Genomic DNA, 106,262 nt, shown 5'->3' with positions numbered 1-106,262 from the left:
TGATCATCTTCCCTCGACAAGAAGAATGATCAACCAAGGGCTGTCCCCATGATCAGTCGGGGTCACCGACCAACCCTCGCAGGTTAAAGATCAAGCTTGGCCTTGTCCATGAAGTCGCTCATCGGGTCCTCCTCGGGTCGGGATTCGATCTCTGCCTTCCCTGGGGCCCCGGGGACAAACGCGACCGGGCAGGCCCTCGCCGACCCGACGGGCCACCGTGGAGCGCCACAGAAGGCCGTTGAGCGGACAGGCCGGCGGGAACGCCACGGGACGGCGCTCGGCCGCCGACTCGCCCTCGCGGCGCCGGGCGCGGCATTCAGGTTGAAAGGGGGCACGGGTGTCGGGACGACGCTCGCCGGGTACCGACTCGCGGGAGATCGAGGAGGACCGACGTGGTCGCAGACGGTGCCGGGCGGACGCCCGAGGGGACGACGGACCGGGCCGCGGGGCCCCGACAGGCCTGGGCGGCGCTGCCCTGGCCGGTCCGCTCGGCCGTGGTGTGGAGCGCCTGCCTGGTGGTGGTCGTCGCCGGGCTGTACCTGCTGGGAAAGATCGCGGTGCTGCTCGCGCCGCTGGCCATCGCACTGGCGGCCACCGTCTTCCTCACCGCGCTGCTCGACCCGGTGCAGCTCACGCTGCGCCGCCTCCGGCTGCCCGCGTCGCTGGCCGCCCTGCTCACCGTGCTGCTGCTGCTCGGCGTGCTGTTCGGGGTCGGCGCGCTGGTGTGGAACCTGACCGCCAGCCAATTCAGCGAGCTGAGCCAGGAGCTGAGCCAGGGCCTGCAACGGAGCCGGGAGTTCGTGACCTCCACTCTGCCGGTCAGTGACCAGCAGCTCGACCGGCTGCTCGACCAGGCCCGGCAGGGCCTCGGGCAGGGCTCGGTCGACCCGGTTTCGGGGGCTCGGACGGCCGCCGAGGTGCTCGGCTCGGCGCTGCTCGCGCTCGTGCTGCTGTTCTTCCTGCTCAAGGACGGCCGGTCGATGTGGCACTGGGTGCTGGCCCGGATGACCGGCCCGAACCGGTCGGTGACCGCCGAGGCGGGCCGGGTGGGCTGGCGGACGCTGGGCGCGTACAGCCGGGGCACGATGATGATCGCCGCGATCGACGCGATCGGTATCGGCCTGGCCCTGGTGCTGCTCCGGGTGCCGCTGGCCTTTCCGCTGGCGCTGATCACGTTCTTCGGCGGCTTCATCCCGATCATCGGCGCCACCGTGGCCGGCGCGGTCGCGGTGCTCGTCGCGCTCGCGGCGAAGGGGCCGGTCACCGCGCTGCTGGCCCTGGCCGCCGTGATCGCCGTGCAGCAGATCGAGGGCAACCTGCTGGAGCCGCTCATCATGAAGCGCCAGGTGCGGCTGCACCCGGCGGTGATCCTGGTGGCGGTCACCGCCGGCACCCTGATCGCCGGCATCGCCGGCGCCTTCGTCTCGGTGCCGATCACCGCCGTCGTCTGGCGCGTCATCGACACCGTCCAGCAGCACCGCGAGCGCCCCACCCCGGACGCCAGGGCCACGCCCCCCGCCCCCGCCTGAGCCGGGCCTGCCACGCCGCCGGCCCCGCACGAGCGGGCCTGCCACGCCGCCGGCCACGCACGAGCAGGCCTGCCACGCCGCCGGCCCCCGCCTGAGCGGGGCCTGGCAGGAGGGCGGTGCCCGCCGGCCGGGCCGTCCACGGCCGGCGCCCGCATGAACCGGCCGTCCACCGGGCCGGTGCTCAGGCCGGGCGGGGCACGGCGAGGTGGGCGGTGAACCAGTCGGCGGCGCAGTGGGCGACCTGCTCCAGCTTGCCGGGCTCCTCGAAGAGGTGCGTGGCGCCGGGGATCACCGTCAGCTCGGCGCTCTCCGGCAGCGCCTCCTGCGCCTGCTCGTTGAGGGCGATCACCTGCTCGTCCAGGCCGCCCACCAGCAGCAGCGTGGGCGCGCGCACCTGCCCGAGGGCCGGGCCGGCCAGGTCGGGCCGGCCGCCCCGCGAGACGACCGCGCCGACGAGGTCCGGTCTGGCGGCCGCCGCCACCAGCGCGGCGGCCGCCCCGGTGCTGGCCCCGAAGAGGCCGATCGGCACCCGGCCGAAGGGCCGCTCCGCCGCCAGCCAGTCCACGACCGCCGCGAGCCGGCCGGCGAGCAGTGGGATGTCGAAGCGCAGCTCGGCGGTCCGGGCGTCCACCCGGTCCTCGGCCGGGGTCAGCAGGTCGACCTGCACGGTGCCGAAGGCGTCGCGGTTGAGCACGTGCGCCACAGCGGTGTTGCGCGGGCTGTGCCGGGAACTGCCGCTGCCGTGGGCGAAGAGCACCACGCCGGCCGGCTCGGCCGGGACCAGCAGGTCGGCCGGGAGTTCCGCGTCCCCCGCCGGGATCGTCACCTCGCTGCTGCGCACGTCCATCTCCGCCTCCGTCCCGTACGTCGTCGACCAGGACCGGTCGTCCGACTCACCGGACCACGGCCCCTCCTCCCCGGCGGCTCGCATACCCGCCCGCACGGCCGGCAAGCGGGCCGGCCGCCCCGGTGTTTGCCACCGGGGGCGTCGGGTAGGCGGCAGGTGACCGCAGACCGTACCGGCGCAGGACCGCGCCCCCGACGGATCGCGAGGATCGCCATGGCGCAGCAGCGAGAGTCCCGCCAGCAGACCGCCGACCGGGAACGGCGCGAACAGGACGCCGAACGCGGCCGGGACTGGGCGGACGACGCGGCCCAGGCACGCACGGCCGACGACCCGCGGGCGATGACGCCCCGCGACGCGGCCGGCCGCCCCTCACAGGGCAGGCCGATCTGACCGACGCCGCCGGCCCGCCGAGCGCGGGCCGGCGGCGGGTCACGGCTCGTTCTCGGGCAGGCGGAGCAGCGGGGCCCGGCCCGGCGCCTGCTCCGGAGCCGGTCCGGAGACCTCCAGCGGCGGGATCGGCACGGTGACGGGCTCGTCGCAGGTGACCCGGACCGTCTCGCCGTGGTGCCGCAGCTCCAGCAGGTCCTCCGGGTCACCGTGGCGCAACGCGTACGTGGTCTCGTGCGGCCGGACGTCCACCCGCAGCCGCATCCCGCGCCACTGGAGCGAGAACTCCAGCCGCCCGAGCCGGCTGGACAGGCGCGGCGCGAACGACAGCGTGCCGTCGTGGTCGCGGAGCCCGCCGAACCCGGCCACCAACGCGATCCACGCCCCCGCGAGCGACGCCATGTGCACGCCGTCGCGGGTGTTCTCGTTGAGGTCGTGCAGGTCCATCAGCGCGGCCTCGCGCAGGTAGAGGTGCGCCAGCTCCGGGTGGCCCACCTCGGCCGCCAGCACCGCCTGGGTGCACGCCGACAGCGACGAGTCCCGCACCGTCCGGCGCTCGTAGTAGAGGAAGTTGCGCAGTTTTTCCTCCGGGGTGAACGCGTCGCCCCGCCAGTGCATGGCGAGGACCAGGTCCGCCTGCTTGACCACCTGCTTGCGGTAGAGGTCGAAGTACGGGTAGTGCAGCAGCAGCGGGTACTTCTCCGGCGGCGTGTGCGCGAAGTCCCACTCCTGGAGCCGGGTGAAGCCCTCCACCTGCTCGTGGACGTCGACCTCCTCGTCGTACGGGATGTGCATGGAGGCCGCCGCGTCCCGCCAGGCGGCCGCCTCCTCGTCGGTCACACCGAGGTGGAACGCCTCGTCCCGGTAGCGCATCACCGCGTCGGCGGCGGTGATCAGGTTCCGCTGCGCCATCAGGTTGGTGTAGATGTTGTCGTTCTTCACCGCCGTGTACTCGTCGGGGCCGGTCACCCCGTCGATGTGGAACTGGCCGTGCCGGTCGTGGTGGCCCAGCGACCGCCACAGCCGGGCGGTCTCCACCAGCAGCTCCAGCCCGATCTCGCGCTCCAGCTCCGTGTCCTCGGTGACCTGCACGTAGCGCCGCAGCGCGTCGGCGACGTCGGCCGCGATGTGGAAGGCAGCGGTGCCCGCCGGCCAGTACGCCGACGACTCCGGTCCCTCGATGGTGCGCCAGGGGAACGCCGCGCCCTCCAGGTTGAGCATCCGGGCCCGCTCGTGCGCGGCGGCCAGCGTGCGGTGCCGCCAGTGCAGCGCGTCCCGCACGGCGGCCGGGTGGGTGTAGGTGAGCACCGGCAGGACGAACATCTCGGTGTCCCAGAACGCGTGCCCGTCGTACCCGGGGCCGGTCAGGCCCTTCGCGGCGATCGGCCGCTGCTCCGCCCGGGTGCCCGCCTGGAGGACGTGGAACAGGCCGAACCGGACGGCCTGCTGGACCTCCGGGTCGCCCTCCACCACCACGTCGGCGGCGTCCCAGAACTCGTCGAGGTATTCCCGCTGCTCCCGGTGGAGCCCGTCCCAGCCGTCCAGCCGCGCCCCGGCCAGGGCCGCGCCGACCTGGTCCCGCAGGGCCGGCAGCGAGCGGCGGCTCGACCAGCCGTAGGTGAGGTACTTGACCACCCGCAGCGTCTCGCCCGGCTTGAGCACGCACCCGATCGTGGTACGCACCCAGTCCTCGTACCCCTCGGACTCGATGGTCTTGCGCGCCGGGGCGTACACCTCGTGCTCCATCGCGGCGGCGACCCGCAGCCCGGAGAGCTTGGTCCGGTGGATCAGCAGCCCGCCGTCGTCGGTGGTGAGTTCCTCCTCGGCCTGCAACGGCGACTCCAGCACGGCCGCGACCCGGGGGTCCCGGCTCTGCGCGGGCAGCGTCTCGTTCGCGACGAGTTCCGACTGGATGATCAGCCGCAGCGGGCCGTCGACCGCCTCCACCTCGTAGTTGATCGCCGCGACGGAGCGCTGGGTGAAGGAGACCAGCCGGGTGCTGCGGACCTTGACCTCGCGGCCGGCCGGCGACCGCCAGTGCAACTCGCGGTGCAGGGTGCCGGCGCGCAGGTCGAGGATCCGCTCGTGGGAGAGGAGTTCGCCGTACCGGACGTCGAGCGGCTCGTCGTCGACCAGCAGCCGGATCAGCTTGCCGTTGGTGACGTTGACGATGGTCTGGCCGGATTCCGGGAACCCGAACCCGGCCTCCGCGTACGGCAGCGGGCGCAGCTCGTAGAAGGAGTTGAGGTACGTGCCGGGCAGGCCGTGCGGCTCGCCCTCGTCCAGGTTGCCGCGCAGCCCGACGTGCCCGTTGGAGAGCGCGAACACCGACTCGGACTGGGCCAGGACGTCCATGTCCAGCCGGATCTCCCGGATGTGCCACGGCTCGACGGGATAGGCCCGTTCCCTGATCACGCGGGCCGCCCGGTGTCGAGCAGGTCGGCGAGGTCGGTGACCACCACGTCGGCGCCGTGGGCACGCAGCTCGGCCGCCTGGCCGACCCGGTCGACCCCGACCACGTAGCCGAACCCGCCGGCCCGGCCGGCGGCCACCCCGGCCAGCGCGTCCTCGAAGACGGCGGCGTGGGCCGGGTCGACCCCGAGCAGCCCGGCCCCGGCCAGGAAGGTGTCGGGGTGCGGCTTGCCGCGCAGCCCCTCGGCGCGGGCGACCAGCCCGTCGACCCGCGCCTCCAGCAGCGGTTCCAGGCCGGCGGCGGCGACCACCTGCCGGCCGTTCGCGCTGGCCGTGACGACCGCGCGGCGCAGGCCGGCGGCGGCCGCGGCCTTCAGGTAGGCGACCGAGCCGGGATAGACGTCCACACCGCGGGTGCGCAGCCGCTCCAGCAGCAGCACGTTCTTCCGGTTGCCGACCCCGTTGACCGTGTCGGCGTCCGGGGGGTCGTCGGGCGCGCCCTCGGGCAGCACGATCCCCCGCGAGGCGAGGAAGGTGCGCACCCCGTCGGCGCGGGGCCGGCCGTCGACGTACCGGTTGTAGTCCGGCCCTGGGTCGAAGGGACGGAACGGCTCGCCGGTGGCGGCGGCACGCTGGCGCAGGAAGCCGTCGAACGTCTCGGTCCACGCGGCGTTGTGCACCCGGGCGGTCTGCGTCAGCACCCCGTCCAGATCGAAGAGACAGGCGGTCACGTGAGCAGGCAGGCCCAGCACGGTACGAATCTATCCAGACGTCCGCGCCGGCAAACCGGTTTCGGCCCGGTTGCCCGGGGACGGCTCAGTGCGGGCGCAGCGTCCAGACGACCGTCATCGCGCCGGTGGCCTTCCCCTCCTCGGTGGCGATCTCCACCTGCACCGGGAACTCCGGCCGCTGGCCGGCCTCCAGCTCGGCGACCACCTCGGCGGGGGGCCGACCGAGTCGCGCCGTCGCCAGCACCGGGCCCATGGCGAGCTTCCGGTACGCGATCTCGGCCCGCACCGCCAGCGGCGTGGCCCGGTCGAGCAGCTGCGCGAACGCGGCCAGCACGACCGCGCCGGAGGCGGTCTCGCCGAGGGTGAACATGGCCCCGGCGTGCGGCCCGCCGACGTGGTTGTGGGTGGCCGGCGAGTCGGGCAGGCGGACGACCGCCCGCACCCCGCCCTCCGCCTCGGGGGCCACCTCGACGAATTCGATGCCGAGCGTACGCGCGAACGGCACGGCCTCCAGCATGCCGGCCGCCACCTGGCGCGAGTCGATGGTCATGCCCCGACGCTACTAGCCGGTAACTTCGCCGGCAAGGGTCACCCGGTCAGCGCCAGCCGACGTCGATGCGGTCACCCCGCTCGTCGAAGAAGTGCAGCGCGTCCATGCGCACGGAGACGGCCAGGGGGTGACCGGCGGAGACCGCGGGGTATGGCGCGAGCCGGACCGCCAGCTCGGCCGGGCGGCGGTGGTGCCGGCCCGGGTCGTTCAGCACGCTGGTCCGGGCGCCGGGGGTCGGGGCGCGCTCGTCCTCCGCCGCGCGCCCGGTCAGCCGCTGCATCACCTGGCCGAAGCGGCGCAGACCGCGCTGGTCGACCGGGGCGTCGACGGGGGTGCCCATCTCGTCCACCACGATCGCGGTGGCCCCGATGTCGACGAACGCGAGCGACTCGTGACCGTGGTGCTCCAGGTAGCGGATCCGGCCGTGGAGCACGTCGCCCGGCGTGTCCGGGGCCACCGGGGTGAGCGCCTCCGCCCGCATCCCGACCACGATCCGCTCGCCGTGGTAGTGCGCGACCGCCCGGCTGCGGATGTCGTCCCAGGGCAGGTGCAGCGCCTGCTCGCCGAGGGTGAGGGTGACGTAGCGGTCCAGGTGGACGTAGACCGACGCCTCCAGCAGGTTCATCCGCGGGCTGCCGAGGAACGCGGCCACGTAGAGCGTGGCGGGGCGGCCGTAGACCTGGGTCGGCGTCCCCACGTCCTGGAGCACGCCCCTGCGCATGATGGCGACCCGGTCGGCCATGGTCAGCGCCTCGGCCTGGTCGTGGGTGACGTAGATGGTGGTGACGCCCAGCTCGCGGGTGAGCCCGGAGATCTCGGCGCGCAGCTCGGCCCGGAGCCCGCTGTCGAGGTTGGACAGCGGCTCGTCCATCAGGAACAGGCCGGGGCGGCGGACGATCGCCCGACCCATCGCGACCCGCTGGCGCTGCCCACCGGAGAGCTGGTTGGGCCTGCGGCCGAGCACGTCGCCGATGCCGAGCGCGCTGGCCACGTCGGTGACCCGCTCGCCGCACGGCTCCGGATCCATGCCGGCCAGCCGGAGCGGGAAGGCGATGTTGTCCCCGACCGTCATGTGTGGGTAGAGCGCGAAGTCCTGGAAGACCATGGCGATCTTCCGCTCCCGCGGCAGGAGGTCGTTGGCCAGCTCGCCGTCGAGCAGCACCGCGCCCGACGTCGGGTCCTCCAGCCCGGCGACCATCCGCAACACCGTGGACTTCCCGCAGCCCGACGGGCCGAGCAGCACCATGAACTCGCCGTCGTTGACGTCCAGGTTGACGCTGTCGACGGCGAGGGTGCCGTCCCTGAACACCTTCGTGACATCCTTGAGCGCGACGGTGGTCACCCGTCCCCTCCCCAGCTCGTCGACCGAACCCCGATTGACTGTGACGAGGATCATCCAATCCGGATATCGGGTAAACGTGCCATGTTCGACCCGTGACATTCCTGTTGCGCCCCACCGGGTGGGACGCGCCGGCGACCCCGGGGGCGCCGGCGATCGCGGTCAGCAGCAGCGGGGCTGCGGCTGCTCGCCGAGGAAGACCCGGCGGACCACCCGTTCGGCGGCGTGGCCGTCCTCGAGCGCGCAGAACCGGGCCCGGAACCGCTGCCGGACCCTCGTCGCCTCCGCCGAGTCGACCCCGCCGGCGCGGAACAGGTCGAGCAGGTCGGCGAAGCTGGTGGCCACCGCGCCGGGCGGCTCCGCGAGCAGGTCGAAGTAGACGCCGCGGGCCAGCCGGTACGCCTCCCAGTCCGGGGCGTAGACCACGATCGGCCGGTCCAGCACGGCGTAGTCGAACATCGCCGACGAGTAGTCCGTGACCAGCACGTCCGCCACGAGGTAGAGGTCCTCGACGCGCGGGTGGCCGCTGACATCGCGCACCCGGTCCCGGTCCACCGGGCGCCGGGCCGGCCGCTCCCGGTCGTGGAAGTAGTGGCTGCGCATCAGCAGCCGGCCGGCCGGGCCGAGCACGTCGAGCAGCCGCCCCGGGTCGAACGGCGGCCGGTAGCCGGGCAGGTGTTCCCGGTGCGTCGGGGCGTACAGGACGACCCGCTCGCCGAGGCCGAGGCCGAACTCCGCGCGCAGCCGGAGCACCTCCTCGGCGGTGGCGTTGACCAGCCGGTCGTTGCGCGGGTAGCCCACCTCCAGGGTGGTGTACGCCGCCGGATAGGCCCGCTCCCACATCTGGGTGGAGAAGCTGTTCGCGCTGATGCTGAAGTCCCACCGGTCCACCCGGCGCAGCAGCCCGGCGAAGTCCATCCCCACCGCGCCGATCGGGTACCGCTGCTGGTCGAGCCCCATCACCTTCACCGGCGTGCCGTGGTGGGTCTGCACGTGCACCGACCCGGGCCGCTTGCGGACGTAGTCCGGGAAGTTCACGTTGTTGACCAGCCAGCGCGCCCGCGCCAGCGCCCGGTAGTACGCGGGGGTGCCGGCCACCACGTACTCGACGCCCTCGGGCATGGTGTGCACCCGGTCCCGCCGAACGATCCACACCCCCCGGACCTGCGGCGCCAGCCGCCGCGCCGCCTCGTGGACCGCGGCCGGGTTGTCCGCGTAGCCGCGGTACCAGTAGGCCGCGTACACGGCCAGCGTCGGGTCGACGGGTCGGCGCAGCTCGGCCCGGTAGTACTCGCGCAGCAGCGTGTCCCGGGCCAGCCGGGCGGCCAGCCGGGCCCGGGGCGCGACCCGCCGCCTCGTCGTCCGGGCGGTACGCCGGGCGGTGTCCCGCGCCCGGTAGACGGTGCGCAGGGCGCTGAACGTGCGCCAGCGCCCGGCGGCCACCAGCCGGTGCTTGAGCCCCTCCGCGCCCCCCGGGGCCGGGTAGCCGCCGGGCGGCAGCCAGCGCGCGTAGTCGGCGGTGATCTGGGCGAAGAAGGCGGGCCGCAGCTCCGGCGCGATCCGCTGCCCGTTGCCGAGCACGGTCAGGTAGTGCCAGATCATCCGCTCGAAGACCGCCGGGCGCAGGTCGTCGACCGCCGGCCCCCAGGAGTCCATCAGCCGGAACACCCGGTGCCACTGGTGGAAGACCTCGAAGTGCCGGTCGCCCCGCGTCCTGGTGATCGCGCCGGACCGTCGCTGGCGGTAGTTGACGCAGACCCGGTCCAGCACGCCGATCCGCTCGGCGGCCATCAGCACCGGGTAGCTGAACGAGACGTCCTCGTACCAGCCGGGGGCGAAGCGCAGCCCCTCCTCGCGCAGGAACTGCCGGCGGACCAGCCGGTTCCAGGCGGTGTGCAGCACCCGCAGCGTCTCGGGCCGGTCCCGCAGCCGGAAGGTGCCCTCGCCGGGCGGCTCGGGGAACACCTCCGCCATGGCGCTGCGGGTCACGGCGTTGCTCCAGTGCGTCCGGACGTGGTCGACCAGGAGCACGTCGGGGCGGGTGGCGCGGAGGCGCTCGGCCACCTCCACCAGGCACTCCGGGGCGAGCCAGTCGTCGCCGTCGACGAACCAGACGTACTCGCCGACGGCCCGGTCCAGCCCGGCGTTGCGGGCCGGACCGAGCCCGACGTTCTTCGTCAGCCGGACGGCGTGCATCCGCCGGTCGCGGGCGGCGTACTCGGCGAGGATCTCGCCGCTGTCGTCCGGCGAGCAGTCGTCGACGCCGATCACCTCGATGTCGGCGACGGGCTGGTCGAGGATGGAGTCCAGGCACTCGCGCAGGTAGCCCTGCACCCGGAAGGCCGGCACGACGAAACTGATCAGTGTCATCCGGCCGGCCCCTCCGTCAGCCCGGCGAGCGGCCTCCCGCACCGGCCAGGCCCACCGACGCCCGCGCGGCGCGGGCGGGCAGGACGACCCAGGCGAGGACGACACTCCCCACGAAAACCACGAGAAGGTACGTACCGAGTGTAGCCATCCCGATACCCGCAATTCCGACGATCGCCGCCAGGGCCAGCAGCACGGACCGCCCCTCCCAGCCGAGCGTGAGACCGTGCAGCGGCGGCGCGGACTGCCGCTTCTCCAGCCGGGCGGTCAGGTCGTAGTGGTGCAGGGTCAGCACGAAGACGTAGCCGAAGACCAGCCACGGCGGCACGTCGCCGACCACCCCGACCGCGATGGCGAAGAGATACTCTCCCGCCCGCAGCGCGGCCGGCACCAGCCAGTCCAGCGGCCCGTTGTGCGCCGCGCCCGCCCCCAGGCCGCCGACCAGGAGCACCAGCAGCGCGACCGGCACCGCCCAGCCCAGGCCCGGCGCCTTGGTGCCGTCCCGGGTGAGCAGGGCCGCCACCAGCAGCGCCGCCGGCCCCAGCGCCGCGACGACCGCCAGCGTCAGCGGGCCCATCGGGCGGACCACCGGCAGCCGGCGGGCCAGCGGGCCGTCGTCGCGGTGCAGGGTGGCGTCGACCGTGTCCAGCACCGGCACCCACATCCAGCGCGCGCGCAGGGTGCGCAGCGCCCCGGTGTACGCGAACGCCAGCACCCCCCACGCCAGCACCGTGTACAGGCTGACGAGCGGGCCGAACAGCGCCACGGTCAGCGCGATCAGCGCCCACCGCTCCCCGATCGGGAAGACCACCGTCCGCTTGAGCCAGTACGACACCGACCCCGTGTCGGCCTGTACCCGGTTCGACGCGGCGTTCAGCTTGTCGCCGATCCCGCCGCCGGAGGTGCCGACGGCCTTCGGTCGGCGCGCCGCCTCGTCGTGCAGCACGCCGTACCACGTGTCCGTCATGTGCCGGACGGTCTGCAGCGTCATCGCGGCGATCGCCAGCGCCCAGCCGTACCGGAACCCGGCCTGGGTGGCCCCGTAGCCGAGGCCGGCGTAGACCACGTACTCCTTCGCGCGGTCGGCCATCGTGTCCAGCCAGCCGCCCCAGGCGCTGAAGTGGCGCGTGTAGCGGGCGAGCTGGCCGTCCACGCAGTCGAGCACGAAGCCGAGGTAGAGCAGCACCGCCCCGGCGACCAGCGCCGGCCGGCCGCCGACGCCGAACAGCACGGCGGCGGCCACCGCGAAGGCCACCGAGATCATCGTGACGGCCGTCGGGCCGAGCCCGAGCCGGGCGGACGCCTTCGTGACGTACGGGGACCAGGTGCTGACGAAGAAGGTGGTGAAGAAGTCGTCCCGCTCCTTCACCGACAGCCGCAGCTCCGCCCGGTCCTCGTCGACGGCGGCCACGGCCGCCTCCGCGGCGGCCAGCCCCGCCGGGTCGCTCACCCGGTGCGCGACGAGCAGGCGTACGCGGTGGGCGAAGGTCAGCGCGCCGAGCCCGGTGAGGCCGGCGAAGAGCCGGTCCACGGCGGGCCCGGCCGGCGGCGGCGCGGCGGCCGGCGGCGTGCCGGCGGGCAGCACCCCGGCGGCGGCCGCGCGCGCGGCGGCGGCGAGCGACGGCAGGTCGGCGACGCCGACCCGCAGCGCGCCGCCGAAGATCCCGGTGGCGTCGCCGTTCAGCGTCTCCGGCGGCCCGGCCTCGACGACCTGGCCGCGCTCCTCGCGCACGGCGGTGCGCCCGTCGCCGGGCGGGTCGGTGAGCACCAGCGCCACCGTCGGCCCGACCGGGCTGGTCGCCAGGTGCCGCAGGACGGCGGTGTGCGCGACCAGGTCGGCGCCGGTGACCAGCACCGGGCCGGTGGCCGCGTCCACGAGGGCGGCCAGCTCGTCCAGGTCGACGGCGCGGCGCACCTCGTCCGCCCCGGCGGCGCGGAGCTGGGCGGCGAGCCGGTCGGCGAGGGGTTCGCCCGCGCGGGTGGGGAGGCTCGCGGCCGGGGCGTCGGCGGCGAGCACGATCGCGAGGGTCACCGCGGGACCGCGGCGTGGTACGCGTCGAGCGCCTCGGCGATCGTGCCGTCGACGCTCAGCCGGCCCCCGTCGAGGTAGAGCCCCCGACGGCAGAACCGGGTCAGGTCCTTTTCGTTGTGTGACACCAGCACCAGAGTGCGCCCCTCCCCGAGCAGACGGTCGATCGTCGCATAACACTTCTTGCGGAACTCCGCGTCCCCGACGGCGGTCACCTCGTCCATGAGCAGGATCGGGTGCGGCAGGTGCGAGATGATCGCGAAGCCGAGCCGAACCTTCATACCGGACGAGTAGTGCCGCACCGAGGTGTCGATGGCCCGCTCCACCTGCTCGCCGGCGAACGAGACGATGTCGTCGAAGTGCCGCCGCAGGTAGCCCGACGACAGCCCGTGCAGGCCGCCGACCAGGTAGAGGTTCTCCCGCCCGGTCAGGTCGTTGGAGAAGCCGGCGGAGAGCTCCAGCAGCGGCGCCACGTCCCCGCGCACCCGGATCCGCCCCTCGTCGGGGATCAGCACCCCGGCGATCAGCCGCAGCAGCGTGCTCTTGCCGGTGCCGTTGCGGCCGATCACGCCGACGGTCTCGCCGGCCGCCACCGAGAACGACACGTCCCGCAGCGGCCAGAACTGGCCGGCGGAGGCGCCGCGCGTGCCCCGGTGGATGAACAGCTCCCGCAGCCGGAGCTGCCGCCGCCGGTTGCGGACGAACCGGATGCCGAGCCCCTCCGCCTCGATGATCGGGTCGGCCATCGTCACAGTTCCTTGAGCACGGCGGGTTCGAGCCGGCGGAACGACCACCAGCCGGCGGCCAGCACCAGCAGGCTGACGCCGACGGTGGTGGCGAGCAGCCGGGCGTCCGGGAACTCGTCCGGGTACCAGACCGCGTGGTGCAGCTGGAAGATGCCGACCAGCGGGTTCAGCTCGTATGCGAACTTCAGCCAGCCCGGCAGGTCGGCGCCCCGCACGAGGCTCAGCGGGTAGATGATCGGCGTCGCGTAGAAGAGCACCCGGATGACCAGCCGCATGAACCGCTCGACGTCGCGCATCAGCACGTTGACCGCCGAGAGCAGCAGCGCCAGCCCGACCAGCAGGACGGCCTGCACCGCCACCGCCAGCGGCAGCGCGAGCAGCGACCAGCCCAGGTCGATCCCGCCGGACGCGGCGTACCCGACGGCGACGGCGACCAGGATCGGCAGGCCGGCGGCGTACTCGGCGAAGCGGCCGGTGACCCGGCCGATCGGGAAGACCTGCCGGGGCACGTTCATCGTCGTGATCAGCCGGGACTGGCCGGTCAGCGCATTGGTCGCCTCGCTCAGCGCCGAGCTGGTCCACATCCAGGCGAAGATCCCGGTGATCAGGAACAGCGGGTACGAGTCGGCCGCGTCACCGAGGTGGCGGGTGGTGTCCCGGGAGTAGAGGACGCCGAAGACGAACCAGTAGATCGCCCCCATGCCGAGGGGCTCGATCAGCGACCAGAGGTAGCCGAGCACGGACTGCTGGTACTTCACCGCAAGGTCGCGCCGGACGAGGATGCGCAGGGAGTTGCGGTGCGACCACAACGCCGCGACGCCAGAGGTCACCGCCGCCTCCCGCCTCACCGGACGGACGACAGGTTAGCAGTCGGTGAACGAACGCCCCCTCAGCACTCGATCACGTTGACGGCCAGGCCGCCGCGCGCCGTCTCCTTGTACTTCACCTTCATGTCCGCGCCGGTCTCGCGCATGGTCTTGATGACCTTGTCGAGCGATACGTGGTGCACCCCGTCGCCGCGCAGCGCCAGCCGGGCGGCCGTGATCGCCTTGATGCTAGCCACCGCGTTCCGCTCGATGCAGGGGATCTGCACCAGGCCACCGACCGGGTCGCAGGTCAGCCCGAGGTTGTGCTCCATGCCGATCTCGGCGGCGTTCTCCACCTGCTCCGGGGTGCCGCCGAGCGCCTCGGCCAGCCCGGCGGCGGCCATCGAGCAGGCCGAGCCCACCTCGCCCTGGCAGCCCACCTCCGCGCCGGAGATCGACGCGTTCTCCTTGAACAGCACGCCGATCGCGCCCGCCGCCAGCAGGAACCGGACCACCCCCTCGTCGGAGGCGCCCGGCACGAACCGGGTGTAGTAGTGCAGCACCGCCGGGATGATCCCGGCCGCCCCGTTGGTCGGCGCGGTGACGACCCGGCCGCCGGCCGCGTTCTCCTCGTTGACGGCGAGGGCGAAGAGGGTCACCCAGTCCATCGCCCGCAGCGGGTCGGTGGGGTCGGACTCCGTCGCCAGGCTGCGACGCAGCTCGGCGGCGCGGCGGCGGACCTTCAGCCCACCGGGCAGCACCCCGTCCCGCGAGCAGCCCCGCTCGACGCACTCCCGCATCACCCGCCAGATCTCCAGCAGGCCGGTGCGCACCTCGCCCTCGCTGCGCCAGGACAGCTCGTTGGCGAGCATCACCTCGCTGATCGACAGCCCCGTCGACGCGGTCACGTCGAGCAGTTGCGCGCCGGTGAGGAACGGGTGCCGCACGCGCGTCGCGTCCGGCTTGATCCGGTCCGCCCCGGCCGCCGCCTCGTCGACCACGAACCCGCCGCCGACCGAGTAGTACGTCCGCACGCGCAGCTCCGCGCCCCGGTCGTCGTACGCGACGAAGGTCATCCCGTTCGGGTGGTACGGCAGCGACCGGCGCCGGTGCAGCACCAGGTCCCGGTCCGGGTCGAAGCCGATCTCGTGCGCGTCGAGCAGGCTCAGCCGGCGCTCCGCCCTGATCCGGCTGATCCGCGCGTCGACGGTGTCGGTGTCGACCGTCTCCGGCGCCTCGCCGGCCAGCCCGAGCAGCACCGCGCGGTCGCTGCCGTGGCCGTGGCCGGTGGCGCCGAGCGAGCCGAAGAGTTCCGCCTGCACCCGGACGGTGCCGGTCAGCAGCCCGTCGGCCTTCAGCCCGGCGACGAACGTGCGGGCGGCCCGCATCGGCCCCACAGTGTGCGAGCTGGACGGCCCGATGCCGACGCTGAAGAGGTCGAAAACGCTGATCATGCTGCACTTCCTCGCCGTCGTACCCCTCGCGGGGTCCGGCCCGGTCGTGGCCGGCCCGGACCCGGGCGGCCGTCGGCACCCGGAGGTGCGGGTGCCCGACGGGCGAGCCTACCCGCCCAGCTCACCGGCTGCCCGGCGCGTCGCCCCGATCGTCGGCATCCGAAAAGCCGGCGCCGCGCGGGGACTGCCCCGAGGCCCCGTGGGTCGTCGATCCGGACGGGTGCCCGTGGCACCCGTCCGCGCGGCGCGTCGGGCGGACGGCTCCCGGGTAACCACCTACGGGGACGCGGGCGGCCGATCCTCCCCAGGGCCGAGGGCGTGGTGGGCGCACGTTCCTACCGTTGAGGCAGACGCGGCGAACGCCGCAGAGTGGGAGTACGACGATGAGTCGCAAACTGGTCCGCCCCCGTCAGGGACGCATGATCGCCGGTGTCTGCGCCGGTCTGGCCCAACGTTTCGGCAGGTCGGCGGGGTTCGTCCGGCTGTTGTTCCTGCTGTCGCTGCTGCTGCCCGGCACCCAGGTGATCTTCTACCTGGTGCTCTGGATCCTGATGCCGAACGAGGACCGCCACGCCGCCACCCGCTACTGACTGCTCTTGACGGCCGGCTCCATCCGACTGATGGAACTCTGGCGGTCACCGACGGTCACGGGGCGGTGTAGGTGACCGTGACCTTCGCGTAGCCGAGGGAGCGGAGCAGGCCCTCCAGCATCTTGCGGGTGTTCTCCTCGGCCCGCTGGCTGAGGCCGCTGTCCCGGGCGGCGGTGGTGATCCGCTCCTCGGCGAGCTGGTAGACCTGCTGCTGGCGGTTGGGATCGCCGTCCACCAGCTCGCCGATCCGGTTGAGCAGCCCGCGCTCCTCGGCGAAGACGTAGCTCTTCTCCAGGTCGAGGTTGGTCTTGCCGAGCTGCGGCGCCGGCAGCCTGATCTCCACCGACTTGCCGTCGGCCGACTCGACCACCGCGCCCTCGGAGATCTTGGCGAAGTCCACATACGCCTCGACGCTGCCCGCCCCCACGAAGAGGGTGCGCTGGTTGAGCAGCCAGTCGGGCACGTTGCGCCGGTCGTTCTGGAGGTCCACGACCACCTGGAAGTTGCCCTCGGCGGCGACGTAGCGGCTGAGGTCCTGGATCGACTTGAGCAGCGGCGGCTGACTGCGGTCGGTCTGCTCCTTGGCGAACGGGTTGCGGAAGTCCGGCAGGATGCCCGTGGCCTGCACGCCGAGCAGCACCACCACCGCCAGGGCCGCCGCGCCGAGCACCCAGAGCAGGCCGCGGGCCGGCCCGCCGGCCGGCGTCGGCGCGCCCGGCGCGGGCTCGGGTGCGACGTCCGTCCGGGCCTTGAGCTCGTCGCCGGTCGGGTAGCCCGGGAACTCCCTGGTGGGCTCGTTGCTGTCACCGTCGCGGGCCATGGCCCTCACCGTCCTCGTCAGACACGTCGTCTGTCATGACGGTAAGGCCCCGGTACGACAGGCGCTCGCCGAGCGGCGCGACCGGGTGCCCGCGCCTCGCGGGAGCCGGCGTGGACACCGGTCGGGCGGGGCGGAAACCGTAGGTCAGGCGAAGGCCGACAGCCCGGTCAGCCGCTGCCCGATGACCAGTTGGTGGATCTCCGACGTGCCCTCGTAGGTGAGCACGCTCTCCAGGTTGTTGGCGTGCCGCATGACCGGGTACTCCCCCGAGACGCCGTTCGCGCCGAGGATGGTGCGGCACTGCCGGGCGATGGCCAGCGCCTCCCGGACGTTGTTGAGCTTGCCCACGCTCACCTGGTCGGGGCGCAGCCGCCCGGCGTCGGCGAGCCGACCCAGGTGCAGCGCCAGCAGCGCGCCCTTGTTCAGCTCGACGGCCATGTCGGCGAGCTTGGCCTGGGTGAGCTGGAAGCCGGCCAGCGGCCGACCGAACTGGGTGCGCGTGGTGGCGTACTCCAGGGCGGTCTCCAGGCAGTCGCGGGCCGCGCCGAGGGCGCCCCAGACGATGCCGTGCCGGGCCTCGGTCAGGCAGCTCAGCGGCGCCTTGAGCCCGACCGCCTCGGGCAGCCGGGCGTCCGCCGGGAGCCGCACGTCGTCGAGCACGACCTCCCCGGTGACGGAGGCGCGCAGCGACATCTTGTGCCGGATCTCCCGCGCCGTCACCCCGGGCGTGTCCATCGGTACGGCGAAGCCGCGCACGCCGTCGTCGGTGCGCGCCCAGATCACCGCGACGTCGGCGACCGGCGCGTTGGTGATCCACATCTTGGCGCCGGTCAGCACCCAGTCGTCGCCGTCGCGGCGGGCCCGGGTGGTCATCGACGCCGGGTCGGAGCCGTGGTCGGGCTCGGTCAGGCCGAAGCAGCCGATCGCCTCGCCGGTCGCCATCGACGGCAGCCAGCGCTGCTTCTGCTCCTCGCTGCCGTAGCGCCAGATGGCGTACATGGCCAGTGAGCCCTGCACCGAGACCAGGGAGCGGACGCCGGAGTCACCGGCCTCCAGCTCCAGGCAGGCCAGCCCGTACGCGACGGCCGACGCGCCGGCGCAGCCGTAGCCCGTCAGGTGCATGCCGAGCAGGCCGAGCTTGCCGAACTCGACGGCCAGCTCCCGGGCGGGCACCCGGCCCTCCTCGTACCAGCCGGCGACGTGCGGGCGGACCCGGTCGTCGACGAGCTGGCGCACGACGGCGCGGATCTGCCGCTCCTCCTCGGTGAGCGAGGAGTCCAGGTCGAGCAGGTCGGTACGGCTCATGGCAGCCACCTTAACGAAGCCTCAGGGGCCGGACGTCGGACGAGGCGCGGGCATCACGCGGCGCGGGCGACGCGAGCCCTCGTCACTCGATCGGCTCGGAGAGGACGAGCACCCGGGCGTGGATCTGGTTGCGCTGCTGGAGCGCCGCCCGCAGCGCGCGGTGCAGCCCGTCCTCCAGGTAGAGCCCGCCGTTCCACTGCACCACGTGCGGGAAGAGGTCGCCGTAGAAGGTCGAGTCCTCGGCGAGGAGCTTGTCCAGCGCCAGCTCGCGCTTGGTGGTGATCAATTGGTCCAGGCGCAGGGGCCGCGGCGGGATCTCCGCCCACTGCTTGAGCGTCAGGTTGTGCTCCGGGTAGGGACGCCCGTCCCGGACCGCTCTGAAGATCACGACGGCACGCTCCCCTCCCCCTAGGCCCGGCCGACCCACGACGCGGGGCCGGGTCGCGGCGTGGCACCGCGACCCGCGGTGCTGATGACCGTGCCAGCGTAGCGGGCTGCGGCACCTCGCGTTCTGCTCCCTGATGTCAGTTTCACTACCCACCGTCCGGTTCTCAACCGGGCGAAACGCCCGGAGCCGGTCAGCTCCACCGCCCGCGCCGGATCACCTCGTCCACCGGGCGCCGTCCCCGGCGCAGCGACGGTGACCGGTGGTCCGGCGCCCGATAACCCACGGTGACCGCCCCGATCGGCTCGTACTCGTCCGGCACGCCGAACGCCTCCCGGTAGGCGTCGAGGCGCTGCGGCGGGATGCCGAAGAAGCAGGCCCCCAGCCCCTCGTCCACGGCGGTCAGCAGCATCAGCAGGGCGGCGAAGCCGGTGTCGACGTACCAGTAGGGCACCGGCCAGCGCTCCGCCGAGCGGTCCGCCCAACCCTTGTCCGGCTCCGCGTACCGCTCCAGGTAGGCCGAGCGGTTCGCGTGCGGCACGACGATCAGCGGGGCTCGACGCATGCCGGCCAGCCAGCGCTCCCGGCCGCCCCCGTCGGGGGTGGCCGCCGCCCAGAACCGGTCCCGGTCCGCCGGCTCCTCCAGCACCAGGAACCCCCACCCCTGGGCGAAGCCGGCCGACGGCGCGTGGACCGCGTGGTCGAGCAGCCGCTCCACCACGTCGGGCGGCACAGGACGGTCCGGGTCGTAGTTGCGGACCATCCGGCGCCGCCGGACCACCTCGCTGAACTCCATGCGCTCCCCCGCTCAGACCCCGGGCCGTACGCCCCAGACACCCCGCCACGTCGCGCCCGACTTCAGGGTGATCACGTCCCGGCCGGAGCGGAACGCGTCCGGCGGGCAGGTCATCGGCTCCACCGCGACGGAACGGCGGCACCGCTGCCCGGGAAGCGCGTCGCCGGTGAACACCTGCCACCAGCCGAACTCCCGGTCCGCCCAGATCCGCACGCCCGCCGAGCCGTCCGGGGCGGACAGGGTGACCGCCGAGCCGCCGTCGTCGTCGCGGATCACGTCGCCGAAGGTGACGTCCAGCCGGGCGCGGCCGATCCGTCGGGGGCTGGTCCAGTCGTACTCGGTGCCGGCGACCTCGCTGGCACCGATCGGCAGCAGCCGGGAGTCCACCTGCAACCGCCTCCGGGCCGGCAGCCGCATCGACAGGTCGTCCACCGCCACCCCGGGCACGCGCAGGTACGGGTGCACGGCGAAGCCGAACGGCGCGGGCTCGGCACCGAGGTTGGTCGCCTCGTGCTCCGCGCGCAGCCCGTCCGGGCCGACGCTCCACCGGGTGCGCAGCCGCAGCGGCCACGGGTAGCCGGGCTGCGGCGGCAGGTCGTAGCCGACGGTCACCGCGTCGGGCGACCGGTCCAGCAGCCGCCACGGCACCCAACTGACCAGCCCGTGGATGGCCACACCCCGGTCCGGCTCGCTGAGCGTGAGCTGCAACAACCGGTCGCCGAAGGTGTAGCGGCCGTCGCGGATCCGGTTCGGCCACGGGGCCAGCACCTGCCCGGCGCAACCGGGGCACATCTCGTCGGCGTCGTACCCGTCGAGGTGGTCGACCCCGTCGTGCCGGTATGTCCGCACCCCGCCGCCCACCTCCACGATGACGGCCTCGTGGCCGGCGCCGGAAATGGCCCACTGTGCGCCCGAAGGCGACCGCTGGTCGGGGATGTCCATGCGGGCGACCCTAGCGGTACGCGCCGTGCGGTCGCTCGCCCCGACCCGGCCGGTCAGCCCCGTTCAGAGCCGGAGGCGGACGCCGCCCGGTAGCGCAGCAACGCCGGGAACGCCACCGCGAGCAGCACCGCCAGCGCCGCCGAGATCAGCCCGCCGCTGACCCAGGCGACCCCGCCGCCGAACCCGGCCGCGACCGCCCCGGCCCGCAGGTCACCCAGGCGCGGACCGCCCGCGATGACCACCGTGTTGACGCCCATGAGCCGGCCGCGCATCCGGTCCGGCGCGTAGACCAGCAGCATCGACTGCCGCAGGACCGCGCTGACCAGGTCGGCCGCCCCGGCCACCGCGAGCAGCAGCACCATCAGCCAGAGCTGGCCGGCGAGCCCGGCCACCGCCACGGCCAGGCCCCAGGCGACCACGGCCGCCACCAGCGCCAGGCCCTGCCGGCGCAGCCGGCCGATCCAGCCGGAGCTGAGCCCGCCGAGCATCGCGCCGAGCGCGATCGCGCTGTAGAGCCAGCCGACGGCCGCCCCGCCGCCGAACCGCTCCTCGGCGATCTCGGGAAAGAGCGCACGGGGCATGGCCAGCACCATCGCGATCAGGTCGATGGCGAAGGAGAGCAGCAGCACCGGCGTGGTGGACAGGTAGCGCAGCCCGTCGACGATGCTGGCCAGCCCGGCCCGCCGGGGAGCGTCGCCCCCGTCCGGGTCCGGCTCGGGCGGCATCGCCGGCAGCCGGAAGGTGGCCCAGACGGCGACGGTGAACAGCACGGCGTCGAGCGCGTACGCGATCGGCAGGCCGACCTCGGTGTCCCAGCGGGCGAAGATCAGGCCCGCGGCCAGCGGCCCGAAGACCGCCGCCGCGGTGTAGGTGGTGAAGTTCAGCGTGCTCGCCGCCGGCACCAGGTCCAGCGGCACCAGCCGGGGCAGGATCGCGTTGCGGGTGGGCGAGCTGATCGCGAAGGCGATCGACTGCACCGCCACCAGCACCAGCAGCAGCAGCGGGCTGCCGACCCCGAGCAGCGCCTGCGCCAGCAGGCCGAGCGTCGACGCCCACAACACCGCCGAGGTGGCCAGCAGCACCATGCGCCGGTCGCGCGCGTCGGCCACCGCGCCGCCCCAGAGCCCGAAGACCAGCAGCGGTACGAACGCCGCGATGCCGATCAGCCCGACCCAGAGCGAGTCCTCGGTCAGCGCGTACATCTCCACCGGCACGGCCACCGCGGTGAACTGCATGCCGAACATCGCGATGCCGTTGCCGAGCCACATCCGCCGGTACGCCGGCTCGGCCAGCGGGCGCAGGTCGATCGCGAACCGGCGCAGCCCGCGCGGCCGGGGTTCCTGGAGCTGGGTCACGGAGCCAGCCGCTCGACGGTCCACTCCCCGTCCCCGGCACGCCGGAACCGCAGCCGGTCGTGCAGCCGGCTGGCCCGGCCCTGCCAGAACTCCACGGAATCCGGCCGCACCCGCAGCCCGCCCCAGTGCGGCGGCGCCGGGATCGGCTCGACCTCGGCGAACCGCTCCGCCGCCGCCCGGTACGCCACGTCCAGCGCCGCCCGGTCGGGGACCACGCGGGACTGCGGGCTGGCCCAGGCGCCGAGCTGGGAGCCGCGCGGCCGGCTGGCGAAGTATTCCTCGGTCTCCGCCCGGTCGACCCGCTCCACCCGACCGGCGACCACCACCTGCCGCTGCATCGGGAACCACGGGAACACCAGACTCGCGTACGGGTTGGCGGCCGCCTCGGCGCCCTTGCGGGAGCCGTAGTTGGTGAAGAAGACGAAGCCCTCCGGGTCGTACCCCTTGAGCAGCACCGTCCGCGCGCTCGGCCGGCCGGCGGCGTCGGCGGTGCCGACCACCATCGCGTTCGGTTCGGGCAGCCCGGCGGCGACCGCGTCGGCGAACCAGCGGTCGAACTGGGTGTGCCAGTCGGCGGCCAGGTCCGCCTCGGAAAGGCCCAGGTCCGCGGCGTACTCGTTACGCATCGCGGACGGGGGCACTGTGTCGCCCGTCACTTTCTCTCCCTCCCCGTCGACCCGGCCCACGCCCTCCGAGCAGGCCAGCCCGCACCGCCCAGTGTCGCCGACGAGTCCGGGCCGCCCCGGGCGGGGGATGTCGCGTGCAGCACAGTCGCAGCGGGTCGCGGATCCGGTACCCAGCAGGCAAGATGTCACGAACACATCCCTGATGAGGGTCGCCTGGGGCGCTCGGCCGACTGGCCGGTGAGGGCTGGCCGGGCGCACCGAGCAGACCCAGGAGAGATGACATGGCCGATTTCAAACCCGGACTGGAGGGCGTCGTAGCCTTCGAGACCGAGATCGCCGAACCCGACCGCGAAGGCGGCGCGCTGCGCTATCGCGGGGTCGACATCGAGGATCTGATCGGCCAGGTCTCCTTCGGCAACGTGTGGGCGCTGCTGGTCGACGGGCGGTTCGGCCCGGGCCTGCCGCCGGCGGAGCCGTTCCCGGTGCCGGTGCACTCCGGCGACATCCGGGTGGACGTGCAGTCCGCGGTCGCGATGCTCGCGCCCTACTGGGGCCTCGACCAGCTCCTCGACATCTCCGACGAGCAGGCCCGCGAGGACCTCGCCCGGGTGTCGGTCACCGCACTGTCCTTCGTCGCCCAGTCCGCCCGCGGCCTCGGCCTGCCGGCGGTGCCGCAGAAGGAGATCGACAAGGCGTCCACCATCGTCGAGCGGTTCATGAAGCGCTGGCGCGGCGAGCCGGACCCGCGGCACGTCAAGGCCGTCGACGCCTACTTCATCTCGGCCGCCGAGCACGGCCTGAACGCCTCCACCTTCACCGCCCGGATCGTCGCCTCCACCGGCGCCGACGCCGCGGCCTGCATCTCCTCCGGCATCGGCGCCCTCTCCGGCCCGCTGCACGGCGGCGCCCCCTCCCGCGTGCTCAGCATGCTGGAGGCGGTCGAGCGCAGCGGCGACGCCGAGGGCTACGTGAAGGGCGTCCTCGACCGGGGCGAGCGGCTGATGGGCTTCGGCCACCGGGTCTACCGGGCCGAGGACCCGCGCGCCCGGGTGCTCCGCCGCACCGCCAAGGAACTGGGCGCGCCGCGCTTCGAGATCGCCGAGGCGCTGGAGAAGGCCGCGCTGGCCGAGCTGCAGGCCCGCCGCCCGGACCGGGTGCTCGCCACCAACGTCGAGTTCTGGTCGGCCGTGGTGCTCGACTTCGCCGAGGTGCCGGCGCACATGTTCACCTCGATGTTCACCTGCGCCCGGATGGGCGGCTGGAGCGCGCACATCCTGGAGCAGAAGAAGCTCCAGCGGCTGGTCCGCCCGTCGGCCCGCTACGTCGGCCCGGGCAGCCGCAAGCCCAGCGACGTCGAGGGCTGGGACGCCATCCCGCACGGCGTCTGAGATGTAAGGAAGGGCACCTTCTTATCGCCTCGTGCATAGGAAGGGGCCCTTCCTTGCACCTGGGCGGCGCGTGTTGTGGCGGATGACTCACGACCGGGTGTGGGACCAGCCGCCGAGCAGGCCGGCCCGGGTGGGAGGATGAAGGCCGGCAGAGTCGCCGGACCGGGCCCGGATCCCGGCCGCCCCGCGCGCCCGCGCGCGTCCGCCGTCGATCCGCGCCCGCCTGCAGACCGGGCCCGCCCTCGCCCATGCGGAAGGATCTCGACAACCGTGGCTGACGCACCGACCATCCGGATTCCCGACGACCTCAAGCCCGCCGACGGAAGGTTCGGCTGCGGGCCGTCCAAGGTCCGTCCGGCGGCGGTCTCCGCCCTCGCCGACGTGGCGACCAGCTACCTGGGCACCTCCCACCGGCAGAAGACCGTCCGGGACCAGGTCGCCCGGCTGCGCCGTGGCATCGCCGAGTTCTTCTCCCTGCCCGAGGGCTACGAGGTGGTGCTCGGCAACGGCGGCACCACCGCGTTCTGGGAGGTCGCGACGTTCGGCCTGGTCCGGGACCGGGCGCAGTTCGCCAGCTTCGGCGAGTTCGGCGCGAAGTTCGCCAAGTCCGTCAAGGACGCCCCCTTCCTCGGCGAGCCCACCATCCGCAAGTCGGAGGCCGGCACCGCCCCGAGCCTGGTGGCCGAGGCGGGGGTCGACGTCTACGCCACCCCGCACAACGAGACCTCGACCGGCGTCGCGGTGCCGATCAGCCGGGTGGCCGGCGCCGACCCGGGCGCGCTGCTGCTGGTCGACGCCACCTCCGGCGCCGGCGGGCTCGACGTCAACGTCGGCGAGACCGACGTCTACTACTTCGCCCCGCAGAAGTGCTTCGGCTCCGACGGGGGTCTCTGGCTGGCCCTGATGTCCCCGGCCGCCCTGGAGCGGGCCGGCGAGATCAAGGCGTCGGGCCGCTACGTCCCGGCCTTCCTCGACCTGGTCACCGCGATCGACAACTCGCGGCTGGAGCAGACCTACAACACCCCTGCCCTGGCCACCATCTTCCTGGCCGCCGAGCAGACCGACTGGATGAACGCGCAGGGCGGGCTGGCCTGGGCGGCCAAGCGCACGGCCGAGAGCGCCGCGATCGTCTACGGCTGGGCGGAGCGCTCCGACGTGGCGACGCCGTTCGTCGCCGACCCGGCGCTGCGGTCCAACGTGGTCGCCACCATCGACTTCGCCGACGGGGTCGACGCCACCGCGATCGCCAAGGCGCTGCGCGCCAACGGCATCGTGGACACCGAGCCCTACCGGAAGCTGGGCCGCAACCAGCTGCGGGTCGCGCTCTTCCCGGCCGTCGAGCCGGCCGACGTCGAGGCGCTGACCGCGTCCATCGACTACGTGGTCGAGCGGCTCTAGGTCGCCGTCACGTTCGGTGGCCGCCGGCCCGTACGGCGGCCACCGAACGTGATCATCGCCGCAGCTCAGTCACGACATGCGGGTGTCGCATCCCCCACCTCAGGGAAGATGCGCGTACGGTGGTGCGAGACGCCCGGGTGGCCGGCTCGTGGCGTGACGGCCAGCGAAGCGGGACGGAGGCAACGCTATGCGCCCAGTACGCTTCGTCGCCCTCTCCGAGGACGGCCAGGCCCTGGTGCTCGCCGACGAGGTCGGGCGCCTGCTCGCCCTGCCCATCGACGAGCGGATCGCCGGCGCGTTGCACGCCGAGCCCGGCGCCCCGCCGCTCGCCGTGGCCCCGGCGGCTTCCGCCGACCCGGTGCCCTCGCTCTCCCCACGGGACATCCAGGCGAAGATCCGCTCCGGCGAGTCCGCCGAGGACGTCGCCCGGATCGCCGGCGTGCCCGTCGACCGGGTGCTGCGCTACGCCGGCCCGGTGCTCCAGGAGCGGGCCATGCTCGCCCAGCACGCCCGGCGCACCCGGCTCAAGGGCGCGGAGAAGCCGACCCCGCTCGCCGAGGTCGTCAACGGCCGGCTGGCCCAGCACGGGATCGACACCGAGAAGATCTCCTGGGACGCGTGGCGCCGCGACGACGGCACCTGGCGGATCGTCGCGACCTGGCCGTCGGGCAAGGCGACCGCGCAGGCGGTCTGGGATCTCGACAAGACCCGGCAGGCGGTCACCCCGCACGACGACATGGCGCAATACCTGTGCGCCGAGCGGCCCACCCCGATCCTCGGGCAGGAGCCGGCGCCGGAGCGGGGCGGTCACGCGCTGCCCGGCCCGTCGCGGGGCGAGCCGAGCCGGGGCGGGCACGGCCTGCCGGCGCCGGCCGAGCACAGCCGGCCTGGCCGCGACCCGATCCGGGCCGGGCGGGACGCCCTGCTCGCCTCCCTCGACCGTCCGCTCGGCTCGACCTCGGGCCGCGGGCTCGACCCGCGCTCCCCGGCTGCCCTGGCGGGGCAGGATGCGCCCCGGCAGCGGCCGGTCGGCGGCGGCGCGGCGGCGCTGCTCGGCGGCGGGCAGGGTTCCGCGTTCGACGACGACTCGGACGCGCCCAAGGAGGTGCCGGCCGTGCCGTCCCTGGCGGTGCTCCGGCCCCGCCGCACGGGCGCGCCGGCGGCCTCGGCCGCCGAGTCTGCCGAGGCCGGGGGCAAGCCCCGCAAGCGCCTGCCGAGCTGGGACGACGTCCTCTTCGGCAGCGGGCCGGCGGCCCGCGAGTCCTCCTGACGCGTCGACTCCGGCGGCGAGCGTTCGCCGGAGTCGACGCGAGGCACTCGAAGTGCCGCCGTGGCAGGGTGGCCGTATGGAGTACACGAACCTGGGCCGCACCGGCCTGTCGGTCAGCCGTCTCTGCCTCGGCACCATGAACTTCGGGCCGCAGACGACCGAGCCGGACAGCTTCGCGATCATGGATCGGGCCCTCGATCAGGGCATCAACTTCTTCGACACCGCCAACGTCTACGGCTGGCAGACCGGCGAGGGGATCACCGAGCAGATCATCGGCCGCTGGTTCGCCCAGGGCGGCGGCCGGCGGGACAAGGTCGTCCTGGCCACCAAGGTCTACGGCAAGATGGGCGAGTGGCCCAACGAGCAGGGCCTGTCCGCCCGGCACATCATCCGGGCGTGCGAGGACTCGCTGCGCCGGTTGCAGACCGACACCATCGACCTCTACCAGATGCACCACGTCTCCCGGGCCACGCCGTGGGAGGAGATCTGGCAGGCCATGGAGACCCTGGTCGCCCAGGGCAAGGTGCTCTACGTCGGGTCGTCCAACTTCGCCGGCTGGCACATCTCGGTGGCGCAGGAGGCGGCGGCGAAGCGCCACTTCCTCGGCCTCGTCTCGGAGCAGTGCATCTACAACCTCCTCACCCGGCACGTCGAGCTGGAGGTGGTGCCCGCCGCGCAGCACCACGGGCTCGGCATCATCCCGTGGTCGCCGCTGCACGGCGGGCTGCTCGCCGGGGTGCTGCGGAAGATGGCCGAGGGCGGGGCCGCGCGCGGCGCCAGCGGCCGCTCCGCCGACGCGCTCGCCGAGCATCGGCCGACCATCGAGGCGTACGAGAAGCTCTGCGGCGAGCTGGGGCACGACCCGGCGGACGTGGCGCTCGGCTGGCTGCTGTCCCGGCCGGGGGTGACCGCCCCGATCATCGGGCCGCGCACCGCCGACCAGCTCGACCGCTCCCTGGGCGCCCTGTCCGTCAGCCTCGACGAGGACGCCTTCGCCCGGCTCGACCAGCTCTTCCCGCCCGTCGGCAACGGCGGCCCCGGCCCGGAGGCCTGGGCCTGGTAGCCACGCGCCACGGCGGAGCCGGCGGCAGGCGACCGCCGGCTTCACGGGTGGGCGCCGCCGGGGCCGGCGGCGCCCACCCGGGCTGACGCGGCCGGGCGGTCACCTGGGCACCGGCGGCCAATGGCTGGCGTGGTCGGGGTCAGACGGGGCAGGCCGGCCATCGGCTGGCGCGGCCGGGCGGTCAGACGAGCCACGCCGGCCATCGGCTGGCGCGGCCGGGCGGTCAGATGGGCCAGGCGGCCAAGCGGTCGTAGGTGGGGCGGGGGCCGGGGTGGCTGCGCATCAGCACCATCTCGGCGGCCGGCCACGCCGGGCCCTCGTAGCCGTCCAGGGTCGCCAGGTCCGCCGCCACGTCGACGTCGGGCACCCGGTCACCGGGTCGGGCGACCGTCAGGTGCGGGCGGAACGGCTTCTCGTCGTGTGGCAGGCGGGCGTGCCGCAGCCGGGAGCGGATCAGCCGGGCCAGTATCTGGAGCTGCTCCACCTCGCCCCGCAGGTCGACCCAGAGCACCGTGAACCGGCCCCGCCCGAAACGCCCGCCGCCGGCGATCCGGAGCCGGGGCGCGGCGGAACGGCCCTCCCGGGACCACTCGGCGGCCAGCCCCAGCGCGCTCGCCACGTCGACCAGCCGGTCCGCCTCGACGTCGCCGAGGAAGGCGAGGGTGACGTGGGCGGTGGCCGGGTCGGCGAGCCGGACGTTGATCCCGGAGGCGGCCGCCGCGCCGACCCGCAACCGGGCGACCTGCGCGCCGAGGTGCGCGATCGCCTCCGACGGCGGGTAGACCGCGACGAAGAGCCTCACGCCGGCCCGCCGCTCAGTGGTGGCGCTGCCGGTGACCGGCCCGGGCGGCGGGCAGGGTCAGCCCGGCGGCGTGCAGGAGGCCCTCCACCCGGACCCGCTCCAGCTCCAGGTCGACGCCCTCCAGCTCGGTCAGGTGCTCGGTGACGCCGAGCGCCCGGCAGGCCAGCCGGAGCCGGTCGTCGTACGCCCGGAGCACCGTGCCGTGCCAGACCGGCTGTCGGCCGTCGGTGCTGGCGCCCTGGCCGCGCAGGCGGCGCAGGTCGGCGGCGAGTTGTTCCAGCGGGCGCCGGTCGGGCCGGTCGAAGTCGGTGAGGTCGATGTCGCGGGTCAGCGCGTCGGCCTCGACGGCCCGGTCCAGCCGGGCGATGGTGCGCCGCTCCCGCCGGCGCTCACGCCACTCGGCCCACCCGCAGGCGACCCGGTCGATGATCTCGTCGGCGCAGAAGACCGCGGCGATCACCGCCGGCAGGCTGGCCACGCCCACGAAGGCCAGGACCAGCAGCACCCCGCGTCCGACCTCCACGCATCGACGCTAAGCCCGATCCCCCCGGGCCGCCACCGGATTGGCCGCATCCACGCCATCCGCAGGATGGGACGGATCGTCCCACCCCGGGCGGCGAGGGCGGTCAGCAGTCGGTGGAGGTGACGTAGAAGCGCGGCATCGGCAGGATGCGGAAGCGCAGCCGGGCGCCGGCGCGGCGGAGCTGCCAGGTGAGCGCGATCAGGGCGGTGGCCAGCGAGACGAGCCCGCCGATCCAGATGCTGGCGCCCGCGCCGTAGGTCTCCGCCACCCAGCCGATCAGCGGCGCACCGACCGGGTTGGTGCCGAGGAACACCAGCACCCACAGGGCCATCACCCGGCCCCGGAAGGCGGCGTCCGTGCCGAGCTGGACCCGCTGGTTGGCGGCCTGGGCGAAGAACACCATGAAGAACCCGGTGGGCAGCAGGAGCGCCACCACCATCCAGTACGCCGACGCGAGCCCGACCAGCGTGCCGAAGCTGGCGCAGCCGACCGCGGCGCCGAGCACCACCCAGACCGACGGGCGGCTGCGCCGCCCGGTGCCGGCCAGCGCCCCGACCAGCGCGCCGACCGCCAGCGCGGTGCTGAACAGCCCGAACGAGGCCGCCCCGGTCTGGAACACGGTCTTGGCGAGCGCGGCCAGGGTGAGCTGGAAGTTGAACAGCGACATGCCGATCACCGACATCACCGCCATCGGCAGCAGCAGGTCGGGGCGGCGCCAGACGTAGCGCAGGCCGTCGACGACCTTGGCCGAGGCCCGCTCGTCGCGCGGCGGCAGCGCCTCCCGGTGCAGCTCGGCCGGGCGCATCCGGACGACGTTGACCAGCGGGGCGATCGAGCTGAGCGCGGTGAACAGGAAGACCGGCCCCACGTCGAACGCGGCGATGGCCAGGCCGGCGACGGCCGGCCCGACGATCCGGGCGGAGTTGAACACGGCCGCGTTCAGCGAGAGCGCGTTCGGCAGCAGCGACGTGCCGACCAGTTCCGAGACGAACGCCTGCCGAACGGGGGTCTCCACGGCGTTGGCGACGCCGAGCAGGGCCGCGAACGCGAAGACGTGCCAGAGCTGAACGAGGCCGGTGATCACCAGCAGGCTCATCGCGAGCGCCAGCACGGTCCAGAACGCGTTGGCGACGAAGAGCAGCATCCGCTTGTCGTAACGGTCGGCGAGCCGCCCGGAGAGCAGGGTGAGCAGCAGGACGGGAGCGAACTGTAGGGCGGTGACCACGCCGAGTGCGGTAGCGGAGTTGTCGGAGAGCTCGAGGACGAGCCAGTCCTGGGCGATGAACATCATCCAGACACCGATCAGCTTGATCAGTTGCCCGGATGCGAAGAGCCGGTAGTTGCGGACCTGTAGGGACTGGAACATCGTGCTCAGCTTCGCCTGCACTCTTTGTGCGCCTCCTCGCGGTCGTACGCGTCATCGACAGCGGACGGCGCGGTGGTGCGAGGCGCGCGGGTCAGGCGCGGGCGAGCTGCTGAAGGATCTCGGCGGCCTGCCGCAGGGTGTCCCGTTCTGCTTCGGTCAGCTCGGCCAGCCGGTGGGCCAGCCACTCGTCGCGGACGCGCTCGAACTGGTCGAGCACCGCCCGTCCCCCCTCTGTCGCCGCGAGGATGACCTGCCGTCCGTCGGTCGGATGGGGGGTGCGCTGCACGAGGCCACGCTCCTCCAACTTCGCGACGATCTTGGTCATCGTCGGCGGCTGCACCCGTTCGACGTCGGCCAGTTCCCGGGGCGTCAACGCGCCCGCCAGCCGGAGGCTGGTGAGCGCGGAGAGCTGGGTGACCGTGAGGTCGCCGACCGGCCGGGCCTGGCGGACCCGTCGGTTGAGTCGGGTGATCGCATCACGCAGCTGTGGTGCGAGCTGCGCCGGTGGCACGCGTTTCGCCGTCACCGTCCGCTCCGTCACGATAGTTAGCTTAACTAATGAGCCTTGCTAATGAGCTGCGATATGACCATGCTCACGAGAAGTTTGCCCTGCTCCGGGCCGGCTACCCGATTCGGTCACCGGCCCGGAGCGGAGGGTGGTCAGAGCACCAGGGACTCGATCGGCCCGCGCAGGAAGTACAGCACGAAGAGGGCGGCCACCCCGTACAGCAGGGGGTGGATCTCCCGGGCCTTGCCCTTGGCGAGCTTCACCACCACGTACGTGATCAGGCCGGCGCCGATGCCATTGGAGATCGAGTACGTGAAGGGCATCAGGACGATCGTGAGGAACGCCGGGATGGCGATCTCGTAGTCGGACCAGTCGATCGTCCGCACCGCGGTCATCATCAGGAAGCCGACCACCACCAGCGCGGTGGAGGCCGCCTCGAACGGCACCACCACGACCAGCGGCGCCAGGAACATCGCCAGCAGGAACAGGCCGCCGGTGACCAGGTTGGCCGCGCCGGTACGGGCGCCCTCCGCCACACCGGCGGCGCTCTCGATGTACGACGTGTTGCTCGACGTGCTCGCCGCACCGCCGGCCGCCGCCGCGATCGAGTCGACCAGCAGGATCTCCTTGGCCCGCGGCGGGGTGCCCCGCTCGTCGAGCATGCTCCCCTCCTGCCCGACCGCGACCATCGTGCCCATGGTGTCGAAGAAGTCCGTGATCAGCAGGGTGAACACGAACATGAGGACGACGAGCCAGCCGGCCCGGCTCCACGAGTCGAACACGTTGAAGTTGCCGAGCAGCGACAGGTCCGGCACGTCCAGCCAGGTCTTCGGCAGCTCGGGGACGTTCAGCGCCCAACCCTTCGGGTTCGGCTTGCCGTCGACGAAGGACGGCCCGATGTTCGCCACCGCCTCGACGACGACCGCCAGCACGGTGGAGCCGAGGATGCCGATCAGGATCGCGCCCTTGACCCGGCGTACCAGCAGCACCACGGTCAACAGCAGGCCCACCACGAAGACCAGCATCGGCCAGCTGCCGAGGGTGCCGTCGAAGCCCAGGCCGACGGGGACGGTGGTGTTCGCCGAGTCCGGGACGCGGCGGACGAAGCCGGCGTCGACCAGCCCGATGATGGTCAGGAAGAGGCCGATGCCGACGCCGATCGCCGTCTTCATCTGCGTCGGCACCGAGCGGAACACCGCCGTACGCAGGCCGGTCAGCACCAGCACCGCGATGATCACACCCTCGATCACCACGAGGCCCATCGCGTCCGCCCAGGTCATCTCCGGAGCGATCTCGTACGCGACCAGCGCGTTGACGCCGAGACCGGCGGCGAGCGCGATCGGGAACCGGCCGACGACGCCCATCAGGATCGTCATCAGGCCGGCGACCAGGGCGGTGGCCGCCGCGAGGGCGGGGATGGGGAGCTTCTGGCCGTCGCCGTCGACGGCACCACCGATGATGAGCGGGTTGAGCACCACGATGTACGCCATCGTGAAGAAGGTCGCCAGGCCACCGCGCACCTCGCGGCTCATCGTCGAGCCACGGGCGGAGATCTCGAAGAACCGGTCGAAACCGTTACGCGGGTGAGCCGGATCGGGTGGTGTGCCGTTGTCGGGTGGAGCTACTGCCATCAGGTCCTCGCAGGTGATCTTCCGTTGTCGCGCCGCATCGTCGCAGATCACGGGCCAGCAGCGAAAGTTGATCGCGTACGCTTGCCGCGTGCCGAAGGAGCAGCCGCCGCGACCCGAGCCGCTCGACCCGCCGATGGTTCCGTTCGCCCTCGCCGGGATGGCGGCCTGGGCGCTCGCCGGGCTGGCGTTACTCGTCTTCTTCCGCGACTGGCTGACCGCGCACGGTCACCAGGACTGGTTGTGGATCTGCCTGGCCGGTTTCCTGTGGGGTTTCCCCGGTCTCGCCGTGATGATGCGGCACGACGCCAACCGACGCCGCCGCCGCGCCGGCCACTGACCTGCGCCGACGCCGATCCGCCGGCCCGGCGCCGCGGCCGGTCCCGTCAGGGGTGGCCGTACGGCTCCGCCGGCTCCGCGGCCTCCACCGAGCCCGGAGCCCGGCTGACCGACACGGGCTCCACCGCGCTGTCGTCGTAGACCGTCGGCATCTCGTCGACCGGGGTGTCGGCGGCCTCGATCAGGGTCTCCGAGTGCGCGCCGCAGCCGTGGTCGGCGCTGACCACCCGGCCGTCGTCGGGGGCGTAGAAGTTGCCGCAGGCGCCGAAGGACTGCCGCAGGGCGCCGGCGAGCGGCAGGTAGAAGCCGCAGGTCCCGCAGCGGGCGGCGGCGGGAGCGGCGACCGAGATCGCGGCGGAGGGGCCGTGGTCGCCGTCGTACCAGCGCTGGGCGGCCTCGCTGCGCCCCTCCCGGGAGAGCACCCGGGCCCGGCCGAGCCCCAGCTCCCAGGCGGTCTCCTCGACCGCCGGGTCGTCGGAGAGCACGTAGCCGGGCTGGAGCCGCTCGTCGTCCGCCGGCGTGGGCAGCAGGTCGCCGGGACCGAGGTCACCCGGCTTGAGCCGCTCCTGCCACGGCAGCCAGCCGGGCGCGAGCATCGCGTCCGCGCCGGGAAGCAGCACCGTCTCGCAGACGGTGACGTGTCGGCTGCGGGGCACCCGGGTGACGGTGACGGCCCACCGCCAGCCGCGGTAGCCGGCGAGCCGGCACTCGAAGTAGTGGGTGACGAGCCGGTCGCCCTCCGCAACAGCCTGCAGGTGGTCGCCGATGTCCGAGGCGTCGACCTCGGTGATGGCGTCGCGCGCCACCTCGACGGCGGCGGCGCAGACCTGGTCGAGACGAGCGGCGCGGGCGGAGGCGGGCCTGGTCACCCGACCATTGTTCCCCATGCGTACGGCCGACCGACAGGCACCCGCCGAGGACGTTCTGGCGCAGTGGTGCGGCGTACGCGGACCGGATGGGCAAGGATGGTGGGCATGCCGCTGTTCTCCCGCTCCGGGCGGTCCGTGCTCGGGCAGACCGTCGGCACCGGCATCAAGGCCGTCCGCCTGCTGTTCCGGGGCTCGGTCAGCGGTGGGCGCTGGATGACCCGCCGGGCCGGCCGGGCCCGCGCCCGGGGCGCCGGGGACGAGGTCGGCATGGTCCGCCTCTTCGACCTGCACGCGGTCTCCTGCGCCGGGGACACGCTGATCGCCATCGGCCTCGCCGGGACGATCTTCTTCAACGTCCCGCTCGGCGAGGCGCGCAGCAAGGTCGCCCTCTACCTGCTGGTGACCATGGTGCCGTTCGCCATGCTCGCCCCGGTGGTGGGCCCGCTGCTCGACCACTTCCGGCACGGCCGGCGGTACGCGCTGGCCGCCACCATGCTCGGCCGGGCCTTCCTGGCCTGGCTGATCTCCGACTACATCCACGGCTTCGGCCTCTACCCGGCGGCCTTCGGCGTGCTGGCGCTCTCCCGCGCGTACGGGGTGGCCCGCTCGGCGGCCGTGCCCCGGCTGCTCCCGGAGGGGCTCGGGCTGTCCCAGGTGGGCGCCCGGGCCAGCGTCTACGGCACGGTGGCCGGCGCGCTGGTCGCCCCGATCGGGCTGGCCGCCTTCTGGTTCGGGCCGCAGTGGCCGCTCCGGGTGGCCTCGGTCATCTTCCTGGTCGGCATGGTGATCTCCCTCCGGCTGCCCCCGAAGGCCGACTCGGAGCCGCCGGAGCGGGTGCCCCGGCCGCTGCGGGCGCTGGGTCGCCGCACCGGGGACCGCCCGCTGGGCCGGGGGCGGCCGGCGGGCCGACTCGTGATCGCCACCCTGATCGGCGCCGCGACGCTGCGCGCGGTCTACGGCTTCCTGCTGCTCTTCCTGGCCTTCGCGATCAAGGCGGGCGACCTGACCACCGTGGCCTTCGGTCGGGACCTCGGCGACGAGGCGGCGCTGGGCCTGGTCGGCGCGGCGCTCGCCGTGGGCACCTTCCTGGCCACCGCGGTCGGCACCCGGCTGCGCATCCACCGGCCCGCCGCGATCCAGTCCAGCGGCATGGTCGTCGTCGCCGGGGTGGCGATCCTCGCCGCGTTGAAGTTCTCGCTGCCCATGGTCGCCCTGCTCTGCCTGGTCGCCGCGCTGAACAGCGGCATCGCCAAGCTCGCCGTGGACGCCTCGATCCAGGAACGCATCCCGGAGCGGCTGCGGGCCAGCTCCTTCGCCCACTCGGAGACGGTGCTGATGCTCGCCTTCGTCGCCGGGGGCGGCCTGGGGCTCGTACCCTTCGACGGCCGGATCGTGATCGCCGCCGTCGCCGCCGTCGGCACCGTGGCCGCCGCCCGGGGCCTGGTGGTGGCCGGCCGGCTGCGCGCGGAGCGCCTGCTCGGCCGGCCGCTCGGCGACGACGAGCTGACCGACGGAACCGACGGGACCGACGAAACCGACCCCGATGCCCCGGGCGCCCCGGGCGCCCCGGGCACCGACGGTGCGGATTCCCCCGACCCGGAGGCCGGGCGCCGACACGACCCCACGCCCACCTCCCCCGCCCCGGCGCAGGGCGGCTCTCCGCTGGACGACCCCGGCCTGGCACCGCCGGGCTACCACATCTACCGGCCCTCGTCGGCCGTCGGCGGGCCGGGCGGGACGGACGACGAGACCCGCCGGGAGCCGCAGGGGCCGCTCTCGTGACCGGCCTGCTGGTGGTCACGGCGGTCCCCGCCGAGGCCGAGGCGATCCGCGCCGGCCTCGCCGACCAGACGACCACGGTGCTGCCGGTGGGGGTCGGGCCGGCCGTCGCCGCCGCCACCACGACCCGGCTGCTGGTGCTCGCCGAGGCCGCCGGCCGGCCCTACGGCGGCGTGGTCAGCGCGGGTGTGGCGGGGGGCTTCGCCGGCCGGGTGGAGGTGGGCGCCACGGTGTTGGGCACCGTGTCCGTGGCCGCCGACCTCGGCGCCGAGTCGCCGGCCGGCTTCATCCCCGTGGACGAGCTGGGCATGCCCCCGGACTGGCTGGGCGGCGCCACCGCGCTCGCCGCCGACCCGGGCCTGCTCGCCCGGCTGCGGGCCGCGCTTCCGACGGCCACCGTCGGCCCGGTGCTGACCGTCAGCACGGTCACCGGCACCGCCGCCAGCACCGACGCGCTACGCCGGCGGCACCCGGACGCGGTCGCCGAGGCCATGGAGGGGTACGGGGTGGGCGTCGCCGCCGCCCAGGCGGGCCTCCCGTTCGTCGAGCTGCGTACCGTCTCCAACCCGATCGGCCCCCGCGACCGCGACGCGTGGCGCATGCGCGAGGCGCTGGCCGCCCTGACCACCGCCGCCGCGGCCCTGACCTGACCCGTCTGGCCTGCCCGGCCTGCCTTCCCGCACGGCCGGACCGTCAGCCCGCGACCGCCGGCCGACGGTCGAGCCGCAGCGACCACGGTCGGTACGCCTCCAGTTCGTAGCCGCAGGCGAGCAGGAAGTCGCTCCCGCCGGCCCCGGCGGTCGCCAGCACGGTGCGGATACCGATCCTGTCCATCTCCTCCGCGAGGAGCTGGAGCAGCCGGCGGCCGATGCCCAGGAAGCGCAGCTGCGGTGCCACCACCACGCCGTCCAGCACCATCTCCCGCCGGCCGCCGCCGTCCTCACCCAGCAACAGATCCTCGCTCCGCTCGTGCGCCCGCAACTCGCCGACCGGCCCGCCACCGGGCAGTTCGGCCACGAATCGCCAACACCCGTCCGGCACGTCCTCGGTCACCCGGCGAAACTCCACGGCGGCGCGAAGCCGCTCCCGTACCCGTCGCTCGTCGCGCCGCCCGCGGTCGAGGTCGTACGTCCGCTCGGGCACCCGCACCGGCCACTGCTCCGGCGGTACGTACCAGTGCCCCCACCACGCGCCCGGCCAGTCCTTCAGCGTGCGGACCTCCCGGACGTCGAGGTGCGCGGGATAGCGGCGACCGCCCTCGTCGCGTCGTCCGTCGTGCGGGACGGCCGGCGGCACCGCGAGAGCGCCCGGCCCGACCGAGGACGGCGTTCCACCGTTGCCGTTGCCGTTGCGATCGCCGACACCGACGCCAACACCGACGAAGTCCGAAATGCCATCCGGAGCACCATCCCGAGCGCCGGTCGGAGGACCGTTCGCGATGCCGTTTGTGCTGCCGTTCGCGATGCCGTTTGTGCTGGTTCTTGCGATGCCATCTGGGAAGGCGTCTGCCATGTCGAGCCCGGCGTCTCGGACACCGACCACCAGTTCCCCGCCGGCGGCCCGGACCAACCGCTCCACCGTCCGCAACCTCGGATCGGCTCCCGGATCGGATTCGATCCGCGCCACGGTGCTCTTGGGCACGCCCGACCGCCGTGCCAGTTCCCGCTGGCTCAGGTCCGCCTGGCGCCGCAGTGCGCGCAGCGCCGCCCCCACGTCGATCGGCCCGCTCCGCTCCGTCACACCTCGATCGTCGCCATGGAGTGGGCCGACTTTCAACAACAGCCGCCCACCTGTGGAAAAGCCTGTGGATAACCGGCATGGTTGTGTGCAGCCGGATGCTCTTGGGCGGACCAGCGTGGCCCGAGCCGAGCTGGCGCCGATCTGCCCGCAGCGCGCCCGGCCCGGCGCAGCCACAACCACAGCCGCAGCCGATCCGGTGGCGCAGCCGGTCGCCGTTCACAGCCACAACCCAGTCACCGCACAGTCGCTGTCGAGCTGCCCCGCCTATGAGACCACCGGTGCGCACCGGCCCAGCGCTCCTGGCCGGGGGCGTGCCCCATCTGTGAGGGCAGCTCGACAGGGCCGAACGGGCGTGGTGACGCCACCGACGGTGCCGGCTCGGCACCGTTACCCGGTGACGCCACCGACGACCCGCTCGACACCGTGCCTCGTGTGCCTGTGGCCCGTGGCTGACGCCAGCGGGATACACCGCGCACCGCGCACCGCGCACCGCGCACCGCGGGCCGCGCACCGCGCACCGCGCACCGCGCACCGCGCACCGCGCACCGCGGGCCGTGGGCCGCGCACCGCGGGCCGTGGGCCGCGCACCGCGGGCCGTGGGCCGTGGGCCGTGGGCCGTGGGCCGTGGGCCGTGAGGCCAGCGGAACGCGGCTCGGCACCGTAGGTGTGTCCCGATCCGGTCGCGGACGGATCCACGTCGCGGGGCAGGTCACAGTCGCGGGGACCGGGCGGAGCCGACCCGCTGCGGGCGGGGATACCGTGGGGGCGTGGCGCTCTCGCTGGCGATCTCGCCCTGCCCCAACGACACGTTCGTCTTCCACGCCCTGGTGCACGGCCTCGTGCCCGACGCGCCACCGGTGGAGGTGACGTACGCCGACGTCGACGTGACCAACACGGCTGCCGAACGGGGCGCGTTCGACCTGGTGAAGGTGAGCTACGCCGCGCTGCCGTGGCTGTTGGAGGACTACCACCTGCTGCCCTGCGGCGGGGCGCTCGGCCGTGGCTGCGGCCCGCTGGTGCTGACCAGGGGCGACGGCGCCGGCCGACCCGACCGCCCGGGCAGCGCGGGGCACGCCGACCGCGCCGACCGAGCCGACCGCGCCGACCTGACCGGCGCGACCGTGGCGGTGCCCGGCGACCGGACGACGGCGTACCTGCTCTTCCGGCTCTGGGCGGCGGACCGGCCGCCGGCGCGGATCGAGGTGGTGCCGTTCCACGAGATCATGCCGGGCGTGGCCGCCGGCCGGTACGACGCCGGCCTGGTCATCCACGAGGCCCGGTTCACCTACCCGCGGCACGGCCTGACCGCCCTGGTGGACCTGGGCGAGTGGTGGGAGGCCGACACCGGCCTGCCCATCCCCCTCGGCGCCATCCTGGCCCGGCGCGGCGCGGTGGACCCGGAGGCCGCCGCCGGGTGGATCCGCGAGTCGGTCCGCCGGGCCTGGGCCGACCCGGCGGCGAGCCGCGACTACGTGCTGGCGCACGCGCAGGAGATGGAGCCCGACGTGGTGGACCGACACATCGACCTCTACGTCAACGAGTTCACCGCCGACCTGGGGGACGCCGGGTTCGCCGCCGTGGAGGCGCTGCTCGGTCGGGCCGCCGCCGCCGGGCTGGTGCCTCAGACCTCCAGCTCGCGCGCGACGGCGTGGACCAGCTGAGCGATCTTCTGCGCGGCCTTGCGGTCGGGGAAGCGGCCCCGGCGCAGGTCCGGCTGCACCTTCGCCTCCAGCACCTTGATCATGTCCTCGACGAGGCCGTGCAGCTCCTCGGCCGGCCGGCGGCGCAGCTCCGCCACCGACGGCGGGGCGTCGAGCAGCTTGACCCCCATCGCCTGCGCGCCCCGGCGGCTGTCCACCACGCTGAAGTCGACCCGCTGACCGCCCTTGAGGTCGGTGACACCCGCCGGCAGCGCGGTCTTGGGAAGGAACACGTCGCCACCCTCGTCGCTGGTGACAAACCCGTATCCCTTGGCCGCGTCAAACCACTTCACTCGACCCGTCGGCACCTGAGAACCCCTGCTTCGCTTGAGACGTCTACTGCCCCAAGGCTAGCCGGATCATCCCGTCCAGCGCCGCCGGGAATCCGGTGAGATCATCCAGCACCGCCTCCGCCCCGGCGGCGCGGAGTTCGTCGGCCGAACACGGGCCGGTCGAGACGGCGATGCCGGGCACGCCCGCCGCCCGCGCGGCCACCATGTCGGCCACGTGGTCGCCGACGTAGTGCGTGGCGCCGTGCTCGCGCAGCGCGGTCGCCTTCTCCTCGGCGAACAGGTCGCCGGCCAGCTCGTCGACCGCCAGTCCGAGGTGGTCGAGGTGCAGCCGGGCCAGGCGGCCCAGCTTGGAGGTGACCACCAGCACCCGGCCGCCGCGGGCGCGGATCGCGTCGATCGCCTCGCGGGCGCCGGGCAGCGGGACGGTGGGCGTGATCGCGTACGCCGGGTAGAGCTCGCGGTACGTGCGGACGGCCGCGTCGACCTGCTCCGGCGGGAACCAGCGGGCGATCTCGGTACGCAGCGGCGGGCCGAGCCGGGACACGGCGGCCTCAGCGTCCACGTGCACGCCCGTCCGGGCGGTCAGCGCCCGGTAGGCGGCGGCGATGCCGGGGCGCGAGTCGACCAGGGTCATGTCGAGGTCGAAGCCGACCGTCAGTGCGGGCATGCGGAGAAACCTACCCGCCCGTCCGCACGGGTCAGCCGGACGTCCGAGGGGCGGGAAGACCCCCTGCCGGGCTAGCGTGGAACGACGATGACCACCTCACTCGCCGACCACCTGCGGTCGCTGCCCGACGAGTCGCTCGCCGCCCTCCTCCAACTGCGGCCGGACCTCGTGGTGCCCGTGCCCGCCGACGTCTCCGCGCTCGCCATCCGGGCCCAGTCCCGGGTCTCGGTGGCCCGCGCGCTCGACGGGCTCGACCAGTTCACCCTGCAGATCCTGGACGCCGCCCGGCTCACCCGGGACCCGGCCGAGGGCACCACCTCCACCGCCTCGGTGCTCGCCATGGCCACCGCCGGGCCGCACCCGCCCGCCCCCACCTCCGTCCGCGCCGCCGTGAACCGGCTGCGGGCGCTCTTCCTGCTGCACGGCCCCGAGAGCGCCCTGCGCGTGGTGGAGAGCGTCGACGAGGTCTCCCCGTACCCGGCGGGGCTGGGCCGGCCGGCGGCGGAGCTGGACCCGCGGTCGGCGGCGCTCTGCGCGGACCCGGCGAAGCTGCGGCGGACGCTGCTGGCCGCGCCACCCTCGGCCCGGGCCATCCTGGAGCGGCTGGCCGCCGGCCCGCCGGTGGGCAGCGTGCCGGCGGGCGCGTTGCAGGCGCCGCCGGTCGGCGCGGAGGACGACCTGCCCCCGGACCCGACCAACGGCGGCGCGCCGACCGGCTCGCCGGTGCGCTGGCTGGTCGACCACCACCTGCTGGTGCTGGTCTCCGGCCCCAGCAAGGCCAGCGCCACCGGCACCGTCGAGCTGCCCCGGGAGGTCGGCCTGCTGCTGCGCCGGGACAGCGGCCCGCTCGGCCCGCTGCGGACCAGCCCGCCGCCGGTGGCCACGCCGCCGCGCGAGCCGAAGGCCGCCGACTCCGCCGGAGCCGGGCAGACCATGGAGGCGGTACGGCACACCGAGGCGCTGCTGGAGCAGCTCGCGGCCGAGCCGGCGCCCGTGCTGCGCTCCGGCGGCCTGGGCGTGCGCGACCTGCGCCGGCTGGCCCGCGCGGTCGGGGTGGACGAGCCGACGGCCGCCCTGCTGCTGGAGGCGGCGTACGCGGCGGGGCTGATCGGCGAGGTGGACCTGCCCGGGGCCACCACCACCCGCTACGGGGCCGACCAGCAGGTGCTGCCCACCGCCGGGTACGAGGTGTGGCGGGCCGGCACGCTGGCGCAGCGCTGGGAGCAGCTCGGCCGGGCCTGGCTGACGATGACCCGGCAGGTCGGGCTGATCGGGCAGCGCGACGATCGGGACCGGCCGATCACCGTGCTCTCGGCCGAGGCGGAACGGGCCGGGGCGCCGGCCGCCCGACGCGCGGTCCTCGGGGTGCTCGCCAACCTGGAGCCCGCCACCGCGCCCACCCCCGAGGAGGTGCAGTCGCTGCTCGACTGGCGGGCGCCGCGGCGCAGCCGGGGGCGGGAGGCCGCGCACCGCGAGGTGCTGACCGAGGCGGCGACGCTGGGCGTGACCGGGCTGGGGGCGCTCACCTCGTACGGGCGGCTGCTGCTCGCCGACGTCACCGCCGTCGACGAGCGGGGCGGGGACGACCCGCTCGGGCTGCGCGCGGACGCCGAGGACGGCGACGGGACCGGCGCGGTGCGCGCGCTGGACGCGTTGTTGCCCGCCCCGGTCGACCACTTCCTGGTGCAGGCCGACCTGACCGTCGTGGTGCCCGGCCCGCCCGATCCGGCCCTCGCCGCCGAGCTGGAGGTGGTGGCCGAGCACGAGTCGGCCGGGGGCGCCAGCGTGCACCGGGTCACCCCGGCCAGCGTGCGCCGGGCCCTGGACGCCGGCTACTCGGCCGACGACCTGCACGCCCTGTTCCGGCGCCGGTCCCGCACCCCCGTACCGCAGGGGCTGACGTACCTGGTGGACGACGTGGCCCGCAAGCACGGCGGGCTGCGGGTCGGCTCCGCCGGGGCGTACGTGCGCAGCGACGACGAGGCGCTGCTGACCGAGGTGCTCGCCGACCGGCGGCTGGAGTCGCTGGCCCTGCGCCGGCTCGCGCCGACGGTGCTGTCGACCCCGTACCAGGTGGGCCGGATGCTCACGGCCCTGCGCGAGGCCGGGTACGCCCCGGTGCCGGAGGACGCGAGCGGGGCGGCGGTGCTGTCCCGCCCGAAGACCCGCCGGGCCCCGGCCCGGGTGTCGGTGGCGACCCGGACCCTCGACCCGCTGACCGCGCCGAAGCTGTCCATGCCCCGCCTGCTGGGCGTGGTGGAGCAGATCCGGCGCGGCGACGCGGCGGCCCGGGCGGCGCGGCGCGCGCCGGCGGTGGTCCGGGGCGGTGCGGCGCGTACCGGGCCGGTGCCGGCGCACACCCACAGCGACGCCCTCGCCGTGCTCCAGCAGGCGGTGCGGGACAAGGCGCTGGTCTGGGTCGGGTACGTCGACGCGCACGGGGCGAACGCGTCCCGGCTGGTCCGGCCGGTCTCGATCGGCGCGGGTTACCTGCGCGCCGAGGACGAGCGGACGGAGATGCTGCACACCTTCGCCCTGCACCGGATCACGGCGGCGGTGCTGGAGGACTGAGCGTCGCGCCCGTCCCCCACCGGTCGTTCCTCCGGCAGGGCCGGCGACCTCGGGCCGGGTCAGCGCCGGCTGCGGCGTACCGTCCCGACGACGGAGACGACCAGCAGCAGCGCGAATCCGGCGCCGGCCGACTCGCCGACCGAGTCGACGAAGCCCTGTTCGAGCACCAGCCAGCCGAAGAGGAACCAGCCGAGGAGCACCGCCGCGGCGGCCGCGTACGCGACGACGGTGACGGTGGAGACCCCCTCGTCCGGCGACCGGTCGCGCTCGGCACTGTGCTCCGGTCTCGCTTCCCGGTCGACCGTCATCTCCAGCCTCCCCGTCGGTCCGACGCCTGGCATTCCAGCGTGTCACTCGGGTGACCGGAGTGACAGGGGATAAAACCCCGATCGGACGACATGTGCGCCGCGGACGGGCCGGGACCCCGGGGCGGCGGCTCAGGTGCCGGGGCGCCGCCCGACCAGCACCACCCGGCTGCCGACCTTGCCCAGCTCCCAGTACCGGACCGCGTCGGCGTGCAGCAGGTTGACGCAGCCGTGCGAGCCGATCGCCTTGTTGTGCAGGTAGGTCGTGGTCTCGTGGAAGCCCATCCCCTGGGTGAAGTGCTGCCAGTACGGGAGCCAGACCTCGTACGGGTCGGACCACTCCTTGATGTTGCGATAGTTGATCTTGAAGGTGCCGGCCGGGGTGCGGTAGCCGGGCATCCCCGTCCGGGTGACCGTCGGCTTCACGAGCACCTTGCCGTTGCGCATCACCCAGGTCGTCTGCCGGGTCAGGTCGATGCAGAAGGTGGTGCCCGAGCCGGCCTTGCAGCGCGCCGTGTCGGTGGTGGCGAGCCGCTTCGCCACGTCGTGGGTGGTGGGCCCCGCGCGGCCGTGGGCGGGGCGGATGTCGTACCGCTTCTGGAACTTCTTGATCGCGGCGCAGTCGGCGGCGGACTGGCGGCCGTCCACGGTCAGCGTCCCGAAACCGCCCAGCCGGGCGAGGTACGCCTCCACCGCGCGCTGGTGCTCCCCCTGCGGGCAGCCGGCGGCCGACGGCGACGTGGTGGGCTTCGGCGCGGGCCGGGTCGGCCTCGGACGGTTCGGCGCGGGCTTCACCGCCGGCTTCGCCGTCGCCGTGCCGGCCCGCTGGTCCGGCCCGGGCGCACCGCTCGCCCCCGTTAGCTGCTCCGTGGCACCGACCGGGACGGGACCCCCGCCCCCACCTCCGTCGGCCCGCGGCTCGAACGCGCACGCACCGGCGCCGACCAGCGTGGCCACTGCCAGGGCGACGAGCCGGGTGGTGATCCGGACGTGTTTCATGGCGCCTCCCGTGACAGGTGTCCTATTGCTAGACGTTGCGAGTACCGCTCCGGTTGCGCCCCGTGTCCAGATTTTTCTGGCGTCACCCGGATACGTGCAAGACTGGTGGGTCGGCCCGGGGCGGGTCAGTCACCTCCCGGACAGCCGGCGACCCGAGGCGGAGGAGAGGCACTGGCGTGAGCGGTGGACCCCTGATCGTGCAGTCGGACAAGACCCTGCTGCTGGAGATCGACCACCCCGACGCGCAGGCGTGCCGGATGGCCATCGCGCCCTTCGCGGAGCTGGAGCGCTCCCCGGAACACGTGCACACCTACCGGCTGACCCCGCTCGGGTTGTGGAACGCGCGCGCCGCCGGGCACGACGCCGAGGCCGTGGTGGACGCGCTGATCAAGTACTCGCGGTACCCGGTGCCGCACGCGCTGCTGGTCGACGTGGCCGAGACGATGGACCGGTACGGCCGGCTCCAGCTCGCCAACGACCCGGCGCACGGGCTGGTGCTGCGGGCCCTGGACCGGGTGGTGCTGATCGAGGTCGCCAAGAGCAAGAAGCTCGCCGGGATGCTCGGCGCGAAGATCGACGACGACACGATCGCGGTGCACCCGTCCGAGCGGGGCCGGCTCAAGCAGGCGCTGCTCAAGCTGGGCTGGCCGGCAGAGGACCTGGCCGGCTACGTCGACGGCGAGGCGCACCCGATCGAGCTGGCCGAGGCCGGCAAGGACGGCGGCAAGCCGTGGACGCTGCGGTCGTACCAGCGGGAGGCCGTGGAGGCGTTCTGGGCCGGCGGGTCGGGCGTGGTGGTGCTCCCCTGCGGCGCGGGCAAGACGCTGGTCGGGGCGGCGGCGATGGCCGAGGCGAAGGCCACCACGCTGATCCTGGTCACCAACACGGTCGCCGGGCGGCAGTGGAAGCGCGAGCTGATCGCCCGCACCTCCCTGACGGAGGAGGAGATCGGGGAATACTCGGGCGAGCGCAAGGAGATCCGCCCGGTCACCATCGCCACGTACCAGGTGCTCACCTCGCGGCGCGGCGGCGCGTTCACCCACCTGGACCTGTTCGGGGCGCGCGACTGGGGCCTGGTCGTCTACGACGAGGTGCACCTGCTGCCCGCGCCGATCTTCCGGTTCACCGCGGACCTCCAGGCCCGCCGCCGGCTGGGGCTGACGGCGACGCTGGTCCGCGAGGACGGCCGGGAGGGCGACGTGTTCAGCCTGATCGGCCCGAAGCGGTACGACGCGCCGTGGAAGGACATCGAGTCGCAGGGCTGGATCGCCCCGGCCCAGTGCACCGAGGTACGCGTGACGCTCACCGACGCGGAACGCATGTCGTACGCGACGGCGGAGGCCGAGGAGCGCTACCGGATGGCGGCGACCGCCCGCACGAAGCTGCCCGTGGTCAAGGCGCTGGTGGATCGGCACCCGGGCGAGCAGACGCTGGTGATCGGCGGCTACATCGAGCAGCTGCACCAGCTCGGCGAATACCTCGACGCGCCGATCGTGCAGGGCTCGACCACCAACAAGGAACGGGAGCGGCTCTTCGACGCGTTCCGCTCCGGGGAGATCCGCACCCTCGTCATCTCGAAGGTCGGCAACTTCTCCATCGACCTGCCCGAGGCGGCGGTGGCGATCCAGGTCTCCGGCACGTTCGGCTCCCGTCAGGAGGAGGCGCAGCGGCTCGGGCGGGTGCTGCGGCCCAAGGCCGACGGCCGGCAGGCGCACTTCTACACGGTCGTCTCCCGGGACACCATCGACACCGAGTACGCCGCCCACCGCCAGCGCTTCCTGGCGGAGCAGGGGTACGCGTACACGATCGTCGACGCCGACGACGTCCTCGGCCCGAAACTCCCGACGATCGACTGACTCCCGTCACCTGTCGAGCCGTCGGGAGACCTCGCGGGGAGCACAGGTCCCTCCGGTCGACGTGGTGGACCTGGACCCCGGCTCAGCGGTGTGGCCCGACGCTGACGAATGACTGATCTCTGCCCGGGTACGCGGGCTGCGATACCGGCGACGGATTCGGGCCCGTGGCCCCGCACCGCCACCACGCTGGGCCACGACCCGGCGCGATTCGCGATGGCCGATCCGACATACGCGAGAAGAGGCATGCGATGAGGGACAGGATCCTCCAAGCTCTGAAGAGGCAGACAAAGTCAATCATGGTGCGCCGTAGGCGCAGGGATTCCATGATCAGCAAGCGGGGCCGCTCCAGAAGGCCCGGCAGGCTCTTCCAATAAGCGCGCATACGAAAGGGGTTGACGAGCCGCTACCGCGGCCCGTCAACCCACACGCGTCATCAAGGCCCGCCCGGGTGCTGGCCCGGCTCAGCGCCCGCGTCGAGCCGGGCGGCGTCACCGTCTCGGCCGAGGACCAGCAGGGCGTACGCCACTGGGTCTTCTGCGACCGGCCACTTGCCCGGCGACGCGCGGTGCACCCTGCCGACCAACCACACCGCGCCCTGCTCCCGCCGCCCCTGACGAACCCGCAACCAACCCGAGTAAGAGACGACCCGCCGTCCATCCGCGACCCGGCCCACTCCGACCGCGCGTTGCTCCGGCCAAATCTTGGACAGTTTCCGTTCCCTGGGAACGACAACTGTCCAAGATTGCCAAGCCGGCGGGGGCAGGGGCGGCGCAGCGGCGCCGATGTGGTCCCGACCGCTGAGCACGCGCGGGGCGGGCGGCGGGGCGTTGGGGGCCGACGGGCGAGCCGGCGCGGACGGGCCCGTGCTCGGGGCTGCCGGGTGGCTACGGCCGGCGGACCCGGTAGTAGAGGCGGGGACGTCGCCGTTCTCGTACCAGCGGAAGAGCAGGTCGAAGCCGCTCTCGCCCGGACCGGAGACGTAGCCGTCCAGCGACATGCTCGCCTCGGTGTAGACCCCGGCCATCAGAGCACCCGGGTGATCTGCTCGGCGGCGATCCGGGCTTCCAGGGTCGCCGGGTCGAGGTTGGCGCAGAGCACCACCGACGCGCCGACGGACAGCGGTGCCAGCAGCCAGTACACCGGCTGCTCGTGCTCGGCGACGTCGACCAGCAGCCGGTCGCCGGCCCGCAGGTCGAGCCGCTCGGCCACGGCCCGCGCGACGCTGCCCCACTGGCGGTAGCTCGTGCCGTCCGGGCTGGCCGCGTCGGCGCTGGTCAACGGGGCGGACGCGGGCAGCGCGTCGGTGTGCCGGGCCACCTCGGCGAGCCAGTCCAGGTAGCCCAGGGGCACCTCGGCCAACGGGGTGGACCCGAGCCCGAGGACGTAGCGGTGCCGGCCCTCGGGCACGTCCTCCAGCCAGTCGTCCAGCCGCTTCGCGCTGACGAAGACCGCGTCGAACGGCTCGTTGTCGCCCGGCCCGAGCTGCGGCAGCCCGGCGGTCGCCCGGGGGCGGAACGACACCGCCACCCCGGCCGACCAGGCGCCCAGCAGCACGGCGGCGGTCTGCCAGTGGGCCGGGAGCAGCACCGCGGCCCGGTCGCCGACGCCCAGCCCACAGCCCTCGCGCAGCAGCCCGGCGGCCCGCGCCGCCCAGCCGCCCAGCTCCGTGGCGGTCAGGTCGACCCGCTCACCGGTCGCGTCGTCGAGATACGTCAGCAGCGGCCGGTCCATCTCGGTGGGCCGGTCACCGGTCGGCGACTCCCGGACGAGGGCATCGGTCAGGATCATCACGCACTCCTCGGGCAGGCTCAGGCCACCCTACTCAACCAGCGTCGGACCGGCATTCCACTGACGCGCCGGCGAGGATCCACTGAGGACCCGTCACACCGGCAGCTCGGGGCCACCGTCGAGCAGCGGGGCGAGCAGGTCGCCGTCCTTCTCCACCCGCTTGAGCACTTCGCCCGCCACGTACGGCTTGGTGGCCGGCCGCTTCCCGGCCGCGCCTGCCTCGACCTCGTCCCAGGTCAGCGGGGTGGACACGGACGGCACCGACTGGGCCCGCAGCGAGTACGGCGACACGGTCGTCTTGGCCGCGTTGTTCTGGCTCCAGTCGATGAAGACCTTGCCGGGCCGCAGGTTCTTCGCCATCTTCGACACGACCAGTTTCGGGTGCGCCCGTTCCAGTTCCTGGGCGATCCGCTTGGCGTAGGCGGACACGTCCTCGGCGTCCTGCGTGCCGGCGATCGGGCAGCAGAGCTGCATGCCCTTCTTCCCGGACGTCTTCGGGTAGCTGTCGATGCCGTCCTCGGCGAGCCGGTCCCGCATCAGCAACGCCACCTGGCAGCACTGGCGCAGCGCCGCCGGCGGCCCCGGATCCAGGTCGACCACCATCATGTCCGGGTGCTCACCGATCTTCCACTGTGGGGTGTGCAGCTCCAGCGCGGCGAGGTTGGCCAGCCAGACCAGGGTGGGCAGGTCGTCGGCGACCACGTAGTCGATGGTCTCCCGGCCTTTGCTCGACCCGGGCGCGGGCAGCGTCTCGGTGCGTACCCAGCGGGGGGTTGCGGCCGGGGCGTTCTTCTCGAAGAACGAGCCGCCGGTGACCCCGTTGGGGAAGCGGATCCGGGTCAGCGCCCGGCCTTGCAGGTGCGGCAGGAGCACCGGGGCGATGCGGGTGTAGTAGTCGATCACCTCGCCCTTGGTGAACCCCGCGTCGGGATAGAGCACCTTGTCCAGGTTGGACACCTCCAGCGAGCGCCCCTCGACGTCCACCTTCAACCGCTCACCCGGCATCGTCGACCTCCTCGGCGGGCTTGTCCGGTCGCAGCCGGAGCACCCGGGGGAACCGCAACCGCCCGTCCGGGGTGCGCTGGCCGTACTTCACCTCCACCACGACCCTCGGTGTTACCCAGATCGCGCCCCGCGCATCCTCGCGCGGCAGGGCGTCGGCGAACGGCGACCCGCCGGTGCGCAGCGGCTCCAGCTCACGGAGCAGTTCCCGCTCGATGGCCGCGCCGATGCCGCCGCCGACCCGCCCCCGGTAGGTGAGCCGCCCGTCCGGGCGCGGCACCCCGACCAGCAGGCCGCCGATCTTCCGCGCCCCGGGCCGCCAGCCGCCGACCACGAAGTCGCCGGTCACCTCCAGCTTGACCTTCACCCAGTCCGGCGAGCGCACCCCCGGGCGGTAGACCGAGTCGACCCGCTTGGCCATCACCCCCTCCAGGCCGTGCTCGCCCGCCGCCTCGTAGGTGGCCAGGCCGTCGGGGAAGACCGGCGACACCGCCCACCGGGCGCCGCCGAGCGCCAGGCCGTCCAGGGCCTCCCGCCGGCGGGCGTACGACCAGCCGGTCAGGTCCTCGCCGTCGAGCCGGAGCAGGTCGAAGATCATGTACGTCACCGGGATGCTCGCCGCCAGCCGGGCGGCCTTGTTCCGGTCGCGGACGTGCATCCGCTCCGCCAGGGCGGTGAACGAGGGCTGGCCGTGCTCGCCGAGCAGCACCACCTCGCCGTCGAGCAGCGCGTCGCCCACCTGCTTCTGGAGGGTGGCCAGCTCGGGGTACGCGACGGTGATCTCGACGCCGGAGCGGGCGTACAGGTGCTGCCGGCCGCCGGAGATGTCGGCGAGCGCGCGCACGCCGTCCCACTTGAACTCGTACGCCCAGCCGGCACCCGCCGGGAGCTGCCCGGTCATCGCGAGCATCGGCTTGAGCGGCGCGCCGGGCACCCCATGACTGTACTTGCGCACGGAAGCGCTCGCGTGGCCTTCGATCTTTTGGGATCCTGGACAGTACCGGCGAGAGGAGCACGGGATGCGGGCCATCTGGAAGGGAGCGGTCTCGTTCGGGCTGGTCTCCATCGGCGTGCGGGTCTACTCGGCCACCGAGGAGAAGGACATCCGCTTCCACCAGGTGCACCGGGAGGACGGCGGCCGGATCCGCTACAAGCGCACCTGTCAGGTCTGCGGCGAGGAGGTCACCTACGACGACATCGCCAAGGGCTACGACATCGGCGGCGGCGAGATGGTGATCCTGACCGACGAGGACTTCGCCGACCTGCCGCTCTCCACCTCGCACGCGATCGACGTGCTGGAGTTCGTCCCCGCCGAGCAGGTCGACCCGATCCTCTACAACAAGGCCTATTTCCTGGAGCCCGAGGGCACCGCCACGAAGCCGTACGTGCTGCTGCGCGACGCGCTCGCCGACTCGGAGCGGGTGGCGATCGTCAAGGTGGCGCTGCGCCAGCGGGAGCAGCTCGCCACGCTCCGGGTCCGGGAGGGCGTGCTGCTGCTCAACACGATGCTCTGGCCGGACGAGATCCGTAGTCCCGACTTCGGCTTCCTGGACGAAGACCTGAAGGTCCGCCCGCCGGAGCTGGCCATGGCCAGCTCACTGATCGACTCGATGGCCGGCGAGTTCGAGCCGGACGCCTTCACCGACGACTACCGGGCGGCCCTCCAGGAGGTCATCGACGCGAAGGTGGAGGGTCGCGAGGTGGTCCAGCCGGAGGAGGTCGAGGAGGCCCCGGCCGCGGCGGTGGACCTGATGGCGGCGCTGAAGGCGTCCGTGGAACGGGCCAAGGCCGCCCGGGGCGAGGCGCCGGCCGGCGGTGGCGGCGAGCCGACCCCGATCTCGGCGGCCCGCTCCGCCCAGAAAAAGGCCGCCGAGAAGAAGGCCGCCAAGGCGCCGGCCAAGAAGGCCGCCGAGAAGAAGGCGGCGCCCAAGAAGACGGCCGCGAAGAAGGCCGCCCCGAAAGAGGCCGCCGAGGGCGAGAAGAAGCCCGCGACGAAGAAGGCGGCCCCGAAGAAGGCGGCCCGCAAGACCGCCTGACCCGCGCCGGTTCGCACCCGTACCGCCCCGCGCGAGCTGATCTCGCGCTCGCCAATTCGTTAGCAGGGGGCCCTTCCTCTACCGGAAACGTTAATAAGGTGCCCTTCCTTACAGCCGAGGTTGCCTTGACGCCGGTGGCAAGGTCTAGCGTCGGTCGCGTCGGACGAGGGAGGTCGGATGCTGATCGGTGAGCTGGCGGAACGCGCCGGCACGAGCACCCGGGCCCTGCGCTACTACGAGACGCACGGCCTGGTCCGGGCGGCCCGCTCGGCCAACGGCTACCGCGTCTACGACGAGGCGGAGCTGCACGTCGTACGCGAGATCCGGGCCCTGCTCGCGGTGGGCTTCGGGCTCGACGACATCCGCCCGTTCGTCGCCTGCCTCCGGGCCGGCAACGCCTCCGGTCACGTCTGCCCGGACTCCGTCGCGGTGCTGCGGCGGAAGCTGGCCGAGGTCGACGCCGGCATCGACCGACTGCACGCGGTCCGGCAGGAGCTGCGGGACCAGCTCGCCCACGCCATCGCCCACCGGGAGGAAACATGCTCGAGACTGCGCCGGACGGCTCGCTGACCGCCGTCACCGACGACACCTTCGCCGCCGTGGTGCTCGCCGCCGACCGGCCGGTGGTGGTCGACTTCTGGGCCGACTGGTGCCCGCCGTGCCGGGCGATCTCCCGCAGCCTCGCCGAGCTGGCCGGGGAGTTCGCCGGGCGGATGGTCTTCGCCACGATCGACACCGACGCGAACCCGGACACCACGCGCACGTACGGCGTGTTGTCCCTGCCCACCCTCCTGGTCTTCCGCCGGGGCGAGGTGGTCGGCTCGATCGTCGGGGCGCGGCCGAAGCACCACTTGCGGCAGTCCCTGACCCGGCACCTGGCCGACTGAGCCCGCGCGCGTCGGCCGGCCGCCGCCCTGCCCCGGGCGTTCCTGCCGGTGCTGGTGGGGCGGGGGTGACCCGCGTGGTGGAAGCGGGACGGCCGAGGCGGCACGGTGGGCGTCGGGGCGGGTACCGTGTGCGTCGGCTTTCCCCCCGGCACTCCGATGCCGGCCACACCTTCGCAGCAGGGAGTCGACGCCGTGAGCGAGCGTACGCAGAACCGAGCCCAGAAGTCGGAGCGGCGGCTGGCCGCCCAGTTGGCGGCGCAGAAGGCGGCCGAGGCGAAGCGTCGCCGGCAGGCCTGGGCCGGCGGGCTCGCCGGCGTCGCCGTGGTCGCGGTGCTGATCACCGTCTTCGTGACGATCGGGCAGAACGACGACGACTCGAAGGAGCAGGCAGCGGGCACCCCGTCGGCGTCCGCCACCGCCCCGGCGGCCGACGCGCCCCCCGCCCCGCAGCTCCCGGCGGGTGCGGACCCGGCCCTGGGCAGCAAGCCGACGGTCGCCGCCGGCAAGGGCGAGCTGAAGAAGCTCACCGTGACCCCGCTGATCAAGGGCACCGGGCCGGCGGTTCAGAAGGGCCAGACGATCACCACGAACTACGTGGGCGTGTTCTACAAGGACGGCAAGGAGTTCGACTCGTCGTGGAGCGGCGGCCAGCCGGCCTCCTTCGCGATCGGCGTCGGCCAGGTCATCCCCGGCTGGGACCAGGGCCTGGTCGGGGTGACCGTCGGCAGCCGCGTGCAGCTCGACATCCCGGCCGAGCTGGCGTACGGCAACGACGCCTCCAGCGGGCGGCCGACCGGTCCGCTGCGCTTCGTCGTGGACGTGCTCGCGGCCCAGTGACCCGGGTGCCCGGCCCGGTTCGCCCGGGTTGTCGCCCCGGTGTGATGCAGTAGCCCACAAGGGGCTTCCGGCCCTTCACCCACCGGCAGTAGGTTCGGCGTCACCCCGGGCGGTCCGGCCGGCCGGGGTGACAACCGGACCGGACGCGGAGGTGCACGTGACGGCGCTGGACGACGCGGGGCGGACCGCCCGGGTGATGTGGACGCACTTCGAACCGGTCCACGCGGTCACCTACTTCCATCCCCGGGCCCGGGCCGCCTTCGAGGCGGTCGGGCTGCGCGGCTTCTGGCGCGGCTACTTCGCCGGCCGGGCGGCGCCGCTCGGGCCCGTCGACGCCGCGCCGGTGGTCGGGTCGTTCTTCAGCTTCGCCCCGCACACCGTGGCGCGGGCGCTGCCGGCGGTCTGGCGGCTCGCCACCCCGCAGGAGGCGCTGCGCGCCCGGCTCACCGGCGCGGTGCAGGCGCTGGCCGAGCTGACCTACGAGCTGCCCGAGTCGCACCTGGTCGAGGCGGCCGAGCTGCTGGAGGCGGCCGCCGCCGAGGTGGAGCCCGCCGGCCGGGTGCTCGGCGCGGCCAATGCCGCCCTGCCGCGCGGCGAATACCCGCTGGCCCGGCTGTGGCAGGCCGCCACGACGCTGCGGGAGCACCGGGGCGACGGGCACGTCGGGGCGCTGGTCGCGGCCGACCTCGACCCGGTGGAGACGCTCGCCTGGCGGGTCGCGGTCGGCATGTCGCCGCTGAACCTGACCGGGCGGGGCTGGGCCGAGGAGCAGTGGGTCGCCGCCCGTGCCCGGCTGGCCGAGCGGGGCTGGCTCACCGCCGAGGGCGAGGCGACCGCGCAGGGCCGGGCCCGGTTCCAGGCGATCGAGGACGCCACCGACGCCGCCGCCGCGCGGCCGTGGCGGGCGCTGGGCCGGGAGCGCACCGACCGGCTCCGGGAGCTGCTCGAACCGATCGCCCGCGCCGGCCACTCCGTCATCCCGGAGGGAAACCCGATCGGCCTGCCCACCCCGCAGAGCTGACCGCCGCCCGCCAGAGACGGCGGGGGTCCTGGCCCGCCCGGGGACGGCGCGGGTCGCCGTCCGGCGAGTCGGCCCGGTCGGCACCCGTCCGGGACGGCGCGGGTCGGTGCCCGATGGGGCAGGATGGGGCCGTGGCGGATGCGGTGATCTTCGACCTGGACGGCGTGATCGTGGATTCGGAGCCGGTCTGGGAGGAGGTGCGGCGGGCGTACGTGGCGGCGCACGGCGGGACCTGGCAGGCCGACACGCAGCGCCGGCTGATGGGCATGAGCACCGGCGAGTGGGCCCGGTACCTCAGCGGGGAACTGGGCGTCGACCGGAGCGCCGAGCAGGTCGCCACCGAGGTGGTCGAGGAGATGACCCGGCGGTACGCGGCGCGCGTACCGCTGATCGACGGGGCCGACGAGGTGGTGCGCCGGCTGGCCGGGCGGTGGCCGCTGGGGCTGGCCAGCTCGTCGCCGACCCGGCTGATCGCGGCGGCGCTGGCCGCGACGGGCCTGTCCGACGTGTTCGGCGCGACGCTGTCGACCGAGGAGACCGAGCGGGGCAAGCCGGCGCCGGACGTCTACCTGGCGGTCGCCGGGCGGCTGGGCGTCGACCCGGCCCGCTGCGTAGCCGTGGAGGACTCGTCCAACGGCGTCCGGTCAGCAGCCGCCGCCGGGATGACGGTGGTGGCGGTGCCGCACGGGTCGTACCCGCTGGACCCGGACGCCGAGCGGCTCGCGGCGGTGGTGCTGGGCGCGGTGGACGAACTGAGCCCCGACACGGTGGACCGGCTCGGGTAGCGGCTCAGGCCGGGCGGGCGACCACGCCCAGCAGCGGCGTCGGCCGGTCGACCCGGGCGATCTCCGCGACGGTCCAGCCCGCGGCGCCCATGCGGTCGGTGAGCCGGTCGACGAGCGGGGCCAGCCGGGCGGGGTGCGGCGGCTCGTAGACCAGGTGCAGCACGCCGTCGGGGGCCAGCAGGCCGGCGAGGCGGCGGAACTCGGCCGTGGGCGGCCGGGTCCAGAACAGGTTGACGTTGACCGCGAGAATCCGGTCGTAGCGTTCACCGGACGAGTCCAGGGTGGACAGGTCGGCGTGCCGGAAGACGGCCCGGCCGGCGGCGACCTGCGCGGCGTTGCGCTGGGCGGCGGCCCGCAGCGCGGTGGCGGACCGGTCGACCGCGACGACCCGGGCGACCGCCGGCACCGCGCAGATGAGCGCGACGGCCACGCCGTTGCCGCAGCCGATCTCCAGCACCCGGTGGCCGGCGCGCAGGTCGAGCCGGTCCACGGCCCAGCGCAGCCGCTCCGGCACCGGCCTGGTCGCCACCCGGTCAGCGTAGCCACGCCGGGCCCGTCAGACCCGCCCGACTCGGGCCCGACCTCGGCACGCGTCGCCGCGCGGTCCCGCAGCTCCCCGGTGCCGGCCGGTTCGGCGTCAGCCCCCAGCCCGTCCCGCATGACCACTCCCTCCCTCCGGTCACCCGGTTGCACGGTTTCCGGCCCCGCCGGGATCGGCATGAGCGCGGGTCCGCCGGGTACGGCAGCCGACGGCGCCCCGCGCCGGGGCCGCCGGGTGAGGAGACGGGGATGAAGGCGATCGTGTACGAGCGCACCGGCGACGCCTCGGTGCTGCAACTGGTCGACCGGCCGGTGCCGGAGCCGGGTCCCGGCGAGGTCCTGGTGCGGGTGGCGGTCTCCGGGGTGAACCCGACGGACTGGAAGTCGCGCCGGCAGGGGCCGCTGCCGGACGGCTGGCAGACGCCGGGGCAGGACGGCGCCGGGGTGATCGAGTCGGTCGGCGAGGGTGTCGACCGGGAGCTGACCGGCGAGCGGGTCTGGCTGTGGGAGGCCGCCTGGCAGCGTCCGTGGGGCACCGCAGCCGAGTACACGGTGGTGCCGGTCCGGCAGGCGGTGCCCCTCGGCGACGCCTCCTTCGACGTGGGAGCCTGCCTGGGCATCCCCTTCCTCACCGCGCACCGGTGCCTGACGGCCGGGGAGTACACGCCGGACCGGCTGCACGCCGGGTCGCTCAGCGACCACACGGTGCTCGTGCAGGGCGGGGCGGGGGCGGTGGGCAACGCGGCCATCCAGCTCGCGCGGTGGGCGGACGCCTGCGTGGTCGCCACGGTCAGCAGCCCCGAGAAGGCGCAGCTCGCGGCGGCGGCCGGCGCGTCCTTCGTGGTCAACTACCGCGAGCAGGACGTGGTCGAGGAGGTCCGCAAGATCGCGCCCGACGGGGTGCACACGATCGTCGAGGTCTCCGCGGCGCGCAACGCCGCGACCGACGTGCAACTGCTCGGGCGCGGCGGCGCGGTGTGCGTCTACGCCGACGACGGCGGGGACGAGGTGACTCTGCCGATCCGGCCGTCGATGGTGCCGAACGCGCGCTGGCAGTTCGTGCTCGTCTACACGGAGCCGAAGGCGGCCAAGGCCCAGGCGGTGGTGGACGTGGCCGCCGCGGCGGCGCAGGGCGGCATCCGGGTGGGCGAGGACGCGGGCCTGCCGCTGCACCACCACCCGCTCTCGGCGACCGCCGCCGCGCACCGGGCGGTGGAGAACTCGGTGGTCGGGAAGGTGCTCATCAGCACCAGCGCCGCAGGGTGACGGCCCGTCGGCCAGGATGGGATCAGCCGCCCGAAACCCCTCTGAGCTGGGCGAATTTCCCCATCGCCGGGACAGAGGCGAACAACTTTCGCAACAATGGTGGTGCGGGTCGCCCCGCAAGGAGCGGGCGGCCCCGGCGCGGTGCGAACGCCGGGGCCGCCCCTGGGGAGGGATGTCTCAGGAGTGCGTCCCTTACCCCAACAGGCGACGGTGCGCCTGAAAACGTTACGGGGCCGTCAGCTCCCGCACACTCAGCTCACCCTCGGCGTACCGCGAGCGGACCACCTTCTTGTCGAACTTGCCGACGCTGGTCTTCGGCACCGCGTCGATGACCGCCCAGCGCTCCGGCAACTGCCAGCGGGCCACCGACCCGGCCAGGAACTCCCGCAGCTCCTCCGGGCCGGCCGACGCCCCCTCGCGGAGGACGACGGTGGCCAGGGGCCGCTCCCCCCAGCGCTCGTCGGGCACCCCGACCACGCAGGCCTCCAGCACGGCCGGGTGGGCCATCAGCGCGTTCTCCAGTTCGACCGAGGAGATCCACTCGCCGCCGGACTTGATCACGTCCTTGGACCGGTCGGTGAGGGTGATGTAGCCGTCCGGCGAGAGGGTGCCGACGTCGCCGGTGCGCAGCCAGCCGTCGCGGAACTTCTCCTCGTCCGGGGTGTCGTCGCCGAGGTAGCGGGCGGTCACCCAGGGCCCCCGGACCTCCAGCTCGCCCACGGACGTGCCGTCGGCGGGCATCGGCTCGCCCAGCGGGCCGACGATCCGGGCCTCGACCCCGGCCGGCACCCGGCCCTGGGTGTAGCGGTAGCGCCAGGCGTCGTCGCCGGTCGCCCCGGCCGGCGGGCGGGCCACCGAACCGAGCGGCGACATCTCGGTCATCCCCCAGGCGTGCACGATGTCGATGCCGTGCCGATCGCCGAACGCGTGCATCAGCGCCGGTGGACAGGCCGACCCGCCGACGATCACCTCCTTCAGCGAGGAGGTGTCCACCTCGTGGCCGTCCAGGTGGGCCAGCAGGTCGTTCCAGATGGTCGGCACCGCCCCGGCCAGGGTGGGCCGCTCGGCGGCGATCATGTCGGCGATCGGCGCGGCCTGGAGGAACCGGTCCGGCATGATCACCGACGCACCGGAGATGAACGCCGCGTACGGCAGCCCCCAGGCCATGGCGTGGAACATCGGCACGATGACCAGCTCGCGGGTGGTCGGGCCGAGGCCGAACGACTCCGGCATGCAGACCTGCAGCGAGTGCAGGTATATCGACCGGTGCGAGTAGGCGACGCCCTTGGGGTTGCCGGTGGTCCCGGAGGTGTAGCAGAGGGCGGCGGCGGCGCGCTCGTCCACCTCCGGCCAGTCGTAGACGTCGGGCCGATCGGCCAGCAGCGCGTCCCAGTGGTGTACGGCGATCCGGTCGCCGGCCGCGGCCACCAGCGGGGTCGGGTCCCCGCCGCCGACCACCACCACGTGCCGCACCGTGGTCATCTCGCCGATCACCCGGGCGAGCAGCGGGATGAGCGTCGAGTCGACCAGCACCACCCGGTCCTCGGCGTGGTTGGCGATGTAGGCGACCTGCTCCGGGAAGAGCCGGATGTTGAGGGTGTGCAGCACGGCGCCCATGCTCGGCACCGCGAAGTAGGCCACGAGGTGCTCGTTGTTGTTCCACATGAAGGTGGCGACCCGCTCGTCGCCGGTGACCCCGCACTCGTCGCGCAGCGCGTGGGCCAGCCGGGCGGCCGTCCGCCCGACCTCGGCGTACGTCATGCGGCGCGGTTCGCCGCCGGTCCACGTGACGACCTCGGCCGTGCCGTGCACGGTCGAACCGTGGGTGAGGATCCGCGCGACCTGGAGGGGGGCGTCCATCATCGTGCTACGCATGGGTAACAAATTAGTGTCGCCGGTCACACCTTGGGAACCCTGGAAAACCCGTCCGCCCCCGGCCGGCCCCGTAAATTGTCCGGGTGAGCATCTCCTGGGCCGATTCGTACGTGGGCCAGTTGCGCGCCCTGGCCGGTGACCGGACGCTGATGTTCGTCGGGGCCCGCGCCGTGGTCCGCGACAACGCCGGGCGCGTCCTGCTGATCCAGCGCTCCGACAACCACCAGTGGGCCCTGCCGGCCGGGGCGATGGAGCTGGGCGAGTCGATCGCCGACTGCGCCGTCCGCGAGGTGCGCGAGGAGACCGGCCTGCGCGCCCTGCGGGTCAGCGCCTTCGCCCTCTACACCGGCCCGGACCGCACCCACACCAACATGTACGGCCACACGTACCAGATCTTCACGACCGCCTTCCGCGTCGAGGAGTGGGACGGCAACCTGGCCCGGGCCACCGACGAGACCGTCGACGCCGGCTTCTTCCACCGGGAGCAGTTCCCGGCCCCGCTCTCCACGAGCGTCCCCGAGACCCTCGCCGACCTCGACGTCTTCGAGCAGACCAACCGCCTGATCCTCAAGTGAGGTGTAAGGAAGGGCCCCTTCCTATCCAAAAACGATAGGAAGGGGCCCTTCCTTACACCTCAGGCCTGGGCCGGGCGCTGGTTCGCGCACCCGGGTCACAGCATGGTCTGGCTCTTCGCCTCCATCTCGGCGGCGGCCTCCTCCTTCGACTCCCGGGACAGCGGCTTGCCGCCCGGCGCCGGGGCCTCGCCACCGAGGCCGTCCGTGCCGCCCGTGGTGCCGCCGGGGCCCGCCCCGCGCAGCTTCTCGTTCGGCAGCGCGAGGGTGACCAGCACCGCCACGATCGCGATCAGCCCGGTGGTCAGGAAAACCAGGTGCAGCGACTCGACGAACGACACCTGGACGGCCGCGCGGACGGGGGCGGGCAGGGCCAGGATGGTGGCCGGGTCGTTGACCGAGACGTTCGCTCCGCCGCTCGCCGCCACCGCGGCCTGCTGCTGCGGCGACAACTGGGCGATCGCCCCCGGCAGCCGGTCGGCCAGCTCGGACGTGAGCCGCGACGACAGCACCGCACCGAGGATGGCGACGCCGAACGACCCGCCCAGCGACCGGAAGAACGTCGCCGACGAGGTGCCGGCGCCCAGGTCCCGCATCGAGACGGCGTTCTGCACGGCCAGGATCAGCGACTGCATGCAGAGGCCCAGCCCGACACCGATCACCACCATGAAGCCGAAGGCCGCCCAGAGCGAGGTGCCCACCTCCAGCCGGGTGAACAGCAGCATGCCGACCACCAGCACCGCCGCACCGGCAACGGGGAACCACTTGTACCGCCCGATCCGACTCATCGCCCGGCCGGTCAGCACCGAGGTGACGATGATGCCGGCCATCATCGGCAGCATCAGCAGGCCGCTGCGGGTCGGCGAGGCGCCCTTGACGATCTGGAGGTAGAGCGGGATGAAGATGATCGACCCGAACATCACCAGGCCGAGCACGAAGCCGGCGCTGTTGGCCAGGGCGAAGGTGGCGCTGCGGAACAGCCGCAGCGGCAGGATCGGCTCGGCCACCCGGGCCTCCTGGAGCACGAAGAGCACGCCGAGCACCACGCCCGCGACGAAGAGCCCGATGATCACGCCGGAGCCCCAGGCGTACTCGTTGCCGCCCCAGCTCAGCGCGAGCAGCAGGCAGCTCACCCCGGCGACCAGCAGCGCCGCGCCGAGCCAGTCGATCGCGTGGTCGCGCCGGGTGAACGGGATCAGCCGCATCACCCGGGAACAGACCACGATCGCCAGGATCGCCAGCGGCACGTTGACGTAGAAGATCCACCGCCAGTCGGTCTCGGCGAAGTAGCCGCCGACCAGCGGCCCGGCGACCGAGGAGAGACCGAAGACCGCCCCGAACAGCCCCTGGTAGCGACCGCGTTCCCGGGGCGTGACCACGTCCGAGATGATGGTGAACGCCAGCGTCATCAGGCCGCCGGCGCCGAGACCCTGGATCCCGCGGGTGACGATGAGCTGGGTCATGTCCTGCGACAGGCCGGCCAGCAGCGAGCCGAGCAGGAACGTGCCGATGGAGAAGAGGAACACCGGGCGACGCCCGTACAGGTCGGCCATCTTGCCGTAGAGCGGCGTCGAGGCGGTGGAGGCGAGCAGGTACGCGGTGACCACCCACGAGTAGTGGTTGATCCCGCCCAGCTCGCCGACGATCGTCGGCAGGGCGGTGCCGACGATCGTCTGGTCGAGCGCGGCCAGCAGCATGCCGGTCATCAGGCCGAACATGAGCAGCCGGATCTGCCGCCTGTTGAGCACCGGGGCTTCCGTGGTCATCCCAGGTCCTTTCCCCGCCCACCCGAAACATGCGTGCCGGCTGGTGGCCGGCCGGGTCGACCGTGCGGTGGGCCGGCGGTGCCGGCCGTCGGCCCGCCGACCGCCACACGGTCGACGAGGGGTCACCGGGACGGGTGCGGCCCCTCGGCGAACTCCTCGACGATCTTCGCGCAGAAGGCCGGCAGGTCGCCGGGCTTTCGGCTGCTGACCAGCCCGCCGTCCGTGACGACCTGCTCGTCGACCCAGGTCGCGCCCGCGTTGGTCAGGTCGGTGCGCAGGCTCGGCCAGGAGGTCATCCGGCGGCCCCGCACCACGTCCGCCTCGATCAGCGTCCACGGGCCGTGGCAGATCACCCCGACCGGTTTGCCGGCGTCGAAGAACCCCCTGACGAAGCGCACCGCGTCCGGGTCGGTCCGCAGGAAGTCCGGGTTCGCCACCCCGCCGGGCAACACCAGCGCGTCGTAGCCGCCCGCGTCCGCGTCGGCCACGGTCACGTCCACGTCGTACGCGGTGGACTGGTCCAGGTGGTCGAAGGACCGGATCGTGCCGGGCCTGAGCGAGACCAGCACCGCCGTGGCGCCGGCCCGCTCCACCGCCTCGCGGGGCTGGACGTACTCGACCTCCTCCACGCCGTCGGCGGCCAGGAACGCGATTCGCCTGCCCTGAAGTGTCGTCGCTGTCATGTCGGTGTCCTCTCCTCTCCGGGGTACCGTCCGTCCCTTCCCGGGGCCCGGTGCCCGAAACCCGCGCCCAGGGGGTGCGCAGGTTTGACGGGGGTGCCGAGGGGGACCCCGGGAGGCATGGCAGCAGCAGCGGAACAGCGCCGGCTCGCCACCGTGGTGGAGGGCTGGCTGGGGCGTCCGGTCCTGGTCATCGGCGACGCCATGCTCGACGACTGGCGGTTCGCCGAGTCCGACCGGCTCTGCCGGGAGGCGCCCGCCCCCGTCCTCACCCTGCGCCGGCGGATCTCGGCGGCCGGCGGGGCGGCGAACACCGCGGTGAACGTCGCCGCGCTCGGGGGCCGGGCGGTGCTGGTCGCACCGGTCGGCGCGGACGTCGCCGGGGACGAGTTGCACGACTGTCTGGACCGGGCCGGCGTCTGGGACCGTACGGTCAACCAGCCCGGCCGCCCGACGCCGGTGAAGCGGCGCATGCTGGCCGGCAACCAGATCCTGCTGCGCGAGGACTCCGGCGACCCGGACGACGCGCTCGACGACGACGGGGTGGCCCGGCTGCTCACGGCACTGGACTGCGCCACCGAGGAGCTGCGCGCCGCCGCCGGTGGCGAGGCGCCCACCCTGGTGGTCTGCGACTACGGCCTGGGGGCGCTGCCCGCTCCGGTGCGCGCCTGGCTGGTCGCCCACCGGGAGCGGTACGCGACGGTCGCCCTGGACGCCCACGACCTGGCCGACTGGCGGGGCCTCGCCCCGACCGTGGTGACCCCGAGCTTCGCCGAGGCGACCCGGCTGCTCGCCCGGGCCGCCGGCACGCGGCCGGCCCACGCGACCGAGCTGCACCTGGACCACCCCGACGGCGATCCGGCCGACGGCCCCTCCGAGCTCACGGTGGGCGCCGCGCCGGGCGGCCTCGGGCCGCTCCACGGCACCCGCCACCCCGACGCGACGGGCCTGACCGGGAACGCCGGTGGCCTGCCCGGGGCCCACCCGGCCGGAGACGCCGGCGGCGTGGCCGGGACCCACCTGACCGGAAACGCCGGCGTGGCCGGGACCGGCCCGGCCGGCGGCGGAACGGGACCGACCGGGCACGGGGCGGGCCCCGTCCGCGCCGGTGTCGGGCCGACCGGCGAGCCGACGCCCGGCGAGGGCCGGGTGGCGATGACCGGGGACGGGCTCACCGTGACCGGGACCGGCGTCACCGTCAACGCCACGGCCGGCGAGGGCGTCGACCGGGCGGTGCTGGCCGAGTCCCGTCTCGCCGAGCTGCGCGCACACACCGGCGCCGACGTGGTGGCGGTGACCCTGGACACGGAGGGGGCGGTGGTCGGCGGGGCCGACGGCGAGCCCCGGCGCAGCCACAGCACCCCGGTGCCCGCCAGCCACGCGGTCGGGGCGGGGGACGCGTACCTGGCGGCGATGACGCTGGCGCTGGCCGCCGACGCGCCGCTGCCGACCGCCGCCCAACTGGCCCAGCTCGCCGCGACCATCACCGTCTCCGACACCGGCACCTGCGTGTGCCGCCGGGAGGACCTGCTCGCGGCCCTGGACGTGCCGGTCGACGGGGCGGGCCACCGGTCGCTGGTCGGGGCCGACGAACTGGCCGCGCTCGCCGCGGAGCACCGCCGGGCGGGTCGCTCGATCGTCTTCACCAACGGCTGCTTCGACGTGCTGCACCGCGGCCACGTGCGCTACCTGGAACAGGCCCGGGCGCTCGGTGACCTGCTGGTGGTGGCGGTCAATTCCGACGGCAGCGTACGCCGGCTCAAGGGCCCGGACCGGCCGGTGAACCCGGTCGAGGACCGGATCGCGCTGTTGGCCGCGCTGGCCTGCGTCGACCACGTGGTGGTCTTCGAGGAGGACTCCCCGGCAGGTCTCATCGAGACCGTCCGCCCCGACGTGTACGTCAAGGGCGGCGACTACCCGCCGGAGATGGTGCCGGAGGGCCCGCTGGTCCGCCGGCTCGGCGGGCAGGTCCGCACCCTCGGGTACGTGCCGGACCGGTCCACCTCGGCGATCATCGACCGGATCCGGTCGCACAGCCAGGAACCCCAGGGGGACTCCTCCCTGACGAGCAAGCCGTCGTGAGCCGCCCGCTCGACCTCGGCACGGCCGAGCGGTTCCGCGCCGAGCGGCTGCTCGACGTGCTGATCCCGACCCGCAACCGCCCGGCCGAGCTGGCGGTCACGCTCTCCGGGCTGGCCGCCCAGGAGGGCGTGCCCGGCTTCGGGGTGGTGGTCAGCGACCAGTCCGACGGCGACGCCGCGTACCGGCATCCGGCGTCGGCCACCATGGTCCGGGCGCTGCGCCACCGGGGGCACCCGGTGCTGCTGACCCGCCGGCTGCCCCGGCGCGGGCTGGCCGAGCACCGGGCCTACCTGCTGGCCGCCTCCGCCGCCCGGTACGTGCTCTGCCTCGACGACGACGTCTGGCTGGAACCGGGCACCCTGGGCCGGCTGGTCACCGCCATCGAGGAGCTGGGCTGCGGCTTCGTCGGCAACGCCGTGCACGGGCTGTCGTACGCCGACGACGTCCGGCCGGACACGCACCGGCACTACGAGGAGTGGACCGGGCGGCCCACGCCGGAACGGATCCGACCGGGCACCCCCGAGTGGGACCGGGCGTCGATCCACTCGGCGGCGAACCTGCTGCACGTCACGCGGAAGCTCGACCTGCCGCCGGGGGCCTGGCGGGCGTACAAGGTGTCCTGGGTCGGGGGCTGCGTGCTCTACGACCGGGCCAAGCTCCTCGATTCCGGCGGGTTCGACTTCTGGCGGCGGGTGCAGGAGAAGCACCAGGGCGAGGACGTCGCCGCCCAGCTCGCCGTGTTGGCGCGCCACGGGGGTGCCGGCGTCCTGCCCAGCGGCGCGTACCACCTGGAGTCGCCGACCACCGTCACGGACCGGGACGTGGAGGCGTGGGAGGTCGTGCTCGCCGAGGAGGACGCGGCCCAGCCGGCCTGAACCCGCGACCGGCGGCCGTGCTCAGGGCGCGCCGGGCTCGGGGTGCAGCAGCTCGCGGGCCGCCTCCACCACCTCCACCACCGGCACGTCGGTGACGAACGAATCCCGGTGCGGGCACTCGCCGTCGCCGGGGCGGTGCGGGTAGATGCCGGGGGTGCAGTCCACTCCGCAGACCGGGCAGAGCACCGTCCACGAGGCGATCGGCCGGTGCCGGCCGCGCAGCAGGTTCGCCACGTTGATCAGGTTGCCGACCCAGTAGATGCCGACGGTCGCGGTGCCCACGGCGGCGGCGAGGTGCAGCGGCCCGGTGTCGTTGGAGATCACCAGTTCGCAGCCGGCGTAACAGCCCGCCAGCCCGCCGAGGCTGAGCGTGCCCACCTGCGGGCGGACCGGCACCCCGGCCGCCGCGACCACCCGGTCGACCACCTCCTGCTCCGCGGGGGTGCCGGTGACCAGCACCTCGTACCCGTCGCCGACCAGGTCGCGGGCGACCCCGGCGAAGCGTTCGGCGGGCCAGCGCCGGCGGGTGTCCGTCGCGCCGGGGTGCAGCGCGACCCTGGGCCGCTGCGCTGGGCCGAGCACCTCGGCCGCTTCGGCCCGGTCGGCGTCGGTGACGGCCAGCGCCGGGACGACCGTGGTGGCCGGCGCGCCCACCAGCGCGGCCACCTCCAGGTAGCGGACCACCTCGTGCTGGTAGTAGACGTACCGGATCCAGCGGTCCAGCGGCGGCGCGTCCTCGGCGCGCAGCCCGGCGGTGACCCGGGCGCCGAGCGCGCCGACGAACGGGTTGGAGTTGGCGCCCCCGCCGTGCACCTGCAGCGCCAGGTCGAAGCGCTCCTTGCGCGCCGTGGCGAGGAAGCCGTCCGTCGACGACTCCGGCTCGTCCGGCTCGGGGTGGCGGATCCCGGGCGCGGGCGGCACCACCAGGACCCGGTCCACCGGGCCGGGCCGGTCGCGCCAGAGTTTCGCGTGCCACGGCGCGCCGAGCAGCACGATCTCCGCTTCCGGGTACGCGGCGCGCAGCGCGTCCAGCGCCGGCAGGACGAAGATGAAGTCGCCGAGCGCGTTGGCGCGCAGCACGGCGATCCGCTCGACGTCGGGCACGCGCCCGGCGACCGGGCCGAGCACGTCCGGGGTGACCACGGGCCCCGCTACGGCCGGTCGGTCTCGCCGACGGCGATGTCCGGGTGGTGCATCTCCCGGTCGGCGGCCGGGTCGACGACGGTCCGCGTGCCCACGGGGGCACCGGGGCGGCCGACGGTGATGGTGCGGGGTGCGGGGCGGGCGGCCCGGGGCAGCCGGACCCGGAGCAGGCCGTGGTCCATCACCGCGTCGATGGCGTCCGGGTCCACGCGGGCGGGCAGGTCGACCCGGTACTCGAAGCCCCGCGTCTCGAAGCCGCCGGGGATGCCCTGGTCGGCGTTGACCTCGGCCTCGGAGCGGGCCCGGACGCACAGCTCGCGGTCGTCCAGCTCGACCGCCACCTCCTCCGGCGCCACCCCGGGCAGCCGCACCACGACCTCCCAGCCGTCGGCGGTCTCGGCCAGCTCGACGTCCGGCGGCCCGGCCCGCCCGCCGACCAGCCGGCGCAGCTCGGAGCGCAGGGACTGCAACTCGCCCATCGGGTCCCAGCCCTGCTGCCGCCCGCGCCAGCCCCGGCCGGACCCGCCGCCCTGCTCGCTCATGCCGACCCTCCGCTGCTCGCTCATCGCACCTCTCCGATCCGGTGGGTGGCCGCCGAGGACCGCAGTGAGCTGGGCGCGTCCAGGCCGGCGTCCCGGTCCACACCGACGCCGAGCCGGTCGACCAGTTCCCCACCGAGCCAGGCGCTGATGCCGAGGATGGCCAGTGCGACCACCTCGATGGCGATCAGCGCGCCGCCGGCAGCCCGGGAGTCGGCGTTGAGCCGCACCACCCAGGTCGCCGCGAACAGCAGGATCACGGCGAGGTTGGCGGCGGCATGGCTCAGCCCCACCCGCTTGGCGCGGGTCCCCGACGGGATGGCCAGGAGGTCGAACGTCCCGGCCGCCGCGGCCAGCAGGCCGCCGACCAGGCCGACGGTGATGTTCCAGTACGCGACCTCGCCGAGGAAGTCCGGCCCGCCGACGGTGTCGACCACGTCGAACAGGACCGCGGTGACCAGCAGGGCCACCGGGAACATCACCAGCATCGGGTGGACGGGGTGGCCCAGCACCTTGAGTCGGCTCTCCATCCGGGCCTCCACTGCTCGGTCTGTCCGGGCGCCTCGGGTGAGGCGGTACCCCCGCCGCCGATGGGCAAACCTCGCGCCGGCCGCCGCCCCCTAGGCTGGCGGGCGGCGGCCACGCCGCCACCGGAATCAACGCACGGGGGAGGGTCACGTGACGGTGGAGATCACGTCGCACGAGGAACTGCGCGAGCTGCTGGGGGCGCCGATGCCGCGGGCGCTGGCCAAGGAACGGCCCGTCCTGCACGAACGGGACCGGCAGTGGCTCGCCGCGTCACCGTTCTGCCTGGTGGCGACGGCCGGCGCGGACGGCAGCTGCGACGTCTCGCCGAAGGGCGACCCGCCCGGCTTCGCGCTGGTGCTGGACGACCGGACCATCGCGATCCCCGAGCGACCGGGCAACCGGCGCGCCGACGGCTACCGCAACATCCTCGACAATCCGCACGTCGGGCTGCTCTTCCTGATCCCGGGGCGCACCGACACGCTGCGGATCAACGGCCGGGCGCGGCTGGTCCGGGACGCCCCGTGGTTCGACGACATGGTGGTGAAGGGTCACCGCCCGATCCTCGCCGTGGTCGTGGAGATCGAGCAGATCTTCTACCACTGCGCCAAGGCGTTCCTGCGCTCGCAGCTCTGGCAGCCGGAGAGCTGGCAGCCGGACGCGCTGCCGTCCCGGGCCCGGCTGATCAAGGAGGTCGAGAACCCGGCCGAGAGTCTGGCCGACCTGGAGCGCCACTACGGCCCGAGCTACGCCGCCACGATCTATTCCTGACGGCCGTCCCGGTGCGGTTTCGGCCGCCTCGCCTCCGCCATTGCTAAAGACATCTTTATAAAGATAGCTTTAGGGTATGTCCCTACCCGAGGTGAAGCTCTCCGACCCCAAGGCCCTGCGCGGCTACGCGCACCCGCTGCGGATGGCCCTGATCGGGCTGCTGCGGCAGCAGGGCCCGTTGACCGCCACCCAGGCCGCCGAGCGCCTCGGCGAGAGCGTGCCGAACTGCTCGTTCCACCTGCGACAGCTCGCCAAGTACGGGCTGGCCGAGCGGGCGCCGGGCACCGACGCCCGGGAACGGCCATGGCGGGCCACCGCCCTCAACACCTTTTGGGACGACGCCTCCGACGACCCCCAGACGCGCGCGGCCGTCGACGAGCTGAACGCCGTCCAGCTCGCCCTCTACACCCGCCGCGCCGAGGAGTTCCTGAGCCGACGGGCCGACGAGCCGACGGAATGGCGGGCGGTCACGGGGTTCAGCGACCGGCCTGTGCACGTCACCCCCGACGAGATGGCCGAGCTGACCGCGCGGATCGAAGCCCTGCTCGCGGAGTACGACGACCGGATCACCGACCCGACGAAACGTCCGGCCGGCAGCCGGAAGGTCAGCCTCATGCACCTGGCCGTCCTCACCGATCCGCCGCCAGCCGGAGCCTCCGCCGGCGAGCAGGGCGGTGCGCGATGAGCGCCGAGGCGACCGCCACCCCGGTCACCGCCCCGCCCGGCAGCCCGTCCCGACGCGGTCCGCTGCCCCGGCTGCTGCGCGACAGGGTGTTCCGCCGGTACTGGTCGGCGCAGACCGTGTCGTACTTCGGCGACGAGATCTCCGCTCTGGCCCTGCCGCTGCTGGCCGTGCTGGTGTTCCAGGCCACGCCCGCCGAGATGGGCTACCTGACCGCCGCCGCGCTCGTCCCGAACCTGCTCTTCTCGCTGCTCGCCGGCGCCTGGGTGGACCGGTACCCGCACAAGCGCCGACTCATGATCCTCACCGACCTCGGCCGGGCGCTGCTGCTCACCGCCGTGCCGGTCGCCTACCTGCTGGGCGTGCTCACCCTGACCCAGCTCTACGTGGTGGCCTTCGCGGTCGGCACGTTCGCCGTGCTCTTCGAGGTCGCCCGGGGGCCGCTCTTCGTCTCCATCGTGGCCCGACCCGACTACGTCGAGGCGAACACCCTGGTCAACGGCAGCCGGGCGATGTCCCACGTGGCCGGGCCAAGCATCGGCGGGGTCCTCGTGCAGGTGCTCACCGCGCCGATCGCCCTGATCGCCGACGCCCTGTCGTACGTCGTGTCCGCGTACTTCCTGATGCGGATCCAGCCGACGGAGCCGGCGCCCGCCCGCGGCGGCCTGGCCCTCGGCGGTGGGCTGGGCTTCATCGCGCGGACACCGATGATACGCGCGATCCTGCTCGGCACCACCACGCTCAACCTGTTCAACTTCATGCTGGCCGCGCTGTTCGTGCTCTACGCCACGCAGGAACTCGGCCTCTCGCCCGGCCTGCTGGGCGCGGTGCTGGGCGCGGGCGCGGTGGGTGGCCTGATCGGCGCGGCGCTGACCGGCCCGCTGGTCCGCCGCTTCGGCGTCGGGCTGACGCTGCTGGCCGGGTTCGTCCTCTTCCCTGCCCCCATGCTGCTCATTCCGCTCGCCGGCGGGCCGACACCGCTGGTCGTCGGGATGCTCTTCGCCGCGGAGTTCCTCGCCGCGATCGGGGTGATGCTGCTCGACATCACGACCGGCTCGGTGCAGACGGCGCTGACCCCGCAGACGCTGCTGGCCCGGGTGGCCGGAGCTCGGCGCACCATCAACTACGGCATCCGGCCGATCGGCGCGCTGCTCGGCGGCGCGCTCGGCAGCACCCTCGGCGTACGGCCGGCACTGTGGATCGCGACGGCGGGCGCCCTCGCCGGGGTGCTCTGGGTGTTCTTCTCGCCGGTCCGCCACCTCCGTGACCTGCCGGAACAGGCCGACTGACGGGGCCGGACGTTTGAGGTGGCCGCCGAGGGTACTGCTATCGGGGACGGCCCGGCGCGTCACACGGCGCCATTCTCTGGACACGGGTCGAAGGAAGGACGGACCTCCCATGCCCACGCGAAGCAGCTCGGGGTCGACCGCGACCAAGAACCCCCCGGGCAACCAGACGCCGAACACCCCGGACATCAACGAGAGCGAGATCGCCCGGATGAAGGTCGACGACCTGCGCGACCGACTGCGTCGGCGCGGGGTCACCGACACCGCCGACATGAAGAAGGACGATCTGGTCGAGGCCCTGGTCACGAGCCTCCGGGACGCCTCGGACTCCTCCGGCTCCTCGTCCGGCGGCATCCGGACCGGCGCGCAGACCGCCACGTCGGTCAGGTACTCGCAGGTCATCGACTCGGTGGACGACGAGCCGGAGCGGCCGGGTCGCAGCCTGGTCACCACCGACCACGAGGTCATCCGGCAGTGGGCCGAGGCCCGCAAGGGCGTGCCGTGCACCGTCGACGGCACCGACCACGACGGCCACGCGGGCGTGCTGCGCTTCGACTTCCCCGCCAACGGCCGCGAGGACCGGCTGCGTGAGATCAGCTGGGAGGAGTGGTTCGAGGCCTTCGACAAGCGCCGGTTGAACTTCATCTACCAGGAGGAACGCGCCGACGGGCGGCAGAGCAACTTCTTCCGGCTGGACAGCCCGGACCGCGAGGACGGCTGAGCCCCTCGTACCGGACGGCAGGCCCGGGTCGGCATCCCGCCGGCCCGGCCGCCGCGTGTCGACGGCACGTCCTCGCCCGGCTCGCCGACATCGGGCGCGCTGTCCGATGTGGTGTTCCGCCAGGTCCGGCGATTGAGCGTCATCACCGGGGGTAGGAGTTCACACGGACGAGGGACGGCTCTCCCCTCCGACGAGAGCAGTTCGACCAACGAGGAGGATCACCCGTGACCACGAAGGTCGAGAAGTCCATCGAAGTGCAGGTTCCGGTCAGTACCGCGTACAACCAGTGGACGCAGTTCGAGGAGTTCCCCCAGTTCATGGGGGGCGTCCGCGAGGTGCGCCAGCTCGACGACCGACGGATGCACTGGGTCGCCGAGATCGCGGGCGTCAAGCGCGAGTGGGACGCGACGGTGCTGGAGCAGGTGCCCGACCAGAAGGTGGCGTGGGCGGCCACCGAGGGCGCGACCAACGCGGGGGCGGTCTACTTCCAGCCCGTCGGCCCCGACCGCACCATGGTCCGGCTGCACCTGGAGTACGAGCCCGAGGGCATGATCGAGAAGGCCGGCGACAAGCTGAACCTCGTCGAGCGGCAGGCCGAGTCCGACCTGCGGAAGTTCAAGTCGTACATCGAGGAGTGCGGCGTGGAGACCGGGGCCTGGCGCGGCACGGTCGACGGCGGTCTCGGGGTCGGCACGCCGGGCGTCGAGCACGCCGCGGGCACGCGCGGCGACAGCGGCAAGGCCGGGGTGTCCGGCAAGGCCGTGGCCGCGGGCGCCGCAGCGGCCGGGGCGGCGGCGGCCGGGGCCGCCGCGGCCGCGAAGCGCCGCTCCGACACCGACGAGGACGGCCGTCCGGCCACGGGGACCGACGCGGGGTACGTGGTGCCCGAGGTCGAGGTGGTGCCGGATGCCGGGGCCGCCGGCTACCCGCACCGCACGCTCTGAACCTTTCCCGTACGCCCAGGAGCGCCAGCGACCGGCCCAGGTCCCCGTGACCTGGGCCGTCGCTCGTGCCCATCCCGGCCCCCGCGGCCCGGCCGCCCGCCGCCCTGTCCGCGCCGGCCCTGCGGGGGATGCTGGGACGGCCGGGTGGCGCGCTGTCCCTTTCGCGGGCGGCGTCAGGCCGTCTCCGCGGACACCATCCACAGGTGGCCGTCCGGATCGGCGAAGGCACCCGCGTAGCCCCACGGCTGCTGGCCCGGCTCGACGACCACCTCCGCGCCGGCGGCCCGGGCCCGCTCGACGAGCTGGGCCGCTTCGGCCGACGTCGTCGCCGACAGGCTGAGGACGCACTCGCTCTGCCCGCGCCGGGCGACCTCGTGACGGCCGATGACCCAGCCGAAGCCGCCAGCCGGCACCAGCATGACCCGGAGACCGTCGTTGAGCGCGAACTGCAACGGCTCGGGGATGCCGTCCTCCGCGAGCTCCCCGATGGCGTCCAGGCCGAGCCCTTCGGAATAGAAGCGGTACGAGGTCGGGCGGTCAGCGATCGGCAGGCTGACGACGACCGGTGCGTACTGCATGAGCTGCCTCCAGAGGTTGACGGACGACGTGAGTCGTCAGGGTGGACGCCGACGGGCGCGGAAACTCACCGCCCCAGTTGCGCCCGGAGGCCGTACCGGTCGATCTGGATCCAGTACTCCACGATCAGCCCGTCGACCACCCGACAGACCGCGCTGGTCAACTGGCTCACCGACGCGCCCCGGTGGGCGCGAGACCGTCGACCTCCCCGACGCGGTGGGGACTGCGCTCGACCACGGCCGGGGCCTCGGCCTGCACCTGGCGGGCCGTCCCCGTCGGGGCCATGAAGCGCCCGGCCTGGGAAGGGTCGACGTCGGACCGGACCACTGTGCATCACGACAGTATTCCCGCAGGTCACCGGGATCGCGGCGCGACCGGCCCCCTCGGTCACTCGCGCCAGCCCGCCGCGTTCGTGCAAGACTCCCGCGAGATGCCGGAGCCGGTGTCCGGCCACCCGCCGAACCGCTTGTTGTGCAGGTGGGCGAAGAAGTAGCACATGCTCTCGCACGTGCCGTCCGGCACGGCCACGGCGGGGTCGGCGTTCACCGCCTCGTAGAACTCGCGCCCGAGCGCGACGATGTGACCCCGGGCGTAGAGGAAGCCGTCGTCGGACCCGTCGGTCACCTCGTGGACGTCCGCCCGGTCGATGTCGTGCAGCTTGCGCTCGACCACCCGGTCGAGATCGGTCAGCTCCTGGCTGGACAGATCCGCCGAGAGCTGGCGGAGGTTGTCGAGGAACGGGTTGAGCCACGCGTCGATGGCGTAGAGGCTGTCACCATCGTCGTCGGCTCCCGGGTCGCGGGTCAGGAGCGCCCGGCGGAGCGCGGCGGGCTCGGCACCCAGCCGCTCCCAGGCGGCCTCGACGAGAGCCCAGAACCGGGCCTCGTCGTCGGCGCTGGGCAGCTTGGCGATACCACTGGCAGGATCAGTCACGGCGGGAGCGTAGCGACCGCGACCGACAACCTCGCCCCGCCGAGACGACACCGCAGATCGAGGACGCCGGCGAAGCTCCGGCCGCCGGTCGATCGCTTCGGTGGGTACCGAAGTGTCACGCCCGTACCGTCGGCGACCATGACGACGACGACCAGCTCTCCCGCCGCCACCGAGCATCTGACGATCAGCCCGAAGGTCCTGTACTTCGGGACCCCGGTGGTGCTGCTGAGCACCGAGAACGACGACGCCAGCCCGAACCTCGCACCCATCTCCTCGGCGTGGGCTCTCGGCCACGTCGTGGTGCTCGGACTCGGTTGCGAGGGCCAGAGCGCCGCCAACCTCGCCTCGCGCCCCGAGATGGTGATCAACTTTCCCGCCGCGCACCAGTGGGAAGCCGTCGAACGCCTCGCCCCGCTGACCGGCCGGCACCCGGTACCGGTCCAGAAGCGTGACCGCTTCCGCCACGAACCGGCGAAGTTCGAGGCCGCCGGGCTGCGCCCGCAGCCATCGCAACACGTGCGACCACCCCGGGTGGCCGACTGCCCGCTGCAACTGGAGGCCCGCGCCGCGCACGTCCGCGCCGACGCGGGCGGCGACTTCCTGATCGTCGAGGCCCACGTCCTGGCCGTGCACGCCGACGCCCGCATCGTCGTGCCGGGAACCGACCACGTCGACCCGAAGTCCTGGAACCCGCTGATCTACAACTTCCGCCACTACTTCGGCCTCGGCGACCAACTCGGTCACAGCTTCCGCTCCGAGACGCCCGCGGTGTGACCGCCGACGGCGTTGACGATCCGCCCGCCCCGCGCTCGTGGCCGGGGCCGCCTCTCATTCAGGCGGAACCGGCGCGGGGTGACGGCCGCCGCCACTAGCGTCGGGACCATGCCCGCCCGTCCGTCCCGATGGTCGATGCCGCCGCGGGTGCTGGAGGCACCGTCGTACCTGCAGGCGTTCGTGCTCTCCGGGGTGATGACGGTGCTGGTGACGCGGGCCTTCCTCCAGGCGGCCGGCTTTCCGCGGCTCGGCGGCGGCGGGCTCCACATCGCGCACGTGCTCTGGGGCGGGCTGCTGATGACCGCCGCCCTGGGTGTCGCGCTGGTCTTCCTCGGCAGCGCCCCGCGCATCCTGGGCGCGATCCTGGGCGGGACAGGGTTCGGGCTCTTCATCGACGAGGTGGGCAAGTTCGTCACGGCCGGAACCGACTACTTCTACGCCCCGGCCGCCGGCATCATCTACGGCGCCTTCGCCCTGCTGGTCGTGATCACCCAGGCGATCCGCGGGCGGACCAGGCTTTCCGGCCCGGAGCGGACGGCCAACGCGCTGTACACGGTCGTCGGCGGGCTCCGCACGGGGCTCACCGATCGGCGTCGCACAGCGGTCATGCGTCAGGTCGACGGCTGCGGCCCGGACGTCGAGGAGGCGGTGGCGAAGCTGTTGGACGCCGTACCCCGGCGTGAGCCGCCCGGCACCCGGTTCTGGCAGCCCTGGCTCAGCCGGGCCCGCCGGGCGGTGATCTGGGTGACCACCCACCGGTGGGTGGTGTCGCTGGTGGTGCTCTACCTGGTGGGCGAGCCGTTCGTCGTCGTGCTCACGGTCGTGCAGGACGCGGTCACCGGCCTGTTGCCCGACCAGCGGGAGTGGCGGGCGGTGGTCGGGGTCTCGGTCTCCGCGCTGATCACCGCGGTGTTCGGCATCCGCGGGGCGTTGCTGCTACCGCACGACCGGGTTCGAGCCTTCCGACTGTTCAAACTAGCGCTGCTCGTGGACCTGCTGTTCGGGCAGATCTTCAGCTTCACCGTCGATCAGTTCGGGGCGCTCTCCGCGCTCTGCGTGGACCTCTTCCTGCTCGCGGTGGTGACGGCCGAGTACCGCCGGCTCTGCCGGCAGGCACCGACGTCACGCAAGTGAGGTGCGGCTGACCGGCTTCGGCTGGTCGCTCCGCCACCTGATCGGCGGCGGCCTGAAGAAGCGGCGAAGCCGCTCGTTGACGGGACTTCTGCACCGTCGCGCGGTGCCGCCCAGGACGTGTTTGCCCCCACCGCTCCTGCACACAGCGTGCGGCCTCCCGATTCTGGTCGGGAGGCCGCCGTCGACTGAAATTCAAGCGCGGGAAGTGTGGGAACCGGCGATCAACGGACGAGGCGGATTTCCACCGGACCGGTGAAAGCACCGCCGTCGAAATCCGAAGCTGTGGCCACGGCCAGGCCCGGGTGGTAGGGCGAACCGCTTCGCGACTGCACGAGAATCTGCGATGTCTGCGTGAAAGAACTGCAGACGCTGAAGAGGAAGCCGAAGCCCTCCACGAGTTGAGTCCCTCTGGCCTGCGCGACGTAGACCTCGATGTTGGCGGGTTCGGAGGGGGTGCACTGATAGGTGACCGAGACGGTCACGAAGACCCCCTGGGAGCTGACTTGTGCTGTCGGAGCAAGCTCGATCTGCGAGACAGCGGCTGAGGCAGGAGTGGGGTAAACCAGGACCGCAACGAGGCATACGACACTTGCCAACAGCGCCGACACTCGTCTTTTCATGATCCAACTCACCTTCCTTACGACTACCCGCCCCGTACACAATTTCGGGGCATCGGTCGGCGTCGTTCAGGCATCACGCTACTCGTGACACTCCGTGATCGGCCTGACCAAGCAGACGGCGGTAGCCGACTGATCGGCTCGGCTTGCTTTTGGATGATCGGCCGATGCCACGTGCTCATCCGAGCCTCGAACCGCGCATCACTCTCCCTCACCGGACCGCAACCGCTCGGAAACCTGCCCAGCATCGCCGGCCGGGCTGACCGATGCCGGCCGGGAGGTCGCCAGCAGGTCGGCCCGGCCCACTTTGCGGGCCGCCTTGACGTGTACGCGGGGCTGTCCGGTGACGACCTGGACGCGGTCACCAACCGGCTGGACGAGGCGACCGCGGCGCGGGATGCGGACCGTCCGCGGCTAACAGGCAGACTTCTGGACGAAGGTGCTCTTACCGCTTTCGGAGCCTGGTCTCAGCAACCCTGACCTTCACGTAGACGCCATCCTTGCCGGCGACGTCGGTTGGAATCTCCACCTGGGCGTCGATGCCGCCTCTCTGAAGCGTGATCGACCATCCTGAGTCCGACAGGGACCACTCTGCGACTCGCATGGTGGCAACGTCTGGAAAGTCGACCACCTCGGCTTGGGTGACTCGGTCTTGCAGAGCTTTTCGCGCGATCTCTACTGCTTGGGCTTGGCTGAGGGGCTTGGCTTCGCCGCCGGGGTCGCGGTGAAGTAGGCGTGAGATGGCGACCTTGAACGCGTCGTAGGCTGAGTTGCCCAGCATGCCGGCACCAACGGCACCGCTGATCCACACCATTGCCGTGGCGAGCATCTCGACGGTGACTACGTCGCCGCCACCCAATTGGGCGACTTCGGGATCGCGGTCGGCCGAGTCGCTTGCTGATCTGAACTCGGCGAGCAAGTCCATCAATTCGTCCATGCTCACCGGAGGTTGGGTATGAGGGCCGTCGTCGTGGGATTCGGGCAGCGAGGAAGGGTCGCTACTCATGCCTCAATGCTAGCGGGGCCAAGTACGGCGCTCCTCCGCCAGATGTGCTGCACGCCCTCGACCGCGCCGGGCATCTGGCGACCCAGCGCGAGGCGCTCGACCGGGCGGTCTCGGCGCTGATGGAGGGCAACCTCGCGGCGCTACTGCAACCCAACAGCGCAACCCAGGGGCCCTCGGCCTGACTTCCCCGGACCTGACGAAGGCCCCGCGACCTTGGCGTTTCGCCTGGTCACGGGGCCTTCGCCTCGCTGGAGCCGCCTGACGGAATCGAACCGTCGACCTACGCATTACGAGTGCGTCGCTCTAGCCGACTGAGCTAAGGCGGCAACGATCGTCAAGTGTACGGCACGACCGGCCGCCCGGCCGAGCGGCATCCCCCACCCGCCCGGCCGACCCGGACATCCGGGGCCGATCCGTCGTTCCCCGGACAGCGATGGCGGCGGGTCCGGACTACGCTGCGGCGGGTGACGGACGATCGTTCCCCCGACGACGACCCGCAGGACGGCGCGGCGGCGAGCCCGCACGCGAGCGAGGCGGCCGGCGGGCGGGCGGCGCGCCGACCGCGCAGCACCGATCCGCACGAGCTGGGCTTCACCCCGCGCAAGCCGGTGCCGTGGCTCGCGCCCTTCCTGCTGATCAGCACCGGCATCCGTACGCTGCTGGCGATGCTCTTCGGGGCGTACCTGGACAAGCGGGAGCTGCAGAACGCGTTCGGTGACGGGGTCTTCCGCCAGGTCGGGCCGGACGGCGGGCTCTGGCTGGACTACGTGGCCGACCTGGGCGACGGCTTCAACGCCACCTACTCGGTGGCCTACCTGATCGCCCAGCGCGAGCTGGAGGTGGACGGGCACCGGCTGCCCCGGGCGCAGACCCTGGTGATGGGCGGCGACCAGGTCTACCCGTCGGCGGCGTACGAGGCGTACGAGGACCGGTGCAAGGGGCCCTACCAGGCTGCCCTGCCCGTCAGCCCGCCGGAGCGGCCGACGCTCTTCGCGGTCCCCGGCAACCACGACTGGTACGACGGGCTGACCGCCTTCCTGCGGCTGTTCGTCCGGTCCCGGGACCGGCACTTCGGCGGCTGGGACACCGGCCAGTCCCGCTCGTACTTCGCCGTCGAGCTGCCCGCCGACTGGTGGCTGCTCGGCCTCGACGACCAGTCCGGCTCGTACCTGGACGACCCGCAGCTCACCTACTTCGACAAGGTCGCCGAGCGGCTGGGCCCGCAGAGCCGGGTGATCCTGACCGTGCCCGCGCCGACCTGGGTCAAGGCCGTCGACCACCCCACGGCGTACGACTCGATCGACTACTTCATCCGCACGATCATCGGGCCCACCGGGGCGCAGGTGCGGCTGCTGATCTCCGGCGACCTGCACCACTACGCCCGGTACGCCGGCCCGGACCGGCAGTTGATCACCTGCGGCGGCGGGGGTGCGTACCTCTACCCGACGCACAAGCTCCCGGAGCGGATCGAGGTGCCCCCGCGTGACACCCTCGCCCGGCGGGCCAGCACCTCCCGCCCGTACGACCTGGCCGGCCGCTTTCCGGACGCCGCCCGCTCCCGGCGGTACGGCTGGGGGATCTTTCCCCGGCTGCCGCTGCGCAATCCGGGCTTCACCACCCTGCTCGGCACCCTGCACACGCTGCTGATGCTGGCGATGGCCGGCGTCGTGAGCAACCGGACCGGCACCGAGCAGCGACTGTTCAGCGTGCCGCTGGTGGCGATGCTGGTCGTCACGGTGCTCGCCGCGGCGTTCTTCGCCAAGCCGCCCAGCTCGGGCGGGAAGCGGCACGCGCGGCACTGGATCCTCGGCGTGGGTCACGGCCTGGCCCACGTCGGGCTCGCCGCCGCCGGCACCTGGGCCTGGCTGGCCCTGCCTCTCTACGACTGGCCGTGGCCGCTGCCGGCCGTCGCCGCGGCGGTGGTCTACGGCCCGGTGAGCGGGCTGGTGGCGAGCCAGCTCGTGGCCGCGTACCTGCTGGTGGCGGGCGCGTTCGGGGTGAACGTCAACGAGCTCTTCGCCGGCCAGGGCATCGAGGACGCGAAGGCGTTCCTGCGGCTGCGCATCGACCCCGACGGCACGCTGACGATCTATCCGATCGCGGTCGACCGCGTCGCCCGCCACTGGCAGGTCAACCCCGACCAGTCCCCCGAGTCCTCCTGGCTGGCGCCGAAGCACCCCCTCCGCCCCCGCCTGGCCGAACCCCCCACCACCCTCACCTGACCACCCCACCCGGGCGACCCACGCCGCCGGCCGCCGGCCTCGTTGATCATGAAGTTGTTGCCGCGACACGCCGCTGGGGTGGCAACAACTTCATGATCAACCGAGCGGGGCGCATGGGGAGAGGGGGCGGGGGCGGGGGGCGGGGCGGGGGTTAGGGGTTGTAGTGCTGGTCGTGGGCCTGGCGGGGGCCGCAGACCGAGGCGCGGGAGCAGGAGCAGCGGGAGCCGTCGGCGTCCAGGCGGACCGTGACGGAGTCGCGCGGGACGCTGTGGCCGACCACCCGGCCGTCGCCCTCCGGCGTCGACACCCGCGCGCCGATCGCCGGGGCGGATTCCTGGAACCGCTGGTAAAGAGGATGCTCGTACTTGAGGCAGCACATCAGCCGACCGCACGCGCCGGAGATTCGCAGCGGGTTGAGCGGCAGGTCCTGCTCCTTGGCCATCCGGATGGTCACCGGTTCGAAGTCGGTGAGGAAGGTGGCGCAGCAGAGGTCGCGGCCGCAGGAGCCGATGCCGCCCTGCACCCGCGCCGAGTCCCGGGCGGAGAGCTGGCGCAGCTCGACCCGGCAGTGCAGGGTGGCCCCCAGGTCGCGGACCAGCGAGCGGAAGTCCACGCGGTGCGGGGCGGTGAAGTAGATGGTGCTCCGCTCGCCGCTCCCCTCGCCGGAGCCGAGCACGTGGTCGACCGCCACCACCTTCATCGGCAGGCCGTGCTCCCGGATCAGCCGCTTCGCCGCGACCTTCGCCTCGGCCTTGCGCCGGCGCACCGCCTCGTCGCGGCGCAGGTCCTCGTCCTGCGCCAGCCCGGCCAGCCGGGGGAAGCCCGCCGTGTCCTCGGAGACCCACTGCGCGGCCCAGACACACTCGGCCACCTCGGGCCCGTCGTCGGTCGGCACCAGCACCTTGTCGCCGACCTGCGGGCGCAGCTCGCCCGGGTCGAGGTAGTAGAGGCGCCCGTACCGCTGGAAGCTGACCGCGCAGAGCATGCCCATGCCTCTCACCCTACGACGGCCGAGCGGCTGCGGCCGGGCCGGCCGTCGCCGCCCGACTACGCCGTGCAGCGATCCACAGTGGTCGAATCGACCGATCCGCAGGCCACCCCGTCGTGCCGTCCCCCCTCGCCCGGACGGTTGATTCCGCTGCCCCGTACGGGACAAACGAGCACCGGAGGCGTTGAGTGGAGGCAGACCTGCGGGGGGTGCAGGGGGAAAGGCCACGGCGTCGCCGCCGGAGCCCGGCGGACCGGGCCCTGGGCGCGACGCCGTGCGCCGTGCCGGGGTCCGTCACGGAAACGCCGGGCGCGCCACCCGGACGGGGGCGGTCGGGAACTACCAGCCGACCCGGGTGGGGGCGTCGTAGCGGGGACGGTCGGTCACCGGCTCCCACCAGCGGGACTCGGCCAGGCTCGGCCCCCACTGGCGCAGCAGCGTCTCCGCCCCGTCGTACGCGACGCAGAGCACCGCCAACACCCGCGCGGCGATCTCGGCGGCCTCGGTCCCGCCCGGCCCGGCCGGCCCCTGGTGCACCGGTCCACCGCCCGGCACCGAGGTCGCCGCGACCACAGCCACCGCTTCGGCGGAGCGCAGCACGTCGGCCAGCGCCCGGGCCAGCGCCAGCCGGCTGCCCTCCACCCAGTCGGCGAGCGCGTCGGCGTAACCGGCGGTCGACTCCAGCCGCCCGACCAGGCTCTCCGGCCCCTCGTCGAGATGGCGCAGCAGGGCCGCCCGGGACTGCCCGTAGGCCGACGCTGCCGGACCGGACCAGAGCACCGGATCGGCCAGCGCGGCGGAGGCGGCGTCGTAGCCCCGGACGAGCCGGCGCGCCGCGTGGCCGGCGCCCGCCAGCGGCGCCGGGTGCAGGTCGAGGAAGTTCCGGACCGCCTCGCCGGGGAGCACCTGCATGCGGCGCAGCAGCGGCCAGACGCGGTGGCCCTCGGGCGCCCCGGCGGCGAGCAGCGTGTCGACCCGGCCCAGCAGGTCGAGCCCGGGCTCGGCGAGCCGGTCCAGCGTGTCCATCACGCCTCCCCGGTCAGCCGGTGGCGGGCGGCGCGGTCGGCGTCGGCGTAGTGGTCGGCGGCGGCCCGCACCGCCGCCGCCGCGACCGCCAGCCGCTGCGCCACGGCGTGCGCCTCCCGGGCCCGGTCGCCGGTGGCCGCGATCCACTGCCGGTGCAGGGCCCGCCCGATCTCGCCGGGCCGGCCGGGGGCGTCGGCGCCGAACGCGGCCTGCGGCGGGTCGCCGGCGGTGACCGTGCGGGACACGGCCGTCATGGTCTCGCTCGCCTGGTCGAGCCGGGCGGCGAGGGCGTGCAGGGTGTCCATGTCAGGCTCCCGCCAGCGGACGGTAGGCGGCGAAGGTCTCGTTGTGCAGCTTCTCCCGGGCCCACTGGGCGGCATCCGCCGCCGCGGTGACCGCGGCCTGCACCGAGCCGGCGACGTCCCGGGGGCTGCGGGTGTGCAGCGGGCCGAGGAACCGGACGTCGGTGATCCGCCCGCCGGCGGTGACCACCACCTCGACCAGCCCGTCGGGCGACCGGACGGTGACCTCGACGGTCGCCACCGCCCGTTCGAACTCGGCCTGGAGGGACTCGATCCGGCGGTAACGCCGCACCGCCTCCTCGATCCAGGCCTCGTCGATCTCCCCCCGCGACATCGGCGGACTCCTCCCGGACAGCCATCACTGAGCGTGCCGCCACCGTCACGGCACACCGGACCGTACCGCACAGCAATTGCGGCTGTCGATGCCTGTGGACAACCGACGCGGCCGACGGAATCCGGCCCGGTGCCGAACGGGGTAGGTCAGCCCTTCCAGAGCGCGAGCATCATCGCCTCGACGGCGATCCGGGGCTTGACGTTCGCCTCGATCGCCGCCCGGCACGCCAGTACCGCCTCCAGACGGCGCAGCGCCCCCTCGGCGTCCCACTTCTGCGCGCCCGCCCCGGCCAGCGCGGCGGTGTCGGTGTGCACCGGCGCCACGGGGGCGCGCAGCGCCATGGTGAGCGCGTCCCGGTAGAAGCCGGCCAGGTCGACCAGGGCGCGGTCGAGCGCGTCCCGCTGCGCCCGGGTGGCCCGCGACTTCTGCCGCTTCTCCAGGTCCTTGAGCTGGCCGGCGGCGCCCCGGATCGCGCCGGCCGCGCCCCGCCCGGTGCCGCCGGCGCCGAGTGCCGTCTCCAGCGCCGCCCGCTCGGTCGCGTCGGTCTCCGCCACCGACGCCGCCGCCTCCGCCTCCGCCGCCTCGATGAGCGCCGACGCCGCGTCGAACGCGGCCCCCACGCCGGTCAGCCGGCGCGGCACCGCGAGCACCGCCTCCCGGCGGGTGCGCGCCTCCGGGTCGCGGGCCAGGCGGCGGGCCCGGCCCACGTGCCCCTGCGCGGCCGCCGCCGCCCACTGCGCCACGTCGGGCGCCACGCCGTCCCGGCGGGCCAGCACCTCGGCCACCGCCTCGGCCGCCGGCTGCCGCAGCGGTACGACCCGACAGCGCGACCGGATGGTCACCGAGATGTCGTCCGGGTGGGTGGACGGGGCACAGAGCAGGAAGACCGTACGCGGCGGCGGCTCCTCGATGGCCTTGAGCAGCGCGTTGCCGGCGGCCTCCGTGAGCCGGTCCGCGTCCTCGATGATCACCACCTGCCACCGCCCGCCCGACGGGGTGCTGGCGGCGCGCAGCACCAGCGCCCGCATCTCGTTGACGCCGATGGAGAGCCCCTCCGGCACCACCAGCCGGACGTCGGCGTGCGTGCCGGCCATGGTGGTGTGGCAGCCGGGGCACTGGCCGCAGCCGGTGCCGTACGCGCACTGCAGGGCGGCGGCGAAGGCCCGGGCCGCCACCGACCGGCCCGACCCGGGCGGCCCGGTGAAGATCCAGGCGTGCGTCATCCCCGCCCCGGGATCGACGGCGGCACCCGCCCCCGCGCCCCCGGCACCCGCGCCCTCGGCCTCCTCGGCGAGCGCGTCGAACTCGTCCCCGGCGGCGGTCGTGGGCGGGACGACGGCGGCGCGCAGCACGGCCGCCGCCGAGGCGGCGGCGCGGCGCAGCGTGTCGACCGCCTCGTCCTGCCCGACCAGGTCGGCGAAGACGTCCGGCATCAGGTCCGATGCTCCATCGTCACCAGCTCCGATTCGGATAACTCCGGCTGCACCGAGGTGTCCGGCCCCTGGGCGGGGCGCGGGTGCACGATGCCGCCGGGGGCGCCCAGCATCTCCTCGACCCGCCGGGCCACCTGCTCGGCGATCTCCTCGACCGGGCGGGACGCGTCGAGCACCAGGTAGCGCTTCGGGTCGGCGGCGGCGAGGTCGAGGAAGGCGTACCGGACCCGCTCGTGGAAGGCGACCGACTCGGCCTCCACGTGGTCGGCCGCCTCGGCGCGGGACGCCACCCGGGACAGGCCGGTGTGCGGGTCGACGTCGAGCAGCACCACGAGGTCGGGCTTGAGCCCGCCGGTGGCCCAGGAGGACAGCCAGGAGACCTCGTCGACGGGGAGCGTCCGCCCCGCCCCCTGGTACGCCAGGGACGAGTCGACGTACCGGTCGCTGATCACCACCGCGCCGCGGACGAGCGCCGGCCGGACGACGGTGGCCACGTGGTGCGCCCGGTCGGCGGCGTAGAGCAGCGCCTCGGCGCGCGGCGACGGTACGTCGGACCCGGGCGCGCCGAGCAGCAGCGACCGGATCCGCTCGCCGACGGCGGTGGCGCCCGGCTCGCGGGTGACCACCACGTCGCGCCCCTGCCCGCCCAGCCGCTCGGCGAGCGCGGCGAGCTGGGTGGACTTGCCGGCGCCCTCGCCGCCCTCGAAGACCACGAAGAGGCCGGCGGAGACGAACGATTCGGCGGGCATCAGCGGGCGACCCCGGACGGAGCCCCAGAGGTCGGCCAGGACGGGGACGCCCTTCTTGTCGTCCATCTGCCCGAACGCGCTGATCCCGGCGAAGATGCCGGCGGCACCGGCGGCGAGCAGCAGCAGTCGGGTGGACGAGATCGAGACGCCCAGGTCGGCCAGTTCCAGCCGGCGCGAGCCGCCGACGCCGGCGAGCAGGCTGCTGAGGCCGATCGCGAGGATCAGCACCAGCCGGGTGCCGATCTGCACCACCGCGAAGACCCGGCCCCGCACCTCGTCGGCGATCTCCCCGCCGAGCAGGGTGGTGCCGGAGAGGAACGCCATCCCGGCGCCCGCGCCGACCAGGACCGCGCCGACCATCGCCATGGACAGGTGGATGGCGAAGGCCAGGGCCATCACCGACGCGCTGGCCAGCACGATGCTCATGCCGAACCAGCGCCGCCGGGACATGTCCTTGACGATCATCGGGCCGAGCCCGATGCCGAGCGCGAGGCCGATGAAGATGGCTCCGAAGAGCAGGTAGAAGGCGGCGTCGCCGGCGCCGAGCGAGGTGGCGAAGAACTTGGCGGTGCCGATCACGATGCCGCCGCCGGCGAACGCGCCGAAGATGCCGAGCACCAGGCCGCGGACCAGCGGGGTCTGGCCGATGTAGCGCCAGCCCTCCTTGAACTGGCGCAGCATGCCCTGCTCCGCGCCGCTCCGCTCCGCGGCCTGCCCCTGGCTGATCTCCTTGATGCCGTACGCCACCACCAGCGCGGTGGCCAGCCGGGAGAACGCGTTGAACCAGAGCGCCAGATCGGCCGGCTCCGCCCAGTTGGGCGTCGAGCCCCCGGTGGCCGCCCGCACGATGCCGTCGAGCGCGGCGAGGATCAGCGCGGCGAGGACCGGCGTGAGGCCGTACGTGGTGATCAGCGTCAGCTGGTTGGCGGCCTCCAACCGGGCGCGCGGGATCAGGTTGGGGACCGCGGCCTCCTTGGCCGGGATCCACAGCAGCGTGAGCGACTCGATCAGGAAGGTGGCGATCGCCGCCCAGGCGACCACCGCCCCGCCGGGGGCGCCGAGCAGCGCGGCCAGCGGGATCGAGGCGAAGAGCAGGAACCGCAGGATGTCGCAGATGACCATCGTCCAGCGCCGGTCGAAGCGGTCGGCCAGCACGCCGGCAACCGGGCCGAGCACCAGCGCCGGCAGCAGCCGGATGGCGATGACGCCACCGAACGCGGCGCCCTGGGCGGTGCTCCCCTCGACCTGGGAGGCGGCGAAGACCGACGTGGCGAGCAGGCCGAACCAGTCGCCGAACGACGCCGCGCCGAGCACGATCCAGAGCCGGCGGAACGGCGTGATCCGCAGCACCGACCGGATGCCGGCGTAGCCGGACAGGTCGGCAACAGGCTGGTCGGCGGTGCCGCCGGGCTTGTTCGATGACGGCGACACGCCGGGCGACTCGCCGTTGAACTGGCTTTCGATGGCCGTACCTCCACGTGCCGGCCCATCGCTGGGCAGTCCCGGTGGAACACTCTAGACCCGGTGGGGGACCTTCCCCGCCGCGACATTCTCCTGCTCGCCGAGCCTAGGCCGCCGCGGCCACCGCCGTCAGCCCGGACAGACGCGAGGGTATTTCGCATTCACTCCCAGACAGTTAGCGTGCAGACGTGGCCACCGAAAGCGACAGACTCCGTGAGCGGCTCGACCGGGCGACCGCACACCTCGACCCGCCGTACGCCGTGGTCGACCTCGCCACCTTCGACGGCAACGCCGACGCGCTGGCCGGCCGCGCCGGCGGCAAGCCGGTCCGTGTCGCCAGCAAGTCGGTCCGCGCCCGGGAGCTGATCGGCCGGGCGCTGGGGCGGCCGGGCTGGCACGGAGTGATGGCCTTCACCCTGCCCGAGGCGATCTGGCTGGTCCGCGCCGGCGTGACCGACGACGCGCTGGTGGCGTACCCCACCGTCGACCGGCGAGCGCTCGCCGAGCTCGCCGCCGACCCGGCGCTCGCCGCCGCCGTCACGCTGATGGTCGACGGCACCGACCAACTCGACCTCGTCGACGCCGTGCGCGCCCCCGGCGGGCGTCCCGAGCTGCGGGTCTGCCTCGACCTGGACGCCTCCTGGCGACCGCTGGGCGGGCGGGTGCACATCGGGGTGCGCCGCTCGCCGGTGCACAGCGCCCGGGCGGCCGGCGCGCTCGCCGCCACCGTCGCGGGCCGCGCCGGCTTCCGGCTCGTCGGGCTGATGTCGTACGAGGCGCAGATCGCCGGCCTCGGGGACGCGCCGCCCAGGCGGGCGGTGCTCGGCTCCGCGATCCGGCTGGCCCAGCGCGGGTCGTACCGCGAGTTGCTGGCCCGCCGGGCCGCGGCGGTGGCCGCCGTACGCGAACACGCCGACCTGGAGTTCGTCAACGGCGGCGGCACCGGCAGCGTGGCCGCGACCAGCGCCGATCCCGCGGTCACCGAGGTCACCGCGGGATCGGGCCTGTACGGGCCGACGCTGTTCGACGCCTACCGTGCCTGGCGCCCCACCCCGGCGGCGTTCTTCGCCTGCGCGGTGGTCCGCCGCCCGGCGCCCGGCCTGGCCACCGTGCTCGGCGGCGGCTGGGTCGCCTCCGGCCCGGCGGAGAACAGCCGGCTGCCCCGCCCGTGGCTGCCCGGCGGGCTGAAGCTGGTCGGCACCGAGGGGGCCGGCGAGGTGCAGACCCCGCTGGCCGGCGCGGCGGCCGCCACCCTGCGGGTCGGCGACCGGGTCTGGTTCCGGCACGCGAAGGCCGGCGAACTGTGCGAGCACGTCAACGAGTTGCACCTGGTCGAGGGGGATGCGGTCGTGGCCACCGTGCCCACCTATCGGGGCGAGGGCCACGCCTTCCTCTGAGACTCACCGGCCCGGCGCACCCCGGGCCGTCCTGCCGCTTTCCGCCGCCCGGCGCACCCCGGCCGTCGTGCCCCGCCCACCCCGGCCGTTCCGTCTTTCCGCACCTGTCGCCCGGCGCACCCCGGGTACGTCCTACGCACCGTGTCGTCCCGCGCCCCGCTTCTCGCCCGGCGCACCCCGGGCCTTCGCGTCCGGAACCGCCACCCACGCACCCGGGCCGGCGGTCCGGGGTCAGCCCGGCCGGCGATCCGGGTCAGCCGGGCTGACCGGCGTCGGCCGGGGCGTCGACCTGCCGGTGCAGGTAATCCCGGATCAGCGCCTTCGCCTCGGCCAGCACCCGCTCGTCACCCTCCGGCTGCCGACGGAACGCCAGCTTGATCAGCGCGTCGGCCGTCTCCACGGCGACCTCCAGGTGGAACCGGAGGTCGGGGACGTCGGTCAGGCCGAAGCGCTCGCCGAGCACGCGGGCCAGCTGGTCCGCGATCACCCCGTTGTTGTCCCGCTGCTCATCGAGCAGGTGCAGGTCGACCACGTCGCCGAAGTGCAGGGTACGGAATCCCGGGACGGTGCGGTGCATCGTGATGTACTCGTCGATCCCCGCGTCGACCCCGTCCCACCAGTGGGTCAGGTCGTCGGAGGCGAAACGCTCGTCGAGCCGCTGGAGGTAGGACTCCATCGTGCGCAGGGTGAGCGCCTGCACGATCGCCCGCTTGTCCGGAAAGAACTGGTACACCGACCCGATCGCCACCTCGGCACGCTCGGCGAGCAGGGTCGTGGTGAGCCCCTCGTACCCCACCTCGTCGACGAGTTCGGCGCAGGCGTCCAGCATCCGCTGGACCCGAGCGACACTTCGACCCTGCACCGGTACGCGGCGCAGCGGCCCGGCTGTGGCGGCTGGTGTGGACACTCGGCGCCACCCCCCTTCGACGGATGAACATATCTGCACGTCACGAGTTCGTGACTACCGGTACAACGAGCAAGACTCGATTGCGGTATTTACCTGCGACAACGTTCCTGATATGAAGTCAGTTCACATTCATGTCGAGGAGTGTGCATGGTCGGCACCGCAGCGTCCACCGCCGCCTGGTCCAACTGGGCCGGCAACCAGCGCGCCACCGCCACCGCCATCCTGCGCCCCACCTCTCTCTCCGACGTCACCGATGCCATCCGCGCCGCCGCGACGGCCGGAGACCGGATCCGGGTGGTCGGCAGCGGCCACTCCTTCACCGGCGTCGCGGTCGCCGACGGACGGCGGATGGAACTGACCGCACTGGACACCGGCGTACGCGTCGACGTCGACCGTCGACTGGTCACCGTACCGGCCGGGATCACCCTGTGCGCGCTCAACGACCTGCTCGCCGCGCACGGTCTCGCGCTGCCCAACCTTGGCGACATCGACGCGCAGACCATCGCCGGAGCGATCTCCACCGGCACCCACGGCACCGGTGCCGCGTACGGCTGCCTGTCGACGTTCGTCGAGGCGCTCACCCTCGTCACCGGCACCGGCGAGGTGCTGCGCTGCTCCGCCGACGAGAACCCCGACGTCTTCGCCGCCGCCCGCGTCTCCCTGGGCGCCCTCGGCGTGCTGGTCGAGGTCACCCTGCGCTGCGTGGACGCCTTCGTGCTGCACGCGCACGAGCGGCCGGCGCCGCTGGACGCCGTGCTGGCCGACCTGCCGACGCTGGTCGAGGGGCACGACCACGCGGAGTTCTACTGGTTCCCGTACACCGACCGGGTGCAGGTCAAGACCAACGACCGGGTGCCCGTCGACGACCGGCCGCTGCCCCGGTGGCGCGGGTGGCTGGACGACGACTTCCTCTCCAACACCGTCTTCGAGGGCGCCTGCCGGCTCGGCCGCGCCGTGCCGGCGCTCGCGCCGAAGATCAGCGCGATCTCCGCGCGGGCGCTCACCGAACGCCACTACACGGGCCGCTCCGACAGGGTGTTCTGCACCCCGCGCCGGGTCCGCTTCGTGGAGATGGAGTACGGGCTGCCGCGCGAGGCGCTCGGCGAGGTGCTCGGCGCGCTCCGGCGGATCGTGGACGGCCTGCCCTTCAAGGTGCTCTTCCCGGTGGAGGTGCGGTTCACCGCCGCCGACGACATCTGGCTCTCCCACGGGTACGGGCGCGAGTCGGCGTACGTGGCGATCCACCAGTACGTCGGCATGCCGTACGAGCCGTACTTCCGCGCGTTCGAGCAGGTCGCGGAGGGGTTGGGCGGTCGCCCGCACTGGGGCAAGCTGCACTGGCGGGACGCCGGGTCGCTGGCCCCCGCGTACCCCCGCTTCCCGGACTTCCTGGCAGTACGCGACCGCCTGGACCCCGACCGTCTCTTCACCAACCCACACCTCACCCGAATCCTCGGCTGAGCTGAGTTGAGCGGCTGCGGGGAGGATCTTGGAAGGCGATGGCCCCTCCAGGGGCCGACGACTTCCAAGATCTCAAGGAGCGTTCTTCATCCCGGCCAGCCCGCCCTGCGGAGTGCTGCGCGGAGTTGGGCGATGACCTCGGCGGGGTGGGCACGAAGGGCCCAGGACGGGAAGCGGAGGACGCGGTCTCCCTCGGCCCACAGGTCGTTCTGTCGACGCATGTCAGCCCAGGCGGCACGCGGGTCGATATGCTGACCACCGTCGATCTCGACGTGGACCCTCCACTCCTCGAAGTACGCGTCGAGGTAGCGGCGCCGCCCGCTGGCGTCACGCCGGATCATCTGCCGGATCGGTTCGGGCAGCCGTGCACGGCGCACCAGGCCGAGGAAGTCCAGCTCGGCCAGGGAATGCGCACCGCCGGCCGCGTCGGTGGCGACGCCCAGGATCAGCTTCCGGCGACGCAGTCGGGGCATCCGGTCGAGGACCTCGCGCAGGTCCTCGTCGCGCACGATCCTCTGCTGGAAGCCTGCCGCGACAATCGCCCGGGCCTCCGCGTCGGTGCCCGCCCACTGCGCCGCGTCCACGATCGAACGGGCCGGCATGGTCCGACGCGGCTGCCCGACCGCAAGCACGTCCCGCTCAGGCAGATGGGTCGTCCGGTGCACCGTTACACCCTGCGGAGGGTCCCGCCGTCGGGCGGCCGGTAGCAGGAGATGGATGGGCCGGCCGGGAAAGCCGTGCAGCCCTCCCGCCTGGGCGGCGGTCAGCCCCCCGAGCAGCGCGCCCGGCCCGGCGGCCAGTACTGCGATCCACCGGAGCTGTGCGGGGCCGATCGGCCCGTTGTGGGCGACGAAGACAGCGCGGTGAACCTGTCGCCACCGCCCGGTCGCCACCCGGTGCCTGAGCGCCTTTCGGGACAGGTGTCGTAGCGCCTGGTCGAGGCTGACTACCTCGTCCTGCCGGAAGAGCAAGCAGGTCAGGTCGTCGGCGTCGTTCCCCGGCACCGGCCGGGTCAACGCCGCGAGCGAGGCTCTTGAACGCGGACTCACGCCCCCACCATGCCCGTCCGGCACCGGTGTCAGCTGCCCCTGTGGACAACGTCAAGATCTTGGAAAGCGGCGGCCCCTGGCGAGGCCGCCGCTTTCCAAGATCCTTACGTCAGTGGCCCGACGGGGCAGGTCAGTCGGCGGTGGTGGTGGCCCTGCGGGGGGCCGCCTTCTTGGCCGGGGCCTTCTTCGCCGGGGTGGCCTTGGCCGTCGTCGTGCTCTTGGCGGCCGTGGACTTGGTCGCCGCGGCCGTCTTCTTCGTCGCCGTCGCCTTCGTCGCCGCGGCCTTCTTGGCGGGCGCCTTCTTCGCGGCGGCCTTCTTCTTCGGCGCCGGGCCCTTCGCGCGCTTCTCGGCGAGCATCTCGGAGGCTTCCTCGATGCTCAGCGCCTCCGGGGTCTGGCCCCGGCGCAGCGACGCGTTGGTCTCCCCGTCCGTGACGTACGGGCCGAACCGACCGTCCTTGATGACCAGCGGCTTCTCGGTCAGCGGGTCGACGCCCATCTCCCGCAGGGGCGGCGCGGCAGCCCGACGCTGGCGGGTCTTCGGGGCGGCCAGCAGGGCCAGCGCCTCGTCCAGCGTGACGCTGAACATCCTGTCCTCGGAGTCCAGCGAGCGGAACTCGTCGCCGCGCTTGACGTACGGGCCGTAGCGGCCGTTGTTCGCGAAGACCTCGACGCCGTCCGGGGCCACGCCGACCAGCCGGGGCAGGCTGAGCAGCTTCAGCGCCTCGTCGAGGGTGAGCGAGTCCGGCGACTGCGAGCGCAGCAGCGACGACTTGCGCTCGCCGCTGGCCACGTACGGGCCGAAGCGACCCGACTTGAGCAGGATCGGCTCGCCGGTGGCCGGGTCGTCGCCGAGCTTCCGCTCGCCCCCGCCCCCGAGGAACAGCTCGTGCACCTTCTCCGGGGTCAGCTCGTCCGGCGCCAGCCCCTCGGGGATCGGCGCCCGGTCGCCCTGGCCGCCGCCCTCCTCGCCCTCCGCGGCGGGCGCCGGCGGCTCGCCCGGCACCGCCCGCTGGAGGTACGGGCCGTAGCGGCCGACCCGGACGACGACCTCGCGGCCGTCGTCGTCGGTGAACAGCGGGATCGAGTTGACGCTGCGCGCGTCGATCTCGCTGAGGTTCTCGGTGACCAGCTTCTTCAGGCCGCCGGAGCGGGCGATGTCCCGGTCGCCGGCGCCGTTGGCGCTGCCGAAGTAGAACGCGGTGAGGAAGTCGACCGCCGCGTGGTCGCCGCCGGCGATCTCGTCCAGCTCGTTCTCCATGCTGGCCGTGAAGTCGTAGTCGACCAGGCGCGGGTAGTGCCGCTCCAGCAGGCCGATCACGGCGAACGCCAGGAACGACGGGATCATCGCCTGGCCGCGCTTGAAGACGTACCCGCGGTCCTGGATGGTCTGCATGATCGACGCGTACGTCGAGGGACGGCCGATGCCCAGCTCTTCGAGGGCCTTGACCAGCGACGCCTCGGTGTAGCGCGACGGTGGCTGGGTGTGGTGGCCCTGCGCGGCCAGCTCGTCGGCGGTGAGCGGCTGGTCCTTGACGAGGGTGGGCAGCCGGCGCTCGGCGTCCTCGGCCTCGGCGTTCTCGTCGTCGCTCGACTCGACGTACGCGCGCAGGAAGCCCGGGTCCGTGATGGTCTTGCCGGTGGCGCCGAAGTCGGCCTCCTCCTGCGCCGAGGAGACGGCGCGGATGCGCACCGAGACGCTGGAGCCGACGGCGTCGGTCATCTGCGAGGCGATGGTGCGCCGCCAGATCAACTCGTAGAGCTTGAACTCCTCGGCCGACAACTCCTTGGCCACGTCGCCCGGGGTGCGGAAGTTGTCCCCCGCCGGGCGGATCGCCTCGTGCGCCTCCTGCGCGTTCTTCACCTTGCCGGTGTAGCGGCGCGGCTCCGGCGGCACGCTGCGCTCGCCGTACAGCTCGACGATCTGCCGGCGGGCCGCCGCGATGGCGGTCTCCGACAGGTTCACCGAGTCGGTACGCATGTAGGTGATGTAGCCGTTCTCGTAGAGGCGCTGCGCGGTGCGCATCGTCTGCTGCGACGAGAACCGCAGCTTGCGGGCCGCCTCCTGCTGGAGGGTGGAGGTGATGAACGGCGCGTACGGGCGACGCCGGTAGGGCTTCTCCTCGACGCGGGTGACGGTGAACGGCCGGCCCTCCAGGCGGGCCGCGAGCCCCCGGGCCCCGCCCTCGTCCAGGTGCACCACCCCGGCGCCGGGCTTCACGCGACCCGTGGTCGGCTCGAAGTCCTTGCCGGTGGCGATGCGGTCGCCGTTCAGCGCGACCAGGGTGGCGTTGAAGTTGCGCGGCCCCTCGCCGGCGTTCGCCACGGCGAGGGTGGCCAGGATGTCCCAGTATTCCGCCGTGCGGAAGGCCATCCGCTGCCGTTCCCGCTCCACCACGATCCGGGTCGCCACGGACTGCACCCGGCCCGCCGAGAGCTTCGGCATGACCTTCTTCCACAGCACCGGGGAGACCTCGTAGCCGTAGAGCCGGTCGAGGATGCGCCGGGCCTCCTGGGCGTCGACCAGGTCCCGGTCGATCTCGCGGGGGTTGGCCACCGCCGCCTGGATCGCCGGCTTGGTGATCTCGTGGAAGACCATCCGCTTGACCGGCACCTTGGGCTTGAGGGTCTCCACCAGGTGCCAGGCGATCGCCTCGCCCTCGCGGTCCTCGTCCGTCGCCAGGAAGATCTCGTCGACCTCCTTGGCCAGCTTCACCAGCTTGCTGATCTGCTGCTTGCGGTCGGCGGAGACCACGTAGAGGGCGTGGAAGCCGTTGTCGACGTCCACCCCGAGCCGCGCCCACGGCTCGCCCTTGTACTTCGCCGGCACGTCGGCGGCGTTGCGTGGAAGGTCCCGGACGTGGCCGAAGCTGGCCTCCACGACGTATCCCGGGCCGAGGTAGCCCGAGATCGTCTTGGCCTTCGCCGGTGACTCGACGATGACCAGGCGGGTGGTTCCAGCGTTGCTCGGCACGTTTCTCCCCGACCTCACTCCTGCTCGCAGCCGCGCGGTGCCCGGTTCGGGCCCACTTCCGACCCGCCGACCCCCGGCGGCCCGGACGTCCAACGTAACGCGCCGCCCGCGTTTCGGGTTTCGCGGGCGGCAAACCGCCCCCGGCGGGGCGGCACCTTCTCTCCGGCGGTGCTGGCGGTGCCGGACGGCGCCACCGTACACCGTGCGTGTGCCGGGAGGCGGGACACTGTGACGATGGCGAACCGTCGGTCGAGGCGCCACCCGGCCGTTTTCCTGCGGATTTCCGCGTCCGGCTGTCCCGGATCGGACACCGGCGGGGCGGGGGCGGGCCGGGTCAGGGGTGGCCGGGCCAGGCCGCCGGCGGGGCGGCGGGCGGCGGGTCCCCGACCAGCTCGGCCAGGCGGGCGAGCCGGCGGCGGCCGGTGATCCGGTACGCCGGGCCGCCGTCGGCCGGCCCCAGGAGGGCCCCGGACAGGCCGACCGCGGCGAGCGCCCCGCCGACCGGCTCCCAGCACTCCTCGTCGGCCACGCCGAGCCGGAGCAGGTAGCCGGGCGGCTCGGCCACCCCCGCCGCGGCGAGCCAGAGCCGCAGCCGCCGACCGTTGAGGTGGAACCCGGCGGGCGGGCGCTTGCCGGAGCCGCGCAGCCAGGCCACCGCGAGCGGCTTCAGGGTGCGGGCGTACGAGGTGCGCACCGCGTGCCGCCCGTCGGCGGTCGCCTCCCAGGTGGCCGCCACCCCGCGCAGCGCCAGCTCGGCAACGAGCACGTGCACGCGCCAGGCGGCGTCCACCACCACCGAGAGGCGGGCCGTCCCGCCCATCCGGACCACCTCGCCCGGACCGGCGAGCAGCCCGGCGAGGTCGGCGAGGGACGGGTCCGCCGCCTCGGCGGCGAAGAACGGCAGTTGCCGGGCGGAGTCGTCGACGTCGCCCGGCGGGGGCGGGGCGACCCGCCGGGGCGCCGGCGCCACCCGGTCCGGCTCGGGTGCCGGGAACAGCGCGGGCGGCGTCAGGCCGTCCGACTCACCGGTCCCGCTCAGCGACACTCCGGCACCTCGTCGAAGGCCCGTTTCAACTCCTCCGAGTTGAGCCGGCTGGTGTCGAGCGCGCTGGCGTCGTACTCCTTGTTCAGGGTGTCCACGGCGGCCCGGACGCCGTCGTAGAAGGCGGCGGGCTGGCCGGTGCTCAGCCCGTCGATGGTGTCGCGGGCCCGGCCGTACGCGTCGCGCATCTTCTCCAGGGACGCGCGGAAGCCGGCGGAGACCTCCGCACCGTGCTCGGCCTCCGGGATGCCGGCCTGCTCGACCTTGCGCCGGGCGGTCTCGCTGGCCTGCTCCGCGCCACCGAAGAGCCGCACCAGGTTCTCCTTCGCCTGCGCCGGGGTGGTCTGGGCGGTCATCTGCTGGTCGGTGCTGCTGGTCAGCTTGCTGATCTCGGCCCGCCACGGGGTGAGCGCCGAGCAGACCGACGCCGCCCACGCCTGCGGGCTGGGGCCGCCACCGCAGCCGGCGGCCACGAGGACGAGCGTGGCCAGGACCACCGTGAGCTTTCCGGCGGTTGCCGCCCGGCACGTGCGCATGCGAAGCAGCGTACGGCCTGTGTCGAGCCGGGGCACCGGTCAGGTTTACCGCGGCGGCACGGACGGTCCCCGGCCGGCCACGCGGGCCGACCGGGGACCGGATGCCGGACGGATCAGGCGTTGACCGTCTCCGGTCGCTGGTCCGGGCTGCCCGTGCCGGTGCCGGCACCGGAGTCCGACATCGCCACGCCCTTGCGCTTGCTGAACACCACCGCCGCGACGACGATCAGCGTCGCCACCACGGCGATGCCGACCCGCAGGGCGGTGTTCTTCTCGTCGCCCACGCTCCAGGCCACCACGGCCGGCGCGATCAGCAGCGAGACCAGGTTCATCACCTTGATCAGCGGGTTGATCGCCGGGCCGGCGGTGTCCTTGAACGGGTCGCCGACGGTGTCGCCGATGACGGTCGCGGCGTGCGACTCGGAGCCCTTGCCGCCGTACGCGCCGTCCTCGACGAGCTTCTTCGCGTTGTCCCAGGCGCCGCCCGAGTTGGCCAGGAAGACCGCCATCAGCGTGCCGGCCCCGATCGCCCCGGCCAGGTACGCCGCGAGCGCACCCGGCCCGAGGCCGAAGCCGACCGCGATCGGGGCGAGGATGGCGAGCAGGCCGGGGGTCATCAGCTCCCGCTGCGCGTCTCGCGTGCAGATGTCGACGACCTTGCCGTACTCGGGACGCTGGGTGCGGTCCATGATCCCGGGCAGCTCGCGGAACTGCCGGCGGACCTCCATCACGACCGCGCCGGCCGAGCGGGAGACCGCGTTGATGGCCAGCCCGGAGAAGAGGAAGACCACCGCCGCGCCGATGATCAGGCCGACCAGGTTGCGCGGGTTCGCCACGTTCAGCGAGTTGAGGATCTCGGCGCCGACGTCGCCCACCCCCGCGTCGGAGTACGCGGTGCGCAGCGTGTCGGTGTAGGAGCCGAAGAGCGCCGTCGCGGCGAGCACGGCCGTGGCGATCGCGATGCCCTTGGTGATCGCCTTGGTGGTGTTGCCGACCGCGTCCAGCTCGGTCAGCGTCCGGGCGCCGTGCTCGTCGATGTCGCCGGACATCTCCGCCACGCCCTGGGCGTTGTCGGAGATCGGGCCGAACGTGTCCATCGCGACGATCACACCGACCGTGGTGAGCAGGCCGGTGCCGGCCAGCGCCACGGCGAACAGCGAGAGCGTGATGGAGCTGCCGCCGAGCAGGAACGCGCCGAACACGCCGGCGCCGATCAGCAGCGCCGAGTAGACCGCCGACTCCAGGCCGACGCTGATGCCGGCGAGGATGACGGTGGCGGGGCCGGTCTGGGAGCTCTTGCCGATGTCCTGCACCGGGCGCCGGTCGGTCTCGGTGAAGTAGCCGGTCAGCGCCTGGATCGCGGCGGCCAGCACGATGCCGATGACGACCGCGCCGATGGCGACGACCCGCGGGTTCTCGTCGACGTCGGTGAGCCCGCCCTCCAGCTCGGCGAAGGTGGCCGGCAGGTACGCGTACGTGGCGACCGCGACCAGCACCGCGGACAGCAGCGCGGAGATGTAGAAGGCCCGGTTGATCGCGGTCAGGCCGCTGCGGTCCGAGGCGCGCAGCCGGGTGATGAAGACGCCGACGATCGCGATGAGCACGCCGATGGTGGAGATGATCAGCGGGAAGACCAGGCCCTGCTCGCCGAAGGCGGCGCGGCCGAGGATCAGCGCGGCGACCAGGGTCACGGCGTACGACTCGAAGAGGTCGGCGGCCATGCCGGCGCAGTCGCCGACGTTGTCGCCCACGTTGTCGGCGATGGTGGCGGCGTTGCGCGGGTCGTCCTCGGGGATGCCCTGCTCGACCTTGCCGACCAGGTCGGCGCCCACGTCGGCGGCCTTGGTGAAGATGCCGCCACCGACCCGCATGAACATGGCGAGCAGCGCCGCGCCGAAGCCGAAGCCCTCCAGCACCGTCGGCGCGTCGCCCCGGAAGAAGAGCACGACCAGCGCGGCACCGAAGAGGCCGAGCCCGACGGTGAGGAAGCCGACGACGCCGCCGGTGCGGAAGGCGATCTTCATGGCGCCCTCGCGGCCGCCCTGCCGTTCCCGGGCGGCGGCGGCGACGCGCAGGTTGGCCCGGGTGGCCAGCCACATGCCGGCACCGCCGATGAACGCGCTGAACAGCGCGCCGACGACGAAGAAGGCGGAGCGCCCGATCTTCACCGCCGTCTCGCTGCCGTCGGTGTCGTGCACCGGCAGCAGGAAGAGCAGCACCACGGCGATGACCACGAAGATCGCCAGGGTGCGGAACTGCCGGAGCAGGTAGGCCGAGGCGCCCTCCTGGACCGCGCCGGAGATCTCCTGCATGTTGGTGGTGCCCTTGCCGGCGGCCAGTACGGCCTTCGTCAGTGCGGCGGCGAAGGCGAGCGCCACCAGCGCGATCACCGCGGCGATGACGACGTACGTGACGTTGTTTCCGGTGAGGGAGATCCCGCCGCCCTCGGCGGCCAAGGTGTCGGACATCTGTGTCCTCCTGTACCGAACGCTCGCGCCGGCCGGTGGAGACGCACCGACCCGGCGCCTGGATGCGGATTCGCAAGCGCGCGCCAACCCACCCCGGCGGATCAGCGATGACACCGTTCCCGCTGGTTGCGGGATGCGATCACTTGCTGACAACCCGCGTACTGTAGCCCTCCGCAGTGTCGGAGGTCACACCGAGGGGGCACCCTGTCTCGATGATCTTCGTCGCTGTGTTATGAGGAAAAATCTGATATAGGAGTCCGTCCATGACAAGGAGGCCGCGTCCCTTCCCGGGACGCGGCCTGACGGCGTGCGACACCCTCTGCCGGAGGGCGGTGGAGGTGCGGCTCGACCCCTCGCCGGGGCCGGGCGGATCAGCTTCGGCGGCCCACGGGCCAGACCATCCGCACCTCGGTGCCGATGCCCTCGTCGACCGGGCGGACCTGCAGGTCCTCGACGAAGCCGGCGAGCAGCGCGAAGCCGACGCCGGTGGTGAGGTCGTCCTCGTTCAGCGATTCGTTGGCGAGCTGGTCGGCGTCCAGCGCGGCCAGGCCGAGGCCGGCCTCGATCGGCGCGCGGTCGACGACCCGCACCGCGTACGCCCCGCTGTCGGACATCTCGACGAGCACCGGGTCGGGCACGCCGTACTGCCGGTGCAGGGCGACCGCACGCGTGCACGCCTCGCCGATGGCGAGGCGCACCTCGTCGAGCAGGTCCTCGCGGACCCCGGCGCGCCGGGCGACCGCCACACCGACCAGGCGCGCGGTGCGCACGTGCACCGGGGCCGGCGAGAAGGAGAGCCGGACCGTGGCCATCACGCGCCAGCGCCGGCCGGGCCCGCGCCGATCGCCGCGTCGACCGTGGGATGCAACGGGAAGACCTGGTCGAGCGCGGTGATCCGGAAGATCTTGAGCAGCGGCTCCTTGTCGCAGACCAGCGCGAACGAACCGCCGGCCGAGCGCAGCCGCTTGAGCGCGCCCACCAGCACGCCCAGGCCGGTGGAGTCGAGGAAGTCCACCCGGCCGAGGTCGACCACGACGTGGCGGGCCCCGCCGTCGATCAGTTCGAGGAGCCGTTCCCGCAGCCGGGGGGCGGTGTAGACGTCCACCTCACCGCCGACCTCAAGCACTGTGTGCTCGCCCACGGTGCGGGTCGCCAGCGACAGCTCCATCGGTCCTCCCTCGCAAGAGCCGTAAACTCTCCTGGGCATCTAACCATCCCCGCCGGATACGGCTCTGCTCACCGGCGAAGGCATCCCCATACCCCGCTTTTCATCTCCGAACACCAGTGCGAGAGTGCAGGACGTGACCTCCGACAGCTTCAGCTCGGCGCGTCTGACGCCGCGCGACGACCTGAAGCCGTCGTCCGACAGCTCCGGCTCGACGCCCCCGACGCCGCGCGACGACCTGAAGCCGTCGTCCGACAGCTCCGGCTCGGCACGTCTGACGCCGCGCGACGACCTGAAGCCGTCGTCCGCAGCCACCGTATCCGCAGGCACCGGTCCCGGGCGATCGCCGGCTGACCTGCTGGGCCGGCTGCGCGCCCGCAACGGCGTCGATCCGGTCACCCACGTCGAACGGGTCCCGGCCCGGGCCGGCGAGCCCGCCCCGTGGCCGGGCTGGGCGCCGGAGGAGTTGCGCGCGGCGTTCGCCCGGCGTGGCGTGGTCGCGCCCTGGCGGCATCAGGCCGAGGCCGCCACCCTGGCGTACGACGGCCAGCACGTGGTGGTCGCCACCGGCACCGCGTCCGGCAAGTCCCTGGCCTACCAGCTCCCCGCGCTGGCCACCCTGCTCGCCGACCCCCGGGCCACCGTGCTCTACCTGGCGCCGACGAAGGCGCTCGCCGCCGACCAGTTGCGCTCCGTCGCCGCGCTGGAGCTGGAGGGCGTACGCCCCGCCTGCTACGACGGCGACACCCCGCGCGCCGAGCGGGAGTGGATCCGGCGGCACTCGCGGTTCGTGCTGACCAACCCGGACATGCTGCACCACGGCATCCTGCCCGGCCACGCCCAGTGGTCCGGGTTCCTGCGCCGGCTCGCGTACGTGGTGATCGACGAGTGCCACACCTACCGGGGGGTCTTCGGCTCGCACGTCGCGCACGTGCTGCGCCGGCTACGGAGATTGAGCGGCGCTTCGGGCCGATCCACCTCCCCCGCGCTCGCAGGCTCGCGCAAGGCGCCCGTCTTCGTGCTGGCCTCGGCGACCTCCGGCGACCCGGCGGCGGCGGCCGGGCGGCTCACCGGGCTGCCCGTCGCCGCCGTCACGGAGGACACCTCGCCGCGCGGCGGGGTGACCTTCGCGCTCTGGGAGCCGCCGCTGCTGCCGCCGGACTCCCACGCGGACCAGCAGGCGGACCTCACCCAGGTCCGCCGGTCGGCGCTGCGGGAGACGGCCGACCTGCTCGCCGACACGGTCGCCGAGGGGGTACGCACACTGGCCTTCGTGCGCTCCCGGCGCGGCGCCGAGGTGGTCGCCGCGAACACCCGCCGCGCCCTCGACGAGGCGGTGCCCGGCCTCGGCGACCGGGTGGCCGCCTACCGGGCCGGGTACCTGCGCGAGGAGCGACGCGAGCTGGAACGCGCGCTGCTGCACGGTGACCTGCTCGGGCTGGCCTCGACCAACGCGCTGGAGCTGGGCGTCGACCTGATCGGGCTCGACGCGGTGCTGATCTGCGGTTACCCGGGCACGCGGGCCTCGCTGTGGCAGCAGGCCGGCCGGGCCGGGCGCTCCGGGCAGGAGGCGCTCGCCGTGCTGGTCGCCCGGGACGACCCGCTCGACACCTATCTGGTGCACCATCCGGAGGCGCTGTTCGGGCGGCCGGTGGAGGCGACCGTGCTCGACCCCGCCAACCCGTACGTGCTGGCCCCGCAGCTCGCCCGCGCGGCCGTCGAGGCGCCGCTGACCCCTGCCGACCTGGAACTCTTCGGCGACGGGGCCAAGGAGGCGGTGGACCAGCTCGTGGCGGCGGGGGCGCTGCGACAGCGGCCGACCGGCTGGTACTGGCGGCACCGGGAACGGCCGGAGGTGGACCTGCGCGGCGAGGGCGGCGCGCCGGTCTGCGTGGTGGAGGCGGCGACCGGGCGGCTGCTCGGCACCGTCGACGGCGGCTCGTCGCACTTCCTGCTCCACCCCGGCGCGGTCTACCTGCACCAGGGCGTCTCGTACGTGGTCGACTCGCTCGACCTGGCCGACGGGTGCGCGCTGGTGCACCCCGAGGAGCCGGACTGGTCCACCCATGCCCGGGACGTCACGTCGCTGTCGGTGGTGTCGGTCCGCTCGTACGTGGACGCCGGGCCCGTCGGCCTCTTCCTCGGCGAGGTCGACGTGACCAGCCAGGTGGTGTCGTACCAGCGACGACGGATCGCCTCCGGCGAGGTCATCGACACGCGCCCGCTGGACCTACCGGCCCGGGAGCTGCGCACCGTGGCGGTCTGGTTCACCCTGTCGCCGCAGTCCCTGGTGGCCGCCGGCGTGGAGCCGGCCGACGTACCGGGCGCACTGCACGCCGCCGAGCACGCCGCGATCGGGCTGCTGCCGCTCACCGCCACCTGCGACCGCTGGGACATCGGCGGGCTCTCCACCGCCGTGCACCCGGACACCGAGGCGCCGACGGTCTTCGTCTACGACGGGCACCCCGGCGGGGCGGGATTCGCCGAGCGCGCGTACGGCACGGCCGCGGCCTGGCTGCGGGCCACCCGGGACGCGATCGCGGAGTGCGGCTGCGAGGCGGGCTGCCCGTCCTGCGTGCAGTCCCCGAAGTGCGGCAACGGCAACAACCCGCTCTCGAAGCCGGACGCGGTGAAGGTGCTGGACGTGGTGCTCGCCAACCTGCCCGACGGCGTACCGGCGCCCCGCCGGTCCGGGGATGCCGGCGGCACCCCGGATCCTCGCGCCGCTGCTCCGGGTGACGCTGCCGTCCGGGACTGACCAGCCGCCGTGCGCGCTGCCGTCCCACGCGGGGCGGATTCCGGCGGCGCGATCTCGCGGCGCGATCTGGCGGCACAATCTGGCGGCACAATCTCGCGGCACAATCTCGCGGCGCGATCTCGCGGCGGCTCGGGAGGTGGGTTCTGGCGACGAGTTCGGGCGACGAGTTCGGGCGGCGGGCTCCGGCGAGGGGTTCGGGGTGGCGGAGGCGCGGGTGACGACGGGGCCGCTCGCTACCAGAGGGCCGGCGGGACGGTTGAGCCTGTGCGACACTCCGGCCCACCCCTCGAAGGAGATTCAATGCAGCCCGACACCTTGCAGTCCCAGCAGCAGTTCCACATCCGGCAGCGGATCCGGATGATGGTCAACCAGTACGAGGTCCACGCCGTCGCACCGGACGGCTCCGAAGGCGGGATGCTGGCGTTCGCCCAGCAGAAGCGGCTCGCCTTCAAGGAGCAGGTGACGATCTACACCGACGACTCGAAGCAGCAGCCGCTGCTCGGCTTCAAGGCCCGCCAGCGCCTCGACATCGGCGCCACGTACGACGTGACCGACCACGCCGGCAACCCGATCGGCCAGTTCCGCAAGGACTTCGCCCAGTCGCTGCTCCGGTCCACGTGGCACGTGGAGCAGGCCGGCCTGCCGCAGATCACCGGCCAGGAACGCAGCATGCCGGTGGCGCTGCTGCGGCGCTTCGTCGACTCACTGTCCTGGCTGCCGTACCACTTCGACTTCGTCGCCGACGGCCAGCCCGTCTTCTCGGTGATCAAGCAGTGGGGCCTGCGCGACCGGTACGTCGTCCAGGTGCAGCACCCGCAGATCGACCGCCGACTCGTGATCGCGATGGCCGTCGCCCTCGACGCCCTCCAGGCACGCTGACCCGCCGGTGCCGGGCTACGCCTGGCGGCGCTCGACGGCGACCTGAGGTGCCGAATCACGGCGACCTGAGGTGCCGAATCACGGCGGCGCGAGGTGCCGAATCACGGCGGCGCGAGGCGGCGTTCCCGCCACCCCGCCCGGCTCCTTGCCGACCTGGTCAGGGCGACCTGGCGTCTGACCAACCCCTCTCCTGGTCAGCTCCCCTCCTGGTCAGCCCGGACCGGTCCGGCGCGGGCGGTCGCCGTGGCGGCCCGCGCCAGGCCGGGCAGCGGGGTGACGGCCACCTCCGCGGTCACCAGGAGGTCGAGGCCGTCGAGCCGGCAGTCCAGCAGTGAGCCGCCGTTGGCGGCGGCGATCTCCGCTGCCCGACCGCACGCCGCCGTTTCGCCACGGAGGGCCTGCCCGGCACCGGCGAGCGCGCCGAAGTCCGCCGCGACCCGGGCCTGCTGCCGGGCGGTCTGGGCGGCCCCGACGGCCGCCCCGAACAGGCCGACCACGACGAACACCAGCCCGACCGCGAGCAGGCAGACCGTCGCTCCGCCACGCTCCCCGCCGTTTCCTCTGCGGCGAGGCACTGACGGGCCGGTCACGGTCGGGCCGCCGGGACGCCGGGTTCCACGGCCGCGACCGCGGTCGCGGTCACGGTGATCCGGGGCAGCCGCGTGCCGAGTGCGCGTACGGGCCCTCGGACGGTGGCGGTGACCCGCTGGCCTTCGACCGTGACCGTTACCTCGGCGCCCGCCGGGGCCGCCCGGCCGGCGGCGGACGCCCCGTCCTCGCCCCGGGAGGCGGCGAGCGCCGCCTCCCGGGCCGCGTGCAGGCAGCCCGCCCTCGTGCCGACGGCGTTCACCGCGGTCAGCCCGGTGAGCAGGAGCAGCATGAGCGCCGGCAGGCCGGCCGCCAGTTCGGCGGTGAAGGAGCCCCGGTCGCGGCCGGCCGACCGGCGCCAGCTCACTTGAGCGCCCGGTCGATGACGGCGGTCAACGCGGACTGCACGTTGCCGGAGGTCAGCACCTTCAGCAGGATCCCGGCGAAGGCGACGGCGGCGAGCGTGCCGACGGCGTACTCGGCTGTGTTCATCCCGGCGTCCCCGCGCAAGCGGGCGAGAAGTTTGCGCACGTGATCGTCCTTTCTGGAGGGTGTGTCAGAGCACGTCGCCGAGAACGGCGACGATCACCGGCACCAGGCCGGCGAGAATGAAGGCCGGCAGGAAGCAGAGCCCCAGCGGCAGCACGATGAGGACGCCGGCGCGGCGGGCGGCCGCCTCGGCAGCCGTGGACCGGTCGGCGCGCAGGTCGTCGGCGAGCCGGGTCAGCGCGCCGGCCAGCGCCCCGCCGCTGTTAGAGGAGCGCAGGACGGCAGCCGTCAGCCGCTCGGCGCCCGGCACCGACGCGAGCGGCTCCCACGCCTCCTCGGGGCCGCCGCCGAGCCGCAGCAACCGGCCCACCCGGGCGAGCCGGTCGGCGAGGGGCCCGTCGAGCGCGTCCGCCACGGCCAGGACGGACCTGTCCACCGGTGCCCCCGCCCGCATCGCCGCCGCGAGAAGGTCGGCGGCGAGCGGGAGGTCGGCGGCCTCCCGCAGCCGCCGCCTGCGTACGGCCGACGGCTCGATCCGGCGCAGCATCCGGTCGAGCAGCAGCGCCGCAGGAACGGCTGTCAGCAACCCGGGCCAGCCGCCGACCACGACGGCCACGGCCAGACCACCCAGCCCGGCGGAGAGCCGGATCGCATCCGGCCGTCGTCGGGACCGCGCACCCTCCGGCGCCTCGTCACCGGTCCCGGGCACCACCGGTCGGTGAACCGAGCCGGCCGGACGTACGCCGGGCGGCGCCCCGCGCAGGGCGTGCAGGCGGCGCAGCGGCCGCCGGCCGGCGAGGAACGCGACGGCGAGCAGCGCCACCGCCGCCAGGCAGCCCGCGACCAGCACCGCCCGGAGCATCAGCTCGCCCGCCCCGGTGTCGCGCCGAGCCGCTCGGCCCAGAACAGGCCCGCGACCTGGAGACCGACGGCGGCGACCGCGCACGCACCGCCGACGGGGGTGTGCAGCAGCACCGCCACGGGGTCGACGCCGATGCCGTAGCCGAGCCCGATGCCGCCGAGCGGCAGAGCGGCGAGCAGCAACGCGGTGGCGCGCGCCCCGGCCGCCTGGGCGTCCGCGGCGGCCAGTCCCCGGTCGGTGGAGCGGGCGTCGGCCTCGATGCGCTCCAGTAGCTCGGCCAGCGGCGCGCCCGTCCGGTCTGCGAGGCGTACGGCCGCCCGCGCCAGCCGCTCCAGCCGGTCCGGGCCGTTGCCGGCGGGTCGCCGGAGCGGCTTGAGCAGCGTGTCCGCTCTGGCATTGGCGGCCCGCCCGTCGCCCGGCGCCGCATCCTGCGGTCCGATCCCGGCGGGGATTCCGACCCGTCCGAGGGTGAGTTGCTCGGCGGCGACCGGCACCGGCAGGCCAGCCCGCAGATCGGCGGCCAGCCCACAGAGTTCGTCCAGCCGACGTCGCCGGGCCCGGTCCGCCAGCTGGCCGGACTGCCGTCGGAGCAGCGCGCGGGCGGCCAGCGTGCCGTAGGCGCCGACGGCCACCGCCGCCACCGGCCCGGCCAGCAGCAGTCCGGCCGCGACGCCGGCCAGTCCCACCAGCAGCAGGGTGCGCCTCGGTGACGTGGTCAGCACACCCGACCAGTCTCGCCGTCCCGCACCGGCAGGACGGGCTGCCCGTACGTCGGGTCGACGGGTGGGTGCAGCGGTCGGGGCCGGCGCGCCGACGGGACGTCGCGCGTCCCGCCGGACGGGTGGTCGGACGGGTCCCGGCGGTCGGGACGGGCCGGGATGACCACCGGCGGGCCACAGCCAGGACGTCCGGTCCGCGACGTCCCGCGGCAGCCACTGCGCCGCGCCGCCCGGTCCGCGCCCGCTCGGAGGCACCCGGCGGACCGAGGCGGCCTGGGCGGCGGCCGGCAGGCGCGCCGTCGCGGCCACCTCGGACATCTCACCCGGTTGCCGGCCGGTCGGCACCGCCGCAGCGGCCGGGCCGGGAAACGTCTCGGCGGGACGGTCCGGCGGGGCGGGGCGGAGGTCCGGCTCCGACGCCCGACGCAGCTCGGTGACCCAGTCGACGAGCGGATCGTCCGCCCCGGTCGACGCGTTCCCTTGTGCCTCGCTCGCGAGGGCGCGCCGCCTGCTCCGAAGGCCGCCCACCAGGTTGGCCACGACGACCGCCGACGCGATCGACAGCAGCGCCACCAGCGCGTACGGGGCGCTCACTTCGGGCCCGCCGATCCGGGCCACGGCTCGCTGAGGACCGGCGGCACCGGCACGCCGCGCTCCCGCAGCAGCGCTCCGAGCGCGCGGGCGGCGGGACCGAGGCCGCGCCCGCGTACCCAGGCGGGAACCGCGGCGACCAGGCGGTCCGGGCCCTCGGGCAGGAGCAGGCACACCGACTCCAGCAGCCGCCCCTGCTCGCCCCGGCGCACCTGGAGCAGCACCTGGAGCGCGGCGGCCACCTGGGCGTGGAGCGCGGGGCGGGGCAGCCCACCGAGCATCCCGAGCGCCTCCAGCCGGGCCGGCACGTCGGAAGGGGCGTTGGCGTGCAGGGTGCCGGCACCGCCGTCGTGACCGGTGTTCAGGGCGGCGAGCAGGTCGACCACCTCCCCGCCCCGGCACTCGCCGACCACCAGCCGGTCGGGCCGCATCCGCAGTGCCTGCCGGACCAGGTCGGTCAGCCCGACCGCGCCGGAGCCCTCCACGTTGGCAGTCCTGGCCTGCAACCCGACCACGTGCGGGTGCCGGGGGTGCAGCTCGGCCGCGTCCTCCACCAGCACGATCCGCTCGGTCGACGGCACCAGCCCGAGCAGCGTGTTCAGCAGAGTCGTCTTGCCCGAGCCGGTGCCGCCGGTCACCAGGTACGCCAGCCGGGCCGCCACCACGGCGGATAGCACCGGCGCCATCGGCCGGGGCACCGTCCCCTGGCGTACCAGCTCGTCGAGGGTGAACGGCCGCTGCCGGAACGTCCGCAGGGACAGGTAGGGACCGTCGGTCGCCACCGGCGGCAGCACGGCGTGCAGCCGGGTGCCGTCGGGGAGTCGGGCGTCCGCGTACGGCGAGCCGTCGTCGAGCCGCCGGCCGGCGCTGGCGGTGAGCCGCTGGGCGAGCCGGCGAACGTCGTCGACCGTGCCGATCGGCACCGCGACCTGGTGCAGGCCCTGCCCCCGGTCCACCCAGACCCGGACGCCGTTGACCAGCACGTCGGTGACCTCCGGGTCGGCCAGCAGCGGCGCGAGCGGACCGGCGCCCACCAGGTCGTCGTGCACCCGGTCGGCCATCCGCAGCAGGGCGGTGTCGCCCAGCACGGCGGCGGTGGGTTCCGCGCGTACGGCGGACACGATCGCGGCGGGGGTGACCGGGGTCGCCGTGGCCGCGATCCGCTGCCGCACCCGGGAGGCGAGGGTGTCGCCCTCGGACGGTCCGGTCATGCCGCACCCGCCGTGGGTGTACCGGTCAGGTCGGCGACGATGCGCTGGCAGAGGGCCGCCAGCGGCCCCCGGCCGTGGGCGGCCGGTGCCTCGCCCCGCTCCAGCCCACGGGCCAACGCCGGCTCCGGCCGCAGCGTGCCGGCGAGCGGCAGCCCGAGCGCGCGGGCCACCTCGGCGGCCCCGAGCCGGCCCGGTGCCGGACCGCGCACGATCACCGACATCGCGGCGCAGTGCGGTGCGGCGGCCGCCACCACCCGGGCGGCCGCGGCGGTGGCCCGCAGTTCGGCCGGTACGACGACGAACACCTGGTCGGCCGCCTGGAGTGCGGTGACGGCAGCGTCGTCCAGTTGCCGGGGCAGGTCCACCACCACGAAGTCCCGGCCCCGCCGGGCGGCGTCGACCGTGGCCGCCATCGCCTGGGCGGGCAGGGCGAGCAGGTCGCCCCGGTCCCAGGAGAGCACCACCAGGTCGCCCCGGCTCGGCAGGGCCCGTACCAGCGTCGGCGCGTCCACCCGGCCGTCGGCGTCGGTCAGCGCCGGCCAGCGCAGCCCCTCCAACTGCTCCCAACCCAGCACCAGGTCGAGCCCACCGCCGAGCGGGTCGGCGTCGACGAGCAGGGTGCGCAGCCGGGCACGGGCGGCCGTGACCGCGAGCCCGCCGGCCAGGATGCTCGCCCCGGCGCCGCCACGCCCGCCCAGCACGGCGGTGATCCGGGCTACGCCCCGATCGGCGCCCTCCGGCCCGCACTCGGCGAACCGGTCCACCAGCCACGGCTCGGCGGCCGGCAGGACCGCCACGTGCTCGGCGCCGATCAGCTCGGCGACCTGGAAGCCGGGATCGGGCTCCCCGGACCGGCCGACCAGCACCATCCGTGGCCGCTGCGGCAGCCGCGCCCGCAGGCACGGCTGGGCCTGGTCGGCGCCGACCAGCACGAGCGGGGCGGGCAGCCAGCGGGTCCGGGCCGCCGCCGGGTCGGCGGCGAGTTCCACCTCGACGCCGCCCGCCGCGGCGAGCCGGAGCAGGTCGTCGAGCAGGTCGCCGTCCGAGGTGACGAGCAGCGGCAGTCGCCGGTGCGGCGGGACGGAGGTACGGGGTGGCATCGCGGCCTCCAGCGGTCGGGCTCCGGGGTTGCTGACCCGAGACCCTGCCCCCGATCCGCCGCCGGACGCCGCCCCACGGCACCAGCCTGTGGACAACTTCGGCGCCTGTGGACAACGCCCACTGCGCGAGTCGATCTGCTATGTCCGTCGGCCACGGCACGGCCCCTGTCGTACGCCGCCGCGTGATCCGCCACCGTGACCGACGACCTCGTGGAGCTTCTCGACCGGGCGGGCGACGCCGACCACCCGGACCGACCCGCGCCGCCGACCGACCCGCGCCGCCGACCGACCCGCGCCGCCGACCGACGCGAGCCGCGGCAGGCGGTAGCCACGCTCGGCTTTCCCCCGCACCCGCGGCAGCCCTCCGCGACGACGGCGACGGGCCGTACGCATCGATAGCCTGCGCTGTATGCACCGCAGTCGTCTGCACGCCGTCCTGATCGACGCCCCTTGCACACCACCCACGTACCTGACGGCCGGGACCACCACCCCTTCTCCCGGTAGTGCATCGCGGTGATTGCCAAGCATCAGTTCCTCGACGTCAAGCAACCACGGAGCAACCAGCAGAGTGAGCCCCGCCCACCTCGCACCGGCCGCCAACTACCCAGAGTTTTAGGTCTGCCTTGCCGCCCGGTGCTGGTTGGCCAGGTCAGTGGCGAGCCCGTCAAGCCAGGGTCGAGCGTCGGACTGGGTGATGTCGAACCGATTCCGAAGACGAAACGCCGCGACGAATGTCTCCGCGACAAGTTCGTCTGCGGCCGACACACCGAAGCGTCGCGCTAGGTGACGATGGATGCGCCGCGCGTGC

At 73.9% G+C, this 106,262-nt stretch carries 98 protein-coding genes, 1 tRNA gene and 3 pseudogenes (1 of these 102 only partly in view); 37 read left to right on the top strand and 65 right to left on the bottom strand.

The features are described 5' to 3' along the window. Positions 1–392 precede the first annotated feature (392 nt). Complete coding sequence (locus tag ACZ6Q9_RS13275) at positions 393–1,529, top strand: AI-2E family transporter (RefSeq protein WP_393257887.1); 1,137 nt, start codon at positions 393–395, stop codon at positions 1,527–1,529. A 181-nt stretch (positions 1,530–1,710) separates the two neighbouring features. Here ACZ6Q9_RS13275 and ACZ6Q9_RS13270 read toward each other — a convergent pair whose 3' ends face one another. Next, positions 1,711–2,376 carry a dienelactone hydrolase family protein gene (locus tag ACZ6Q9_RS13270; protein ID WP_393257884.1) on the bottom strand — a complete coding sequence of 222 codons (666 nt, stop codon included), beginning with the start codon at positions 2,374–2,376 and terminating at the stop codon, positions 1,711–1,713. A gap of 213 nt (positions 2,377–2,589) precedes the next feature. On the opposite strand from ACZ6Q9_RS13270, the gene ACZ6Q9_RS13265 reads away from it, so the two are divergent. Then, the gene (locus ACZ6Q9_RS13265; protein WP_393257881.1) at positions 2,590–2,766 is read left to right on the top strand and encodes a hypothetical protein; all 177 of its coding nucleotides are present in this window, start codon (positions 2,590–2,592) and stop codon (positions 2,764–2,766) included. Between the two features lie 39 nt (positions 2,767–2,805). Here ACZ6Q9_RS13265 and ACZ6Q9_RS13260 read toward each other — a convergent pair whose 3' ends face one another. From ACZ6Q9_RS13260 to ACZ6Q9_RS13220, 9 genes are all read right to left on the bottom strand, one after another. Continuing rightward, positions 2,806–5,178: a glycoside hydrolase family 65 protein gene (locus tag ACZ6Q9_RS13260; protein WP_393453260.1), complete on the bottom strand. Its 2,373-nt coding sequence runs from the start codon at positions 5,176–5,178 to the stop codon at positions 2,806–2,808. After that, complete coding sequence (locus ACZ6Q9_RS13255) at positions 5,175–5,927, bottom strand: HAD-IA family hydrolase (protein ID WP_393453263.1); 753 nt, start codon at positions 5,925–5,927, stop codon at positions 5,175–5,177. The genes ACZ6Q9_RS13260 and ACZ6Q9_RS13255 overlap by 4 nt, the downstream gene beginning before the upstream one ends. Before the next feature lie 64 nt (positions 5,928–5,991). Next, positions 5,992–6,456 (bottom strand): DUF4442 domain-containing protein, encoded by a 465-nt coding sequence (locus tag ACZ6Q9_RS13250; RefSeq protein ID WP_393453266.1) that lies wholly within the window; start codon positions 6,454–6,456, stop codon positions 5,992–5,994. Between the two features lie 46 nt (positions 6,457–6,502). Continuing rightward, complete coding sequence (locus tag ACZ6Q9_RS13245; protein WP_393453269.1) at positions 6,503–7,798, bottom strand: ABC transporter ATP-binding protein; 1,296 nt, start codon at positions 7,796–7,798, stop codon at positions 6,503–6,505. A 159-nt stretch (positions 7,799–7,957) separates the two neighbouring features. Then, a complete protein-coding gene (locus ACZ6Q9_RS13240) occupies positions 7,958–10,165 on the bottom strand; it encodes a bifunctional glycosyltransferase/CDP-glycerol:glycerophosphate glycerophosphotransferase (protein WP_396828444.1) in 2,208 nt (735 codons plus the stop codon). A gap of 16 nt (positions 10,166–10,181) precedes the next feature. Further along, positions 10,182–12,194 carry a DUF5941 domain-containing protein gene (locus ACZ6Q9_RS13235; protein WP_393453275.1) on the bottom strand — a complete coding sequence of 671 codons (2,013 nt, stop codon included), beginning with the start codon at positions 12,192–12,194 and terminating at the stop codon, positions 10,182–10,184. After that, entirely contained in the window at positions 12,191–12,937 is a 747-nt protein-coding gene (locus ACZ6Q9_RS13230) for an ABC transporter ATP-binding protein (RefSeq protein ID WP_393257866.1), read from the bottom strand. Before ACZ6Q9_RS13230 ends, ACZ6Q9_RS13235 begins: the two co-directional genes overlap by 4 nt. Before the next feature lie 2 nt (positions 12,938–12,939). Beyond that, positions 12,940–13,767, bottom strand: coding sequence for an ABC transporter permease (locus tag ACZ6Q9_RS13225; RefSeq protein ID WP_393453278.1), 828 nt, complete (start codon positions 13,765–13,767; stop codon positions 12,940–12,942). Positions 13,768–13,826: 59 nt separating this feature from the next. Further along, the gene (locus ACZ6Q9_RS13220) at positions 13,827–15,197 is read right to left on the bottom strand and encodes an L-serine ammonia-lyase (RefSeq protein WP_393257861.1); all 1,371 of its coding nucleotides are present in this window, start codon (positions 15,195–15,197) and stop codon (positions 13,827–13,829) included. 383 nt (positions 15,198–15,580) lie between these two features. Between ACZ6Q9_RS13220 and ACZ6Q9_RS13215 the strand changes: the two genes are divergently transcribed. Next, the gene (locus ACZ6Q9_RS13215) at positions 15,581–15,787 is read left to right on the top strand and encodes a PspC domain-containing protein (protein ID WP_393257858.1); all 207 of its coding nucleotides are present in this window, start codon (positions 15,581–15,583) and stop codon (positions 15,785–15,787) included. A gap of 55 nt (positions 15,788–15,842) precedes the next feature. On the opposite strand, the gene ACZ6Q9_RS13210 is transcribed toward ACZ6Q9_RS13215, so the two are convergent. From ACZ6Q9_RS13210 to pdxH, 7 genes are all read right to left on the bottom strand, one after another. Next, positions 15,843–16,607 carry a DUF4230 domain-containing protein gene (locus ACZ6Q9_RS13210; RefSeq protein ID WP_396828448.1) on the bottom strand — a complete coding sequence of 255 codons (765 nt, stop codon included), beginning with the start codon at positions 16,605–16,607 and terminating at the stop codon, positions 15,843–15,845. A gap of 144 nt (positions 16,608–16,751) precedes the next feature. Then, positions 16,752–17,912 carry an acyl-CoA dehydrogenase family protein gene (locus tag ACZ6Q9_RS13205; protein WP_393453290.1) on the bottom strand — a complete coding sequence of 387 codons (1,161 nt, stop codon included), beginning with the start codon at positions 17,910–17,912 and terminating at the stop codon, positions 16,752–16,754. An 82-nt stretch (positions 17,913–17,994) separates the two neighbouring features. Next, on the bottom strand, positions 17,995–18,300 hold the full coding sequence (locus ACZ6Q9_RS13200) for a type II toxin-antitoxin system VapB family antitoxin (protein WP_007454850.1): 306 nt from the start codon (positions 18,298–18,300) through the stop codon (positions 17,995–17,997). Between the two features lie 190 nt (positions 18,301–18,490). Next, complete coding sequence (locus ACZ6Q9_RS13195; protein ID WP_396828450.1) at positions 18,491–19,093, bottom strand: nitroreductase family protein; 603 nt, start codon at positions 19,091–19,093, stop codon at positions 18,491–18,493. A gap of 12 nt (positions 19,094–19,105) precedes the next feature. Beyond that, positions 19,106–20,035, bottom strand: coding sequence for an aldose 1-epimerase family protein (locus ACZ6Q9_RS13190; RefSeq protein ID WP_393257844.1), 930 nt, complete (start codon positions 20,033–20,035; stop codon positions 19,106–19,108). A gap of 53 nt (positions 20,036–20,088) precedes the next feature. Beyond that, positions 20,089–21,390 carry an MFS transporter gene (locus ACZ6Q9_RS13185; protein WP_396828452.1) on the bottom strand — a complete coding sequence of 434 codons (1,302 nt, stop codon included), beginning with the start codon at positions 21,388–21,390 and terminating at the stop codon, positions 20,089–20,091. Continuing rightward, positions 21,387–22,016 (bottom strand): pyridoxamine 5'-phosphate oxidase, encoded by a 630-nt coding sequence (pdxH, locus tag ACZ6Q9_RS13180; protein ID WP_393259180.1) that lies wholly within the window; start codon positions 22,014–22,016, stop codon positions 21,387–21,389. Before pdxH ends, ACZ6Q9_RS13185 begins: the two co-directional genes overlap by 4 nt. A 281-nt stretch (positions 22,017–22,297) precedes the next feature. Here pdxH and ACZ6Q9_RS13175 point away from each other — a divergent pair, with 281 nt between their 5' ends. The 4 genes from ACZ6Q9_RS13175 to ACZ6Q9_RS13160 all read left to right on the top strand — a co-directional run bounded on the left by ACZ6Q9_RS13175 (position 22,298) and on the right by ACZ6Q9_RS13160 (position 27,135). Then, entirely contained in the window at positions 22,298–23,404 is a 1,107-nt protein-coding gene (locus tag ACZ6Q9_RS13175) for a citrate synthase 2 (protein ID WP_350685273.1), read from the top strand. Positions 23,405–23,674: 270 nt separating this feature from the next. Beyond that, positions 23,675–24,802, top strand: coding sequence for a phosphoserine transaminase (serC, locus tag ACZ6Q9_RS13170; RefSeq protein WP_393257839.1), 1,128 nt, complete (start codon positions 23,675–23,677; stop codon positions 24,800–24,802). A gap of 187 nt (positions 24,803–24,989) precedes the next feature. Beyond that, positions 24,990–26,072 carry a septation protein SepH gene (gene sepH / locus ACZ6Q9_RS13165; protein ID WP_393453299.1) on the top strand — a complete coding sequence of 361 codons (1,083 nt, stop codon included), beginning with the start codon at positions 24,990–24,992 and terminating at the stop codon, positions 26,070–26,072. Positions 26,073–26,148: 76 nt separating this feature from the next. Then, positions 26,149–27,135 carry an aldo/keto reductase gene (locus ACZ6Q9_RS13160; protein WP_396828454.1) on the top strand — a complete coding sequence of 329 codons (987 nt, stop codon included), beginning with the start codon at positions 26,149–26,151 and terminating at the stop codon, positions 27,133–27,135. Between the two features lie 223 nt (positions 27,136–27,358). Here ACZ6Q9_RS13160 and thpR read toward each other — a convergent pair whose 3' ends face one another. From thpR to ACZ6Q9_RS13135, 5 genes are all read right to left on the bottom strand, one after another. Continuing rightward, entirely contained in the window at positions 27,359–27,937 is a 579-nt protein-coding gene (thpR, locus tag ACZ6Q9_RS13155) for an RNA 2',3'-cyclic phosphodiesterase (protein ID WP_393453305.1), read from the bottom strand. Positions 27,938–27,950: 13 nt separating this feature from the next. After that, positions 27,951–28,460: a hypothetical protein gene (locus tag ACZ6Q9_RS13150; RefSeq protein ID WP_393453308.1), complete on the bottom strand. Its 510-nt coding sequence runs from the start codon at positions 28,458–28,460 to the stop codon at positions 27,951–27,953. Between the two features lie 103 nt (positions 28,461–28,563). After that, positions 28,564–29,847, bottom strand: coding sequence for an MFS transporter (locus ACZ6Q9_RS13145; RefSeq protein WP_357452896.1), 1,284 nt, complete (start codon positions 29,845–29,847; stop codon positions 28,564–28,566). A gap of 70 nt (positions 29,848–29,917) precedes the next feature. Next, positions 29,918–30,367 carry a MarR family winged helix-turn-helix transcriptional regulator gene (locus ACZ6Q9_RS13140; RefSeq protein ID WP_350686624.1) on the bottom strand — a complete coding sequence of 150 codons (450 nt, stop codon included), beginning with the start codon at positions 30,365–30,367 and terminating at the stop codon, positions 29,918–29,920. 119 nt (positions 30,368–30,486) lie between these two features. After that, positions 30,487–31,965: an NCS2 family permease gene (locus tag ACZ6Q9_RS13135; RefSeq protein WP_396828459.1), complete on the bottom strand. Its 1,479-nt coding sequence runs from the start codon at positions 31,963–31,965 to the stop codon at positions 30,487–30,489. Positions 31,966–32,053: 88 nt separating this feature from the next. On the opposite strand from ACZ6Q9_RS13135, the gene ACZ6Q9_RS13130 reads away from it, so the two are divergent. Continuing rightward, positions 32,054–32,302, top strand: a complete 249-nt coding sequence (locus ACZ6Q9_RS13130; RefSeq protein ID WP_396828460.1) for a DUF2530 domain-containing protein — start codon at positions 32,054–32,056, stop codon at positions 32,300–32,302. A gap of 46 nt (positions 32,303–32,348) precedes the next feature. On the opposite strand, the gene ACZ6Q9_RS13125 is transcribed toward ACZ6Q9_RS13130, so the two are convergent. Further along, complete coding sequence (locus ACZ6Q9_RS13125; protein ID WP_393257820.1) at positions 32,349–33,188, bottom strand: DUF3027 domain-containing protein; 840 nt, start codon at positions 33,186–33,188, stop codon at positions 32,349–32,351. Positions 33,189–33,275: 87 nt separating this feature from the next. On the opposite strand from ACZ6Q9_RS13125, the gene ACZ6Q9_RS13120 reads away from it, so the two are divergent. Further along, entirely contained in the window at positions 33,276–34,952 is a 1,677-nt protein-coding gene (locus ACZ6Q9_RS13120; RefSeq protein WP_396828462.1) for an MFS transporter, read from the top strand. After that, a complete protein-coding gene (locus ACZ6Q9_RS13115; RefSeq protein WP_393453317.1) occupies positions 34,949–35,599 on the top strand; it encodes a futalosine hydrolase in 651 nt (216 codons plus the stop codon). Before ACZ6Q9_RS13120 ends, ACZ6Q9_RS13115 begins: the two co-directional genes overlap by 4 nt. Positions 35,600–35,642: 43 nt before the next feature. On the opposite strand, the gene ACZ6Q9_RS13110 is transcribed toward ACZ6Q9_RS13115, so the two are convergent. Continuing rightward, complete coding sequence (locus tag ACZ6Q9_RS13110; protein ID WP_393453320.1) at positions 35,643–36,689, bottom strand: GNAT family N-acetyltransferase; 1,047 nt, start codon at positions 36,687–36,689, stop codon at positions 35,643–35,645. 767 nt (positions 36,690–37,456) lie between these two features. Between ACZ6Q9_RS13110 and ACZ6Q9_RS13105 the strand changes: the two genes are divergently transcribed. Further along, positions 37,457–38,350, top strand: coding sequence for a 1,4-dihydroxy-6-naphthoate synthase (locus tag ACZ6Q9_RS13105; protein WP_393453323.1), 894 nt, complete (start codon positions 37,457–37,459; stop codon positions 38,348–38,350). Here ACZ6Q9_RS13105 and ACZ6Q9_RS13100 read toward each other — a convergent pair. After that, positions 38,311–38,697 (bottom strand): cold-shock protein, encoded by a 387-nt coding sequence (locus tag ACZ6Q9_RS13100; protein ID WP_393257809.1) that lies wholly within the window; start codon positions 38,695–38,697, stop codon positions 38,311–38,313. The two genes, ACZ6Q9_RS13105 and ACZ6Q9_RS13100, sit on opposite strands and share 40 nt — an antisense overlap. Positions 38,698–38,725: 28 nt before the next feature. Continuing rightward, on the bottom strand, positions 38,726–39,349 hold the full coding sequence (locus ACZ6Q9_RS13095; protein WP_393453324.1) for an HAD family hydrolase: 624 nt from the start codon (positions 39,347–39,349) through the stop codon (positions 38,726–38,728). An 87-nt stretch (positions 39,350–39,436) separates the two neighbouring features. On the opposite strand from ACZ6Q9_RS13095, the gene ACZ6Q9_RS13090 reads away from it, so the two are divergent. Next, entirely contained in the window at positions 39,437–41,920 is a 2,484-nt protein-coding gene (locus ACZ6Q9_RS13090) for a helicase-associated domain-containing protein (RefSeq protein ID WP_393453326.1), read from the top strand. A 59-nt stretch (positions 41,921–41,979) separates the two neighbouring features. On the opposite strand, the gene ACZ6Q9_RS13085 is transcribed toward ACZ6Q9_RS13090, so the two are convergent. Next, positions 41,980–42,228: a hypothetical protein gene (locus ACZ6Q9_RS13085; protein ID WP_393453329.1), complete on the bottom strand. Its 249-nt coding sequence runs from the start codon at positions 42,226–42,228 to the stop codon at positions 41,980–41,982. A gap of 129 nt (positions 42,229–42,357) precedes the next feature. Continuing rightward, positions 42,358–43,224 (bottom strand): L,D-transpeptidase family protein, encoded by an 867-nt coding sequence (locus ACZ6Q9_RS13080; RefSeq protein ID WP_357702378.1) that lies wholly within the window; start codon positions 43,222–43,224, stop codon positions 42,358–42,360. Positions 43,225–43,400: 176 nt separating this feature from the next. Between ACZ6Q9_RS13080 and ACZ6Q9_RS13075 the strand changes: the two genes are divergently transcribed. Then, positions 43,401–45,080 carry a DNA repair helicase XPB gene (locus ACZ6Q9_RS13075; RefSeq protein WP_393257796.1) on the top strand — a complete coding sequence of 560 codons (1,680 nt, stop codon included), beginning with the start codon at positions 43,401–43,403 and terminating at the stop codon, positions 45,078–45,080. A gap of 1,023 nt (positions 45,081–46,103) precedes the next feature. Here ACZ6Q9_RS13075 and ACZ6Q9_RS13070 read toward each other — a convergent pair. From ACZ6Q9_RS13070 to ligD (ACZ6Q9_RS13060), 3 genes are all read right to left on the bottom strand, one after another. After that, the gene (locus ACZ6Q9_RS13070; protein ID WP_393257790.1) at positions 46,104–46,868 is read right to left on the bottom strand and encodes a TIGR03089 family protein; all 765 of its coding nucleotides are present in this window, start codon (positions 46,866–46,868) and stop codon (positions 46,104–46,106) included. Between the two features lie 93 nt (positions 46,869–46,961). Next, the gene (ligD, locus tag ACZ6Q9_RS13065) at positions 46,962–47,873 is read right to left on the bottom strand and encodes a non-homologous end-joining DNA ligase (RefSeq protein WP_393453335.1); all 912 of its coding nucleotides are present in this window, start codon (positions 47,871–47,873) and stop codon (positions 46,962–46,964) included. Further along, positions 47,863–48,804 (bottom strand): non-homologous end-joining DNA ligase, encoded by a 942-nt coding sequence (ligD, locus tag ACZ6Q9_RS13060; RefSeq protein ID WP_393453338.1) that lies wholly within the window; start codon positions 48,802–48,804, stop codon positions 47,863–47,865. Before ligD (ACZ6Q9_RS13060) ends, ligD (ACZ6Q9_RS13065) begins: the two co-directional genes overlap by 11 nt. An 85-nt stretch (positions 48,805–48,889) precedes the next feature. Between ligD (ACZ6Q9_RS13060) and ku the strand changes: the two genes are divergently transcribed. The 6 genes from ku (at position 48,890) to ACZ6Q9_RS13030 (ending at position 53,436) form a co-directional block, all read left to right on the top strand. Continuing rightward, positions 48,890–49,906 carry a non-homologous end joining protein Ku gene (gene ku / locus ACZ6Q9_RS13055; RefSeq protein WP_396828468.1) on the top strand — a complete coding sequence of 339 codons (1,017 nt, stop codon included), beginning with the start codon at positions 48,890–48,892 and terminating at the stop codon, positions 49,904–49,906. 177 nt (positions 49,907–50,083) lie between these two features. Then, positions 50,084–50,476 (top strand): MerR family transcriptional regulator, encoded by a 393-nt coding sequence (locus ACZ6Q9_RS13050; RefSeq protein ID WP_350701749.1) that lies wholly within the window; start codon positions 50,084–50,086, stop codon positions 50,474–50,476. Beyond that, complete coding sequence (gene trxA / locus ACZ6Q9_RS13045; protein ID WP_396828470.1) at positions 50,446–50,793, top strand: thioredoxin; 348 nt, start codon at positions 50,446–50,448, stop codon at positions 50,791–50,793. The genes ACZ6Q9_RS13050 and trxA overlap by 31 nt, the downstream gene beginning before the upstream one ends. A 156-nt stretch (positions 50,794–50,949) precedes the next feature. After that, on the top strand, positions 50,950–51,630 hold the full coding sequence (locus tag ACZ6Q9_RS13040; RefSeq protein ID WP_393257775.1) for an FKBP-type peptidyl-prolyl cis-trans isomerase: 681 nt from the start codon (positions 50,950–50,952) through the stop codon (positions 51,628–51,630). Positions 51,631–51,826: 196 nt separating this feature from the next. Continuing rightward, entirely contained in the window at positions 51,827–52,651 is an 825-nt protein-coding gene (locus tag ACZ6Q9_RS13035) for an SCO6745 family protein (protein WP_396828808.1), read from the top strand. 113 nt (positions 52,652–52,764) lie between these two features. Continuing rightward, a complete protein-coding gene (locus ACZ6Q9_RS13030) occupies positions 52,765–53,436 on the top strand; it encodes an HAD family hydrolase (protein WP_396828473.1) in 672 nt (223 codons plus the stop codon). 4 nt (positions 53,437–53,440) lie between these two features. Here the strand turns inward: ACZ6Q9_RS13030 and ACZ6Q9_RS13025 are convergent, their stop codons facing one another. Then, a complete protein-coding gene (locus tag ACZ6Q9_RS13025; protein ID WP_396828475.1) occupies positions 53,441–53,965 on the bottom strand; it encodes an SAM-dependent methyltransferase in 525 nt (174 codons plus the stop codon). 260 nt (positions 53,966–54,225) lie between these two features. Between ACZ6Q9_RS13025 and ACZ6Q9_RS13020 the strand changes: the two genes are divergently transcribed. Then, entirely contained in the window at positions 54,226–55,242 is a 1,017-nt protein-coding gene (locus ACZ6Q9_RS13020) for an NADPH:quinone reductase (RefSeq protein ID WP_393257769.1), read from the top strand. A 225-nt stretch (positions 55,243–55,467) separates the two neighbouring features. Here ACZ6Q9_RS13020 and ACZ6Q9_RS13015 read toward each other — a convergent pair whose 3' ends face one another. Further along, complete coding sequence (locus tag ACZ6Q9_RS13015; protein WP_396828810.1) at positions 55,468–57,102, bottom strand: fatty acid--CoA ligase; 1,635 nt, start codon at positions 57,100–57,102, stop codon at positions 55,468–55,470. A 98-nt stretch (positions 57,103–57,200) separates the two neighbouring features. Here ACZ6Q9_RS13015 and ACZ6Q9_RS13010 point away from each other — a divergent pair, with 98 nt between their 5' ends. After that, the gene (locus ACZ6Q9_RS13010) at positions 57,201–57,692 is read left to right on the top strand and encodes an NUDIX domain-containing protein (protein ID WP_393453356.1); all 492 of its coding nucleotides are present in this window, start codon (positions 57,201–57,203) and stop codon (positions 57,690–57,692) included. Positions 57,693–57,787: 95 nt separating this feature from the next. On the opposite strand, the gene ACZ6Q9_RS13005 is transcribed toward ACZ6Q9_RS13010, so the two are convergent. Together ACZ6Q9_RS13005 and ACZ6Q9_RS13000 are read right to left on the bottom strand one after the other, a co-directional pair. After that, positions 57,788–59,455: an MDR family MFS transporter gene (locus ACZ6Q9_RS13005; protein WP_396828477.1), complete on the bottom strand. Its 1,668-nt coding sequence runs from the start codon at positions 59,453–59,455 to the stop codon at positions 57,788–57,790. 122 nt (positions 59,456–59,577) lie between these two features. Next, positions 59,578–60,138: a type 1 glutamine amidotransferase domain-containing protein gene (locus tag ACZ6Q9_RS13000; RefSeq protein ID WP_393257761.1), complete on the bottom strand. Its 561-nt coding sequence runs from the start codon at positions 60,136–60,138 to the stop codon at positions 59,578–59,580. A gap of 117 nt (positions 60,139–60,255) precedes the next feature. Between ACZ6Q9_RS13000 and ACZ6Q9_RS12995 the strand changes: the two are divergent. The 3 genes and pseudogenes from ACZ6Q9_RS12995 to ACZ6Q9_RS12985 form a co-directional block, all read left to right on the top strand. Then, positions 60,256–61,038 (top strand): annotated as a pseudogene (locus ACZ6Q9_RS12995) (PfkB family carbohydrate kinase); the annotation flags it as partial. 315 nt (positions 61,039–61,353) lie between these two features. Continuing rightward, a pseudogene (rfaE2, locus tag ACZ6Q9_RS12990) lies at positions 61,354–62,217 on the top strand (D-glycero-beta-D-manno-heptose 1-phosphate adenylyltransferase); the annotation flags it as partial. Beyond that, the gene (locus tag ACZ6Q9_RS12985) at positions 62,214–63,092 is read left to right on the top strand and encodes a glycosyltransferase family 2 protein (RefSeq protein WP_396828480.1); all 879 of its coding nucleotides are present in this window, start codon (positions 62,214–62,216) and stop codon (positions 63,090–63,092) included. The pseudogene rfaE2 and the gene ACZ6Q9_RS12985, both read left to right, overlap by 4 nt. A gap of 21 nt (positions 63,093–63,113) precedes the next feature. Here the strand turns inward: ACZ6Q9_RS12985 and ACZ6Q9_RS12980 are convergent, their stop codons facing one another. From ACZ6Q9_RS12980 to ACZ6Q9_RS12970, 3 genes are read right to left on the bottom strand one after another with little or no spacing between them, the layout of a single operon-like run. Next, complete coding sequence (locus ACZ6Q9_RS12980; RefSeq protein ID WP_396828482.1) at positions 63,114–64,235, bottom strand: glycosyltransferase family 9 protein; 1,122 nt, start codon at positions 64,233–64,235, stop codon at positions 63,114–63,116. An 8-nt stretch (positions 64,236–64,243) separates the two neighbouring features. Beyond that, entirely contained in the window at positions 64,244–64,777 is a 534-nt protein-coding gene (locus ACZ6Q9_RS12975) for an Hsp20/alpha crystallin family protein (protein WP_393259175.1), read from the bottom strand. A 20-nt stretch (positions 64,778–64,797) separates the two neighbouring features. Then, complete coding sequence (locus ACZ6Q9_RS12970) at positions 64,798–65,304, bottom strand: DUF2231 domain-containing protein (protein ID WP_393257752.1); 507 nt, start codon at positions 65,302–65,304, stop codon at positions 64,798–64,800. A 148-nt stretch (positions 65,305–65,452) separates the two neighbouring features. Here ACZ6Q9_RS12970 and ACZ6Q9_RS12965 point away from each other — a divergent pair, with 148 nt between their 5' ends. From ACZ6Q9_RS12965 to ACZ6Q9_RS12945, 5 genes and pseudogenes are all read left to right on the top strand, one after another. Next, positions 65,453–66,070: a pyridoxamine 5'-phosphate oxidase family protein gene (locus ACZ6Q9_RS12965; RefSeq protein WP_396828484.1), complete on the top strand. Its 618-nt coding sequence runs from the start codon at positions 65,453–65,455 to the stop codon at positions 66,068–66,070. Between the two features lie 76 nt (positions 66,071–66,146). Continuing rightward, entirely contained in the window at positions 66,147–66,755 is a 609-nt protein-coding gene (locus tag ACZ6Q9_RS12960) for a helix-turn-helix domain-containing protein (RefSeq protein WP_393257746.1), read from the top strand. Continuing rightward, positions 66,752–68,041 (top strand): MFS transporter, encoded by a 1,290-nt coding sequence (locus tag ACZ6Q9_RS12955; RefSeq protein WP_396828486.1) that lies wholly within the window; start codon positions 66,752–66,754, stop codon positions 68,039–68,041. The genes ACZ6Q9_RS12960 and ACZ6Q9_RS12955 overlap by 4 nt, the downstream gene beginning before the upstream one ends. A gap of 109 nt (positions 68,042–68,150) precedes the next feature. Then, positions 68,151–68,759 (top strand): hypothetical protein, encoded by a 609-nt coding sequence (locus ACZ6Q9_RS12950; protein WP_396828488.1) that lies wholly within the window; start codon positions 68,151–68,153, stop codon positions 68,757–68,759. A 224-nt stretch (positions 68,760–68,983) separates the two neighbouring features. Next, positions 68,984–69,433, top strand: a pseudogene (locus ACZ6Q9_RS12945) (SRPBCC family protein); the annotation flags it as partial. Between the two features lie 443 nt (positions 69,434–69,876). On the opposite strand, the gene ACZ6Q9_RS12940 reads toward ACZ6Q9_RS12945, so the two are convergent. Together ACZ6Q9_RS12940 and ACZ6Q9_RS12935 are read right to left on the bottom strand one after the other, a co-directional pair. Next, the gene (locus ACZ6Q9_RS12940; protein ID WP_393257738.1) at positions 69,877–70,281 is read right to left on the bottom strand and encodes a VOC family protein; all 405 of its coding nucleotides are present in this window, start codon (positions 70,279–70,281) and stop codon (positions 69,877–69,879) included. A gap of 385 nt (positions 70,282–70,666) precedes the next feature. Continuing rightward, entirely contained in the window at positions 70,667–71,212 is a 546-nt protein-coding gene (locus ACZ6Q9_RS12935) for a DUF4240 domain-containing protein (protein ID WP_396828491.1), read from the bottom strand. Positions 71,213–71,350: 138 nt separating this feature from the next. Here ACZ6Q9_RS12935 and ACZ6Q9_RS12930 point away from each other — a divergent pair, with 138 nt between their 5' ends. After that, positions 71,351–71,986, top strand: a complete 636-nt coding sequence (locus ACZ6Q9_RS12930) for a flavin reductase family protein (protein WP_393257733.1) — start codon at positions 71,351–71,353, stop codon at positions 71,984–71,986. 135 nt (positions 71,987–72,121) lie between these two features. Next, positions 72,122–73,120, top strand: coding sequence for a hypothetical protein (locus ACZ6Q9_RS12925; protein ID WP_393259173.1), 999 nt, complete (start codon positions 72,122–72,124; stop codon positions 73,118–73,120). A 221-nt stretch (positions 73,121–73,341) separates the two neighbouring features. Here ACZ6Q9_RS12925 and ACZ6Q9_RS12920 read toward each other — a convergent pair whose 3' ends face one another. Together ACZ6Q9_RS12920 and ACZ6Q9_RS12915 are read right to left on the bottom strand one after the other, a co-directional pair. Next, positions 73,342–73,602 (bottom strand): hypothetical protein, encoded by a 261-nt coding sequence (locus ACZ6Q9_RS12920; RefSeq protein WP_393257731.1) that lies wholly within the window; start codon positions 73,600–73,602, stop codon positions 73,342–73,344. A gap of 580 nt (positions 73,603–74,182) precedes the next feature. After that, positions 74,183–74,743 (bottom strand): hypothetical protein, encoded by a 561-nt coding sequence (locus ACZ6Q9_RS12915; protein WP_393257728.1) that lies wholly within the window; start codon positions 74,741–74,743, stop codon positions 74,183–74,185. A 44-nt stretch (positions 74,744–74,787) separates the two neighbouring features. Between ACZ6Q9_RS12915 and ACZ6Q9_RS12910 the strand changes: the two genes are divergently transcribed. After that, positions 74,788–74,925: a hypothetical protein gene (locus ACZ6Q9_RS12910; protein WP_393257725.1), complete on the top strand. Its 138-nt coding sequence runs from the start codon at positions 74,788–74,790 to the stop codon at positions 74,923–74,925. 67 nt (positions 74,926–74,992) lie between these two features. Here ACZ6Q9_RS12910 and ACZ6Q9_RS12905 read toward each other — a convergent pair. Continuing rightward, a tRNA-Thr gene (locus ACZ6Q9_RS12905) sits at positions 74,993–75,069 on the bottom strand. 138 nt (positions 75,070–75,207) lie between these two features. Between ACZ6Q9_RS12905 and ACZ6Q9_RS12900 the strand changes: the two genes are divergently transcribed. Then, the gene (locus tag ACZ6Q9_RS12900; protein ID WP_396828494.1) at positions 75,208–76,965 is read left to right on the top strand and encodes a metallophosphoesterase family protein; all 1,758 of its coding nucleotides are present in this window, start codon (positions 75,208–75,210) and stop codon (positions 76,963–76,965) included. A gap of 151 nt (positions 76,966–77,116) precedes the next feature. On the opposite strand, the gene ACZ6Q9_RS12895 is transcribed toward ACZ6Q9_RS12900, so the two are convergent. From ACZ6Q9_RS12895 to tmk, 6 genes are all read right to left on the bottom strand, one after another. Next, positions 77,117–77,956, bottom strand: a complete 840-nt coding sequence (locus tag ACZ6Q9_RS12895) for a PSP1 domain-containing protein (protein ID WP_393257589.1) — start codon at positions 77,954–77,956, stop codon at positions 77,117–77,119. A gap of 336 nt (positions 77,957–78,292) precedes the next feature. After that, entirely contained in the window at positions 78,293–78,979 is a 687-nt protein-coding gene (locus tag ACZ6Q9_RS12890; protein ID WP_393257586.1) for a hypothetical protein, read from the bottom strand. Continuing rightward, positions 78,979–79,284: a hypothetical protein gene (locus ACZ6Q9_RS12885; RefSeq protein WP_350701801.1), complete on the bottom strand. Its 306-nt coding sequence runs from the start codon at positions 79,282–79,284 to the stop codon at positions 78,979–78,981. The genes ACZ6Q9_RS12890 and ACZ6Q9_RS12885 overlap by 1 nt, the downstream gene beginning before the upstream one ends. A 1-nt stretch (position 79,285) precedes the next feature. Continuing rightward, positions 79,286–79,615, bottom strand: a complete 330-nt coding sequence (locus tag ACZ6Q9_RS12880) for a YbaB/EbfC family nucleoid-associated protein (RefSeq protein WP_393257582.1) — start codon at positions 79,613–79,615, stop codon at positions 79,286–79,288. Between the two features lie 146 nt (positions 79,616–79,761). Continuing rightward, positions 79,762–81,048 (bottom strand): DNA polymerase III subunit delta', encoded by a 1,287-nt coding sequence (locus ACZ6Q9_RS12875; RefSeq protein WP_396828498.1) that lies wholly within the window; start codon positions 81,046–81,048, stop codon positions 79,762–79,764. Next, positions 81,048–83,111 carry a dTMP kinase gene (gene tmk, locus ACZ6Q9_RS12870; protein ID WP_396828813.1) on the bottom strand — a complete coding sequence of 688 codons (2,064 nt, stop codon included), beginning with the start codon at positions 83,109–83,111 and terminating at the stop codon, positions 81,048–81,050. The genes ACZ6Q9_RS12875 and tmk overlap by 1 nt, the downstream gene beginning before the upstream one ends. 335 nt (positions 83,112–83,446) lie before the next feature. Here tmk and ACZ6Q9_RS12865 point away from each other — a divergent pair, with 335 nt between their 5' ends. Further along, the gene (locus ACZ6Q9_RS12865; protein WP_396828500.1) at positions 83,447–84,655 is read left to right on the top strand and encodes an amino acid deaminase/aldolase; all 1,209 of its coding nucleotides are present in this window, start codon (positions 83,447–83,449) and stop codon (positions 84,653–84,655) included. 253 nt (positions 84,656–84,908) lie between these two features. Here the strand turns inward: ACZ6Q9_RS12865 and ACZ6Q9_RS12860 are convergent, their stop codons facing one another. Then, positions 84,909–85,484: a TetR/AcrR family transcriptional regulator gene (locus tag ACZ6Q9_RS12860; RefSeq protein ID WP_393259168.1), complete on the bottom strand. Its 576-nt coding sequence runs from the start codon at positions 85,482–85,484 to the stop codon at positions 84,909–84,911. Between the two features lie 225 nt (positions 85,485–85,709). On the opposite strand from ACZ6Q9_RS12860, the gene ACZ6Q9_RS12855 reads away from it, so the two are divergent. After that, positions 85,710–87,023 (top strand): D-arabinono-1,4-lactone oxidase, encoded by a 1,314-nt coding sequence (locus ACZ6Q9_RS12855; RefSeq protein WP_396828502.1) that lies wholly within the window; start codon positions 85,710–85,712, stop codon positions 87,021–87,023. Between the two features lie 86 nt (positions 87,024–87,109). Here the strand turns inward: ACZ6Q9_RS12855 and ACZ6Q9_RS12850 are convergent, their stop codons facing one another. From ACZ6Q9_RS12850 to ACZ6Q9_RS12820, 7 genes are all read right to left on the bottom strand, one after another. After that, positions 87,110–88,072: a DUF559 domain-containing protein gene (locus ACZ6Q9_RS12850; protein ID WP_393453380.1), complete on the bottom strand. Its 963-nt coding sequence runs from the start codon at positions 88,070–88,072 to the stop codon at positions 87,110–87,112. A gap of 130 nt (positions 88,073–88,202) precedes the next feature. Continuing rightward, complete coding sequence (gene topA, locus ACZ6Q9_RS12845) at positions 88,203–91,046, bottom strand: type I DNA topoisomerase (RefSeq protein ID WP_396828504.1); 2,844 nt, start codon at positions 91,044–91,046, stop codon at positions 88,203–88,205. Between the two features lie 334 nt (positions 91,047–91,380). After that, entirely contained in the window at positions 91,381–92,085 is a 705-nt protein-coding gene (locus ACZ6Q9_RS12840) for a hypothetical protein (protein ID WP_393453691.1), read from the bottom strand. Beyond that, positions 92,082–92,624 carry a hypothetical protein gene (locus tag ACZ6Q9_RS12835; RefSeq protein WP_393257568.1) on the bottom strand — a complete coding sequence of 181 codons (543 nt, stop codon included), beginning with the start codon at positions 92,622–92,624 and terminating at the stop codon, positions 92,082–92,084. The genes ACZ6Q9_RS12840 and ACZ6Q9_RS12835 overlap by 4 nt, the downstream gene beginning before the upstream one ends. A gap of 113 nt (positions 92,625–92,737) precedes the next feature. Continuing rightward, positions 92,738–95,092 (bottom strand): sodium-translocating pyrophosphatase, encoded by a 2,355-nt coding sequence (locus ACZ6Q9_RS12830; RefSeq protein ID WP_393257566.1) that lies wholly within the window; start codon positions 95,090–95,092, stop codon positions 92,738–92,740. Between the two features lie 371 nt (positions 95,093–95,463). Then, positions 95,464–95,904: an ATP-binding protein gene (locus ACZ6Q9_RS12825; protein ID WP_393257563.1), complete on the bottom strand. Its 441-nt coding sequence runs from the start codon at positions 95,902–95,904 to the stop codon at positions 95,464–95,466. Next, the gene (locus tag ACZ6Q9_RS12820; protein WP_091099109.1) at positions 95,904–96,260 is read right to left on the bottom strand and encodes an STAS domain-containing protein; all 357 of its coding nucleotides are present in this window, start codon (positions 96,258–96,260) and stop codon (positions 95,904–95,906) included. The genes ACZ6Q9_RS12825 and ACZ6Q9_RS12820 overlap by 1 nt, the downstream gene beginning before the upstream one ends. Positions 96,261–96,531: 271 nt before the next feature. Here ACZ6Q9_RS12820 and ACZ6Q9_RS12815 point away from each other — a divergent pair, with 271 nt between their 5' ends. Next, a complete protein-coding gene (locus ACZ6Q9_RS12815; RefSeq protein WP_396828815.1) occupies positions 96,532–99,015 on the top strand; it encodes a DEAD/DEAH box helicase in 2,484 nt (827 codons plus the stop codon). Positions 99,016–99,315: 300 nt separating this feature from the next. After that, the gene (locus tag ACZ6Q9_RS12810) at positions 99,316–99,894 is read left to right on the top strand and encodes an LURP-one-related family protein (protein WP_393257561.1); all 579 of its coding nucleotides are present in this window, start codon (positions 99,316–99,318) and stop codon (positions 99,892–99,894) included. Between the two features lie 194 nt (positions 99,895–100,088). Here the strand turns inward: ACZ6Q9_RS12810 and ACZ6Q9_RS12805 are convergent, their stop codons facing one another. From ACZ6Q9_RS12805 to ACZ6Q9_RS12770, 8 genes are all read right to left on the bottom strand, one after another. Then, positions 100,089–100,484 (bottom strand): Rv3654c family TadE-like protein, encoded by a 396-nt coding sequence (locus ACZ6Q9_RS12805; RefSeq protein ID WP_393257559.1) that lies wholly within the window; start codon positions 100,482–100,484, stop codon positions 100,089–100,091. Then, a complete protein-coding gene (locus tag ACZ6Q9_RS12800) occupies positions 100,481–100,849 on the bottom strand; it encodes a TadE family type IV pilus minor pilin (protein WP_393257556.1) in 369 nt (122 codons plus the stop codon). The genes ACZ6Q9_RS12805 and ACZ6Q9_RS12800 overlap by 4 nt, the downstream gene beginning before the upstream one ends. Beyond that, positions 100,846–100,974: a DUF4244 domain-containing protein gene (locus ACZ6Q9_RS12795; protein WP_208418639.1), complete on the bottom strand. Its 129-nt coding sequence runs from the start codon at positions 100,972–100,974 to the stop codon at positions 100,846–100,848. The genes ACZ6Q9_RS12800 and ACZ6Q9_RS12795 overlap by 4 nt, the downstream gene beginning before the upstream one ends. Positions 100,975–101,038: 64 nt before the next feature. Continuing rightward, positions 101,039–101,833, bottom strand: coding sequence for a type II secretion system F family protein (locus tag ACZ6Q9_RS12790; RefSeq protein ID WP_393257554.1), 795 nt, complete (start codon positions 101,831–101,833; stop codon positions 101,039–101,041). Then, positions 101,833–103,146 carry a hypothetical protein gene (locus ACZ6Q9_RS12785; protein WP_396828509.1) on the bottom strand — a complete coding sequence of 438 codons (1,314 nt, stop codon included), beginning with the start codon at positions 103,144–103,146 and terminating at the stop codon, positions 101,833–101,835. Before ACZ6Q9_RS12785 ends, ACZ6Q9_RS12790 begins: the two co-directional genes overlap by 1 nt. Then, positions 103,143–104,354, bottom strand: a complete 1,212-nt coding sequence (locus tag ACZ6Q9_RS12780) for a TadA family conjugal transfer-associated ATPase (RefSeq protein WP_393257550.1) — start codon at positions 104,352–104,354, stop codon at positions 103,143–103,145. Before ACZ6Q9_RS12780 ends, ACZ6Q9_RS12785 begins: the two co-directional genes overlap by 4 nt. Beyond that, the gene (ssd, locus tag ACZ6Q9_RS12775; RefSeq protein ID WP_393453389.1) at positions 104,351–105,454 is read right to left on the bottom strand and encodes a septum site-determining protein Ssd; all 1,104 of its coding nucleotides are present in this window, start codon (positions 105,452–105,454) and stop codon (positions 104,351–104,353) included. The genes ACZ6Q9_RS12780 and ssd overlap by 4 nt, the downstream gene beginning before the upstream one ends. Positions 105,455–106,066: 612 nt before the next feature. Beyond that, on the bottom strand, positions 106,067–106,262 hold the 3' portion of the coding sequence (locus tag ACZ6Q9_RS12770; protein ID WP_393453392.1) for an RNA polymerase sigma factor. The gene runs 113 nt beyond the window's last position; the window shows 196 of its 309 coding nt (coding positions 114–309); the start codon falls outside the window, past its right edge; the stop codon is at positions 106,067–106,069.

The organism is Micromonospora sp. NPDC049139, assembly GCF_055586845.1.
This window is presented reverse-complemented; position numbering and strand designations above follow the sequence as displayed.

Excerpts from the sequence above, each read along its gene's own strand:
- ACZ6Q9_RS13080 (WP_357702378.1), bottom strand. The coding sequence starts at position 43,224 with ATGAAACACGTCCGGATCACCACCCGGCTCGTCGCCCTGGCAGTGGCC.
- ACZ6Q9_RS12940 (WP_393257738.1), bottom strand. The coding sequence starts at position 70,281 with ATGCAGTACGCACCGGTCGTCGTCAGCCTGCCGATCGCTGACCGCCCG.
- ACZ6Q9_RS13070 (WP_393257790.1), bottom strand. The coding sequence starts at position 46,868 with ATGATCCTGACCGATGCCCTCGTCCGGGAGTCGCCGACCGGTGACCGG.
- ACZ6Q9_RS12780 (WP_393257550.1), bottom strand. The coding sequence starts at position 104,354 with ATGACCGGACCGTCCGAGGGCGACACCCTCGCCTCCCGGGTGCGGCAG.
- ACZ6Q9_RS12975 (WP_393259175.1), bottom strand. The coding sequence starts at position 64,777 with ATGAGCGAGCAGGGCGGCGGGTCCGGCCGGGGCTGGCGCGGGCGGCAG.
- trxA (WP_396828470.1), top strand. The coding sequence starts at position 50,446 with ATGCTCGAGACTGCGCCGGACGGCTCGCTGACCGCCGTCACCGACGAC.
- ACZ6Q9_RS13270 (WP_393257884.1), bottom strand. The coding sequence starts at position 2,376 with ATGGACGTGCGCAGCAGCGAGGTGACGATCCCGGCGGGGGACGCGGAA.
- ACZ6Q9_RS13220 (WP_393257861.1), bottom strand. The coding sequence starts at position 15,197 with ATGATCAGCGTTTTCGACCTCTTCAGCGTCGGCATCGGGCCGTCCAGC.
- ACZ6Q9_RS13020 (WP_393257769.1), top strand. The coding sequence starts at position 54,226 with ATGAAGGCGATCGTGTACGAGCGCACCGGCGACGCCTCGGTGCTGCAA.
- ACZ6Q9_RS12835 (WP_393257568.1), bottom strand. The coding sequence starts at position 92,624 with ATGCGCACGTGCCGGGCGGCAACCGCCGGAAAGCTCACGGTGGTCCTG.
- ACZ6Q9_RS13125 (WP_393257820.1), bottom strand. The coding sequence starts at position 33,188 with ATGGGGAACAATGGTCGGGTGACCAGGCCCGCCTCCGCCCGCGCCGCT.
- ACZ6Q9_RS12970 (WP_393257752.1), bottom strand. The coding sequence starts at position 65,304 with ATGGAGAGCCGACTCAAGGTGCTGGGCCACCCCGTCCACCCGATGCTG.
- pdxH (WP_393259180.1), bottom strand. The coding sequence starts at position 22,016 with ATGCGTAACGAGTACGCCGCGGACCTGGGCCTTTCCGAGGCGGACCTG.
- ACZ6Q9_RS13015 (WP_396828810.1), bottom strand. The coding sequence starts at position 57,102 with ATGGACGCCCCCCTCCAGGTCGCGCGGATCCTCACCCACGGTTCGACC.
- ACZ6Q9_RS13160 (WP_396828454.1), top strand. The coding sequence starts at position 26,149 with ATGGAGTACACGAACCTGGGCCGCACCGGCCTGTCGGTCAGCCGTCTC.
- ACZ6Q9_RS12795 (WP_208418639.1), bottom strand. The coding sequence starts at position 100,974 with ATGAACACAGCCGAGTACGCCGTCGGCACGCTCGCCGCCGTCGCCTTC.
- ACZ6Q9_RS13040 (WP_393257775.1), top strand. The coding sequence starts at position 50,950 with ATGCCGGCCACACCTTCGCAGCAGGGAGTCGACGCCGTGAGCGAGCGT.
- ACZ6Q9_RS12790 (WP_393257554.1), bottom strand. The coding sequence starts at position 101,833 with ATGCTCCGGGCGGTGCTGGTCGCGGGCTGCCTGGCGGCGGTGGCGCTG.
- ACZ6Q9_RS13215 (WP_393257858.1), top strand. The coding sequence starts at position 15,581 with ATGAGTCGCAAACTGGTCCGCCCCCGTCAGGGACGCATGATCGCCGGT.
- ACZ6Q9_RS13230 (WP_393257866.1), bottom strand. The coding sequence starts at position 12,937 with ATGGCCGACCCGATCATCGAGGCGGAGGGGCTCGGCATCCGGTTCGTC.
- ACZ6Q9_RS12875 (WP_396828498.1), bottom strand. The coding sequence starts at position 81,048 with ATGCCGGACGTCTTCGCCGACCTGGTCGGGCAGGACGAGGCGGTCGAC.
- ACZ6Q9_RS12925 (WP_393259173.1), top strand. The coding sequence starts at position 72,122 with ATGCCGCCGCGGGTGCTGGAGGCACCGTCGTACCTGCAGGCGTTCGTG.
- ACZ6Q9_RS13135 (WP_396828459.1), bottom strand. The coding sequence starts at position 31,965 with ATGGCAGTAGCTCCACCCGACAACGGCACACCACCCGATCCGGCTCAC.
- ACZ6Q9_RS13005 (WP_396828477.1), bottom strand. The coding sequence starts at position 59,455 with ATGACCACGGAAGCCCCGGTGCTCAACAGGCGGCAGATCCGGCTGCTC.
- ACZ6Q9_RS13090 (WP_393453326.1), top strand. The coding sequence starts at position 39,437 with ATGACCACCTCACTCGCCGACCACCTGCGGTCGCTGCCCGACGAGTCG.
- ACZ6Q9_RS13210 (WP_396828448.1), bottom strand. The coding sequence starts at position 16,607 with ATGGCCCGCGACGGTGACAGCAACGAGCCCACCAGGGAGTTCCCGGGC.
- ACZ6Q9_RS12825 (WP_393257563.1), bottom strand. The coding sequence starts at position 95,904 with ATGGCCACGGTCCGGCTCTCCTTCTCGCCGGCCCCGGTGCACGTGCGC.
- ACZ6Q9_RS13030 (WP_396828473.1), top strand. The coding sequence starts at position 52,765 with ATGGGGCAGGATGGGGCCGTGGCGGATGCGGTGATCTTCGACCTGGAC.
- ACZ6Q9_RS12860 (WP_393259168.1), bottom strand. The coding sequence starts at position 85,484 with ATGCTGGACGCCTGCGCCGAACTCGTCGACGAGGTGGGGTACGAGGGG.
- ACZ6Q9_RS13050 (WP_350701749.1), top strand. The coding sequence starts at position 50,084 with ATGCTGATCGGTGAGCTGGCGGAACGCGCCGGCACGAGCACCCGGGCC.
- ACZ6Q9_RS13205 (WP_393453290.1), bottom strand. The coding sequence starts at position 17,912 with ATGAGCCGTACCGACCTGCTCGACCTGGACTCCTCGCTCACCGAGGAG.
- ACZ6Q9_RS12950 (WP_396828488.1), top strand. The coding sequence starts at position 68,151 with ATGCCCACGCGAAGCAGCTCGGGGTCGACCGCGACCAAGAACCCCCCG.
- ACZ6Q9_RS13265 (WP_393257881.1), top strand. The coding sequence starts at position 2,590 with ATGGCGCAGCAGCGAGAGTCCCGCCAGCAGACCGCCGACCGGGAACGG.
- ACZ6Q9_RS12885 (WP_350701801.1), bottom strand. The coding sequence starts at position 79,284 with ATGGACACCCTGCACGCCCTCGCCGCCCGGCTCGACCAGGCGAGCGAG.
- ACZ6Q9_RS13095 (WP_393453324.1), bottom strand. The coding sequence starts at position 39,349 with ATGCCCGCACTGACGGTCGGCTTCGACCTCGACATGACCCTGGTCGAC.
- ACZ6Q9_RS13000 (WP_393257761.1), bottom strand. The coding sequence starts at position 60,138 with ATGACAGCGACGACACTTCAGGGCAGGCGAATCGCGTTCCTGGCCGCC.
- ACZ6Q9_RS13035 (WP_396828808.1), top strand. The coding sequence starts at position 51,827 with ATGTGGACGCACTTCGAACCGGTCCACGCGGTCACCTACTTCCATCCC.
- ACZ6Q9_RS13250 (WP_393453266.1), bottom strand. The coding sequence starts at position 6,456 with ATGACCATCGACTCGCGCCAGGTGGCGGCCGGCATGCTGGAGGCCGTG.
- ACZ6Q9_RS12830 (WP_393257566.1), bottom strand. The coding sequence starts at position 95,092 with ATGTCCGACACCTTGGCCGCCGAGGGCGGCGGGATCTCCCTCACCGGA.
- ACZ6Q9_RS12895 (WP_393257589.1), bottom strand. The coding sequence starts at position 77,956 with ATGGGCATGCTCTGCGCGGTCAGCTTCCAGCGGTACGGGCGCCTCTAC.
- ACZ6Q9_RS13195 (WP_396828450.1), bottom strand. The coding sequence starts at position 19,093 with ATGGAGTTCAGCGAGGTGGTCCGGCGGCGCCGGATGGTCCGCAACTAC.
- ACZ6Q9_RS12855 (WP_396828502.1), top strand. The coding sequence starts at position 85,710 with ATGGTCGGCACCGCAGCGTCCACCGCCGCCTGGTCCAACTGGGCCGGC.
- ssd (WP_393453389.1), bottom strand. The coding sequence starts at position 105,454 with ATGCCACCCCGTACCTCCGTCCCGCCGCACCGGCGACTGCCGCTGCTC.
- sepH (WP_393453299.1), top strand. The coding sequence starts at position 24,990 with ATGCGCCCAGTACGCTTCGTCGCCCTCTCCGAGGACGGCCAGGCCCTG.
- ACZ6Q9_RS12930 (WP_393257733.1), top strand. The coding sequence starts at position 71,351 with ATGACGACGACGACCAGCTCTCCCGCCGCCACCGAGCATCTGACGATC.
- ACZ6Q9_RS12955 (WP_396828486.1), top strand. The coding sequence starts at position 66,752 with ATGAGCGCCGAGGCGACCGCCACCCCGGTCACCGCCCCGCCCGGCAGC.
- ACZ6Q9_RS12960 (WP_393257746.1), top strand. The coding sequence starts at position 66,147 with ATGTCCCTACCCGAGGTGAAGCTCTCCGACCCCAAGGCCCTGCGCGGC.
- ku (WP_396828468.1), top strand. The coding sequence starts at position 48,890 with ATGCGGGCCATCTGGAAGGGAGCGGTCTCGTTCGGGCTGGTCTCCATC.
- ACZ6Q9_RS12880 (WP_393257582.1), bottom strand. The coding sequence starts at position 79,615 with ATGTCGCGGGGGGAGATCGACGAGGCCTGGATCGAGGAGGCGGTGCGG.
- ACZ6Q9_RS12890 (WP_393257586.1), bottom strand. The coding sequence starts at position 78,979 with ATGGACACGCTGGACCGGCTCGCCGAGCCCGGGCTCGACCTGCTGGGC.
- ACZ6Q9_RS13190 (WP_393257844.1), bottom strand. The coding sequence starts at position 20,035 with ATGGACATCCCCGACCAGCGGTCGCCTTCGGGCGCACAGTGGGCCATT.
- ACZ6Q9_RS12915 (WP_393257728.1), bottom strand. The coding sequence starts at position 74,743 with ATGAGTAGCGACCCTTCCTCGCTGCCCGAATCCCACGACGACGGCCCT.
- ACZ6Q9_RS13120 (WP_396828462.1), top strand. The coding sequence starts at position 33,276 with ATGCCGCTGTTCTCCCGCTCCGGGCGGTCCGTGCTCGGGCAGACCGTC.
- ACZ6Q9_RS13085 (WP_393453329.1), bottom strand. The coding sequence starts at position 42,228 with ATGACGGTCGACCGGGAAGCGAGACCGGAGCACAGTGCCGAGCGCGAC.
- ligD (WP_393453335.1), bottom strand. The coding sequence starts at position 47,873 with ATGCCGGGTGAGCGGTTGAAGGTGGACGTCGAGGGGCGCTCGCTGGAG.
- ACZ6Q9_RS13240 (WP_396828444.1), bottom strand. The coding sequence starts at position 10,165 with ATGACACTGATCAGTTTCGTCGTGCCGGCCTTCCGGGTGCAGGGCTAC.
- ACZ6Q9_RS12820 (WP_091099109.1), bottom strand. The coding sequence starts at position 96,260 with ATGGAGCTGTCGCTGGCGACCCGCACCGTGGGCGAGCACACAGTGCTT.
- ACZ6Q9_RS12810 (WP_393257561.1), top strand. The coding sequence starts at position 99,316 with ATGCAGCCCGACACCTTGCAGTCCCAGCAGCAGTTCCACATCCGGCAG.
- ACZ6Q9_RS13175 (WP_350685273.1), top strand. The coding sequence starts at position 22,298 with ATGGCCGATTTCAAACCCGGACTGGAGGGCGTCGTAGCCTTCGAGACC.